Raw genomic sequence first — 103,755 nt, 5'->3', positions numbered from 1 at the left:
CGCGCCGCGGCAGGACAGCCGGTGGCCGGCCGGGCCGGCGAGCGCGGCGCAAGGCCCGGGGGCCCGGGCCGCCCGCATCTCGCCGCCGCCTCCACGGATCCGGCCGGCGGCAACCGGCGCGCCGCTCCTCCGCCCGACCCCGCGGGCGCCGTGCCCTTCGTGCGGGCCGCAACGCATCCACTCCGCCCGGGAAGCGCTGCGCCCGGAGGCCGGCTGCGCCTGGCCATCCCGGGGGGCGCCACCGCCGCGGTCGAGGACGACTGGGAGGAGTTCTGATGCGGATCGCGGCGGGCAGCAGTCGGGACAGCCGGACCCGGCGGGCGACAGGTCTGACCCCGCCACCTCTGCCCCGCGCCTTCCCGCCGCGCGTCTCCTGTGTCCGATCGGGTGCTCCGGCAGGACAAAGGCACGGACGGCGGCACCGCTGCCGGTCCCGCCGCGGGATGCCGGGACCAGCCCCGCTCCCGGTCGCCCCCCCGCGGTCTCCGACGCTCCCGGTCGTGCCGTCCCTCGCCCGCCGTCCCGCGGCGGCCGCCCGCTCCGGTCCGCGGGCCGATCCGGCCCTTGGCCGCTGCCACTCGCGGCAGTCTCACCCGCCGTCACCGGTCAGCAGCGCCCTCCGGCCCCGCTCCGGTCCGGTCGCCCGCCGCCGCAACCGCCGCCCGCAGGGCGCGGGCGACCAGCGCGGGCGCCTCCTCCGCCTGCCCGAGCGGTGGCAGCAGCGTGCCCGGGAACCCGGCCGAGGCCAGCGCGGCGGGAAGGTCCTCCTCGACATGGCCGCCCGCCAGCGCGAAGAACGGCAGACACAGCGCCGGCGCCGGGCACTCGCGCGCGATCGCCGCCACCTGCGGTGCCTGATCGATGAAGCCGGTCGCGAGGCTTGCCGGGCGCAGCCGGTCGACCAGCACCCGCGCGACCCGCCGGGCCACCGCCGCGGGCGCCGGGCTGCGGAACGAGCCATGCGCCGCCAGCAGCAGATGCGTCTCGGCCAGCCGCCAGCCGCGCTCGGCCACGGCAGCGCGCAGCACCGCCTCGGCCAGGTCGATGGCCGCCGGATCGGTGCCGAAGGGCGCGAGCAGGTGCATCCGCGCCGGCGGCAGCCCCGCCTCGGCCAGCCGCCGGGGCAGTTCGCTGCGGGTGAACCAGCCGTCCGCCATGAACATCGGGAAGATCAGGACCGGCGGCAGGTCCTGCGGATCGTCCCCGCCTGTCGCGGAGAACGCGCTTCCGGCCGTCGCGGGCGACTGGCCTTCTGCCGTCGGAGGGGTGTCGGACCCTTGGGACGTATCCGGCGCATCGGCGCCCTTGGGAACCGCCACCTTGCTCCCGGCCGCGGCCGCCGCAAGGCGACCGGAGGGGGCAGGGTCCGGGCGCTGTCCCTCTCGTTCACGACCGGGCGGCGTCCGGTCTGCCGAGAGCTGCGCCGCCGCGCCCCCTCCGGCTATATCCTCGCCGGCCAGATCCCCATCGGCCGCGCCCCCGCCGGCAACACCCCCGCCGGCCACCCTCACGTTGCCCGCCGTCCCGCAACCTGCGTCGGTGTCGTCTGCCTCGAGGCCGAACCGGCCCCCGTCCGGGCTATCCTCGCCGAACCGGCCCTCCGTCGCGTCGGGGTCGCGTATGTCCACACGAGAAACCGGGCCGGGCGGCTCGTCTCCGGTTCGGTCCGCCGGACCGGCCAGCGCCGACCGGCCGCTCCCGGCCGCCGCACAGCCACCCGCTTTTTCAGGATGGCGGTCTTCAAGACCCGCGTCTTCGGGACCGGCGTCCTCAGAACTGCCGCCTTCAGGACCGGCCTCCCCGACCCACCCCGGATCGGTGCCGGATCCTGCGAGACCGGCGTGGTCGCGACCGCCCGCCTCCAGATCCGCCAGCGCCGAGGCCAGCGCGCCCGGCGCCGCCAGCGTGGCGGAGCCGACGCGCCACCCTTCCAGATGCCCGGCCACGCGCCCGGCGAATGCCGCCAAGACCGCCTCGGCCGGGCCGGGGTCGGAGGGCTGGCCATGCGCGACGATCAGCGCGCGGGGCGGCGGAGGGACGGGTGTGTCGCCATCATGCAGCCTTGCCATCGCCGCTCCCCTCTCGTGTCACGCCCCGTCAATCCGCCCTCGTCCGCACCGCCAGCAAGGATGCCGCGGCAGACGCCCTGCGGCGCACCTGGTCGCACCGGCGCATGATCGATGTCCGGCACCGACGCCCCTGTGGTCGAACGGGCCCCGGCCCAAGGCATGCTCCGTCTCATTCCGGCAGGCCCCCCGCGGGCGGTACAGCCACCGGCAGCGGCCACCGGTATCGGTCCGCGTCCCGCAAGCCGAGCCATCCCGTCGACCGGGCAGCGCCAAGCCCGGCATCGCCGCCCGCCCGGCCGCCCGCCGGGCGGCCGGACCTCCGCGATTCTCCGCCGCCGGACCCGTTTCCCGCCGGCCTGTCCGCAGCCATCCTGCCCGCAGCGGCCCCGTTCCCGGCATCGACCCTCCGCCATCGCCCCAGCGCAACTGTGGTTGCCGACCAACCCCGCCGCCGCCACAGCCCCGCGCGCCACAGCCCGGCCGCGGGGATCAGTCCTCGGCCGTCGCCTCGGCGCGGCTCTTGCCGGCCACGTCCATCGCCAGCGTCGCCGCCATGAACCCGTCGAGATCGCCGTCGAGCACGCCCTGCGTGTCGGATGTCTCGTGCCCAGTGCGCAGGTCCTTCACCATCTGGTAGGGCTGCAGCACATAGCTGCGGATCTGGTTGCCCCAGCCCGCCTCGCCCTTCGCCTCGTGCTGGGCGTTGATCTCGGCATTCCTGCGGTCGAGTTCCAGCTGATAGAGCCGCGCGCGCAGCGCGTTCATCGCCTGTTCGCGGTTCTGGTGCTGCGACTTCATCGACGAGGTGACGACGATATTGGTGGGCAGGTGGGTGATCCGCACCGCGGAATCGGTGGTGTTGACGTGCTGGCCGCCGGCGCCGGACGAACGGTAGGTGTCGATGCGGATGTCGCGGTCGGGGATGTCGATCTCGATATTGTCGTCGACCACCGGATAGACCCAGACCGAACAGAAAGAGGTGTGCCGCCGCGCCGCCGAGTCATAGGGCGAGATCCGCACCAGCCGGTGCACGCCCGATTCCGATTTCAGCCAGCCATAGGCATTGGGGCCGGAGATCTTGTAGGCGGCGGACTTGATCCCCGCCTCCTCGCCCGGGCTTTCGGACTGCAGCTCGACCTTGTAGCCCTTCTTCTCGGCCCAGCGGACATACATCCGCGCCAGCATCGCGGCCCAGTCACAGCTTTCGGTGCCGCCCGCGCCCGAGTTGATCTCGAGGAAGGTGTCGTTGCCATCCGCCTCGCCGTCGAGCAGCGCCTCCAGCTCCTTCGCGGCGGCAAGCTCGGCCAGCGCCTTCAGGCTCGCCTCGGCATCGGCGATGATCTCGGCATCGCCCTCGGCCTCGCCCAGTTCGATCAGCTCGACATTGTCGGACAGGCCGCTGTCGATGCGGCGGTAGGTCTCGACCTTGTCCATCAGCACCTGCCGGTCGCGCATCAGCTTCTGCGCGCGGGCGGGATCGTTCCAGATGTCGCCATCCTCGATCATGGCGTTCATCTCTTCCAGACGATGCGGCGCCGTGTCCCAGTCCATCCGCTGGGCGAGCAGTTTCAGCGACTTGCGGATCGCTTCGCAGGTGTTCTGGATTTCGGCGCGCATGGTCGGGGTCCGGTCTGACGTTCAGGGGCCTGACATAGCGGCTGCGCCCGCCCGAGGCAAGCGCGGCCCCTGCCCCCAACCTTCCCCGCGCGCCTGTCCTTCTTGTCGGCGCAAATATCCCGGGGGGTGCGGGGGGCTGGCCCCCCGCCTCTTCGCCCGGCACGGTGGGCTGGCCCGCGCTTTCGGGTCCGCCGTCAGGCCGCGCCGCCGCCGGGGCCGTACAGCACCTTCGCCCGCGCCTCGAAGGCGCGCACGATCCGGCCCATCGCCTCGCCGAAGACGACGCCCACCACCCGCTGCAGGATGGCGTTCTTCATCTCGAAATCGACGAAGAAGGACACGTCCGACCCGCCATCGGCCCGGTCGGCAAAGCGCCAGTCGGATTTCATGTATTTGAACGGCCCGTCCAGATATTCGGTCTCGATCCGCTTCTCGGCGGGCCACAGCACGACGCGGCTGCCGAACTTCTCGCGGAAGACCTTGAACGAGATCACCAGATCCGCCTCCATCACCTCGGCCCCGTCGGCGCGCGGGGTGACCGAGCGGATGCGCGCGGCAGAGTTCCAGGGGAGGAATTCGGGATAGCGGGCGACATCGGCCACGAGGTCGTACATCTGCTGCGCCGTATAGGGCAGCGCCCGGGTCTCCGAATGGGTCGGCATCCTGCGCGGCTCCTTCCTGCCGGTGCGACTGTCCCTGCCGGTGCGACCGTCGCGATCGTCTGTCGTCATCGCCGGGCATCGGGAGGCCGGGCATCGGGGGCATCGGGCCGCGGTCGGCTCTTGCGTGACTGTTCCGGTCCCATGTCGTAGAAACGCCCCGGGCATTCAAGGGGAAACCATGACCGACGCCGCCCCGGACAACCATCCGGCACCCGAACCCGCAGCCGCTCCGGCACCCGCAGCGGGACCGGGCTATGTCATCGACGAGATGATCTCGGCCAAGACCATCGCCGCCCGGGTCGAGGCGCTGGCAAAAGAGATCACCCGCGCCTTCGCCGGCACCGACCGGCTGGTGGTGGTGGGGCTGCTGCGCGGATCCTTCGTGTTCATCGCCGATCTGGTGCGCGAGATCGACCTGCCGGTGGAGGTCGATTTCCTCGAGGCCTCCTCCTATGGCAATGCGATGCAGTCGAGCCGCGAGGTCCGCATCCTCAAGGACCTGCGCTCGGGCATCGAGGGGCAGGATGTGCTGCTGGTCGAGGATATCGTCGATACCGGCTTCACGCTCAGCCATGTGCTGACCCTGCTGCGCGCGCGCAATCCGAAGCGGATCGAGGTCTGCGCGCTGCTGGACAAGCCGGCGCGGCGCGAGGTGCCGATCCGCGCCACATGGACGGGGTTCGAGATCCCCGACGAATTCGTGGTGGGCTACGGCATCGACTATGCGCAAAGGAACCGCAACCTGCCCTATATCGGCAAGGTGCGCTTTCCGGGCGGGGATGCGGCATGAACACGATCTGGCTGCTGCGGGCGGCGAAATGGGCGCGGCATCCGCCCTCGGCCCGGCGGGTGGCGCTGGTCTTTGCGGTGGTGGCGGTCTGCCTGGGCCTTGCGGCGGTGGAATGGCTGGGGCTGTGGCCCGCGGCGCTGACCATGGACGCGGGCGCGCATCGCGGCGGGCTGGCGCGGCCCTGAACGGGCGGGAGGGCGCGCCGCTCAAGCTTTCGTGATCGCCGGGCAGGACGGTTGCCGCGCCGCGGCACCTGCGGCACCGTCCGGGCAGCAAGCCTCGCCCCGCAGCCCGGGCGCCCCGCCACGCAAGGATGTCCCGATGCTCCGCCGCCTGCTGACCCTCCTGGTCCTGATCGCCGCCATCGTCGCCCTCGGGCTGTGGATCACCCGGCCCCAGACCGTCGAGCGGGCCGATCTGGCGGGGATCACCGGCGATGCGGCGCGCGGCGAGGCGGTGTTCCATGCGGGGGGCTGCGCCTCGTGCCATGTCGCGCCCGAGGCGGTGGGCGGATCGGGCGAGTCGGCGCCGGTCCTGTCGGGCGGGCAGCGTTTCGTCACCGAATTCGGCACCTTCGTCGCGCCCAACATCAGCCCCCATCCGCAGGCCGGCATCGGCGGCTGGAGCTTTGGCGACCTGGCCAATGCCATGACCCTCGGCACCTCGCCCGGGGGGCAGCACTATTACCCCGCCTTCCCCTATGCCAGCTATGCCAAGGCCACGCTGCAGGACGTGGCGGACCTGCATGCCTATCTGATGACCCTGCCGCCGGCCGACACGCCCTCGGCCCCGCATGAGTTGTCCTTCCCCTTCGACCGGCGGCAGGTGCTGGGCGGGTGGAAGATGCTGTATCTGGACCGGGACTGGGTGGTGGCGGGCGACCTGACGCCCGAGGAAGAGCGCGGCCGCTATCTGGTCGAGGCGCTCGGCCATTGCGGCGAATGCCACACCCCGCGCGACAGCCTCGGCGGGATGGACCGCGACCGCTGGCTGGCCGGCGCGCCGCTGGAGGGCGGCGGCCGGGTGCCGAACATCACCCCTGCCGGGCTGGACTGGTCGGTGGAGGAGATCGCCGAATATCTGAATTCCGGCTTCACCCCCGATTTCGACAGCGCCGGTGGTCATATGGCGCTGGTCGTCGCGAATTTCGCGCAGTTGCCGCCCGAGGACCGGCTGGCGGTGGCGGCCTATCTGAAGCGGGTGCCGGGCGTCGAGTGACCGCGCCGGGTCGCTGACGGCCCCCGGCGCGACGAACCGCAACCCAAGGCGAGTCCCACGAAAAGTTGATGTTTGCGTGATGCATCCCCGCCAGATGTGGGGTATGATCGCGGGCAATGCCGGCCGGCAAAGGCCGGTGGCCGGACCCCGGCACATCAAGAAACGTTTCGAGGACGAGCAATGAGACAGGCTTTCCCCCGCCGCGCGGGCATCGCTGCCGTGCTGACCGGCGTCATCGGTTCCGCCGCCATCGCGCAGACCGTGGTCGGCTACGATCCCGCCCGCGGCTATCAGACCGTGCCCGGCCCTGCGGGCTTTGCCCCCGCCGATGCGAGCTTCGGCTATGACCCGGCGCCCGTATCGGGCGGCGGCGGCCAGACCGGCGGCGGCGTAACCTGGGGCCGGCATGGCGCGGGCAGCAGCGGCTTCAGCCATGAGGGCGTGATCGAATACGAATTGCTGAAGACCACCGACGAGGATGACACGATCCTCTTCGGCGACTTCATGCTGGGCTATATGGCGCCCGGTGCCGGCATCGGCTTCGAGATCGGGATGACCGGCTATGACACCGGCGAGGCGGGGGCCGATACCGCCGCCTATGGCGCGCTGCGGCTGAAGGTCGGCAATGGCGAGATCCGGGCCGGCGTGCCGCGCGCCGCGCTGGACGATTTCATGGACATCCCCGCGCTCGGCGGGTCGCGCTATCTGGACCTCGGCTACGGGCAGCTGACCTCCAGCCTCGTCAGCAGCCATTACCTCTTCGGCGGCAAGACGCCCTGGGGCCTGCGCTATGACACCACCCTCGGCAATGTCGATCTGGCGGGGTCCGCGCATCAGTTCGCCGACGAACAGACCAAGGTCCTCGACGTCGCCGCCGCCTGGCATCTGGGGGCGGTGACGCTGTCGGCCGGGGCCGAACAGGTCGAAAGCGACGACCATGCCTCGGGCACCAGCGTGATCCTGGGCGCCAAGGCGGGCAACGGCCCGATCGAGGGCGGGCTCTACTGGTCGAACCTGGAAAATCCGGGCGATATCGAGGCCTTCACCGCCTATGGCACCTGGCGGCCCTCCACCCCCGTTTCCGTCACCGGCAGCTTCGTCACCGCGCGCGAGGACGGGCGGGAAAGCACGCTCTACGGCGTTTCGGCGGATTACACCTTCTGGCAGGGTGCCTATGTGCAGGGCGGCGTCACCGATGGCGACAGCGAAGACGCGACCTACGACCTGAGCGTCGGCTTCAAGTTCTGACGCGCGGCGGGGGCCGGACCGGCCCCCTGCCCCCTCAGCGCAGCTTGCGCGAGACGCGGGCGGCGGCGCGGGCCTTCTTCACCAGATCGCGCTGCCCCTTCTGCGCGGGCGCGGGCTTGCCCGGCGCGGCGGTGGGCGCGCCCTTGCCCTTCTTCCCCGACATGTAGTCGAAGCCCGCATCGACGCCGCGGTTCACCATCCGCTTCATCACGCTGCCCACGACCATGTCGATCAGCCTGTTCAGGTTCATGGAATCGTCCTTTCGCATCCAGCGGCGAAGATGGGGGGCGGCGGGCGGTTGCGCAATCCGGCGCGGCGCCGGCGGGCGCGTTTTCCCCCGGGCCCTCGTCGCCCGGGCCTCAATCCTCGAACAGCTCCGTCTGCCCCGGCGCCTCGTCGCCATCGGGATCGTCGGCATCCGGCCCCCGCCCCATCGCGCCGGGCAGCGGTCGGTTGTCCAGCAACCCGGCCGAGCGCAATTCCTTCAGCCCCGGCAGGTCGCGGGCGCTTTCCAGCCCGAAATGGTCGAGGAAGGCCTCGGTCACCACGAAGGTGACGGGCCGGCCCGGCGTCATCCGGCGGCGGCCGAAGCGGATCCACTCCATCTCGATCAGTTGGTCGATGGTGCCGCGGCTGACGGCGACGCCGCGGATCTCCTCGATCTCGGCCCGCGTGGCGGGCTGGTGATAGGCGATGATCGCCAGCGTCTCGATCGCCGCGCGGCTCAGCTTGCGCGTCTCCACCACCTCGCGCGCCATCAGGTGGCCGAGGTCCGGCGCGGTGCGGAAGGCATGGCCGTCGCCCACCCGCACCACCCGCACGCCCCGGCCCTCATAGCGGCGGCGCAGATAGGCCAGCGCCTCGGCCGGATCGCAGCCATGCGGCATCCGCCGTTCCAGTTCCGCCACCGTCACCGGCTCGGGCGAGGCGAAGAGGATCGCCTCCACCATCCGTTCCTGTTCGGCGATGGGGGGCGCCTCGAAAAGCGAGCGTTCCTGTTCGGTCACGGGTCTTTCCGGCGGATCGAGATGGGCGCGAAGGTCTCGGACTGTCTTAGCTCGACCAGCCCCCGCTTGGCGAGTTCCAGCGTCGCGGCGAAGGTGGCGGCGGTGGCGGACCGGCGGCGGGCGGGATCGGCGGTCCAGCCCTCGGGCAGATAGCTGGCCAGATCCGTCCAGTCGCCGGCAAAGCCGATCAGCCCGCGCATCCGGTCCAGCGCCTCGTCCATCGTGTAGACATGGTGCCGGTCCATCACGAAGGGGCGGAACTCGTCCTTGGTGCGGATGCGGGCATAGGCCTGCATCAGGTCCAGCAGCGAGGCGGTCCAGCGCACATGCCGCACCACGCCGCGGTCATCGGGCGCGCCGCGCGCGAAGAAGTCGCGCCCCTTCTGGTCGCGCGCCATCAGCCGGGCCGCCGCCTCGCGCATCGCGGCCAGCCGTTCCAGCTGGAAGGCCAGATGCGCGGCGAGGTCTTCGGCCGAGGGTCCGGCCTCGGCCGGGTCGGGCGGCAGCAGCAGCCTGGATTTCAGGAAGGCGAGCCAGGCCGCCATCACCAGATAGTCGGCGGCCAGTTCGATCCTGAGCGCCTTGGCCCGGTCCACGAAGGACAGATACTGTTCGGCCAGCTGCAGCACCGAGATGCGGCGCAGGTCCACCTTCTGGGTCCGCGACAGGGTCAGAAGCAGGTCGAGCGGCCCCTCGAACCCGTCCACATCGACGATCAGCGCCTCGGCCGCGCGGCGTTCGGCCACGCGCTCGGGCGTCATCCCGTCCCAGTCGTCGGCCCCGGTGGCGGCCATCGCGTGTGCCCTCATGCGCCGGAAACAAGCGCCGAGAATTCCCGCTCCAGCGCCGCGATGTCAACCGGCTCGGGCGGGTGGCGGCGGGCCAGCGCCGCGGCGGCGCGGGCGGCGGCCCCGGGGGCCAGCCGGCCCGCCGCCTCGGCGACCGCCTCCATCTCGTCCATGGTGCCGGAACAGTGCAGGATCACGTCGCAGCCCGCGGCCAGCGCGGCCCCGGCGCGGTCGGCGAAACCGCCCGCCAGCGCCTGCATCCCCAGATCGTCGGTCATCAGGAGGCCGCCGAACCCGATCTCGCCCCGGATCAGCGCCACGGCTTCGGGCGAGGTGGTGGCCGGCCGCTCGGGGTCGATCCCGTCGAAGACCACATGCGCAGTCATCGCCATCGGCAGGTCCGCCAGCGCGGCGAAGGGGGCGATGTCCGCCATCAGCTCGTCCCGCGCCGCCGCGACGCGCGGCAGCGACAGGTGGCTGTCCGCGGTCGCCCTGCCGTGGCCGGGGATATGCTTGACCACCGGCAGCACGCCCCCCGCCAGCAGCCCCTCGGCCGCGGCGCGCGCGGCGCGGGCGACCGTCACCGGATCGATGCCGAAACAGCGGTTGCGCAGGAAGGGATGGGTGGCCTCGCCCGCCACGTCGCAGCAGGGCGCACAATTCGCGTCGATCCCCGCGGCCCGCAATTCCGCGGCGATCAGCCGGTGCCGCAGCCACATGGCGCGCGCACCGGCCTCCGGGTCCGCCGTGCGGGCCATCTGGTCCAGGGGCGGCAGCCAGTCGCGCCAGTGCGGCGGGCGCAGCCGCTGCACCCGCCCGCCCTCCTGATCGACGAAGACCGGCGCCTCGCGCCCCACCGCCGCCCTGAGGCTGGAGGTCAGCCGCTGCACCTGCGCCGGCGTCGCGATATTGCGCGCGAAGAGGATGAAGCCCCAGGGGTCCGCCTCGCGGAAGAAGGCGGTTTCATCGGCCGACAGGTCCGGCCCGGCCAGACCGAAGATGGTGGCGCCGGCGGTCCGGGGCATCAGCGCGCCTGCACCGGAATGCAATGCGCGTCCTGATCGACCAGCGCCGCGCAGAAGCGCCGCGCATCGGCCAGATCCGCGAAACCGCTGGCCCGCAGCCGGAAGAAGGCCCGCCCCGCACTTTCGGCGGGCTGGATCACCCGTCCCTTGCCTTGCAAGAGCGAGCCGAATTCCAGCGCCAGCCGGTCCCATTCACCGCGCGCCTCGGCCTCGGTGTCGAAGGCGCCAAGCTGGACCAGCCGCGCGCCGGCCTCCAGCGTCGCGGGGTCCACATCGGTGTAGCTGGCCATCACCGGTTCCGCCGCCGCCATCGCCAGTGCATCCGGCAGGTCGCCCTGGGGGCGCGGCTGCGGGCGCAGCGACCGCGCGACGCCCGGCACATCGGCCGGGATCGTGGCCATCGCCACCGCCAGCGCGCCCTCGATCCCCTCGACCACCGGCGCCTCGGCCAGCGCGGCATCGAGGATCGGCTCGGCCGGGTCGTCGGGCAGCGGTTCGGGCGGCACCTTCTGGGCGGCAAGCTGCGTCGGCCCCTCCACCGGCGCAAGCTGGCCGGTCGCGGGCGGCAGCGCGCTGCCCAGTTCCGCCATCGGCAGATCCTCGTCGGTCAGCGCCACCGGCTGGGGCGCCAGCGTCAGCCGGTCGGCGGTTTCCGCCGCCTCGCCCACCGCCGCCACCGTATTGACCGCAAGGCCCCGGTGCTGGGCCAGTTCGCCGCCGGGATTTTCCGGCGCCACCCGCGCCGGCCCCTCGATCGCGGCGATCACCGGGATGCCGGTCACGTCGCGCATCGCCAGCTTGTAGCCCCAGACCCCGAGTCCGATCACCAGCGCCAGCGAGGTCAGCGCGCCCGCGCCGTTCACCGCCTGCTGCGCGCGCCGCCGGATCCGGTCGGCCAGATGGCCCGCCATGCCCTGCGCCGCGGCGGGATCCTCGCCCGCCTGCCAGTCCGCCTCATCGTCGTGATACTGGCTCGCCGCCTGACCCGGGCCATGTTCGGCCCAGCGGGCATAGTCCTGGGCATAGGCCGCGGGATCGTCGCCCCCGGCCTCGTCCCAGCGGGGATCGTGCCGACCGTGATCGTGCTGGCCGTAGCCGTCCGGCCCGTGATCGCCGTGGCCCTGATCGTCGTGCCCGTGATCGTCCTGCCAGCGACCGTCCCGCCCGTGATCCGTGACCGGACCGCGCCGGATCAGCCCGCGATAGTCGCGCGAGCCCCGCGCACCGGATGCGCCGGCCGCGTCACCGCCTGCCGCGCCCGCTTGCTGGTCCGTGCCGAAAAACCGCCCGTCCGCCGCCATGCCTCGCCCTTCGGGCGGCCTTGTCGCCGCGGATCGCCGCGGGCTGCCGCCTTGCTGCCTGCTCGCTCCGCCCGGCGGCGCCGCGGCGCCCCTCGGGTGACAGGGCGCGCCTGTTGGTCAGCGCATTTCCTCTGCCGGAGTGACGCCAAGGATACCAAGACCTGCGGAAATGACAACGGCCACGGCCCGCGCAAGGGCGATTTTCGCCTGCGAGACCGCCACATCCTCCTGCAGGAAGCGCAGCGAGGTGTCCTCATTGCCCCGGTTCCACAGCGAATGCAGGTCGGAGGCGAGCTCGTACAGGTAGAAGGCCACCCGATGCGGCTCGTTCGAACGGGCGGCGATTTCCACCAGACGCGGCCATTCCGCGATCTTCTTCGCCAGCGCGATCTCGGACTCGTGCCCGTTCCGCGACAGGTCGGCCGCGGCCAGGGTCGCGTCATCGGCGGCGATCCCCTGTTCGGCCGCGCGGCGCAGCACCGAACAGACCCGGGCATGGGCATATTGCACATAGAAGACCGGGTTGTCCTTCGACTGTTCCAGCACCCGGTCGAAGTCGAAATCCAGCGCGGCATCGTTCTTGCGCGTCAGCATGACGAAGCGGGTGACGTCGGCCCCCGCCTGTTCCACCACGTCACGCAGGGTGACGAAGGTGCCCGCCCGCTTCGACATCTTGAAGGGCTCGCCGTTCTTCCACAGCTTCACCAGCTGGATCAGCTTGATGTCGAGCGGCACCCGCCCGCCCGACAGCGCCGCCACCGCCGCCTTCATCCGCTTCACATAGCCGCCATGGTCGGCGCCGAAAACGTCGATCAGCATGTCGAAGCCGCGTTCGACCTTGTCGTAGTGATAGGCGATGTCGGGGGCAAAATAGGTCCAGCTGCCGTCCGACTTCTTCACCGGGCGGTCCACGTCATCGCCATGCGCGGTGGACCGGAACAGCGTCTGTTCGCGCGGCTCCCAATCCTCGGGGGTCTTGCCCTTGGGCGGTTCCAGCACGCCCTCGTAGATCAGCCCCATCTCGCGCAGCCGGTCCAGCGCCGCCTCGATCCGGCCGGTGCCATAGAGCGCCTTCTCGCTGGAATAGACATCCATGGTGACGTTCAGCAGCGCCAGATCCTCGCGGATCATCTGCATCATCCGGTGGGTGGCGAAGTTGCGCACCGTGACCAGCCATTCCGATTCCGGCTTGTCCAGCAGCGCGGTGCCGTAGGTCTGCTTCAGCGCCTCGCCCACCGGGATCAGGTAATCGCCGGGATAAAGCCCCTCGCGGATCTCGGGCTCCAGCCCGTTCGCCTCGCGGTAACGTTCATAGGCCGACCGCGCCAGCACATCGACCTGCGCGCCGCCGTCGTTGATGTAGTATTCCCGCGTCACCGCGAAGCCCGCGAAATCCAGAAGGTTCGCCAGCGCGTCGCCGAAGACCGCGCCGCGGGTATGGCCCACATGCATCGGCCCCGTCGGGTTGGCCGAGACGAATTCGACGTTCACCTTCTGGCCCGCGCCGATGTGGGAACGGCCGAACTCCGGTCCCGCCGCCAGCGCCGCCCGCACCACCCGCTGCCATTCCGCGGGATCGAGGCGCAGGTTCAGGAAGCCCGGCCCCGCCACCTCGGCCGCGGTCAGGCGCGGATCGGCGGCCAGTCGTGCGGCCAGCGCCTCGGCGATGGCGCGGGGCGGCTGGCCTGCGGGCTTGGCCAGCACCATCGCGGCATTGGTCGCCATGTCGCCATGGGCGGGATCGCGCGGCGGCTCTACTGCGACGGCGGACAGGTCGAGCCCGGCGGGCAGCGCGCCCTCGGCGGCCATCTGGCCGAGCGTGTCGACGACCAGCGCGCGGATATCGGAAAACAGGTTCATGACTTCTTCCTCTGACCCCGGCGGGATGCCAGAGGCGGCGCGCGGCGTCAACGGCGGAGGGCCGGGCCGGACGGGGCTGCGCCGCAGCGCTTGCCCTTTCCCCGACGCCGCCTATCTGCACCTCGGAACATGAGGGAGTCGGCCGGATGACAATGGTGGAAACGCCCGCCCACAGGGGCGGACGCGGCGATCATGGCCGGCCGGATTCCACCCCTTCCCCGGACAACGACCCGATCGGCGCCCTGATCCTGCGCGTGGCACGGAACGACCGCGCCGCCTTTCGCGAGCTTCACGCAAACAGTTCGGCGAAACTATTCGGCATCGCGCTGCGTATGCTCAGCCATCGCGGCGAGGCCGAGGATGCGCTGCAGGAGGTGTTCGTCCGGGTCTGGTCGCGGGCCCATCGCTTCGACCCCGCCCGGGCGCGCGGCATGACCTGGCTGATCGCGGTGATGCGCAACCATTGCATCGACCGGCTGCGCGCCCGTCCCGACCTTGTCGAGGATGACGCCGCGCTGGCGCAGATGCCCGGCCCCGGCGCCACGCCCGAGGCGGCGGCGATCGCGGCGGGCGAGGCGCGGCGGATCGCGGATTGCATGGCGCGGCTCGATGCGGACCGCGCGGCGGCGGTGCGCGGCGCCTATCTGGACGGGCAGTCCTACGAGGCGCTGTCGCGGCGCTTCGGCGTGCCGATGAACACGATGCGGTCCTGGCTGCGGCGGGGCCTGATGAAACTGAAGGAGTGCCTCGCGGAATGACGGGCGCGATGTCGGGCACGGACGAGATGGATCACGACGAGGCGCTGGCCGCCGAATACGTGCTGGGGACGCTGCCCCGCACCGAACGGCTGGTCGCGGCCGCGCGGACCCGCACCGATGCGGGCTTTGCCGCGCAGGTCGCGCTGTGGGAAGAGCGTCTGGCGCCCCTGGCCGATGCCTATGAGCCGGCCGCGCCACCGCCGGACATGCTGGCCCGGATCGAGACGCGACTGTGGGGGGTGCAGGCACCCGAACCCGTGGCGCGCGGCTGGCGGCGACGGCTGCGGCCGATGCTGATCGGGCTGGGGCTGGGCACGGCCTTTGCGGCGGGGGTGCTGATCGCGCTGCTGCCGACGCCGGGCCCGGTGATGCTCGACCTCGCCGCGGCAGAGGGGGACGGCCCGCATTTCATCGCCGAGCTGGAGGGCGCCGAGGGCAGGCTGACGCTGGCGCTGGCCGAGGGGCCGGAGCCGTCGCCCGGCCAGGACTATCAGCTGTGGGTGGTCCGCCCCGGCGGCACGCCCGAACCGCAGGGACTGATCCGGGACCGCCGTCTTGCCGTAACGACAGGAGAGTTGCCGGCGGGGACCCTGCTGGCGGTCAGCCTCGAACCCGCGGGCGGTGCGCCGCCCGGCCAGCCGCACGGTCCGGTCATCGCCTCGGTCGAGGTCACGGCAGAGGCCGCGGCCGGGATCGCGGAGGGGGCGCGTTCCGCCCCCTGACGGCGGCGCCGGGCATCGCCCGGCCCGGCGCGAGGCACGGAACCGGACATGACACCGCGCGGCCCAACCGGGGCCGCGGCGGTGCGATCCCCTTGTGAGACTCTGGTTGAAGATCGTCCGGCAAAGATTTGCCCTGTAACAAATATTTCATGGCTCCTGTGCAACCGATCCGCCCGACCCTCCGTATCTCTGGTTGCTCGCGGGGACGGTCCCCGCGTCCAACCGGAGGAACCCAGATGCATCTGACCGCCTATGCCGCCGCCCTGTTCGCCCTTGCCGCGGCCCCGGCCTTCGCCGAAAACCCGATGGTGGGTGGTGCCGCGATGTACGAGGACAAGAACATCGTCGAGAACGCGGTGAACTCGGCCGATCACACCACGCTCGTCGCCGCCGTGCAGGCCGCGGGCCTGGTCGAGACGCTGCAGGGCGAAGGCCCCTTCACCGTCTTCGCCCCCACCAACGAAGCCTTCGCCAAGCTGCCGGCCGGCACCGTCGAGACGCTGCTGATGCCCGAGAACAAGGATCAGCTGGTCAAGATCCTGACCTGCCACGTGGTCGCCGCCAATGCGATGGCCGCCGATGTGTCGAAGATGATCGCCGATGACGGCGGCGCGCACCCGGTTTCGACCGTGGGCGGCTGCACCTTCACCGCGAAAGAGATGGACGGCAAGATCATGATCGAGGACGAGATGGGCAACACCGCCACCGTCACGATCGCCGACGTCAAGCAGTCGAACGGCGTGATCCACGTCATCGACACCGTGCTGCTGCCGAAGATGTAAGACCACAGCCGGCCCGGGCGCATCGTCGCCCGGGCCGGCAGCTCCCGCGAAGGCTCAGGCCGTTTCGGCCGGGCGGCGGATATGCGGGGCCGCCTCGCGGACCAGGGGCTCGAACCCGGCCGCCTCGGCGTCGATCAGCTCGAACAGCTGCCGGCGCATCCGGGGTTCCCAGAAGTCGTTGATATGCGCCGCCAGCCCTTCGGCTGCCTCCGCCCCGCCGCCCGAGCGCGAGGCCATGAAGGTCGCGATCTGGTTGGCCATGCGGATGATCTTGTCGCCGCCCGATGTCGTCATGTCCCCGTTCCCCCTGGCGCAGTCCATCGCGCCTCGCCGTGCCGCAGCGCCGCCCCGGACCGGCCGGGGCGGGTCGCTTCCCTCGCCGCCCTATTCCGCGGCGGGCAGGATGCGGCGGGCGAGGTCGGCCTGTTCCTGATAGCTCTTCTGCCAGTCGCTCGGCCCGTTCGACGGGGCCACCTGCACCGCCGTCACCTTGTATTCCGGGCAGTTCGTCGCCCAGTCGGAATAGTCGGTGGTGATGACATTGGCCTGCGTCTCGGGGTGGTGGAAGGTGGTATAGACCACGCCGGGGCTGACCTTGTCGGTGATCTCGGCGCGCAGCGTCGTCTCGCCCGACCGGCTGGCCAGCCGCACCCAGTCCCCGTCGCGGATGCCGCGGGTTTCGGCATCGTGCGGATGGATTTCCAGCACGTCCTCGGCATGCCAGGCCACGTTCGCGGTGCGCCTTGTCTGCGCGCCGACATTGTATTGCGACAGGATCCGCCCGGTGGTCAGCAGCAGCGGATAGCGCGGCCCGCTGCGTTCGTCGGTGGCGACATATTCGGTGCGGATGAACCGGCCGCGGCCGCGGACGAAGCCTTCGACATGCATCATCGGCGTGCCTTCGGGCGCGGCATCGTTGCAAGGCCACTGGATGGAGCCCAGCCGGTCCAGCCGGTCGAAGCTGACCCCCGCGAAGCTGGGGGTGGTCGCCGCGATCTCGTCCATGATCTCGGACGGGTGGGCATAGTGCCATTCCGGCGCCCCCGCGGCCTTCAGCATCGTGTTGGCGAACATCTGGGTCACTTCCCAGTCGGCCAGCCCCTGCTTCGGCGCCATCACCCGGCGGACCGGGTTGATGCGGCGTTCGGCATTGGTGAAGGTGCCGTCCTTTTCGAGGAAGGACGAGCCGGGGAAGAACACATGCGCGTAATTCGCCGTCTCGTTCAGGAACAGGTCATGGACGATGACGCAGTCCATCGCCGCCAGCGCCGCCGCCACATGCTGCGTGTCGGGATCGGATTGCAGGATGTCCTCGCCCTGGCAGTAGAGGCCCTTGAAGCTGCCCTCCACCGCCGCGTCCAGCATGTTCGGGATACGCAGGCCCGGCTCGGGGTCGATCTCGACGCCCCAGACGCGTTCGTAGATCGCCCGCACCTCGGGGTTCTTGACGTGACGGTATCCCGGCAGCTCATGCGGGAAGCTGCCCATGTCGCAGGAGCCCTGCACGTTGTTCTGGCCGCGCAGCGGGTTCACCCCCACGCCGGGCCGGCCGATATTGCCGGTCAGCATGGCGAGGTTGGCGATGCCGATGACGGTGGTCGACCCCTGCGAATGCTCGGTCACGCCCAGCCCGTAGTAGATCGCGCCATTGCCCGCCCCGGCATAAAGCCGCGCCGCCGCCCGCATTTCCCCGGCCGGAACGCCGGTCAGCGGTTCCACCGCCTCGGGGCTGTGGCGCGGATCGGCGATGAACTCGGCATAGTCCTGGAATTCGTCCCAGTCGCAGCGGCTGCGGATGAAGGCCTCGTCATAGAGCTTCTCGGTCACGATCACATGCGCCAGCGCGCTGACCACGGCGACATTGGTGCCGGGCTTCAGCGCGAGGTGATGGGCCGCGCGGAAATGCGGGCCGTCATGCATCTCGGTCCGGCGCGGGTCGATCAGGATCAGCTTCGCGCCCTGACGCAGCCGCTTCTTCAGGCGGCTGGCGAAGACCGGGTGGCCGGAATGCGGGTTGGCCCCGATCACCACCGCCACGTCGCACTGTTCGACGCTGTCGAAATCCTGCGTGCCGGCGCTGGTGCCATAGGTCTGGCCGAGGCCATAGCCGGTGGGCGAATGGCAGACGCGGGCGCAGGTGTCGGTGTTGTTGTTGCGGAAGACGGCGCGAGCCAGCTTCTGCACCAGATAGGTTTCCTCGTTGGTGCAGCGGCTGGAGGTGATGACACCGATCGACTGGCGCCCGTGCCGGTCCTGGATGGCGCGCATCCGGTCGGCCGCGAAGGTCATCGCCTCCTCCCAGCTGACCTCGCGCCAGGGCTCGTCGATGCGGTCGCGGATCATCGGGCTGAGGATGCGGTCGCGATGGGTGGCATAGCCCCAGGCGAAGCGTCCCTTGACGCAGCTGTGGCCGCGATTGGCCTTGCCATGCTTCCACGGCACCATCCGCACCAGCTCATCCCCGCGCAGCTCGGCCTTGAACTGGCAGCCGACGCCGCAATAGGCGCAGGTGGTGATCACGCTGCGTTCGGGCGTGCCGATCTCGATCACCGATTTCTCGGTCAGGGTGGCGGTGGGGCAGGCCTGCACGCAGGCGCCGCAGCTGACGCAATCCGAGGTCAGGAAGCTGTCATCGGCCAGACCGGCATGCACGCGGCTGTCGAAGCCCCGGCCGGAAATGGTCAGCGCGAAGGTCCCCTGTATCTCTTCGCAGGCGCGGACGCAGCGGCTGCAGACGATGCATTTCGACGGGTCATAGGTGAAATAGGGGTTCGACTCGTCCTTGGGCAGCCATTGCGGATTGGCCCCGCCCGCGGCGTCGCGGGGCTGGAAATGGGTATCCACCGCCTCATAGCGCACGTCGCGCAGGCCGACCGCGCCGGCCATGTCCTGCAATTCGCAATCGCCGTTGGCGGCGCAGGTCAGGCAGTCCAGCGGGTGGTCCGAGATGTACAGCTCCATCACCCCGCGGCGCAGCTGTTTCAGCTTGCCGGTCTGGGTGTGGACCTTCAGTCCCGGCGCGACGGGCGTGGTGCAGCTGGCCGGGGTGCCGTTGCGGCCCTCGATCTCCACCAGGCACAGCCGGCAGGAGCCGAAGGCATCGACGCTGTCGGTGGCGCAGAGCTTCGGCACGGAAATGCCCGCCTCCGCCGCCGCGCGCATGATGCTGGTGCCTTCGGGAACGGTGACGGGGAAGCCGTCGATTTCCAGCGTCACCATCGTCTTCGACCGGCTGGCCGGGGTGCCCATGTCGCGGTCGTCGGGAAGGATGAAGTCTTTCATTCTGCGGCCTCCTTGTGGGTCGCGGTGAAATCCTCGGGGAAGTGGCGCAGCGCCGACAGCACCGGATAGGGGGTGAAGCCGCCGAGCGCGCAGAGCGACCCGGCCTTCATCGTCTCGCACAGGTCGGTCAGCAGCGGCACCGCCGCGCCGTCGCCGCGCCCGATCCGGTCCAGCGTCTCGACCCCGCGCACGGCGCCGATGCGGCAAGGGGTGCATTTGCCGCAGCTTTCGATGGCGCAGAACTCCATCGCGAAACGCGCCATGCGCAGCATGTCGGTCCGGTCGTCGGCCAGCGTCAGCCCGGCATGGCCGATCAGCCCGCCCGCCGCGGCGAAGTCCTCATAGGTGAAGGGCGTGTCGAACAGGGCGCGCGGGAACCAGGCGCCCAGCGGCCCGCCCACCTGCACCGCCTTGACCGGGCGGCCGCTGGCAGTGCCGCCGCCGATGCCGTCGACGATCTCGCCCAGCGTCAGGCCGAAGGCCGTCTCGAACAGCCCGCCGAAGCGCACGTTGCCCGCCAGTTGCAGCGCCATCGTGCCCCGCGACCGGCCGAGCCCGTAGTCGCGGTAGAAGGCCGCGCCGCGATCCATGATCACCGGCACCGACGCCAGCGAGATCACGTTGTTCACCACCGTCGGCCGGCCCATGAAGCCCTGCAGCGCCGGCAGCGGCGGCTTGGCCCGCACCGTGCCGCGCTTGCCTTCCAGCGAGTTGAGCAGGCTCGTCTCCTCGCCGCAGACATAGGCCCCGGCGCCGACGCGCACCTCCATGTCGAAGGCATGGCCGGAACCGAGCACCTGCGGGCCGAGCAGGCCCGCGGCCCGGGCCACGGCGATCGCCTTGCGCATCTGCGCAATAGCATCGGGATATTCGGAACGGATGTAGACATAGCCCATGTCCGCGCCCACGGCGATGCCGGCGATGGCCATGCCCTCGATCAGGGTGAAGGGGTCGCCTTCCATCAGCATCCGGTCGGCGAAGGTGGCGCTGTCGCCCTCGTCGGCATTGCAGACGATGTATTTCCGCGGGCCGGGGGCATCGTGGACGGTCTTCCACTTCACGCCGGTCGGGAACCCTGCCCCGCCCCGGCCGCGCAGGCCGGACTCGGTGACTTCCTGCACGACCTCGGCCGGCGTCATCTGCAAGGCCCGGCGCAGACCGCGCAGCCCGTGATGCAGTTCGTATTCGGCCAGCGACAGCGGGTCGATCACGCCGACGCGGGCGAAGGTCAGCCGCGTCTGCCGCACCATCCAGGGCAGTTCCTCGGTCAGGCCCAAGGCCTTGGGATGGCTGTCCGGCGCGTCGAAGAGCGCGGGCACATCCTCGGGCGTCAGCGGGCCGAAGGCCATGCGCCCCAGATCGGTGACGATCTCGACCAGCGGTTCCAGCCAGATCATCCCGCGCGAGCCGTTGCGGACCACGGTGACATCGCGGCCCCGGGCCGCAGCCTCGCGGCGGACGGCCTCGGCCACCGCATCGGCGCCGAGCGCGCGCGCCGCCGCATCGAGCGGCACATAGATCCGCATCAGCCCATCCCCCCGACCAGCCGGTCCAGCGCCGCGGCATCCAGCCGGGCCACCGGACGGTCATCGACCATCGCCGCCGGTCCGCAGGCGCAGAGCCCCAGGCAGAAGACCGGCTCCAGCGTCACCCGCCCGTCGGGGGTTGTCTCGTGCCAGTCGATCCCCAGCCTTTCGCGCGCGTGATCCGCCAGCGCCTCGCCGCCCATCGCCTGACAGGCCTCGGCCCGGCAGAGGCGCAGGACGTGGCGGCCGGCGGGGGCTTGCCGGAAGTCGTGGTAGAAGGTCACGACGCCATGGATCTCGGCATCCGAGATCAGCAGCGCCCGCGCGATCTGCGGCAGCACGTCGGGCGGGATGAAGCCCACCGCCTCCTGCACGTCATGGAGGATCGGCAGCAGCGCGCCCTCCTGGCCTTGGTGCCGTTCGAGGATGTCCGCCACGGTCTGCGCGTGCACGGACACCGGCCCTGGGTGTATGGTCATGTCTGTCTCCTGCGGCCAGTATAGCGCCGCTGTCGCTGCGAGTTCCAATCGCAAATCCCGTGAAACGATTGAAAACGTCTATCGTCGCGCGGGACCGGCCCCGGATCGTCCGCCCCCGCCGGCCGGGCGGGGGCGGCGCGTCACATCCGGGGTCAGAACAGGGCCGCGGTCTTCACCAGCGTGTACCAGGCCCCCCACAGCACCGGGATCCCGACCCCGGCCCAGGCCAGCGCCGTCATCAGGTCGAAGCGGCCCTTGTCGATCCCGAAGGAGCCGTGCTCGACCCGCGCATCGGCCGAGGCCGAACGCGCCTGCAGCGCCGCCACCTCGCTGGCCGGCATGAACCACTTCTCGTCCAGCGGCCGCACCAGCGCGTTGGCGATCAGGCCGATGACCAGCATCCCGCACAGCACGTAGATCGTGGCGGAATAGGCATCCGCCCCGGTCAGGCCGCGGTCGATCTGGAACTGCCGGATGTAGTTCACCACCACCGGCCCGAGGATCCCCGCCGTGGCCCAGGCGGTCAGCAGCCGCCCGTGGATCGCGCCGACGAACTGGGTGCCGAAGATGTCGGCCAGATAGGCGGGGATGGTGGCGAAGCCGCCGCCATACATTGACAGGATGATGCAGAAGGCCGCGACGAACAGCAGCTGGTTGCCCATCTGCGCGAAAGTCGGCGCCGAGGCATAAAGGATGATGCCGATGATGAAGAAGGCGAAATAGGTGTTCTTGCGGCCCAGCTTGTCCGACATCGAGGCCCAGAAGAACCGCCCGACGATGTTGAACAGCGACAGAAGGCTGGTGAAGCCCGCGGCAATGCCCGCGATGGCGATCTTCTGGTCCGCGTTCAGCTCGGCAAAGCTCAGCTCCGGCAGGCCGATCAGCCGCCCCGCGAAGATTTCCTGCAGCAAGGGCGAGGCCGCCCCGAGGATGCCGATCCCGGCCGAGACGTTCATGCAGAGCACGATCCAGATCAGCCAGAACTGCCGCGTCTTGTGCGCGTCGCGCAGATGCACGTGATGCTGGGTGATCATCGTGTTGCGCGAGGCCGCCGGCGGGGTCCAGCCCTCGGGCCGCCAGCCCGCCGGCGGAATGCGATAGCCGAACGATCCGGCCATCATGAACAGCAGGTAGATCGAGGCCATCACCAGGAAGGTCTGCCAGACGCCCGGCCCCTGATCCGACCGGAAATGCTCCATCAGCCGCTGTGCGAGCGGCGAGCCCACCATCGCGCCGCCGCCGAAACCCATGATCGCCATGCCGGTCGCCATGCCGCGCCGGTCAGGGAACCACTTGATCAGCGTCGAGACCGGCGAGATGTAGCCCAGCCCCAGACCGATGCCGCCGATCACGCCGAGGCCCAGCCACATCAGCCACAGCTGATGCGTCATCGCCCCCACCGCGCCGATGGCGATGCCGCCGCACCAGCAGCAGGCCGAGACGAAGCCCGCCTTGCGCGGCCCCACCCGTTCCAGCCAGCCACCCCAGATCGCCGCCGAACAGCCGAGCAGCACGAAGAACAGCGTGTAGATCCAGCCCAGATCGGCGATGCGCCAGTTGCATTGCGTGGTGAAGAGCGCGGTGAACAGGCCCATCCCGCCGCAGCTGTCGGGCACGGGGCCGGAAATGGCGTTGGTCAGCGGCAGCCAGAATACCGAAAAGCCATAGGCCATGCCGATGCACAGGTGGATGGCCAGCGCCGCCGGCGGCACCAGCCAGCGGTTGAAGCCGGGCTTGGCGATGATCCGCTCGCGGTCCAGGAAGCCGGGCGCGCCGCCGGAATAGCCTTCGATCACTGATGTCATATGTCCCTCCCATCCCCTCGCCGGGGCGATTGTGACGGACCTTCCGCTGGCCATGCCCCGCCCGACGGACGGCGACACTCCTCCGGCACCGGAAGGCTCGCTCCCCTTTCTTATGCGCAGATCGTGCCAGACCGCCGCAGGGCGCTTTTCCGGGCAAAGGCGGGGCTTTCCAGGGACCGGATCGGACAATTTGTCGCAGGCGCGGGGACAGCCTGTCCGGCAAGCGGAGCCCGGCGTCAGCGCGCCTCGGGCAGCCAGAGGGCAAAGCGGCTGCCCTGCCCCGGGCGGCTGGCGGCCGAAATCATGCCGCCCTGCCGTTCCACCAGCGTGCGGCAGACCGACAGTCCCAGCCCCGTGCCCCCCGCCTGCCCGCGGGTGGTGTAGAAGGGCTCGAAGATCCGGTCCAGCACCTCGGGCGCCATGCCGGTGCCCTGATCCTCGACCGCGATCTCGACCCCCGGCGCGCCCTCCCGGTCCGCGTTGCGGCTGACGACGAGGACCTCGCCGCCCGCGGGCATGGCGTTGATGGCATTGACGATCAGGTTGACCAGCACCTGCTGCAGTTCCACCCGGTTCATCAGCACCTGCCGGCTGGATCGCCCGTCGGCGCGCAGCACCGCCCCCGCCCGCGTCAGCATGTGCCGCACCAGCGGCAGGCAATCCGACAGCGCGTCGCGCGGATCGGTGCGGGCGGTCCAGCCGGCATATTCCTCGGGCCGGGCGAATTGCAGCAGCCGGTCCACGATGCGGCTGATCCGCTGCACCTGTTCGTCCATCAGCCGCAGTTCCGTCTCCGCCGTCACGCCCGCATCGGCAAGGATGTCGCGCAGCAGGTCCAGATTGCCCTGGATCACCGCGACGGGGTTGTTGATCTCATGCGCGGCCGAGGCGGTGATCTCGCCGATGGTGGCGAGCTTTTCCGACAGCAGCAGCTTGCGCGTCGTGTCCTCGACCCGGGCGTTCAGTTCGTCGTTCCAGCGGCGCAGTTCGCGGTCGCGCTGTTGCAGCAGGTCCAGCAGGTGGTCGAGATGGCTCGCCACCCGCCCCACCTCGTCGCCGCGGTCGGTGACGCCGGTGCGCGCCTCCATCCGCCCCGCCTCGACCTGCGCGATGGTGTCGGTCACCTTCTCCAGCGGGCGGAACACGCCCTGCGCCCATCGCAGGAAAACCGGGATCGACACCGCGGTGACACCCGCGAAGCCCAGCAGGACCAGCCAGATCGTCGCCCGTTTCGCCGCGGCGAAGGGCGCCTCGAGAAATCCCACATAGAGCATCCCGATCGGGCTGCCGGCGCGGTCGCGGATCGGCTCATAGGCCGAGATATACCAGTCGTTGACCACGAAGGCGCGGTCGAGCCAGGTCTCGCCGCCCTCCAGCACCTTCCGCCGCACCTCGGCCGAGACCCGGGTGCCGAGCGCGCGGCGATCCTCGAACAGGCGCACATCGGTCGAGATGCGGACATCGTCGAGGAACAGCGTCGCCGTGCCCTCGCTGCCCTCGGGCAGGCTGCCGGCGCGGTAGACGAGGTCGTTGATCGTGTCGATGAAGCCGAGATTGCGGTTCAGCAGCACCCCGCCCGCCAGAACGGCAGTCCCCCCGTCCATACCCGCATCCATACCCGCCCCGGACCGCGCCGCGACCAGCACGGCCGACACGATCAGCATGCCGCGATCCTCGGCGCTGCGGCGGGTGGGCTGGGCATTGGGCGTGGGCACCAGCGCCAGCCGCGCCCGCTCGGCTAGGTCCGGCGACAGCCGCGCCAGATCCGCCCCCGCCATGATGCCGATGCCGGTCGCGGCCTGCCCCGCCGCCACCTGCCCCGCCGCCGCCAGCCGCACCTCGGCGGTGTCGGCCAGCGGCCCACCGCCCGGGCCGGGCGGCACCAGCAGCAGGAAGTCCAGCCCCATCTCGCGCCGCCGCCGGTCCAGCAGCGCGGGCAGGTCGGGCGCGGTGGCGAAGGCGACCGACTGGCCGAGCGCCGCAATCTGGTCGCCATTCGTCTCGAGGATGCGGGTCAGGTATTGCCGCGCCACCGTCAGGTCGCTGTTGACCTTGGTGATCAGCAGGTCGTCGAATTTCGCCGACCAGCGCACCATCGTCACGCCGAGCAGCGCGGGCAGGATCACCAGCGTCGGCAGCAGCGCGATCGCCAGCAGCCGGTGGCGGATCGACCCGCGCCAGGGACCGCGCCAGCCGGGCCGCCCCGACGCCGCGGGCTCCGCCCCCGCCATGCCGGCCTCAGCCATGCCAGTCCTGCAGCCGGCGGTCGATGGTCTTGCGCGAGATGCCGAGCCGCGCCGCCGCCGCCTCTCGGTCGCCCTCGCAAGCCGCCAGTGCGGCGAGGATCGCCCGGCGCTCGATCTCGGCCAGCGAGCCCTGCAGCGCCTCGTCGGCGCCGGCCCGGGGTTGCGACAGGGCGGCGAACCGGCCCTGGATCAGCGCGCGCTCGATGGTGTTGCGCAATTCGCGGACATTGCCCGGCCAGTGATAGGCGGCGAAATCGGCCCGCACCTCGGGGGTGATCGCCACCGCGGGCATCCCCAGCTGGCGCGACAGCTTGGCCATGAACAGGTCGGCCAGATCCTGCACATCCTCGCCCCGCTCGGCCAAAGGCGGCATGTGGATCGTCAGCACGTTCAGCCGGTACAGCAGGTCCGGCCGGAACCGCCCTTCGCCCACCGCCCGGTCCAGGTCGGCATTGGTGGCGAAGATCAGCCGCACGTCCACCGCCACCTCGCGTTCGGCCCCCAGCGGGCGGATGCGCCGATCCTCCAGCACCCGCAACAGCTTGGCCTGCATCGGCAGCGGCAGCTCGCCGATCTCGTCCAGCAGCAGCGTGCCGCCCCTGGCATGGGTGAACAGGCCCTCGCGGTTCTGATGTGCGCCGGTGAAGGCGCCCTTGATGTGGCCGAAAAGTTCGGTTTCCACCATGTCGGCGGGGATTGCCGCGCAGTTGACCGGCACGAAGGGCCGGTCGGCGCGGGGCGACAGTTCGTGGATCATCCGCGCCGCCACCTCCTTGCCGGTGCCGGATTGCCCGGTCAGCATCACCGAGGAGGGCAGCGGCGCCACCCGCATGATCATGTCGCGGATGTCCCGGATCGCGGCGCTTTCCCCTATCAGCCGGTCGCGCAGCAGGATGTGGTCGTCGGTGGCGCGCAGCTGATGGCGCAACACGTGGTTCTCGCGCTCCAGCCGGGCGCGTTCCAGACAGCGGGCGACGGCGTTCAGGATCTGGTTCGACCGGAAGGGTTTCAGCACGAAATCCGAGGCCCCCGCCTGCAGGGCGAGGATCGCGGTTTCCAGATCGGCATAGGCGGTGATCAGGATCGCCGGCGGCACCAGCCCCGAGGCGCGCTGCGCGGCCAGCCAGTCCACCCCGCGGCGGTCGGCCATGATGTTGTCGAGGATCACCACGTCGTAATGGCCCGCGGCCAGCAGGGCCTGCGCCTGATCGGTATCGGCGGCCAGATCGACGCGGCGGCAGCGCCGGCCCAGCGACCGGCCCAGGAAGTGCCGCATCCCCTCTTCGTCGTCGATCACGAGGATCGCGGCGCGGGACAGGATCTCGTTGAAATAGGGCGCAGGGCCGCTGTCCACGGCCGTCGCTTCCATCGCCATCGCTTGCCCTCCGGCGGCCGCACCGGGCCGTCCTCCCTGCGGGAGGCTTGCATTTCACGCCCGTCCCGGCAAGCCTCGGCTGAGGGAGGCCGCCTTGCTATCGACGTCACAGCGCCCGTCACTGCACCCGTCACTGCGCCCGTCACAGCGCCCCTCGGCCCGGATGACGGCAGGGCTGGCCCGCACCGTCGCGCTGCTCGCCCTGCCCGCCCGCGATCTTGTGCTGCGGCTGCGGGTCGAGGCGGCGGCGAACCCGGCGCTGCTGCTGGAGGCGCCGCCGGCCGCGCCCGGGACGGGAGCAGGCCCCGGGGCGGACCGGAGTGCGAACTGGCTGCCCCCCGCCTTCGACCCCGGCGGCGTCACCGCGCCGCCGGACAGCCTGATCGCCCATGTCCTGCGGCAGATCGCGCGGGCGGACCTGCCGCCCCCCGACCATGCCATCGCCATCGCGCTGGCCGAGGCGCTGGAACCCACCGGCTGGCTGGGGGAACCGGTGGCGCAGGTCGCCCGCCGCTGCGGTGCCGATCCGGCCCGGGTGGAACAGGTTCTGGCGCGGCTGCAGCGCGGGCTCGATCCGCCGGGCCTGTTCGCGCGGTCGCTGGCGGAATGCCTGCATCTGCAGCTGCAGGCCGAGGGCACGATGACCCCGGCGGCAGAGGCGCTGCTGTCGCATCTGCCGCTGCTGGCCGAGGGGGGTCCGGGCGCGGTGGCGCGGGCGACGGGGCTGGCGGAACCCGATCTGGCGCGGGCGCTCGGGCAGATCCGGGCCTGCGACCCGAAGCCGGGGCTGGCCTTCGCCGCGCCGCCCCCGCCCGTGCCGCCCGCCGACCTGCTGCTGCGCCGCGGGGCCGAAGGCTGGTCGGCGGTGGTCAACCCGCACCGGCTGTCGCTGCGGGTCGTGCCGGGCCTGCCGGGCACGGCCGCGGCCGCGGCGCTGGTCCAGGCGGTCGAGGGGCGCGACCGGATCGCGCTGGCGGTCGGCCAGCGTCTGGCGCGGCACCAGTCGGGATGGCTGGAGGGCGCGGCGCTCGCCGGTATCACCGCGCGCGATCTGGCCGGGGCCACGGGCTTTGCGCTATCCACCGTCAACCGCTGCCTGACCGCCGTCACCGCCCGCACCCCGCGCGGCACGATACCGCTGAGGTCGCTGGTCTCGGCCCCGGTGGGCGACGCCGGCGGATCGCGGGCGGCGATGCTGACCCGGCTGGCCGAGCTGCTGCGCGGGGCCGGCGCGACCCGCCCCAGCGACCGCGAACTGGCCGAGACGCTGGCCCGCGAAGGCCTGCCCGTCGCGCGCCGCACCGTCGCCAAATACCGCGCCCGGCTGGCCGGCGCCGGTTCCTGAGGCCCGGTCCGGCGCCGAGAACAGCCCCTTGAACCGCCGCCGGCAGTGATGATAGATACCACGGCACTGCGGGTGTAGCTCAATGGTAGAGCAGAAGCTTCCCAAGCTTACGACGAGGGTTCGATTCCCTTCACCCGCTCCACTAGGCTTCCCCTGACATCTAATTGGAACTGCGGCATTTCGCGCCCAGCATCGATCAGGTTGGAATTTGCAACTTCATCTCCTTAGGTAAGAAGACCTCGAAGAATTTCTTCCTTTGACCACGCCCGGTTGTCGGCCTAGAAACAGCGGTTTACCCGCTTGACACCAACCGCGGAACAACCTTTTGTCCAGCAATCGCGTATTTTCTATTCGGCAGACTGTTTGAGATACATCAAGCGATGTCCCCAGCAAACATGACACGCCGCCCGCCCGCGTCAGTTCGTCGCGCCCTGAGAGCAGAAGCAGGGTTTGGCTGTGCCGCATGCGGAAACCCCATCTTGGAATACCACCACATCATTCCGTGGTCAGAAAGACATCACTTCGAAATAGAACACATGGTCGCGCTTTGCCCCAACCATCACCGCGAGTACGGTAAGATGTCCAGGAATCAGGCATATCAGGTTAAGCGGAACCCAATAAACGTCCGCAACAAGCGGCTAAAGGGACTATTGGTAACCAACCGCACGAACCAATCCCTCGTTGTTGGCGCGGTGCGGTTCCAAGGGATAAAAACGGCCATCTCTGTCTTCGATCACCCTGTGATCGGTCACAGTGTCGTCGATGGAGAGATCAAGATCAATTGCTTCATCCCAAACAGCAACTACTTGGCCGAGATTGAAGTAAAATCGAACGACTTCAGCGCCGAGATAGACTCGTTTTGGGACATAGAGTTCAGATCAAACTATGTGTGTTTCAGAAAGAGGCATGGTGAAAACTTCCTCTCGATAGACTTCCGCGGCGATGACGTTGTAATCTGGGGCCAGTTCGAACTTGCGGGACGCCTGCTTAGAATGAACCGTGAGGAATTTAGGTACGGCAACTACGGCGCCATGAGTGGCTTTAGCTTCTCTGGTTCTTCAGAGCATATCGCTTTCGGCCTCGGAGCGCCCGAATTAGTTCTCGAAAGAGCAAATCACGCCAAGCTTGTGCCATCTCCGCGACTAAGACATCGGCAAAATGGCGAGTTGATGCCGCTACCTGTTTTTAGGCTACCGTGATTTTGAGACTGGATTCGAGCAACGGGTTGCCGGCGGTACGAGGGATACCTCATACCTTCTAATTCGGCCTTACCCTGATATTGAACAGGCCACTCGCTTAGTCCGACACGCACGCGTCTACCTTCTCGAATCGTCCGCCTTCACCGTCTCCATCCCCGCACCCGACCGCCCCTCAGGGCGACTCGTCCTGCGCGGCGGGCTCCGTCGGTTCGCCGGGGGCGCCGGGCTGGGTGTCGGGCGGGGCGATGGCTTCGGCCTCGGGGTCGGGCAGCGGCGTACCCTCGCCGCGCCAGAGGCAGCCATAGAGCACGATGCCCGCCAGGATCAGCGCCGCGATCGTGGCGAGGGGCAAGCCGAAGCGGGCCTCCTTCTTCGGTTCGGGCATGGTCTCCTCCTTCGGCAGTTCCGGTCGGCCGGTCCACAGCGGGAACAGCGGCCGGGAGGGGAAGTTCCCGGCCCCCCGCCGCATCCCCGCAGCGCCCGTGCCAAGTCGCGCGCGCACCGCCCTCGGGTCGCCCCGGCCCCAGATCGCCTCTGGCGGGGTGGGCGGGGCTTCGCTAGAACCGTCGCGAAGCAAGCGAGGGACCCCGCATGACCACCATCACCCGCCTCGAATCCGGCCCGCGGATGAGCCAGGCCGTCACCTGCAACGGCCTTGTCTGGCTGGCGGGACAGGTCGGCGCCCCCGGCGCCAGCGTCACCGAACAGACCCGCGCCGTGCTGGCCGAGGTCGACCGGCTGCTGGCGCTGGCCGGGTCGGACAAGACGCGGATCCTGTCGGCGCAGATCTGGCTGGCCGACATGGCCGATTTCGCCGAGATGAACGCGGTCTGGGATGCCTGGGTGCCGCAGGGCCATACCCCCGCCCGCGCCACCGGCGAGGCGAAGCTCGCCACCCCCGACTACCGGGTGGAGATCATCGTCACCGCGGCCCAGGGCTGAGCGTCGCGCCCCGGGGGATCGCCATGGAACGGATGATCGAACGCACGCTCTTCGCCAGCCGCTGGCTGATGGCGCCCATGTATCTGGGGCTGGCGGCGGCGCTGGTGATCCTCGTCTACAGCTTCCTGATGGAGCTGCTGCGCTTCGCCGGGATGCTGCCCGGGCTGACGGTGGACGATGCGGTGCTGGGGGTGCTGGCGCTGATCGACCTCAGCCTCGCCGCCAACCTGCTGGTGATCGTGATCTTCTCGGGCTACGAGAATTTCGTCAGCCGCATGGACCTGACCGCGCATGAGGACCGGCCCGACTGGCATGGCGAGGTGGATTTCTCCTCGCTGAAGCTGAAGCTGGTGGCCTCGATCGTCGCCATCTCGGGCATCCACCTGCTGAAGGTGTTCATGGACGTGGACAAGTACACCCCCGACAAGATCCGCTGGATGGTGATCATCCATCTGGTCTTCGTGATCTCGGGCGTGCTGCTGGCGCTGATGGACTGGATCGCGATGCAGTCGAAGGGGCTGAAGAAGCCGAAATCTCCGGTCATGGTCCAGCCGTGACCGGGCCTGCCGCCGGAACGGTGCCGCGCCCGGTGCCGGCGGTGCTGGCGGTGGTGCTGCGCGGGCCCGAGGTGCTGCTGGTGCGCCGGGCCAATCCGCCGGATGCGGGCCTCTGGGGCTTTCCCGGCGGCCGGATCGAGCCGGGCGAGACGCTCGCCGGTGCCGCCTGCCGCGAACTGGCCGAGGAGACGGGCCTGACCGCCCGCCCCGGCCCGGTGATCGACGCGCTGGATGCCATCGGCGACGGGTATCACTACATCCTGATCGCGCTGGTCTGCGACGCCCCCGACGGCGCGCCGGTCGCCGCCGACGATGCGCTGGAGGCCGGCTGGCACCGGATCGCCGCGCTGTCGGACGACGATCCCCGGTTCAGCCGCGACGTGGCCCGGCTGGCGCGGAAGGCGGCGGGCCGCTAAGGGGCAGGCTGGGGGGCGGGCCGCAGGAAGCGCTGCTCCATCACCTCGCGGCCCCAGCGGTCGCCCGGGCGTTTCTCGACACAGGCGAAGCCTTCGGCCTCGTACAGGTGCCGCGCCGCGTCCAGCCCGGCGAAGGTCCACAGCTCGATGCCGGAAAACCCCGCCGCGTCGCAGAAATCCACCGCCGCCCGCAGCAGCCGCCGCCCCGCCCCCTGCCCGCGCAGCGCCGGATCGACGATGAACCAGCGCAGATGCGCGGGGCCGGGCCAGCGGTGGCCGTCGATGGCCACCGACCCGAGGATCGCGCCCCCGGACCGCGCCGTCCAGATCGCGCTGCGCGGTGGCGGATCGGCGCAGAACCCCGCCAGTTCGCGCGCCACCAGCGCCTCGAACCCGTGGTCGAAGCCGGCGGCGGCGGCATAGTGGCGCCCGTGCATCTCGGTCACGCGGCCGATGACGCCGGGGCCGATGCCCTCGACGATCGCGACCGGCGTTTGGTGGCTTTCCTGCGACATGGGCCGAGCGTGGCACGGGCGCGGGCGCGCCGCAACGACCCCCTCAGGCCGTCAGCGCCTTTCCGAAGCGCGGCAGCTTGGCGCGCTTCATCAGCGCCCGCATCGGCTGCGGCTGGCCCGACAGCCGTTCCGCCTCGGCCCGCACCGCCTCGGCCACGGCATCGACCGTCTGGCGGTCGTCGGCGCGCAGCAGCAGCAGGAACTCGTCGGGATGGATCGCGTCGATGGCGGCGGGGGCCATGGCCCGGCGGGGAAAGTCGCGCAGGTTCAGCGTCACCAGGCAATCCGCCCGCCCGGCGATGGCCGCGGCCAGCACATGCCGGTCGTTGCGGTCGGGCAGGTCCAGCGGCTCCTCCGCGCCCGGGGGCAGCGGGACGCGCGCCTGCGGAAAGGCCAGATCGGCGGCGACGATCTCGCCCCGCGCCAGCACCTCCTGCCCGGGGCCGAGCCGGGCGGCGGCGCGGGCCCATTCCTCGGCGATGCGGTCGGACCAGAGCGGTGTCACCAGCCCCGCCCGTGCCACGCCGAACAGCAGTTCGCGCAGCACCGTGGGGTACAGGACGCAGGCGTCCAGCAGCGCCCGCATCGCGCTAGCCGTCCAGCCGGAAGGCCAGCGCCTTCAGATAGGCGCTTTCGGCCAGTTGCGGCAGCATCGGATGATCCGGCCCGGCAAAGCCGGTGTGGATCAGCTGCCCGCGCCGGCCGGCCCGGCCGATGCCGCGGGCGCTGGCATTGCGGAAACTGGCCAGATCGGCGGCATGGGAACAGGAACAGAGGATCAGATAGCCCCCCGGGGCCACCAGCCCCGCCGCCTTCAGCGCCACCCGCTCATAGGCACGCAGCCCCGCCTCCAGCGCCGGCTTGGCGGGGGCGAAGGCGGGCGGGTCGCAGATCGCCAGGTCGAAGCGCGCGCCTTCCGCCGCCAGCGCGTCCAGCGTGTCGAAGGCGTCGCCCTGCCGTGTCTCGAACCGCTCGGCCATTCCGCCCGCCGCCGCGCCCTGCCGGGCAAGGTCCAGCGCCGGGGCCGAGGCATCGACGGCCAGCGCATGGGCCGCGCCCCCCGCCAGCGCCGCCAGCGCAAAGCCGCCCACATGCGAGAAGACGTCGAGCACCCGCGCCCCTCGTGCCAGCCGCGCGGCGAAGGCATGGTTCGGGCGCTGGTCGTAGAAAAGCCCGGTCTTCTGCCCGCCGAGCAGATCCGCCATGTAAGTGGCCCCGTTCATCGGCACCGGGATCGGTCCGTCGATCTGCCCTGCCAGCAGCGCCGTCTCCTCGGCCAGACCCTCCAGCCCGCGCGACCGGCCGGTGCCGTTCTTGACGATGGCAGTGACGCCCGTCGCCTCGGCCAGCGCCGCCGCGATCTCGGGCAGCAGGGTTTCGGCCCATGCGGCATTGGGCTGAATCACCGCCGCCGCGCCGAAGCGATCGATGACCACGCCGGGCAGGCCGTCGGCCTCCGCATGGACCAGCCGATAGAAGGGCTGGTCGTAAAGCCGTGCGCGCAGTTCCAGCGCCCGCCCGATCCGCGCCGCGATCCAGCCCCGGTCGATGATGGCGGCCGGGTCGCGGTCCAGCACCCGTGCCACGATCTTCGAGGCCGGATTGACGGTGACGGTGGCCAGCGGCCGACGCTCGGCATCTTCCAGCGTGGCGAGGGTGCCGGGTGTCAGCGCCTGCGTGCGCCGGTCCAGCACCAGTTCGTCGGCATAGACCCAGGGAAAGCCGTGGCGGATGGCGCGCGCCTCGGCCTTGGGGCGCAGGCGCACGACCGGGCGGCCGCCGGAAGAACCAGCGGCGGAGATGGGTTCGGCGGGTTCGGAACGATCGGATGGGTCGGTCATGCCCCCATCTAATCGGTCCCGGACCTGCCGGAAAGGGCTCAGTTGAACCCGACCGGCAGCGCCGCACGCGCGACCAGCCGGCGATCCGGCCCAACCGGGGGTTGCGACAGTTCCGCCTGCACCGCCGCGCCGATCCGGTCGACGATGCGCTGCCGGTCCACCTGCTGCGCGGCCTGCGCCCCCCAGGTCTCCAGATCGGCAGAAACGAGCCGGGGCCCGTCGATGGCGGCCCCGGTCCCGGCATCGCGCACGGTCAGCACGAAATGCACCGTATGCACCCCGCCGGTGGTGTAGCGGGCCTTCTCGGTCAGCGAATGGAAGCGGCGCAGCTCCGCCTCCACCGTCACCGGCACGCCGGCGTCCATCCCGGCGGTGGCTCGGTCCAGCCCCTCGGCCAGGATCGCGCGCACCTGCGCATGGCGGTCGCCCTGCGGCTCGCCCCGCCAGACGATATCGGCCAGCGGATAGAGCCGGTTCGCCTCCGACACCTTCAGCGTCGGCGGCACGGTCACGGAAATCTGCCGCACGTCATAGCGCGGCGCCGCGGCGGCCAGCGCCGGGGGGGCCTGCATGGCCGTCGTCTGCATGGCCGGCGTCTGCATGGCCGGCGTTTGCGCGGCGCGCGACGAGATGTCGGATCCGCCGCAGGCCGATATCGCGAGCGCCACGACCAGCGCGGCGAACGGGGAAAGTCTCATCCTGATCGTCCTCGTCATGGGTGCTTCTTGGGCGGGCCGGCCGCCATGCGGAACTATGGCGGCGGTCTGCGGCCGAATTGGGGAAGACCTGCAGCGGCGCGGCGGAATGTTTCGGGCGATGATGGCAATCCCGCAGCGGCGCGAGCGGGCCCCGCCCCGGCACAAAGAGGGATTGGCTTGCCGTTCCGGCTGCGCGATACTCGGCCCGACCGCCCGAACAGGATCCCGAACCGCCCCCGCCTGCGCCGCCGCTGCTTGCGCTGTTAGCGCTATCGGTGTAGAGCCGGACGCGACAGTCCGGCGCTGCCCCCGGGCCCTGTGCCGGCCGCGACGGCCCCGCGACGCGGGGTCCGACCCCAGCCTCGCACGGCGCCGCCCGCCTGACGCGCCGTCCTGACCGCAAGGATGCCAGATGCCGATTCACCCCGCCATCGCCGCCGTCACCGACCGGATCCGCGTTCGTTCCGCCGCCAGCCGCGCCGCCTATCTCGACCGCATGGGCCGCGCCGCCGAGGCCGGCCCCGCCCGGGGCCACCTCGCCTGCGGCAACCAGGCCCATGCCTATGCCGCGATGGGTGAGGACAAGGCGGCACTGGCCGAGGGCCGGCTGCCCAATATCGGCATCGTCACCGCCTATAACGACATGCTGTCGGCGCATCAGCCCTATGAACGCTTCCCCGACCTGATCCGCGCCGCCGCCCGGGCCGCGGGCGCGACCGCGCAGGTGGCGGGGGGGGTGCCCGCGATGTGCGACGGCGTCACCCAGGGACAGACGGGGATGGAACTGTCGCTGTTCTCGCGCGACGTGATCGCGCTCGCGGCGGGCGTCTCTCTCAGCCACAACACCTATGACGCGGCGCTTTTCCTCGGCGTCTGCGACAAGATTGTACCCGGCCTGATCATCGCCGCCGCCACCTTCGGCCATATCCCTGCGGTGTTCCTGCCGGCGGGGCCGATGACCTCGGGCCTGCCCAATGACGAAAAGGCCAAGGTCCGGCAGAAGTTCGCGACGGGCGAGGTCGGCCGCGACGAACTGATGCGGTCGGAAATGGCCAGCTATCACGGCCCGGGCACCTGCACCTTCTACGGCACCGCCAACACCAACCAGATGCTGATGGAGTTCATGGGCCTGCACCTGCCGGGGGCAAGCTTCGTCAACCCCAACACGCCGCTGCGCGACGCGCTGACCGTGGCCGGGGTGGAACGGGCGGCGCAGATCACCGCGCTTGGCAACGACTACCGCCCCGCCGGCCGGGTGCTGGACGAACGCGCCTTCGTCAACGGGCTGGTCGGGCTGATGGCCACCGGCGGGTCCACCAACCTCGTGCTGCACATGCCGGCGATGGCGCGGGCGGCGGGCATCCTTCTGGACATCGAGGATTTCGACGCCGTCTCGCAGGTGGTGCCGCTGATGGCCAAGGTCTATCCCAACGGTCTGGCCGATGTGAACCACTTCCACGCCGCCGGGGGCCTGCAATACATGATCGGCGAGCTGCTGGAGGCGGGGCTGCTGCATGACGACGTGGTGACGATCGCAGGCGACGGGCTGTCGCGCTATACCGCCGAGCCGAAGCTGCGCGACGGCCATCTGGTCTGGGAAGACGGGCCCGCGGCCACGCAGAACGACAAGATCCTGCGCCCCGCCACGGACCCGTTCCAGAAGACCGGCGGCCTGCGGCAGCTGTCCGGCAATCTGGGCCGGGGGGTCATCAAGATCTCGGCCGTGGCGCCCGAACGCCATGTGATCGAGGCGAAGGCCCGCGTCTTCGCCGATCAGGAAGAGGTCAAGGCCGCCTTCAAGCGCGGCGAGTTCACCGAGGACACCATCGTCGTGGTCCGCTTCCAGGGGCCGCAGGCCAACGGCATGCCGGAACTGCATTCGCTGACACCGACGCTGGCGGTGCTGCAGGATCGGGGCCTGCGGGTGGCGCTGGTCACCGACGGCCGCATGTCGGGCGCCAGCGGCAAGGTTCCCGCCGCGATCCATGTCAGCCCCGAGGCGGCGGCGGGCGGCCCGCTCGCCCGGCTGCAGGACGGCGACCGGATGCGGCTCGACGCGGTGGCGGGACGTCTGGAGGTGCTGGAACCGGGGTTCGACACCCGTGTGCCGGTCACCGCCGACCTCTCCGCCAACCGCCACGGCATCGGCCGCGAATTGTTCGAGGCCTTCCGCCGCACCGTCGGCCCCGCCACCGAAGGCGCGGCGGTCGTCGTCTGATCGCCGCCATCCTGAAGGAGACTTGCCCATGACCCCCGCCGAACAAAGCGCCGAGGCCCGCCGCATCTGTGCCCTCGCCCCCGTCGTCCCGGTGCTGGTGATCGAGGATCTCGCCCATGCCGAACCGCTGGCGCGCGCCATGGTGGCGGGCGGGCTGCCCGCGCTGGAGGTGACGCTGCGCACGCCGGTCGCGCTCGACGCGATCCGGGCGATGGCGGCGGTCGAAGGCGGGCAGGTCGGGGCGGGCACGCTGCTGACGTCCGCGGATGTGAAGGCCGCGAAGGCCGCGGGCGCCACCTTCGGCGTCTCACCCGGCGCCACCCCCGCGCTGATCGCCGCCTGCGAGGATGAAGGCCTGCCGCTGCTGGCCGGCGTCGCCACCGCGACCGAGGTGATGACGCTGCTGGAGGCGGGCTATACCGCGATGAAGTTCTTCCCCGCCGAAAATGTCGGCGGCGCCGCGGCGCTGAAGGCGCTTTACGGCCCGCTGCCGCAGGCGGCCTTCTGCCCCACCGGCGGCGTCAGCCTGAAGAACGCCCGCGATTACCTGTCGCTGCCGAACGTGATCTGCGTGGGCGGCAGCTGGGTCGCGCCCAGGGCCGAGATGGCGGCGGGCAACTGGTCCGCGGTCGAGGCGCTGGCGCGCGAGGCGGCGGCCCTGCGCGGCTGAGCGCCGGGCGGCCCCTGCGGCTGACCCAAATATCCCGGGGGTGAATTGGCCGGCACGGCCAAGAGGGGGCAGCGCCCCCTCGCCCGCCCCTACCCTCGCGCGTAACCCGCCAGCATCAGGGTCGAGCCGTCCTTGCCCGCGCCGTCGCTGTCGCCCGACAGCACCGGTTCCAGCGTCAGCGCCAGTTCCTTGCCCAGTTCCACACCCCACTGGTCGAAGGAGTTGATGCCGAGGATCACGCCTTCCACGAAGACCCGGTGTTCGTACAGCGCCACGATCTGGCCCAGCACGAAGGGCGTCAGCTTCGGATAGGCGAGCGTGGTCGAGGGGCGGTTGCCGGGGAAAACCCGGTGGCGGGCCTGACGGTCCCGTTCCGCCCCGTCCAGCCCCTTCTTCGCCATGATCGCCGTCGCCTCTTCCAGCGACCGGCCGCGCAGCAGCGCCTCGGATTGGGCAAGACAGTTGGCGACCAGCAGGCGGTGCTGATGGGCAAGCCCGGGCTCGTGCCCCGCGCGGGCGAACAGGAACTCGCACGGCACCACCCGGGTGCCCTGATGGATCAGCTGGTAGAAGGCGTGCTGGCCGTTGGTGCCCGGCTCGCCCCAGACGACGGGGCCGGAATTCACCGGCAGCTCCGACCCGTCCATCGCCACCCGCTTGCCGTTCGATTCCATCTCCAGCTGCTGCAGATAGGCGGGCAGCCGCGACAGGCGCTGGTCATAGGGCAGCACGGCGCGGGTGGCATGGCCCAGCACCTGCGCATGCCAGATCCCGACCAGCGCCAGCAGCACCGGCAGGTTGTCTTCCAGCGGCGCGCTGCGGAAATGCGCATCCATGGCGGCGCCCCCGGCGAGGAAGGCGTCGAAATCCTCGGGCCCCACCGCGATCGCCAGCGACAGGCCGATCGGCCCCCACATCGAATAGCGCCCGCCGACCCAGTCCTCGAAGCCGAAGACCCGTTCCGGCGCGATGCCGAAGGCGGCGGTCCGCTCTGTCGCGGTCGAGACGGCGGCGAACTGGCTTGCCGGGTCTGCGACCCTGGCCGCCATCCAGCGTTTCGCGCTGTCGGCATTGGTCATCGTCTCGATGGTGGTGAAGGTCTTCGAGGCGACGATCACCAGCGTCGTTTCCGGGTCCAGCCCGGCCAGCACGTCATGCACATGCGCCCCATCGACGTTCGACACGAAATGGCAGCGCGGCCCGTCGGCATAGGGGGCGAGCGCAAGGCAGGCCATCGCCGGCCCGAGGTCGGACCCGCCGATGCCGATATTGACGACATCGGTGATGGCGCCGCCCTGCCCGGTGAAGCGGCCCTCCCGCACGTCGCGGGCGAAGGCGTACATCGCCGCATGCACGGCGCGCACCCCCGGCATCACGTCGCGGCCATCGACCGTCACCGATCCGCCGAGGTTGCGCAGCGCGCTGTGCAGCACCGCGCGGCCTTCGGTTTCGTTGATCTTCGCGCCGGTGAACATCGCCTCGCGCCGCGCCTCGACCCCCGCCGCGCGGGCGAGGTCCAGCAGCAGGCCCAGCCCGGTGTCGCAAAGGTTGGTCTTCGAGAAGTCGAACAGTATCTCGCCGCCCCCCTCCGAAGCCCCGTCCGAGCCCAGACGGCGCGAGAAGGCCGTGGCGCGGTCGGGGCGGGCCTCGAACAGCGACAGGATGGACCGGTCCGCCACGGCGTCGCGATGGCGGTAGAGGGCGTCCCAGGGGCTTGGCATCGTCGGGTCTCGCGGCTGAAGGGGGCGGAAGGGGTTCGGACGGGATCAGGCGGCCCAATGCACCGTGGCGTCGGACAGCAGCGCGCGGATCGGCGCCGTCTCGGGCGGCAGGCCGCGCGCCTCTTCCAGCGCGGCGCGCTTGTCCTCGCCGGTGATCAGCACATGGATGCGCAGCGCCGCCGACAGCACCCGTGCCGACAGCGTCACCCGCGCTTCCTCGGCCCCCGGCGCCCGCATCGGCACCAGCACCGGCGCATCGGGCGCCAGCGCCTCGGCCAGACGATCCGCGCCGGGGAACAGCGAGGCGGTATGCATGTCCGCGCCCATGCCCAGCAGAAGCACCGAGATCGGCAGTTGCGCCTCGACCGCCGCGGCGAGGTCGGGGATCGCGGCCTCGGGTTCGGGCGTATCGGCATAGAGCGGCAGCACCGTCGCCGCCGCCGCGCGTTCCACCAGCAGCCGGTTCCTCAGCAGCCGCCCGTTGGACCGTTCCGAGCTTTCCGGCACCCAGCGTTCGTCGTTCAGGAACACCGTCACCTTGTCCCAGTCGAGCCGCGAGGCCGACAGGAGGTCGAAAACCGGCCCCGGCGTGCTGCCGCCCGGCACGCAGAGGCTCGCGCGCCCCTCCAGCCGCAGCGTCTCGCCCAGTTCCGAGGACAGCCGGTCGGCCAGCCCCATGTAAAGCGCCTCGCGATCGGGGTATTCGACGAATTTCATTCCTGTATCTCCCGCCAGCGCCGCCCGTCCCGGTGGATCAGCATCAGCGCGTCCTCCGGCCCCGAGGAGCCGGGATCGTAACCCTGCGGCCGGTCGCCCCGCGCCTCCCATCCGGCGATCACCGGGTCGGTCCAGGCCCAGGCGGCCTCGACCTCGTCGCCGCGCATGAACAGGGTCTGGTTGCCGCGGATCACGTCCATGATCAGCCGTTCATAGGCATCGGGAATGTCGGCCCCGTCCTCGCCCAATGCCTCGGCGAAGGACATGTCGAGCGGCACCTGCACCAGACGCATGCCGCCCGGCCCCGGTTCCTTGATCATCACCCGCAGGTTCATGCCCTCGTTCGGCTGCAGCCGGATCACCAGCACGTTCTCGCGCCAGTCGCCGCCCGCCTCGTCGAAGATCGAATGCGGCGGTTCCTTGAAGGTGATGGCGATTTCCGATGTCCGCGCCCGCAGCCGCTTGCCGGTGCGCAGGTAGAAGGGCGTGCCCTTCCAGCGCCAGTTGGCGACATGCACCTTCAGCGCGATATAGCTTTCGGTGCGGCTGGCGGGGTTTTCGGCATCGTCCAGATAGCCGGGCTCGCCGCCCCGCGCCCGGTACTGCCCGCGCACGATGTCGTCGGGGCCCACGGGTTGCAGCGCGCGGATCACCTTCAGCTTCTCGTCCCGCACCGCGTCGGGATCGAAGTGATAGGGCGCCTCCATCGCGATCAGGCACAGAAGCTGCATCAGGTGGTTCTGCACCATGTCCCGCATGGCGCCCGACCTGTCATAATAGCTGCCGCGCCCGCCCACGCCCACCGTCTCGGCCACAGTGATCTGCACGTGATCGACGTATTGCGCGTTCCACAGCGGCTCGAACAGGATGTTGGCGAAGCGCACCGCCATCAGGTTCTGTACCGTCTCTTTCCCGAGGTAGTGGTCGATGCGGTAGATCTGGCGTTCGTCGAAATGCGCGGCGAGCGTTGCGTTCAGCGCCCTGGCCGAGTCGAGATCGCGGCCGAAGGGCTTTTCCACCACGATCCGGCTGTCGGCGCGGGCGATGCCGTGCAGCTTCAGCCGCTCGGCCAGGTCGCCGAACAGCGCGGGCGCCACCGACATGTAGAAGGCGCTGACCACATCCGGGCGCACCATCGTGGCAAGCTGCGCCCAGCCCTCCTCGCCCCGCGCATCGACCGCGACATAGCGGATGCGTTCGAGAAAGCCCTGGATGGCGGCGGCATCCCGCTTGGCGGGGCCGACGAATTCGTCGATGGCCTCGGCCACCGACTGGCGGAAGGACGCGTCGTCCAGATCCGACCGGGCGGCGCCGATGATCCGCGCCTCGGCCGGGATCTGCCCGGCGAGAAAGCGCCGGTAGAGCCCGGGAAAGATCTTGCGCCGCGCCAGATCGCCGGTCCCGCCGAAGATCACAAGGTCGAACCGGTCGACCGGAATCACGCGCGACACCATCTGAGCCCCCATCGCTGTCAAGGACCCCGTCCCTGCCGTCATCCCCGCATCCCGCATCGGCTGCTCCACCCGTCGGTTAGCGCTAACGGCGCGTTTGTAGCCGCCCCGCCCCGAGAAGTCCAGTTCGGGGGAGAGTGGCATTCCGCCGCCGCCGCCGCAACGCCGCATTGGCCGGCGGCGGCGACTAGCCGGCGACGCCGCGCAAGAGCCGCGCGCGCGAAGGCGGGATCGCGCGGATTTCCAGCCCGGTGAAGACATGCAGCGTGTTCAGGTCGCGGTCGACCACCGCATGGTCGCTGACCCAGCCCCCCATCAGCAGATAGGTCCGCAAGAGCGGCGGCATCCCCAGCATCGCCCGCTTGGCATCGGGCTTGCGCAGCTTCAGCCGCTGCGCGAAGCGGAAGACGTTCGGCGCCTTCACGCGGGGCAGCCAGCGTTTGGGCGCAAGATGGCGGTCCTTCAGCATCGCGAAGGCATCCAGATAGGCCTCTGTATCCGTGCCCATGAAGCTGGAACAGCCGAACAGCATCTCCACCCCCTCGTCGTCGACGAAGCGGGTCATCGCGCCCCAGGCGACGCGCAGGATGTCTGGGTCGTGCCAGTCGGGATGGATGCAGAAGCGCCCCATCTCGACCATCGGCCCGTCGAAGGATTCGAGCGCCGACAGTTCGTAATACTGCGCCGAATAGCTGCGCCCGATCTCGCCCCCGCGCGCCAGCGGCAACAGGCGAAAGCAGCAGACCAGCGTGCCCGTCCGAGTCTCTTCCACCAGCACATGCCGGCAGGCCGGGTCGAAACTGTCGAGGTCGAGCCCCGCCTGACCCTCCGCCGCGGCATCGAGCCCGCGATTGGCGCGGAAGGCCAGCCAGCGCAGCCCCTGTGCTGCGGCGAGGTCGGCCGCGGTTTCGGCAAAGCGGGCCTGATAGCGGCCCCGGCGCAGCGACAGCATGACCTTTCCTTCCGCCTGCAAGGCCGCGCCATCCCCGGCGGGCACCTGTGGATATGTGGTCGCGCTCCTATATACACCAGATGTGACCGGATCACGACGGATGCCGGCCCCCTCAGCACGGAAAGGAGCAGCCGACATGGCGCCGAAGATCGAAAAGACCGACGCGGAATGGCGCGAGGAACTGGGCGACGAGCTCACCTTCCGGGTGACGCGGCAGGCCGCGACCGAACGCCCGTTCAGCCATCCGGGCTTCGCCCCCGGGGCCGGGGTGTTCCACTGCGTCTGCTGCGGCCAGAAGCTGTTCACCAAGGACACGAAATACGACTCGGGCTGCGGCTGGCCCTCGTTCACCGCGCCCGCCGATGCCAAGGCGGTGGACGAGCACGAGGATCTGAGCCACGGCATGCGCCGGGTCGAGGTCACCTGTTCCAACTGCGGCGCGCATCTGGGGCATGTCTTCCCCGACGGGCCGCGCGACGCGGGCGGCCTGCGCTATTGCATCAACGGCGTGGCGCTGGAGTTCGAGCCCGAGGCGGAGGGCAAGGCGGCGGCCGAATAGCCAAAGGCCCCCCGCCGCCGATCCGACCATCCCGGGGGGCGGCTGCACCGGCGGCCGGGGGGCAGCGCCCCCTTCCCCGCCGGGCTTCCTTACTGGATGAAGTCGTCGGCCCGGACGTTGCCCACGCTGCTCAGCAGCTGGCCGAGGAAGGTGACACCGCGGATATTGCTGTCGGTCACGCGGCGCGACAGCGGCACCACCTGCCCGCGCTCCAGCCCGAAGCGCTCGATATTCGCGACGGTGCCGTCCTCGGCGAAGGTGATCGCCACCACCTCGCGGGAAATCTCCTCGGGCTTGCGCCAGCCCGATTCCCGCCAGCGGCTGCCGACATAGTACCAGCCGCCTTCCGCCAGCACGCCGGACGAGGCGGGGCGGCCGACGAAATCGCCCACCGTGTCGCGCGTGTCGCGGCCGACTTCCAGCAGCGCCAGCTGATCGTCCGAAGGCACATAGCCATGATTGCGATAGACCGAGGCGCAGGCCGACAGCGTCAGCGACATGCCAGCGACCGCCAGGACGAGCCCGAGTCTGCCCCCGAGGTTGCCCACGATCCGTCCGATGCCGATCATTCCTGCTCCTGCCCCCGCCGCAGGGCACGGGGGTTCCCGCGCCGCGGCTCTTGCCTTGCCGGCTCTTGCCTCCTAAGCGGCTTACAACAAGCATGGCCCCGCCTTCAAGCCGTTGCGCGCCCCCGCCCCGGTCTGGCACCCGGTCACGCCCCCGTGCCGAGGGGCCGCCTTGCCCCCGGCGGCAGGGGCGCCACAGCCACCACGCAACCCAAAGGAGAACCCGATGTCCGACCGCAGCCAGCGCCCCACCCCGCCCGCCGGCCGGACGCCGTGGTCCCTGCCCTTCCGGGTCAGCGACCTTGCGGCGAGAAAGCCCACCCGCTTCACCCATGAGCCCGGAGCCGAGGCGCGCGCGGCGCTGGCTGCCGAACTGGGGATCAGCGACATCCCGCGCCTGAGCTTCCGCGGCGAGCTGTCGCCCAAGGGCCGCAGCGATTGGCACCTGACCGCGACGCTGCAGGCCACGGTGGTGCAGCCCTGCGTCGTCACCCTCACCCCGGTGACCACCCGTCTGTCGGAACCGGTCGAGCGGCGCTTCCTCGCCGACATGCCGGAACCCGAGGCGGAAGAGATGGAAGTGCCGGAAGATGACAGCGCCGAGCCGCTGCCGGCGGTGATCGACGCGGGCACGGTGATGGCCGAGGCGCTGGCGCTGGCTCTGCCGCCCTATCCCCGCGCCGGCAACGCGGAACTGGGGGCGGTGCAGGCCACCCCGCCCGGCGCCGAACCGATCGTCGAGGAGAAGTTGCGCCCCTTCGCCCGGCTGGCCGACCTGATGCGCCGCGACGGCACGGACGGTGACGGCGCGGGCGAGGACGACGCGGGCGAGGACCCCTCGGCACCCGGCGAAGGGGAGCCGGGGGACAAGCCCCGCCAATGACTTGCGGGCAAACGAGCCCCCGGCGGGAGCCTGCTGGACAGGCCCCGCCACCCCCGCTAGAAGGGCGCCAGAAAAGACTTGCGCCGCCGGGGAATCCGAGTATGTTCCCGGCCTCATTCACGCATCGGGTTCGCCCTCCGCGCCAGTGGGCCGGAACCTGCGAAACCTTGCACAAACAGGGGCTTGCCCCAGAAATCCACGGGGGCCTGCCCCCCTCAGACCCGAGGTCGAGACATGGCTGTCCCTCAGAACCGAGTCACGCGGTCCCGCCGCAACATGCGCCGCGCCCATGATGCGCTGGTCGCGTCGAACCCCGCCGAATGTTCGAACTGCGGCGAGCTGAAGCGCCCGCACCACGTCTGCGCCTCCTGCGGTCACTATGACAGCCGCGAAGTCGTCGCGCAGGCCGACGAAGTCGATCTCGACGAAGACGCGGCGTAATCCGCCGCCACCCACTGGCCGCGGAACATGTCGCACCCGACCGGACCTGACGCCGCTGATCGCCCTGCCGGCGGCCTCACCCGGGCCGGCGAGGGGGCGACGGCAGAGCGGATCGTGATCTCGGTCGACGCGATGGGCGGCGACCGGGGCGCCGCGGCGGTCGCCGCCGGCATCCAGCGGTCGGCGGCGAAGAACCCCGACATCGCCTTCATCGTCCACGGGCCGAAGCCCGAACTGGAACGTCTGCTCGGCCGCCGCAAGGAATTGCAGGGCCGGCTGGAAATCCGCCATGCCGAGGGCGTGGTGAAGATGACCGACAAGCCCAGCCAGGTGATGCGCCACGGCGAGGGCACCTCGATGTGGTCGGCCATCGAATGCGTCAAGCGCGGCGAGGCGCGGGTCGCGGTCAGCTGCGGCAATACCGGCGCGCTGATGGCGCTGTCGATGATCCGCCTGCGCAAGCTGCCCGGCGTCAACCGCCCCGCCATCGCGTGCCTCTGGCCCTCGCGCAACCCGCAGGGCTTCAACGTCATGCTGGACGTGGGCGCCGATATCCGCGCCGATGCCGAGGATCTGCTGCAATACGCGCTGATGGGCGCCTCCTATGCCCGCAACGGGCTGGGCCTGCAGCGGCCGCGCGTCGGCCTGCTGAACGTCGGCACCGAGGAACACAAGGGCCGGGCCGAGCTGAAGCTCGCCAATGACATGATCGCCTCGGCGACGGGGCTGGGCCAGTTCGACTATGTGGGCTTCGTCGAGGGCGGCGACCTGCCCTCGGCCCGGGTGGACGTGATCGTCACCGACGGCTTCACCGGCAATATCGCGCTGAAGACCGGCGAAGGCACCGCCAAGCTGATCTCGGATTTCCTGAAAGAGGCGTTCAACGCCACCTTCCTGTCGAAGATCGCGGCGCTCCTCGCGCTGACCTCGCTGGGCCGGCTGCAGAAGCGCATCGACCCGCGGCGCGTGAATGGCGGGGTGTTCCTCGGGCTGAACGGCACGGTGGTGAAGTCGCATGGCGGCGCGGACGCGCTCGGCGTCTCGGCCGCGATCAAGCTCGCCTTCCAGCTCGCCCGGTCGAATTTCCAGGATCGGCTCGCGGCGCGGGTTGCCTCTGCCGCGCAGGCGCGGCACGGTGCCCCGGCGGAGCACGGGCCCGACGCGGCGGCCCCCGCCGATCCGGCCGACGACACCCGGCGGCCGGACGATCGGCAGGCGGGGGACGGCGGCGGCGCGGTGTCCGACGATGGCAAAGGCGGCAGCCCGCGGGTCGGGCGCCTGTTGAACGGAACGACGGAATGACAGCAATCCGCGCCGTGGTGCGCGGCGTGGGGCATTACCTGCCCGAGCGCATCGTGCCCAATGCCTGGTTCGAGGACCGGCTCGAAACGACGGATGAGTGGATCCGGACCCGCACCGGGATCGAACGGCGGCATTTCGCCGCCGAGGGCGAGACGACCTCGTCCATGGCGATCCGCGCGGCCGAGGCGGCGCTGAAGGATGCGGGCGTCGCCGCGGATCAGGTGGACGCGATCATCGTCGCCACCTCCACCCCCGACTTCACCTTCCCCTCGGTCGCCACCATGGTGCAGGCGGGGCTGGGGCTGACCACCGGCTTTGCCTTCGACGTGCAGGCGGTCTGCGCGGGCTTCGTTTTCGCCCTGTCGAACGCCAATGCGCTGATCCTGTCGGGTCAGGCGCGGCGGGTGCTGGTGATAGGGGCCGAGACCTTCAGCCGGATCATGGACTGGGACGACCGCGGCACCTGCGTGCTGTTCGGCGACGGCGCCGGCGCGCTGCTGCTGGACGCGGCAGAGGGCACGGGCGGCACCGAAGACCGCGGCATCCTCGCCACCGACCTGCACAGCGACGGCCGGCACCGCGACCTTCTGTATGTCGATGGCGGCGTCGCCACCACCGGCACGGCGGGCCATCTGCGGATGCAGGGCAATGCCGTCTTCAAGCATGCCGTGCAGAAACTGGCCGAAACCGCCCATGCCGCGCTGGACAAGGCCGGCCTCGCCGGGGCGCAGGTCGACTGGATCGTGCCGCATCAGGCCAATCTGCGCATCATCTCGGCCACGGCCGACCGCATGGGCGTGCCGATGGAGCGGGTGGTGGTGACGGTGCAGGACCATGGCAACACCTCCGCCGCGTCGATCCCGCTGGCCCTGTCGGTGGGCAAGGCGCGCGGGCAGATTCGCGAAGGCCAGCTCGTGGTGACCGAGGCGATCGGCGGCGGCCTCGCCTGGGGCGCGGTGGTCCTGCGCTGGTAGGCGCAACCCCGCCGCCGGGCACGGTTCGGGGGCGCTTCGGCAAGGCCCTGCGCCGCCCGCCGCAAGCCATTGATATTGACTCGGAATAGCCCCTGCCCCCATCCTTCGCCAAAACAAGGGGGACCGGCATGGGAGACAAGACACTGACGCGCATGGATCTGAGCGAGGCCGTCTTCCGCGAGGTGGGACTGTCGCGCAACGAATCCGCGCAACTGGTGGAATCCGTTCTGCAACACATGTCCGACGCGCTGGTGCGGGGCGAGCAGGTGAAGATCTCGTCCTTCGGCACCTTCTCGGTGCGGCAGAAGGCGGCGCGCGTGGGCCGCAATCCCAAGACCGGCGACGAGGTGCCGATCTCGCCCCGCCGGGTGCTGACCTTCCGGCCCTCGCATCTGATGAAGGACCGGGTCGCCGCCGGCAATCGCGGCGCCACCCGCTGAGCCAATCCGGCACCGGTGCGGCGCGGCACCGCCGGTCACGCCCGGCCCCACCGAACGGCCCGTTCCGCGGGCCGGACCGCCCACAGGAGCAGCCCATGCCTCCCGACAGCGACACCCGCCCCGCCCCGACCGCCGCCCCTGACATCCAGCAGGGGCCGGCGCCGGACGACGCGATGCCCGGCGGGGCCGAGGCTGGGGCAGCGGCGGCAGGGGCGGCGGCGGGGACGGCGGCCGAGGGAAAATCCTCCGACGCCTTCCGCACGATCAGCGAGGTGTCGGTGCTGCTGGCCACCCCAGCCCATGTGCTGCGGTTCTGGGAAAGCCGGTTCAGCCAGATCCGCCCGGTGAAGCGCGCGGGCGGGCGGCGCTATTACCGGCCGAACGACGTGGCGCTGCTGGCCGGCATCCGCAAGCTGCTGCATGACGACGGGATGACGATTCGCGGCGTGCAGAAGCTGTTGCGCGAACAGGGCACGCGCGCGGTGGCGGCGGGTCAGGGCCTGCGGATCGCGCCGGTGACGGAACCGGCTGCGGAAAAACCGGCCGACGGCCCGCCCCCCGACACCGCCGCCCCGCGCGGCCGCCGCACCCGCCGCCGCGAGGCCGCCGGAACCGCGACGGCGCCCGCGAAGGCCGAGACCAAGGGGGCCGCAGAGAAGGTCGTCGAGGATCGCGCGCCCGACCTGCTGTCGCTGATGGCCGGCGACGCCCCCGCCCCGCCCGCGACTGCGACGCCGCCGGCCGCCGGCACCGAGGCCACCCCCGCCGACACCGGCACGGGCGAGCATGTCCCCGACGACCGTCCCACCGCCGCCGCGCGGCTGCGCCACCTGACCCGGGCCGAGGCCGCGCGCCTTGCCCCCGCGCTCGCCCGGCTGGAACCGCGTCTGGCGCAGCTTTCCGCCCGGCTGAACGGCCCGCCGCGCCGGCCGCTCTGACCGCAGCACCCGGGCTGTCGCGCCACCGTCATTTGCCGCTTGCACCCGGTCGCGCCATCGCACTATATGGCCCGCGTCGGGCCGTGGCGCAGCCTGGTTAGCGCGTCCGTCTGGGGGGCGGAAGGCCGCGAGTTCGAATCTCGCCGGCCCGACCATCACCGAACGCCCGCCCCTTCTGGGCGGGCGTTCGTGCATCGAAACCCCGGTCCTTGCAGCGAAAAATGCGCTATGATGCCCCGAAAGGCAGGGGCAGAGCCGTACTGCAGGGAGGGGTGCCGATGACCGTGACCGGGGTTCTGCCCGACAGCATGATCCGCGAGATGATCGCGCTTCACCAGATCTCGGCCGACAAGCCGGTGATCCCCGCGCAGATCCAGCCCGCCAGCCTCGACCTGCGGCTCGGCACCGTCGCGCATCGCGTCCGCGCCTCGTTCCTCGCCGGCAAGGGCCGCGCCGTCGCCGACCGGATCGCCGAATTCGGCATGCATGCGATGGACCTGACCCCCGGTGCGGTGCTGGAGAAGGGCTGCGTCTACCTCGTGCCGCTGAAGGAACGGCTGGACCTGCCCGGCCATGTCTCGGCCGTCGCCAACGCCAAGAGCTCGACGGGCCGGCTGGACCTGCTGACGCGCGTCATCACCGACGAGGGCGTGGAATTCGACCGCATCCCCGCCGGCTACAAGGGTCCGCTCTATGCCGAGATCTGCCCCCGCTCCTTCTCGGTGCTGGTGCGGCCGGGGATGCGGCTGAACCAGATCCGGTTCCGCATCGGGCAGGCGGTGCTGTCGGATGCCGATCTCGCCACGCTTCATGCCGCCGAGACGCTGGTGGACGGTCCGGCGCTGATCGCGCAGGGCCTGGGCTTCTCGGTCGACCTGCGCCCGGCGGGCGGCGGGCGGGTGGGCTGGCGGGCCAAGCCCCATGCCGGGGTGATCGACCTCGACCGGATCGCCGCCTATGCCCCGGGCGATTTCTGGGAAGAGATGCTGGCCGAGGACGGGCAAGTGATCCTCGATCCCGGCGCCTTCTACATCCTCGTCAGCCGCGAGGCGGTGACGATCCCCCCCGCCTATGCCGCCGAGATGGCGCCCTACCTGGCCATGGTGGGCGAATTCCGGGTGCATTACGCGGGCTTCTTCGACCCCGGATTCGGCCATGACGCCGCGGCGGGGCGCGGCAGCCGCGGCGTGCTGGAGGTGCGCTGCCACGAGGCGCCCTTCGTGCTGGAACACGGGCAGGTGGTGGGCCGGCTGGTCTATGAACGCATGGCCGCGCCGCCCGACCGGCTGTATGGCGCGGGGATCGCCTCGAACTATCAGGGCCAGGGGCTGAAGCTGTCCAAGCACTTCCGCGCCTGAACCCGCCCCCTCCAGCCGGCCGAAACAATCGGGGTAAACGGACGCGCCCGCGGCCGGAGGGGCAGCGCCCCTCCCGCCCCCTCAGCCGCAAAGCCGCCGGTGTTCCTGGATGGCAAAGCGGTCGGTCATCCCCGCCACATAGTCCAGCACCACCCGCGCCAGTTCGGTGCGGTCGGCGGCGCGGGCCACATCCTGCTGCCAGTCGGGGGGCAGCAGGTCCGGCCGGTCGAGGAACAGCGGGAACAGGTCGTCGATCATCGCCGTCACCCGCCGCCGCTCGATCACCACCGTGGGCGCGCGATACATCCGGGCGAAGAGGAAGGACTTGATCGCCTTCAGGTTCTGGTAGAGCGGCTTGGAAAACCGGATGATCGGCCCTTCCATCCCCCGGATCTCGTCAGGGTGGCGCGGCTGCAGCGCCGCCAGCCGGTTCTGCGCGACCGAGATCACATCCTCGACCATCACGCCGAAGACCCGGCGCAGCGCCTCGTGCCGCCGCCGCGCGGGGTCGAGCCCCGGATAGGCGGCATCCACCTCGGCGAAACAGGGGCCGGTCACCGGCAGGTCCATCAGGTCGGCCTCGGTGAAAAGTCCCGCGCGCAGCCCGTCATGCAGGTCGTGGTGGTTGTAGGCCACGTCATCGGCCACCGCCGCCACCTGCGCCTCGGCGCTGGCATTGGTGTCCAGTTCCAGATCCCAGGCCGCGTTCACCTCGGCCAGCGCATAGGGCAGCGGACCGTCGCCCACCGCATGGCTGCCGCTGGCGCGCGGGCCGGTGACGGGACCGTTGTGCTTGGCGATGCCTTCCAGCGTTTCCCAGGTCAGGTTCAGCCCGTCGAAATCCGCGTAATGCCGTTCCAGCCGGGTGACGATGCGCAGCGCCTGCGCATTGTGGTCGAACCCGCCGAAGGGCTGCATCAGCGCGGCGAGCGCATCCTCGCCGGTATGGCCGAAGGGCGGATGGCCCAGATCATGCGCCAGCGCCACCGCCTCGGCCAGGTCGGTGTTCAGCCCCAGATGCCCGGCGATGGTGCGTGCGACCTGCGCCACCTCGATCGTGTGGGTCAGCCGGGTGCGGTAATAGTCGCCCTCGTGTTCCACGAAGACCTGCGTCTTGTGCTTCAGCCGGCGGAAGGCCGAGGAATGGATGATCCGGTCGCGGTCGCGCTGGAAGGGTGAACGGAAGGTCGACATCCGCTCGTCGTGAAGTCGGCCGCGGCTTGCGTCGGGCTGGCAGGCATAGGGGGCGAACATGGGGCCTTCTCTGGTCGTCCGGTCCGGCTGCGGCGGGGCACCGGCGCGCGTCTCGCCTTGCGGCATCATCTGGGGCACCCTATATGTCGGACATCACCGAAATGATACGGGTTTTCCCGATGGATCTGGCCCTTCCGCCGAAAGTCACCCCCCGCGCCTTCACCCGTCTGGCCGAGATCAACGCCGCCAGCGGCGAGGGCAAGGCCCTGCGCGTCGCGGTCGAGGGCGGCGGCTGTTCCGGGTTCCTGTACGACATCCGGCTGGACGATCCCGCGCCCGACGATCTGGTGCTGGAAGCCGACGGGCAGAAGGTGCTGGTCGATCCGGTGTCGCTGCCCTTCCTGCAGAACGCGGTGATCGACTTTTCCGAGGAACTGATCGGCGCGCGCTTCGTCATCGACAATCCGAATGCCACCTCCTCCTGCGGCTGCGGCACCAGCTTTTCGCTGTGACCGCCGGGACCGCGCGGCTGACGGTGCCGGCCCACGTCCGATCGTGACGGGACCATGATCCTCGAAATCGCCATCGTGCTCATGCTGACGCTCTGCAACGGGGCGCTGGCGCTGTCGGAACTTGCCATCGTCTCGGCCCGCGCCGCCCGGCTGAAGGTTCTGGCCGAGGATGGGCGCCGCGGCGCGGCGGTGGCGCTGGACCTGCAGCAGGATCCGGGACGGTTCCTGTCCACCGTGCAGATCGGCATCACCCTGGTCGGCGTGCTGTCGGGCGCCGTGTCGGGGGCCACACTGGGCCAGCGGCTGTCGCTGGCGCTGGCCGAGGCGGGCGTACCGGACCAAGTCGCGGGGCCGGCGGGCGTGGGGCTGGTGGTGGCGGCCATCACCTATCTGTCGCTGATCGTGGGCGAGCTGGTGCCGAAGCAGATCGCGCTGCGCGACCCCGAGGCGATGGCCGCGCGCATGGCCCCCGCCATGGCGCTGATCGCGCGGCTGACGACGCCGGTCGTGTGGTTCCTCGACCTGTCCGGCCAGACGGTGCTGCGCCTGATCGGCCAGTCGGGCGAGGCCGAGAACCGGATGACCGATGACGAGGTCCGCATGACCATCGCCGAGGCCGAACGTGCCGGCATCCTCGCCCCCGGCGAGCGCGAGATGATCGCGGGCGTGATGCGGGTGGCCGACCGCAGCGCCCGCGCGCTGATGACCCCGCGGCGCGAGGTGGAGATGATCGACCTGGCCGACCCGGTCGAGACGATCCGCGCGCAGGCGCTGGCCGCCCGCCGGTCGCGGCTGCCGGTCCGCGACGGCGGCCCGGACGATATCCTGGGCGTGGTGGCGGCGCGCGATCTGCTGGCCTGGAACCCCGAGGACCGCCCGCTGCGCGACCTCGTGCGCCCCGCGCCGGTGGTGCTCGACGTGGCCGGCGCCGATGTGGTGATCGGCCATATGCGCAACTCGCGCGCGCATCTGGTGCTGGTCCATGACGAATACGGCCATTTCCAGGGCGTCGTCTCGCCCATGGACCTGCTGGAGGCGATCACCGGCACCTTCGTCGCCCCGGAGGACGAGGAGGAACCGGCGATGATCGCGCGCGAGGACGGGTCGTGGCTGGTGGCCGGCTGGATGCCCATCGACGAATTCGCCGACCGTCTGGGCCTGCGCCGGCCCGAGGGCGATTTCGACACCGTGGCGGGCTTCGTGCTGGACCGGATGCGCCGCCTGCCGACCCTGGGCGAGACGCTCGCCCATGCCGGATGGCGGTTCGAGGTGGTGGACCTCGACGGGCTCAGGATCGACAAGCTGCTGGTGTCGCGCGCCCGGTGAGGCGGCCGATATGACCCTTGGTCCCGGAAAGTGACGTCGGGGAAGCATTCGTGCTTCGCGTTTTCGCATTTGCAGCATAGTCTGTACGCGACCGCAGCGAACCGCAGACTTCCGATGACCACGATCCTGCTTCTTGGCTCCGGCCCCGGGGTGACGGCCTGCCGCGACTGGCCGCGCGCGCCCTTCGACCGGATTGCCGCGATCAACAACGCCTGGGCGGTGCGACCGGACTGGGATCTGCTGATCCATCCCTGGGACTTCGCCCCGGAACGGATGCCCGCCGATCCGCCGCCGGGCGCCCGCATCGTGACCGAGGCCGATTTCGTTCCGGCGCAGAATGCCTTCGGCGGCTTCGTGTATGCAGGCGCAACCATGGCCTTCACCGCGGCCTACTGGCTGCTGGCGGAATACCGGCCGCGCCGCATCGCCTTCCTCGGCTGCGACATGCACTACCCGGCCGATGGCCCCACCCATTTCTACGGGCGCGGCAGCGCGGACCCGCTGCGCCCCGACATCACCCTGCAATCGCTGGAGGCGAAGGCGACCCGGCTGGCGATCCTCGCGGCGCGGCAGGGCTGCACGCTGGTCAACCTGTCCGCCGGCCCCTCGCGCCTGACCTTCCCCCGCGCGACGCCCGCGACGCTCGATGCCGTGGCCCCGCCCGTCGCGGATGCCGCCGCCGTCGCCGCCGCATTGGCGCGCGAGGCGGAGCTTGCCTATTTCGTGCCCTCGGGCCGCTATTGGGAAGACCTCGGCCGGTTCGACCCGGCGGCGCTGGCCGCGCTCGACGCGCTGTGGCTGGCCGCCTTGCCGGGGGTTCGGAATATCGCGAACGATGCGATTCCCGCCGCGCTCGCCGGCGAGGCCCTGCCGCCCGGCCCGGTGGCCCAGCCCGGCGCGCTGGCCGGATAGCGCCGGGCACACCGCCGCCCGCGCGCCGCCGCATTGCCCCGGCGCGCCCGGGCCTGCTAAGGCTGGGTCCGGACCGACCGCAGCCCATCGAAGGACGACGCGCAGGCATGAAGATCGCCACCTTCAACATCAACGGCATCAAGGCCCGGGCCGAGGCCCTGCCCGCCTGGCTGTCCGAGGCGCAGCCCGAGGTGGTGCTGCTGCAGGAAATCAAGTCGGTGGACGAGGCCTTCCCCCGCGCCGTGTTCGAGGACATGGGCTACCGGGTCGAGACGCATGGCCAGAAGGGCTTCAACGGCGTGGCGATCCTGTCGCGGCTGCCGATGGAGGATATCCGCCGCGGCCTGCCCGGCGACGAGAGCGACGAACAGGCCCGCTGGATCGAGGCGGTGGTGACGGGCGACCGGGCGCTCAGGATCTGCGGGCTCTACCTGCCCAACGGCAATCCGGCGCCGGGGCCGAAATACGACTACAAGCTGGCCTGGATGGCGCGGATGGAGGCCCGGGTGCGCGCCGTGCTGGCGGGCGAGGAGGCGGCGGTCTTCGCCGGCGACTACAACGTGATCCCGCAGCGCGAGGATGCGGCGAAGCCCGATGCCTGGCTGACCGACGCGCTGTTCCTGCCCGACACCCGCGCCGCCTTTCGCCGGATGCTGAACCTCGGGCTGACCGACGCCTTCCGCGCCCGCGAGCCGCGCCCCGGCCATTATTCTTTCTGGGACTATCAGGCCGGCGCGTGGGAGCGGAACAACGGCATCCGCATCGACCACCTGCTGCTGACCCCGCAGGCGGCCGACCTGCTGCTGGCCGCCGGCATCGACAAGGAGGTCCGCGGCCGCGACAAGCCCTCGGACCATGTGCCGGTCTGGATCGAGTTGGACGCATGAGGGACCATATGGCGGGCGGCGCGACGCATCGGGGAACGCCCGGCGGCGAGGGCCGCATCGAGCGGCTGGACGGCCGCACCGTCTATGAAAACCCCTGGCTGAAGGTGCGCGAGGATCGCGTCCGCTTCGCCGACGGGCATGAGGGCATCTATGGCGTGGTGGACAGGACAGGCTCGGTCGCCGTCCTGCCGCTGCATGACGACGGCACGGTGACGCTGGTCGAGCAGTTCCGCTACACCGTCGGCGGCCGGTACTGGGAATTGCCGCAGGGATCGCGCAGCCCGGCGCATGGCGACGATCCGGCCGCCTCGGCCCGGGCGGAACTGGCCGAGGAAGCGGGCCTTGCCGCCGCGCGGCTGGAGCCCGTCGGCGCCCTGTGGGAGGCCTATGGCTTTGCCTGCCAAGAGGTGCATTGCTTCCTCGCCACCGGCCTGACCGAGGCCAGCGCCGCGCGCGACGCGACCGAGGCCGACATGGTGACCGGCCGCTTCACGCTCGATGAGGTGCGGGCGCTGGTGGCGGCGGGCCGCATCCGCGACAACCTGACGCTCGCGGTGATCGGGCTGCTGGCGCTGCAGGGGCGGATCGGCGGTCAGGCCGTCACGTCGAACCCGTAAAGCCAGTCGAACCGGTCCATCACCCGGCCCGGCGCCAGCCGCCCGGCCAGCCGCATCGCCACATGCCCCACCGCGCGCGGCAGGCCCGACAGGTGATAGTTGCGCGCATTGGCATTGGCCGCCTCGACCACCCGCGTCGCGCGCGGCCGCCGCAGCACCTCGTAACGGGCCAGCGCCGCGGCGAGATCCGGCTCCTCGGCCAGCGCGCCGCACAGCACCCAGGCATCCTCCAGCGCCATCACCGCGCCCTGCGCGAGGAAGGGCAGCGTCGGATGCGCCGCATCGCCCAGGATCGCCGCGCCCCAGCCCGTGGGCCCGCCTTCGGAGCCCGAGGCCTGCCAGTGCTGCGCCACAGGATGACGGAACAGCCCCCACAGCGCCGGCGCCTCGACCCGGTCGAGCCAGCCCCGCACCTCGGGCGCGAACCGGGCAAAGGCCATCCGCAGCGCGATCGGATCATCGGTCAGCGACCAGCTTTCCTCGACCCAGCGGTGCCGTTCCTCGACCGCGACAATGTTGCGCAAGGTTCCGCCGCGCAGCGGATAGGTCACCAGATGCCGCCCCGGCCCCATATAGACCCGCGCCACCGGCGGAAGGCCCGGCTCGGCCGGGATCGTCGCGCGCCAGGCGGCGTGATGGGTGAAGAAGGGTGCGACCGTGCCGTTCAGCGCCTCGCGCAGCTTCGAATGCAGCCCGTCGGCGCCGATCAGCAGGTCGGCCTCGATCTCGGCCCCCTGCGCGGTCAGCACGCGGGGCCGGTGCGGGCCCAGCGTCACCCGCTCGACCTTCTGCAACAGGCGCAGGCGCACCCCGGCCTCGCGCGCGCCCGCCGCCAGCAGGTCGATCAGGTCCGCCCGGTGGACGAAGCGCCAGTCCTGCCCCGGCCGCAGCCGCGCCAGATCCATCCGCAGCACCCGTTCCGCCCCCGGCCCGTCCCACAGCTCGATCGCCTCGGCCCGCTGGCCCGCCGCCGCCAGCGCCTCGCCCAGCCCGAGCGCGCGCAGCACGCAGGCCCCGTTCGGGCTGATCTGCAGGCCGGCGCCGACCTCGGCGATCTCGGGCGCCTGTTCCAGCACCGTCACCTCGGCCCCGCGCAGCGCCAGCGCGCGCGCCACCGCCAGCCCGGCCACGCCCGCGCCCAGCACCGTCACCTGCCGTCCGATCAGCATCGGCCGCCCCTCCGCCCAAATGCGGACAGCGGAGCCTTCCGGCCCCGCTGTCCCGTCATTCCATCCTGTCGCGGCATCTGCGCCCGCCCTGATCCGCCGCCTGCGATCAGTCGTCGCGATGCACCCGCTCGCGCCGCTCGTGCCGCTCCTGCGCTTCCAGCGTCATGGTGGCGATGGGCCGCGCGTCGAGGCGCTTCAGGCTGATCGGCTCGCCCGTCACTTCGCAATAGCCGTATTCGCCGTTCTCGATCCGCCGCAGCGCGGCGTCGATCTTCGACACCAGCTTGCGCTGGCGATCGCGGGTGCGCAGTTCCAGCGCCCGGTCGGTCTCTTCGCTGGCGCGGTCGGCGATGTCGGGGACGCTGCGGGCCGAATCCTGCAGGCCTTCCAGCGTCTCGGCGGACTGGTCGAGCAGTTCCTGCTTCCAGGTCAGCAGCTTGCGCCGGAAATATTCCAGCTGGCGGTCGTTCATGAACGGCTCGTCTTCGGCCGGGCGGTAGTCTTCGGGAAGAAAGACCTCTGCCTTCATCCTGGCGTCCTCCAGTTCGGCCGGAACCTGCACGGGCGTCGTCTTCGGTCATCCGGCATGCCTTGCGGGCACCCCATAGCCCAAGCCCGCCATCTTGTCACTAGGCCGCGGCTGCGCTTGCGGCAAAATGCGGGGCCGTCTACGCTCCGCCCGAAGTTTCGGCGCGAGCGGGCGGAAAACACTGATGAAATTCACCGGAACCGAACGATACGTCGCGCCCGCCGATCTGGCGGTGGCGGTGGACGCCGCGGTGACGCTGGAACGGCCGCTGCTGGTGAAGGGCGAACCCGGCACCGGCAAGACCGAACTGGCCCGGCAGGTCGCGGCCAGCCTGAACCTGCCCATCGTCGAATGGCACATCAAGTCCACCACCCGGGCGCAGCAGGGGCTCTACGACTATGACGCCGTCAGCCGGCTGCGCGACAGCCAGCTGGGGGACGAACGCGTGCGGGACGTGCGCAACTACATCCGCCGCGGCAAGCTGTGGCAGGCCTTCGCGGCCGAGTCCCGCGTGCTGCTGCTGATCGACGAGATCGACAAGGCCGATATCGAGTTTCCGAACGACCTGCTGCAGGAACTCGACCGGATGGAGTTCCATGTCTACGAGACGGGCGAGACGGTGACGGCCCGCCACCGTCCCGTGGTCATCATCACCTCGAACAACGAGAAGGAGCTGCCAGACGCCTTCCTGCGGCGCTGCTTCTTCCACTACATCCGCTTCCCGGACCCCGAGACGATGGCTGCCATCGTCCGGGTGCATTTCCCCGACATCAAGGACCGGCTGCTGGCCGAGGCGCTGACCCGCTTCTATGCGCTGCGCGACCAGCCGGGGCTGAAGAAGAAGCCCTCGACCTCGGAAGTGCTGGACTGGCTGAAGCTGATCCTGGCCGAGGATCTGGCGCCCGAGGACCTGAAGGGCGACGGGCGCAGCCTGCTGCCGCGGCTGCACGGGGCGCTGCTGAAGACCGAACAGGACGTGGCGCTGTTCGAACGCCTCGCCTTCCTCGACCGGCAGGCGCGGCGCTGAGGGCCGCCGGCACCGCAGGGCCGCCATCTTCTGTTCCGAAATATCCCGGGGGAAGGCTCGGGACGAGCCGGGGGGCAGCGCCCCCCTTCGCCCCTAGTCCGCGGCGCGCAGGCGGCGGATCAGCGACGAGGTGTCCCAGCGACCGCCGCCCATGCGCTGGATGTCCTTGTAGAACTGGTCCACCAGCGCGGTGACGGGCAGGCTCGCCCCGGTCTCGTCGGCGGTGGCCAGGCAGATGCCCAGATCCTTGCGCATCCAGTCCACCGCGAAGCCATAGTCGAAGCGGTTCTCGGCCATGCCCTGATGACGGTTGGCCATCTGCCAGCTGCCCGCGGCGCCCTGGCTGATCACCTCGACCACCCCGGCGATGTCGAGCCCGGCCTTCTCGGCGAAATGCAGCCCCTCGGACAGGCCCTGCACCAGGCCCGCGATGCAGATCTGGTTCACCATCTTGGTCATCTGCCCGGCGCCGCTGTCGCCCATCCGGCGGCAGATGCGGGCATAGGCGGCGATCACCGGCTCGGCCGCGGCATAGTCCGGCTCCGACCCGCCGCACATCACCGACAGCACGCCGTTTTCCGCCCCCGCCTGCCCGCCCGAGACCGGCGCGTCGACGAAGCCCAGCCCAAGGCCGCGGGCGATGTCCGACAGGTCGCGCGTCACCCGGGCCGATACCGTGGTGTGATCGACGAAGATCGCCCCCGGCGCCATGCCGTCGAAGGCGCCGGCCTCGCCGGTGCAGATCGCGCGCAGGTCGTCGTCGTTGCCGACGCAGGCCATCACGAACTCTGCGCCCTCGGCCGCGGCGGCGGGGCTGGCCGCCCGGCGCCCGCCATGCCGCGCCACCCAGTCCGCGGCCTTGGCTTCGGTGCGGTTGTAGACCGTGACCTCATGCCCCTTCGCGGCCAGATGCCCCGCCATCGGAAACCCCATCACCCCGAGGCCAAGAAACGCCACCTTCGCCATCGCCCACTCCTGTGCCATTGCGGTGCCCGCCGTTTCGTCCTAGTTACGCGCCCTGTCCCTGCCGTCAACCTTGGGTCCCCGCGATGCCGATCCTCTTCCGCTGGCTCCTGCGCATCGTGACGGGGCTTCTGCTGGCGGTGGTGGCGGCGGTGACGCTGGTCTACACCTTCGCCGCCGGGTCCCTGCCCGATTACAGCGGCACCCACCGCGTCGCCGGAATCGCCGCCCCGGTCGAGATCGTGCGCGACACCGGCAATGTGCCCCATATCTTCGGCACCCGCGACGAGGACGTGTATTTCGGCCTCGGCTATGCCCATGCGCAGGACCGGCTGTGGCAGATGACCTTGCTGCGCCGCACCGCGCAGGGGCGGCTGTCGGAACTGTTCGGCCAGCGCACCGTGCGGGTGGACGAGCTGCTGCGCCGGCTGGACCTCTATGGCCTCGCCAGCCGCGCGGTGGCGGCGCAGGACACCCCCACGCAGGCGGCGCTGGCGGCCTATGCGCGCGGCGTCAACGAATGGATCCGCATCGTCAATGCCGAAAGCCGCGGCCGGGGCGCGCCGGAATTCTTCCTGTTCGAACCCGAGATCGCCTACTGGCAGCCGGCGGATTCGCTCGCGATCCTGAAGCTGATGGGGCTGCAACTGTCGGGCCAGCTGGAGAACGAGGTGCTGCGCGCGCGCCTGTCGCTCCTGTCCTCCGACTGGGCGCGCGACCTGATGCCCGAGGCGCCGGGAACCGGGGTGATCGACCTGCCGGACTATGCGGCGCTGGTGCCCGCCGTGCCCGCCACGGCCGCGGCCCTGCGCCGCGCCGATCTCGAGACGGCCGGGCCGCTGTCGCCCTTCCCGCCGCCGGGGCTGGGGGGGGCGTCCAATGCCTGGGCGGCGGCGCCGGACCGGGCGGCGGCGGGCGGCTCGCTGCTGGCCAACGACCCGCACCTGTCCTTCTCGGCCCCCTCCACCTGGTATCTGGCGCGGCTGGAGCTCGCCTCGGGCGGGGTGATCGGCGGGACGCTTCCGGGGGTGCCCGCGGTGCTGGTCGGGCGCAACGCGCGGCTCGGCTGGGGGCTGACCACCGCCTATGCCGACGATCAGGACCTGCTGATCGAGGAGCTGAACCCCGCAGACCCCACCGAATACCGCACCGCGCAGGGCTGGCGCGCCTTCACCAGCCGCCGCGCCATCGTCGAGGTCAAGGATGCGGCGCCGGTGACGCTGACCCTGCGCTGGACGGCCGAGGGGCCGGTCCTGCCCGGCAGCCATTTCGACATCGGCAGCGTCACGCCGCCCGGCCATGTCGCGGCGCTGCAATGGACGCTCCTGGCCGAGGGCGACACCTCGATGACCGCGGCGATCCGGCTGATGCAGGCGGGCAGCGTCGAGGCGGGAATCGCGGCGGGCGAGCTGTTCGTGGCCCCGGCGCAGAACCTGACGCTGGCCGACGAGGATGGCGTGGCGCTGGTCACCGTGGGCCGCCTGCCCGCCCGCGACCCCGGGCACGAGACGCAGGGCCGGATGCCGGCGCTCGGCTGGAAGACGCAGAACCTGTGGACCGGCACCCTGCCCTATGCCGCCAATCCGCGGGTCGTCGATCCGCCGGGCGGCATCCTTGGCAACACCAATAACAAGACGGTGGACCGACCCTTCCCCGACCATGTCAGCTTCGACTGGGGCGACAGCCAGCGGATCCAGCGCTGGACCCGGCTGATGCAGGAACGCGAGGTGCACAGCCGCGAAAGTTTCATCGCGGCGCAGCTCGACACCACCAGCCCCGCCGCGCGCAGCCTGTTGCCGCTGGTCGCGGCCGACCTGTGGTTCACCGGCGAGGCGGCGCCGGACGGCACGCCCGAACGGCGGCGGCAAAGGGCGCTGGCGCTGCTGGCGGAATGGAACGGCGAGATGAACGAACATCTGCCCGAACCGCTGATCTATGCCGCCTGGATGCGGGCACTGCAGGAACGGCTGATCCGCGACGAGCTGGGGCCGCTGGCCGACAGCTTCCCGCATCTGAACCCGCTGTTCATCGAGCGGGTGTTCCGCAATGTCGAGGGCGCGGGCCGCTGGTGCGACATCCTGCAATCCTCGCCGGTCGAGGATTGCACCACCATCGCGCGGCTGGCGCTGGACGATGCGCTGGTCTTCCTGTCGGAAAGCTACGGGTCCAATGTCGAAAGCTGGCGGTGGGGCGACGCGCATCAGGCGACGCATGACCATACGGTGCTGGGCGAGGTGCCGGTGCTGAAATGGTTCGTCAACATCCGGCAATCGACCTCGGGCGGGGACTTCACCCTGATGCGCGGCGTGACGAAGGGCACCGGGCCGCAGCCCTTCCTGAACGTCCACGGCGCCGGCTATCGCGGCGTCTACAACTTCGCCGACCCCGATTCCTCGGTCTTCATCATCGCCACCGGCCAGTCGGGCCACCCGCTGTCGCGCTGGTACGACGACCTGTCGGAGCTGTGGCGGCGGGGCGAATACCTGCCGATGTCGCTCGACCCCGCGCTGGCGCGGGCGGCGGCGACCGGCATCACCCGGCTGGAACCGGAGGGCGGGACGGAGTGAGGACAGCGAGGGGCGCTGCCCCTCTGGCCCGTGCCGGGCCATTCACCCCGGGATATTTGCGAACAGAAGATGGGGCATCAGCCCGCCGCGGCCACGGCGGCAAGGCGGCGGATGCGTTCGACCATGGCGCGCAACCCGTTCGACCGCTGCGAGGACAGGTGCCGGTCCAGCCCCAGCCGCGACAGTTCGGTGGCCGCGTCGACGCGGCCCACCTCGGCCACGCTGAGCCCGGAATAGAGCGCGTGCAGGATCGCGATCAGCCCGCGCACGATCATCGCGTCGCTTTCGCCCTCGAAATCGAAACGTGCCTCCGGCCCCGCGCCCTCGATCCGGGGCAGCAGCCAGACCTGGCTCGCGCAGCCCCCCACCTTGGTCGCGGGGACGCGCAGCGCCTCGTCGAGCGGCGGCATCGCGCGGCCGAGTTCGATCACGTGGCGATAGCGGTCCTCCCAGTCGTCGAGGAAGGCGAAGGTGTCGGCGATGTCTTCGAAGGCGGCGGTGGCCATGGGCAGTCTCCCGGTCCCGGACGGGACGCGGGCCATAGCTAGTGTCCCCGGGCGCGCCCGTCCACCCCCGCGGCGCCCGGGCGCCACCGACGCCGCCACAGTCCCTTTCCAAGCCGGATGCGATCGGCTAACCCATTGGGCAAGGAACAGGGGGACCCCGGATGAGACTTGCGCGCGCGCTGACGCTTGCCCTGACGACGAGCCTGACGCTGGCCGCCTGCGGTCGGGTCGCGGACAGCCGGGTGAACCCGTTCAACTGGTTCGGGCGGGCGGAAAGCCGGACGGTGGTGGTTGCGGCCGATCCGGCCGCCCTGCCCCCCGGCACGCGGCTGGTCGATCAGGTCACCGCGCTGGACGTCAACCGCACCCGCGACGGCGCGATCGTCACCGCGACCGGCATCCCGCCGACGCAGGGCTGGTGGGACGCGACGCTGCTGCCGCGCACGGCCGGGGCTGCCGGGACCGCCGTGCCGGTGGACGGGGTGGTGACGCTGCGCTTCGTGGTGACGCCGCCGCCCGGGCCCACGCGCCAGTCCACGCCGCAGTCGCGGCAGCTGACGGCGGGGCTGTTCCTGTCGAACGGCGATCTGGAGGGCGTGTCGCGGATCGTGGTCGAGGGCGCGCAGAACGCGATGACGTCGAGCCGCTGACGGGGCCGGGTGAGCGGGCCGCGTGATCGGGCCGGTCAGGCCGGGATCACCCGCACCGCGCCGCCCCGCGCCGACAGCGCCACCTCGCCCTTGCACAGCCGCAGCGCATCCTCGCCGAACACCTCGCGCCGCCAGCCCTGCAGCGCATCGACGTCGCGCCCGCCCGCTGCGATCACGTCCAGATCGGCGCTGGAGGCGATCAGCTTCGCCGCGACACCCGCCTCTTCGGACTTGGCCTTCAGCAGCACGCGCAGCAGGTCCGCCAGCGCGGAATTCACCTGCAGCTGGTCCCGCTCGTCGCTGATCCGGGGCAGATCCTCGGGCCGCGCCTCGAGCCCCGCCTTCACCGCGGCAAGGATGCCGTCGGCGATCTCGCCCTTGCGGGCCTCGGGCAGCAGCAGCCGCGACCGGCCCAGATCCTCCAGATTGGCCGGCCGGGTCGAGGCCAGCTCCAGCAGCGCGTCATCCTTGAACACCCGGCTGCGGGGGATGTTGCGGCCCTGCGCGAATTCCTCGCGGAACCGCGCCAGTTCGCGCACGATCGCCAGGAACCGGCCCGAGGTGGTGCGGGTCTTCACCCGCTCCCAAGCCTCTTCGGGCCGGGTGATATAGGTCTCGGGCGTCAGCAGGATCCCCAGTTCCTCTTCGACCCAGGCGGTGCGGCCGGTGCGGGCCAGTTCCCTGGCGAGGAATTCGTAGATCACCCGCAGATGGGTGACATCGGCCAGCGCATATTGCTTCTGCGCCTCGGACAGCGGCCGGCGCGACCAGTCGGTGAAGCGCGAGGTCTTGTCGAGGGATTCGCGGGCGATCTTGCGCACCAGCGTCTCGTACCCCACCTGCTCGCCAAAGCCGCAGACCATTGCCGCCACCTGGGTGTCGAACAGCGGCACCGGGAAGACATTGCCCTCGACGAAGAAGATTTCCAGATCCTGCCGTGCGGCGTGGAACACCTTCACCGTGCCCTCGTGCCGGAAGAGATCGTAGAGCGGGTCCAGCGACAGCCCCTCGCCCCCCGCGATCGGATCGACCAGCACCGCCTCGCCCTGTTTGCCGGGCAGCGCCATCTGGATCAGGCAGAGCTTGGACCAGTAGGTGCGTTCGCGCAGGAATTCGGTGTCGACGGTGACATAGGCTTGGGTTTTCGCCAGGTCGCAGAAGCGTGCGAGTTCGGCAGTCGTGGTGATGGTCTGCATTGCGGCCTTGGCTGACGGGGGCGGGGTCATCCCGCGCTATCCCCTCCTTTTATGGACAAGCCGCGGCAAAGGAAAGCGGCAGGCGGCGGCCCGACGCGAACGGGCCGCGTCAGGCCGAACCGGGCCGGCGAATCGTGCGCGACAACGCGAAAGGGGCGACCGCACGTGGCGATCGCCCCTGATCCGGGACCGGACCGGTGCCGACGGTCAGTTGGTGGTGCCCGTCGTCGTGGTGGACGTGGTGGTCGTGGTGGTGGTCGAGTCGTCGCCACCGTTGCTGCCGAAGGCCGCGATGCTGACCGCACCGGTCAGCAGGCCGGCGGCGATCAGGAGGTTGGTGGCCGGCAGGACAGTGCCGCCCGCGGCGACGGTGCCGCCCGCGGTCTGGGTGCCCTGGGTGCTGGCGGTCAGCGAGCCCGGAAGCGAGGTGACGGGTTCCGCGAAGGCCGGCAGGGCGAGACCTGCGGACAGCACGAGGATCGAGGCAGAGATCTTGATCGACATGGGAGGTCTCCTGAATGATGGTCCGGGCATAACATGTTTCCGCAGCGCGGCACAGCCCCTATTGCCCCTTCCAAGCCCCGAAAGCGGTGCGGGTTCCGAAACCGGCAGCTTCCCGCGCGCCGGACCCCGCCCCGCCTGCCTATTCAGCGGGCAGATGCGGCGCGCGTGCCGGCGCCGCGCGCAGTTCGCCCATCAGCCGCGCCTCCTCGGCCGCCTTTGGCTTCGACAGCCCGGCCAGCAGCAGATAGGCCACCGGCGTGACATAGAGCGTGGCGATGGTGGCGATCCCCAGCCCGCCCACGATGATCCAGCCCAGGACCTCGCGCGCCTCGGCCCCCGCGCCATGGGCGAAGATCAGCGGCAGCCCGCCCAGCACCGTGGCGATCATCGTCATCATCACCGGGCGCAGGCGGACGATGCAGGCCTCCTCGATCGCGGCGCGGACCGGCCGGCCCTCGTCGCGCAGCTGGTTGGCGAACTCGACGATCAGGATGCCGTTCTTGGCCATGATCCCCACCAGCAGCACCAGCCCGATCTGGCTGTAGACATTCATGCTGCCGCCCGTCACCAGCAGGGCGAAGATCGCGCAGGCGAGACCCAGAGGCACCGTCGCCATCACGATCGCCGCCGAGACGAAACTTTCGAACTGCGCCGCCAGCACCAGAAGGACGATCAGCACCGCCATGCCGAAGGTGATCGCCAGACCCGTGGCCTGTTCGCCCAGGGTGGCGGCCTCGCCCATCGGGATCAGCCGCACATCGGCGGGCAGCACCTCGTTCGCCGCGCGCTGCGCCGCGGCCCAGGCATCGCCGATGCCAAGGCCCGGCTCCAGTTCCACCTCCACCGGAACCGCGCGCAGCTGCTGTTCGCGGGACAGTTCCGGCGCCACGGCCTTTTCCTCCAGCCGCACGAAGGTCGAGATCGGCACCATCTGCCCGTCCTGCGCGCGCACGAAGATGCGTTCCAGATCGCCCGGATCGTTCACCGGATCGCCGGTCGAGACCATCTTCACGTCGAAGCTGTCATCCTCGAGGAAGACCGTCGCCACCGTCCGCCCGTCCAGCACCGCCTGCAGCGCCTCGCCCAGACCGTCGATATTGACGCCGATATCGGCGGCGCGGCGGCGGTCCACCTGCAGGAACAGCTGGGGCTGCGTCGTCTCGTAATCCAGCTCGACCCGGGCGACGCCGGGAATAGCCTCCAGCGCGGGGGTTATCTCTGCCGCCAGCGCCGCCAGCCTGTCATAATTGCTGCCGGCCAGCGCGAAGGACAGTTCGCCATCCGCCCCCCGGATGCCCAGCGAGTTGGGCGCGATGGCGAAGATGCGCGCGCCCACGATCGGGGCGATCCGCGCCTGGACATCGGCGGTGATCTCGGCCTGGCTGCGGCTGCGCTCGCCCCAGTCGGCCAGCGCCAGCACCACGAAGCCGCGGTTGTCGTTCCCGCCCTGCCCCACATTGACGAAGCTCGACACGATCTCGCCCGACTGCACCAGCGGGTCCAGCCGCGCCTCGATTTCGCGCATCTTGACGTCGGTATAGTCCAGCGCCACGCCCTGCGGAGTGCGCACCGACAGGATCACCAGCGCGCGGTCTTCCTCGGGGGTCAGTTCCTGCCGGATCGAGGGATAGACGAACAGCGCCGTGGCCGCGAACAGCGCCGAGACCGCGACCGCGACCAGCGGCGCCGACAGGCACCAGCCCAGCGTGCGGGCATAGAGCCCGGCGAAGGCGCCGCCGATCCGGCCGAGAAGGCCGCCGTCCTGCGCCTCGGCCGGCGCGGACAGAAGCCGGCTCGCCAGCACCGGGCACAGCGTCAGCGCGGTGACCGAGGACAGCAGCACCGAGATCGCCAGCGTGAAGCCGAATTCGCGGAACAGCCCGCCGGTCTGCCCCGGCAGGAAGGACAGCGGCACGAAGACCGCGGCCAGCGTGGTGGTGGTGGCGATCACCGCGAAGAACACCTGCTGTGTGCCCATGACCGCCGCCGCGCGCGGCCCCAGCCCCGCCGCCCGCCGCCGGACGATGTTTTCCAGCACCACGATGGCGTCGTCCACCACCATCCCCGTCGCCAGCACCAGCGCCAGCAGCGTCAGGATGTTGATCGAGAAGCCGACGATCCAGATCGCGGCCACCGTGCCGATCAGCGACACCGGGATCGCGATCACCGGGATCAGCGTCGCCCGCAGGTCGCGCAGGAACAGCCAGATCACCGCGGTGACGATCAGCACCGACAGGCCGAGCGCCAGTTCCACCTCGTGGATGGCGCCGTTGATGAAATTCGCGCTGTCCGAGGACACGAATATCCGCACGTCCGGCGGCAGGTTCGTCTGGATGTCCGCCACCGCCGCCCGCACCGCGCGCGAGATGTCGAGCGTGTTCGACTGCGCCTGCCGCAGCACGCCGAGGCCGATCCCCGTCTCGCCATTCGCGCGCAGGATCGTGTCGCCCGGATCGGGGCCGAGCGTGACCCGCGCCACCTCGCCCAGCCGGACATCGGGGGCGATCTCCAGCGCCTCGAAATCGGCGCCGGTGGTCAGGGGAGCGGTCGCCCGCACCTGCAGGCTGTTGCGCGCCGCCGACAGCGAGCCTGCCGGGGAATCGAAGGCGGCGACGGCCAGCGTTTCCCGCAGATCGGCCAGCGTCAGGCCCCGGCTGGCCAGCTGGGCCATGTCGACATCGACGCGGAACACCTCGGTCCGGTCGCCATAGACCTGCAGGTCCGCCACGCCCGGCGCGGACAGGATCCGGTCCTCGACCTCGTCGGTGACGATGCGGGTCAGGTCCTGCGGCGAGCGGGTGGCCGAGGTCACGGCCAGCCGCATCACCGGGCTCGAATCCGCGTCCGCCTTGACCACGCGGGGATCGTCGGCATCGTCGGGCAGGCTGCCCGTCACCCGCGCCACCGCGTCGCGCAGGTCGGTCGCGGCGACGTCCAGATCGACATCGTCGCGGAATTCCACCGTCACCCGGCTGGACCCGTAGCGCGAGGTCGAGGAGATGGCCTTGACCCCCGACACCCGGCCCGCCGCGCCCTCGATCACCGCGGTCACCTCGCGGTCGATCGTCTCGGGCGAGGCCCCGTCGAAATCGGTGGAGACGGTCACCACGGGCCGGTCGACATCCGGCAGTTCGCGGACCTCGGCCCCCATGAAGGCGCCCAGCCCGGCCAGCACGATCAGCGCGTTCAGCACGAAGGCCAGGATCGGCCGCCGCACCAGAAGCGCGGTGTTCGACCGGGCGACGGCCGCGGCCTCCAGCGCCGCGGCGGCGGCCGCCTCGGCGCCGGTCTCGCGCGCGGCGGTGTCCTGCGTTTCCTGCGGGCCCATCTCCTGCGGGCCGCTCATGTCGCGTGCTCGGGGGCGAGGGTGACGCTGGCGCCGGGGCGCAGGTTGTCGCCGCCCTCGATCACCACCAGATCGCCGGCCTCGAAGGCCGCGTCCAGCAGCACCGCCTCGGCGTTGCGCTGCAGGATCTGCACCGGCACCTGCACCGCCTTGCCCGCGCGCACCGCCCAGACATAGGCACCCTCGGCCGACCATTGCACCGCCAGCGGATCGACCGAGGGCAGCGGATCGCCGGCGAAGGCCAGTTCGATGCCGATGGCCATGCCGGCGCGCAGCCGGTCATCGGCATTGGGGATCGCCGCCTGCACCCGCAGCGACCGGCTCGCCTCGTCCACCCGGTTGTCGAGCGCGATGATCTCGCCCTCGATCACCCGGTCGGGGTCGGCCAGCGCCGCCGCCGCCACCGGGGTTCCGGGGGCGAGCCGGCTGACCACGCGTTCCGGCACCCGGAATTCCACCAGCAGGCTCGACCGGTCCTCGATCCGGGCGATCTCGGTCCCCTGCGACACCAGATCGCCGGTCTCGACCGCCAGCAGGCCCACCCAGCCGTCGACGGGGGCGGTGATGCTGTGGCGCGACAGCTCGAACTCCGCCTCGCGCAGGGCGAGCGCCGCGGTACGTTCGGCCAGTTCCGCCTCTTGCCGCGCCAGTTCGGTGCCCGTGCCGCTGTCCTGCAGGCGTTGCAGCCGCTGCAGGTCGGCCTCGGCATCGGCCAGCATCAGCCGCGCCCGGTCCACCGCGATGCGCGCCGCGTCGGCGTCAAGCTCCACCAGCACCGTGCCGGCGGCGACCTCCTGACCGGAGGCCACGTGCAGCGCCGCCACCCGGCCGGTGATTTCCGAGGCGAGCGTGACCGAGCGGATGCCGCGCGCGGTGCCGATGGCGGTGACGATGTCCTGCATCTCGCGCCGTTCGGGCGCCATGGCCACCACCGTCGTGGCCCGTCCGCCCGACCAGCCCCCGCCGCCTTCCGCCTGCCCCGCCGGCTGTTCGGCGACAATGCCGATGCGCTGCATCGGGCCCAGCAGGCCGGCGCGGTCCAGCAGCGGCCGCGCCGCCGGAACATAGAGCGCCCAGAGGACGCAGCCCGCGGCGAGAACGCCGAGGGTCAGGATCAGCTGTCGCCACAGCGGCATTCGTCTCTCCGTCAGGCTGGCGGCCGTATCGGCGTCAGGGATTGGCGTCCTCCGGCCCGCTTGCAATACGCGCGGCGGGCGGAATTCCGTCGCGCCCGGTTTGCCAGGATTTAGGGGGCAGAACCCCCGCCCCGGCAAGTCGCATTCCCGCGAGGCGGCCTTGCGGCGCGCCGCCTGATGCCGCCCTGCCGCAATCCTGTCGCGCATGCAGCAAGTGACGGCGGCGTGACACCGCAGGCTCTGGACCGCGCGGCGGAACGCACTAAAACGGCTTTCTGACAATCACTGGCCGACCGCCGCGCCGGATCGCCGCCCGCGCCCGCACCATGCGGGAATCGAAGGACAGGACCCTTGCGCCGACCCGCCGACACCGCCCCCCTTCCCGACCGGGCCAAGATGGCCGCCGTCGCGGGCGCGCCGCTGGAACGGCTGCGCGCCTGCCCGCATTGCGACGCGCTGCATGTGCTGCCCGATCTCGGCCCGCGCGAACGGGCCAGCTGCAGCCGCTGTCACGCGCTGCTGGTGGCGCCGCGCAGCCGGGCGCTGAGCCGGATCATCGCGCTGGCGCTGACCGCGCTGATCCTGATGGCGGCGGCGGTGATGATGCCCTTCCTCGACCTGACCGAGGCGGGGATGCACAGCCGCGCCTCGGTCATGGATGCGGTGATGGCCTTTTCGCGCGGGGCGATGGCGCCCCTGTCGATCGCGGTCGGCGCGCTGATCGTGGTGATCCCGGCGCTGCGGCTGGCGCTGGTGCTGTATGTACTGGCGCCGATGCTGGGCGGCGGCGCGCCCTGGCCCCGGGCGGGCCAGGCCTTCCGGCTGGCCAATGCGCTGAAGCCCTGGTCGATGGCCGAAATCTTCATGATCGGGGTCGCCGTCGCGCTGGTGAAGGTCGCGGGGCTCGCCTCGGTCACGCCGGGGCCCGCCTTCTGGGCCTTCTGCGGGCTGGTGCTGGTGACGGTGCTGCATGACAACGTGATGGACAACGAGTCGATCTGGCAGGCCATCGAGACGCGCGAGAAGGCGGCGCGCGGCGAGGGTGACGGCAAGACCGATCCGCTGGCCGCGCCGCCGCGCGGGGTGCGCGCGTGACCGTGACCGCCCGGCAGGCCGGGCTCGTCGCCTGCACCCGCTGCGGCCGGGTCTGGCCCGCCGACGTCCATACCTGCGCGCGCTGCGGCGCGCCGCTGTCCAGCCGCGATCCCGGCGCCCTGCAACGGGTCTGGGCCTGGTGGATCGCGGGGCTGGTGGTCTACATCCCCGCCAATGTCTATCCGATGCTGATCACCCGGACGCTGAACTACAGCAGCGAGGCGACCATCCTCGGCGGGGTGATCGAGCTTCTGTCGCATGGCGACGTGCTGGTGGCGCTGGTGGTCTTCGTGGCCTCGATCCTGATCCCGGTGGGCAAGTTCATCGCCATCGGCTTTCTCGCGCTGTCGGTCGAGAAGCGGCGCTGGATGTCGGAACACGGCCAGCACCGGCTGCATGCGGTGGTCGAGTTCATCGGCCGCTGGTCGATGATCGACGTGTTCGTGGTGGCGATCCTCGCCTCGCTGGTGCGCTTCGACGCGGTGGCCACGATCAATCCCGGCATCGCCGCCGTCAGCTTCGCGCTGTCGGTTGCCTTCACGATGCTCGCCGCCCAGAGTTTCGACCCCAGGACCATCTGGGACGACTGAACCGGAGTGCCCCCTTGACCGACCGAGACGACCCCCCTTCGCCGGACGATCCGGCCCGTCGCGATGCCGCCGCCGATACCGCCCCGGCCGCGATGGATGTCCGCCCGGCGCGCGACCGCTGGTGGCAGAACCTGTCGCCGGTCTGGCTGGTGCCGCTGGTGGCGCTGGCGGTGGCGGTCGGGCTGGCCTGGAACAGCTATGCCAGCCGTGGGACGCTGATCACCATCAGCTTCCAGAACGCGTCCGGGATCGAGGCCGGGCAGACGCCGATCAAGTTCCGCGACGTGACCATCGGCGTGGTCGACCGCGTGAACTTCAGCGGCGGCCTGACTGAGGTTCTGGTCGAGGCGCGGGTCGATGCCGATGTCGCGGCCTTCATGGACGAAGATGCGGAATTCTGGGTGGTCCGCCCCGAGGTCAGCGTGCGCGGGGTCACGGGGCTGGACACCGTGCTGTCGGGCGCCTTCATCGCCGGGCGCTGGAACAGCGAGGCAGGCGACCAGCGCACCCGCTTCACCGGCCTGGAAACCGCCCCCATCGTCTCGACCCCGGGAACCGAGGGCATGCCGATCACCCTGCGGCTGAAGGACGGCAACCAGATCACCTCGGGCGCGCCGATCCTGTTCAAGGGGATCGAGGTCGGCAGCCTCGGCGCGCCGCGCCTGTCCGAGGACGGGACGCTGGTGCTGATCGACGGTGTGGTGCAGCAGCCCTATGCGCAGCAGCTGACCAGTTCGACCCGGTTCTGGGATGCCTCGGGCTTCGACGTGTCCATCGGCACCTCGGGCGTGCAGCTGGACGTGAAAAGCCTCGCCTCGCTGATCGAGGGCGGCATCAGCTTCGACACCGTGGTGTCGGGCGGGCAGCCGGTCGAGCCGGGGATGGTCTTCGACGTGTTCCCCGACGAATCCAGCGCCCGGGACAGCATCTTCAATGCGCCGAACGATGCCGGCATCCCCTTCAGCGCGGTCTTCGCCGAAGGCTCGGTCTCGGGGCTGGAGGCGGGGGCGGAGGTGCGCTTTCGCGGGCTGAAGGTGGGCGAGGTCACGGGGATCAGCGCCTTCGTCACCGGCGAGGATGCGGCGACCGAGGTCTGGCTGCGCGCCAATTTCGACCTGCTGCCGACCCGGCTGGGCCTGCCCGAGGGCGCGGACGAGGACGCGACGCTCGACTTCCTCGCCGAGATGATCGAGGAGAACGGGCTGCGCGCAAGGCTCGCCTCGGCCAGCATCCTGACCGGCGCGCTGATCGTGGAACTGGTCGAACTGCCCGAGGCGGCGGCGGCGGAACTGAACCGCGAGGGCGAGCCCTACCCGCTGATCCCGACGGTCCCGGCCGAGATCTCGGATTTCGCCGCGACCTCGCAGGGGGTGTTCGAGCGGATCAACGCCCTGCCGGTCGAGGAGCTGATGCAATCGGCCATCGACACGATGGACAGCATCCGGGCGCTGGCCGCCGATCCCGATACCCGCCGCGTGCCCGGCGCCGCCGCCGACCTGCTGGAAGACACCCGCGCGCTGGTCACCTCGGAGGACGTGGCGGCGATCCCGGGCGAGCTGCGCAGCCTGTCGGAAAGCCTGAACGGGGTCATGGCGCAGATCGAGCAGGCGCAGACCATCGAACGGCTGATCGCGGCGGTGGACCGGGCCGATGCCGCGCTGGCGCAGATCGAGACGGCGGCCGAGGACTTCCCCGCCATCACCGATCAGGTGCGCGGCATCGCCGAGACGGTGAACGGCCTGCCGATGGAGCAGTTCCTGGCCTCGCTCGACGCGCTGGTGGACAGCGCCGACGCGCTGATCGGCACCGAAGAGGCGCGCAGCCTGCCGCCGGCGCTGGCCGATGCGCTGCACGAGGTGACGGCGGCGCTGGCGGAACTGCGCAACGGCGGCGCCATCGCCAATGTCAACAGCACGCTGTCGGCGGCGGAAGAGGCCGCGCGCGCGATCAACGAGGCGGCGCAATCGCTGCCCGACCTGTCGGAACGGCTGTCGGGTCTGGTCGTCAGCGCCGGGGGCGTGGTGGCCACCTATGGCGACCAGTCGCGATTCAACACGGAACTGTTGACGACCCTGCGCGATGTGCAGGCGGCGTCGGAGTCGATCGAGGCCCTCGCCCGCGCCATCGAGCGCAACCCGCAATCCCTGCTTCTCGGACGATAGGAAGACCTATGCCCCACCGCCTGACCGCCCTGCCTGTCGTCCTCTGCCTCGGGCTTGCCGCCTGCGGCGCGCCGCCGCGCTATCTGCTGGACCCGCCGCCCTCGACGCTGCGCCTGTCCTCGGCGGCGGACACGATCCTGCTGCGCGAGGTGTCGCTGCCCGACTATGCCGCCAATCCCGAGATCACGCTGCAGGAGGGCGGCGGCGCGGTGACCGAGGCGCGGCGGGCGCAATGGGCCGACCTGCCGCCGCGCGCGGTGACGCTGGCGCTGGCCGAGCGGATGGACGCGATCCTGTCGGGCACCGTCGCGCCCGACCCCTGGCCGCTGTCGGGCTATGCCGAGGCCGAGGTCGACGTGCGGGTGACGCGGATGCTCGCCGGGGCGGACGGCGTGTTCCGGCTGGACGGGCAATATTACGTGCGCAGCGAGGGACCCCGCCGCGGGCCGCCCTCTGCCCCCTTCGCCATCTCGGTGCCGATGGCGGGGCGCGAGCCCGCGCAGATCGCCGCGGCGCAGTCGGCGGCGGTCGGGCAACTGGCCGAGATCATCGCCCGGAGCATGGGGCGGTAGAAACAGGAAGAGGGGGCGCTGCCCCCTCTGCCCCCTTCGGGGGCATTCGCCCCCGGGATATTTGGATCAGCCGCAGGGGCGCGGGCCGGCTGCGCGATTCAAGCGCGCGCCCTGCCCCGCGTCATTCCACCCAGACACCCGCCGATTGCCAGCCGAGCGTGACCTTGCCGCTTTCGGCGCGGTCGCAGGCCACCGGCAGGACCGCGGTGTCGATCCGCCGCCTCCACTTGCCCCTGGGCAGGGTCAGCGTCAGGTCGTCGCCCGCGTTCAGCACGATCAGCCGGCGCGGCCCCTCGACCGGGTGGAACAGCAGCCCGATCGACCGGGCCAGCCCGTCCTGCCAGTCCTCGGGCTTCATCGCTCGCCCCGACGGGTGCCACCAGGTCACCTCGACCGCCCCGGGCAGGTCGGGCGCATCATCGAGCGCGAAGCGCGACCGCGACAGGCCCGCGCCCTCGTTGCGGAAGGCCATCAGGTCGGCCACGCATTGCACCAGGTCGTCGTCGACCTTCGCCCAGTCGGTCCAGGTGACCTCGTTGTCCTGGCAATAGGCGTTGTTGTTGCCGCCCTGCGTGCGCGCGCCCTCGTCGCCCGCCAGGATCATCGGCACGCCCTGGCTGAGGAAGACGGTGGCCAGCATCCCCCGCACCCGGCGGCGACGCGCCTCGAGGATGCCGGGATCGTTGGTCGGACCCTCATGGCCGAGGTTGTGGCTGACATTGTGGTTATGCCCGTCGGCCCCGCCCTCGCCATTCGCCTCGTTGTGCTTGGCGTCGTAGGAGACGGTGTCCCACAGGGTGAAGCCGTCATGGGCGGCGACGAAATTGACCGAGGAGGTGGCCGGGCGGCGGGTGTGGTTGAACTGCACCGGCGAGCCGAGCAGGCGCTGCGGCAGCCGCTGCAGCAGACCGTCGCGCCGCCAGAAGCCGCGCACGTCGTCGCGGAACTTGTCGTTCCATTCGCGGAAGGGCCAGGGGAAGCCGCCCACCTGATAGCCGCCCTGGCCCACGTCCCAGGGTTCGGCGATCAGCTTCACCCCCGACAGCACCGGGTCCTGCCGGATCGCCGAGAAGAAACTGCCCTCGCGTTCGAAGCCCGTGGCCTCGCGCCCCAGGGTCGAGGCGAGGTCGAAGCGGAACCCGTCCACATGCATCACCTCGACCCAGTAGCGCAGGGAATCGAGCAGCATCCGCAGCACCATCGGATGCGCCACGTTCACCGTGTTGCCGGTGCCGGTGACGTCGAAGCAGTGGCGCTTGTCCTCGGCCAGCAGGTAATAGCTGGCATTGTCGATGCCACGGAAGCTGAGCGTCGGGCCCAGTTCCGAGCCTTCGGCGGTGTGGTTGTAGACCACGTCGAGGATCACCTCGATCCCCGCCTCGTGGAAGCGTTTCACCGCCGCCTTGACCTCGCGCATCTGGCCGGTGGCCAGGTAGGGCCGGTGCGGCGCGAAGAAGGTCAGGGTGTTGTAGCCCCAGTAATTGGCCAGCCCCTTTTCCCGCAGGTGCCGGTCGTGCAGGAAGCCCTGCACCGGCAAGAGTTCCAGCGTGGTGACGCCGATCCGGTGCAGATGCTCGATCACCGCGGGGCTGGCGAGGCCGCGGAAGGTGCCGCGATCCGCCTCGGGCACGTCGGGGTGCAGCATGGTCTGCCCCTTCACATGCGCCTCGTAGACGAAGCTGCGTTCCCAAGGCGTGCGCAGCGCCGCGTCCGATTCCCAGTCGAAGGCGGGGTCGGTCACCACCGCCTTCGGCATGAAGGGGGCGCTGTCGCGGGGATCGAGGTCGAGATCGCTGCCGCCCACCGGATAGCCGAACAGCGCGTCGTCCCAGACGAAGTCCCCCTGCAATTCGCGGGCATAGGGGTCGATCAGCAGCTTGTTGGGGTTGAAGCGGTGGCCTTCCGAGGGCGCGTGCGGCCCGTGCACCCGGTAGCCGTAGCACTGGCCGGGCCGCACCCCCGGCAGATAGCCGAACCAGATGCCGCCCTCCATCGCCGGCAGGTCGAGCCGGGCGAGCTCGGTCTGCGCATCGTCGGCATAGAGGCACAGCTCCACCCGGGTGGCATTGTCCGAGAACAGCGCGAAATTCGTGCCCTCGCCGTCGAATTCGGCCCCCAGCCGGTGCGGCCGGCTGAGACCGTGATCGAAGGCGAAGCGGGCGGGCGCGGCGGCGGTGCCGATGTCGCGCATCAGCGGGACCCGACCTTGGCCACGCCACGCACCGGCCGCGACCATGCGGCAAGCGACGGCGGCGCGAGGCTTTCGCGGCGGGCCAGCATGGCCTGCGTGATCAGCACGGTGCCGCCGGGGGTGCGCCGGAACCAGCGCGCATCCTCGGCCGGGTCTTCGCCCACCACCAGCCAGGCCGGCACCTGCGCGCCGGGGGCGACGATGGCGCGCGACAGCCGCGCCCCGGGCGAGATGGTGGCGCCCGGCATCACCACGGTTTCGGTCAGCAGCGCCCGGGACGGATCGCGCCGGTCGGCGCGCCGCAAGGCGATTGGCACGAAGCCCGCCACCCCCTGCGTCAGCGGCGGCAGGTCCGGCAGCGCGCAGGGCGGCTGCGCCCCGGCGAAGTCGAGTTGTGCCACCCGATAGGCGTCGAGCGTGCCCACATCGCGCCAGTAGGGCCGCGACCCGCCCGGCCCGGCGAAGCGCCAGACATTGACATCGCCGTGCAGCACGGCGGCGGGCAGGATGTCGCTGCCGAAGTCATGCCCCGATCCGGCATCGGCGGCATCCTCGATCAGCCTCTCGCGCAGCCAGGGCCAGTCGAAGACGTAGATGCCCATCGAGGCCAGCGCATAGGCCGGGTCGCCCGGCATCCCCGGCGGATCGGCGGGCTTCTCGACGAACGAGAGCGCCCGTCCCGAGGGCGAGACGCCGATCACGCCGAACCCGCTCGCCTGGCTGCGGGGCACGACATGCGCGGCCACCGTCACCGGCGCCGCGGCGCAGGCATGGGCGGCCAGCATCGCGCCGAAATCGGCGTGGTAGACATGGTCCGCTGCCAGTACCAGCACCCGGTCGGGCGCGGCGGCGTCGATGGCGGCAATGTTCTGGGTCACCGCGTCGGCGGTGCCGATGTAGCCCTCGTCGCGGCCCGTGACCTCGGTCCCGCAGGCCACGGTCAGCGCACCGCCGCGCGCGGCGAAGGCCGGCGCCCAGACCTGCTCCAGATGCCGGTGCAGCGAAGCGGGGCGATACTGGCTGGCCACCAGCATCTGGCCGCAGCCCGAGCGGAGCGCATTGGCCAGCGCGAAATCGGCGATCCGGCGGCGCCCGGCGAAGAACACTGCGGGCTTGCAGTCCTCTTGCGTCAGTTCGTGCAGCCGGGTGCCCTTGCCGCCGGCCAGCAGGATGACAAGGGTGCGCCCGCCTCCGGCGGGCTGGGGGGCGGAAGACGCAGCAGGGCCAGGGAAGTCGCGCATGGTCGAGGCCTTCAGTCAGATTGTGAGGAGAGATCCGGGCTGGACAGCGCACAAACCGTCGTCTGGCCGAATGGTTCCCGGCTTTCGGATGGATGTGCGGCACAGACCGGCAGGAGATGCGGAGGGGGATGCGGCGTGGATGCCGGGGGATGCTGGGCGCTTTCCATCGGCCCCGGGCGGCGCTAGAACGGGCGCATGGACATTCTCGACAAGATCAGGGCCTACAAGCTGCAGGAAATCGCTGCCGCCAAGGCCGCCCGCCCGCTGTCGGAGGTGGAGGCCGCGGCCCGCGCCGCAGATGCCCCGCGCGGCTTCGCCTCTGCCCTCGCCGCCGCCTCGGCCACCGGTTACGGCCTGATCGCCGAAATCAAGAAGGCAAGTCCCTCCAAGGGGCTGATCCGCGGCGATTTCGACCCGCCCGCGCTGGCCCGCGCCTATGCGGCAGGCGGGGCGACCTGCCTGTCGGTACTGACGGATGCCCCCTCGTTCCAGGGCGCGCCGGACTACCTGACCGCCGCCCGCGCTGCCTGCGACCTGCCGGCGCTGCGGAAGGATTTCCTCTACGACCCCTACCAGGTGGCCGAGGCGCGGGCCTGGGGCGCCGACTGCATCCTGATCATCATGGCCTCGGTTGACGATGCGCTGGCGGCCGAACTGGAAGCCGCCGCGCGAGACTGGGGGATGGACGCGCTGATCGAGGTGCATGACGAGGCGGAACTCGACCGTGCGCTGCGGCTCGCCTCGCCGCTGATCGGGGTCAACAACCGCAACCTGAAGACCTTCGAGGTCTCGCTCGACACGACGCGCCGGCTGGCGCCGCGCCTGCCCGCCGACCGGCGGCTGGTCTGCGAAAGCGGGCTCTTTACCCCCACCGACCTTGCCGCGATGGCCGAGGTAGGCGCGCGCGCCTTCCTGATCGGCGAAAGCCTGATGCGGCAGGCCGATGTCGCGGCCGCCACCCGGGCGCTGCTGGCCGATCCGGTGGCGACGCCCGCCCAGCCGGAAGATGCCGCCTGATGGCCGAGCCGCCCTCGCCACTGACCCATTTCGACGCCGCCGGACAGGCGCATATGGTCGATGTCTCGGGCAAGGCGGAAACCGCCCGCACCGCCGTGGCCGAAGGCGCGGTGGTGATGGGGGCGCAAACGCTGGCGCTGGTGGCCGCTGGCGGCGCGGCCAAGGGCGACGTGCTCGGCGTGGCGCGCCTGGCGGGCATCATGGGCGCCAAGCGCACCGCCGATCTGATCCCGCTCTGCCATCCGCTGCCCTTGTCGAAGGTGGCGCTGGACCTGACCGCGGACCCCGCCCTGCCCGGCGTGCGGATCGTGGCGACCGTCCGCACCACCGGCCGCACCGGGGTGGAGATGGAGTCGCTGACCGCCGTGACCGTCGCCGCGCTGACCATCTACGACATGCTGAAGGCCGCCGAGAAAGGCATGCGGATCGAGGCGGTGCGGCTCGTGTCGAAAGAGGGCGGCAAGTCGGGCACCTGGACCGCCGCCGGAACCGCTCCCCCGGGGGACGGGACATGATCCCCGTCGAGGAGGCGCTGGCCCGGGTGCTGGCGTTGGCCGGCCCCCTGCCCTCCGAAACTGTGCCGCTGCGGCAGGCGGCGGGCCGGGTCCTGGCCGAACCGGCGCTGGCCCGCCGCGACCAGCCGCCCTTCGCCGCCTCGGCCATGGACGGCTATGCGATCCGCGAGGCCGATCACCGCCCTGGCACGGTCCTGCGCATCGCGGGCGAGGCGGGCGCGGGCCATGCCCATGCCGGCAAGGTGGAATCCGGCTGCGCGGTGCGCATCTTCACCGGCGCCCCGGTGCCGGAGGGCGCCGACCGCGTGGTGCTGCAAGAGGATGTGACGCGCGACGGCGACCGCATCACCCTGGGCGACCGGCTGGAAGCGGCGACCCATATCCGCGCCCCCGGGCAGGATTTTCGCGCGGGCGAGGCGATACGGCCACCCCGCCGGCTGCGCCCCGTCGATCTGGCGCTGGCCGCGGCGATGAACCTGCCGGACCTGCGTGTCCACCGCCGCCCCGAGGTCGCGCTGATCGCCACGGGCGACGAGTTGGTGATGCCCGGCGAGGACCCCCGCCCCGACCAGATCGTCGCCTCGAACAGCTTCGCGCTGGCCGCCATGGCCGAGGCGGCGGGCGCCGCGGTGCGGATGCTGCCCATCGCGCGGGACAGCGAGGACAGCCTGCGCCACAGCTTCGCACTCGCCGAGGGCGCCGACGTGATCGTCACCATCGGCGGCGCCTCGGTCGGGGATCATGACCTCGTGGGGAAGGTGGCGGGGGACCTGGGGCTCGACCTCGCCTTCTGGAAGATCGCGATGCGCCCGGGCAAGCCGCTGATGGCCGGCCGCATCGGCGGGGCGGCGATGCTGGGCCTGCCCGGCAACCCGGTCAGCGCCATCGTCTGCGGCCACCTGTTCCTGCTGCCGCTCCTGGCCGCGCTGCAGGGCCTGCCGGGCCGGGTAGAGACGCAGCGAGGCATCGCCGCCACCGATCTCGACGCGAACGGGCCGCGCGCGCATTACATGCGGGCCGAGCGGCTGGACGATCCGGCGGCGCCGCTGCCGCGCCTGCGCCCCTTCGCCAGCCAGGACAGCGCCCGGCTGACCCTGATGGCCGAGGCCGGGGCGCTGCTGATCCGCCCGCCCCACGATCCGGCCCGGCCGGCGGGAAGCGCGGTGGAGTTCATCGCACTATAGCCAGCGCACCCGCGTCTGCCCGAACCCATTGACACAAACGGGGAACGGTGTCAGAACATTCCGGAAACGCCGCAGGCGGGGGCACAAGGACCGGATGACATGCTGACGCGCAAGCAGATGGAACTGCTCGACTTCATCCGCGACCGGATGGACCGCGACGGGGTGCCCCCCTCCTTCGACGAGATGAAAGAGGCGCTGGACCTGAAATCCAAGTCGGGCATCCACCGCCTGATCACCGCGCTGGAGGAACGGGGCTTCATCCGCCGCCTTGCCCATCGGGCCCGCGCGATCGAGATCGTGAAGCTGCCCGAGGCGATGGAACGCCGCCGGACCGAAGCGCCCTCCGCCGCCCCCCTTCGGGTGATCGAGGGCACGCGACCCGCGCCGAAGCAGCCCGCCGCCCCGCCCGCCGGTGCGATGCCGGTTTCGGCGGTCCATGCCCTGGAACTGCCGGTGATGGGCCGCATCGCCGCTGGCGTCCCGATCGAGGCGATCTCCGAAATCTCGCATCATGTCGCGGTGCCGGGCTCGATGCTGTCGGGCCGCGGCCAGCATTACGCGCTGGAAGTGCGGGGGGATTCGATGATCGGCGCCGGGATCAACGACGGCGACATCGTGGTGATCCGCGAACAGGACACCGCCGAGAACGGCGACATCGTCGTGGCGCTGGTCGAGGGGCAGGAGGCGACGCTGAAGTATTTCCGCCGCAAGGGCGGAATGATCGCGCTGGAAGCCGCCAATCCCGACTATCCCACCCGCACCCTGCCCGATCACGCCGTGGCGGTGCAGGGGCGGCTGGTGGGGCTGATCCGCAGCTATTGACCGCAGGTACTGACGGCGGCTTTCGGGATCGCTGCGGGCGCAGGAATGCGCTGCGGCGGCAGAGTGCCTTCCGCCCCGGCCATCTTCTGCTCGCAAATATCCTCGGGGGTGAATTGCGGCGCCAGCCGCAAGAGGGGGCGGAAAGCCCCCTCCTTCGGCCCCGGTACCAGCGTCAGCCGATCAGCGGCGCGCCGCCCGTCTCCTCGTAGTGCCGCTTCAGCCGGATCAGCGCGATCCGCAGCACGATCTTGCCCGACCGTGCCGACCAGCCGAGCCGTCGTTCCGCCGCCTCCAGCCCTTCCAGCAGGCAGCAGCAGCGCAGCACCATGTCGCCGAGCCCCGGCCCCAGTTCGCGCAGCGCCGCCGCCACCCGGTCGCGGGCGCGCTGCGGCCCCATCGCCGGGCCCTCGCCCGGCCCCGCCGGACCGCGGTCGCCGGCGGTCAGGAACCGGTCCCAGTTCTGCGCCACCCGCGGCCCCATCTGCGCCAGTTCGAAATCCTCGCGCAGCCGCTCGCCCGCCGCCACCAGGTCGGGCGTCAGGAACAGCGTGCCGTCCTTCTCGCGCCGCCGCGCCAGCACGGTCAGCGGCGTCTCGGCCAGGTTGCAGCGCAGGCTGCGGCGGGTGCCATCCTCCCCGGTCACCTCGCGCTCGCCCCAGACGCGGTGTCTGTCGGCATGGGGTTGACCGGAAGGGGGCTGATCGGGCCGGGATGACGCGGCCGGATGCGGATCGAAGGCCTGCGGCGCCTCGGCCAGCCCCGTGCCCCGCTCCGGCGCCTCGGCCAGAAGCCGCTTCAGCGCCGCGCGGCCGGACTGGGTGATCTCGTACAGCGTGACGCGGCCCTGCTGCCGTCGCGGCGCGATCCAGTCCTTCAGCGCGAAGGCCTGCGCGGCGGCGCGATCGGTGACGGCGGTGCGCACCGTGCCGCGCAGGACCGCGGCCTTGTCCATCTCGGGCGCGACGGCCAGCTGGGCCCCCGGCTCGCACAGCCGGCGCAGGATCCGCCGCGCCTCGCCCGCCAGCCCGGCGGAGGCGGCATCGGCAGTGTCGAAGCGGTCGGCCGGGGCCGAGGGATGCGGGCGCAGGGGGGCGGTCACGGTGAAGGTCTCCTCGGTCGTCGGTTCGGTCGGGGGCAGTGCGGAGGGCGCGGCGGAGGCCCGGGCGGCGGGCGCCGCGGCAAGGGCGGGCGGTGCGGCGCCCGCACGGGCCAGCCGGTTCAGCGCCTCGTCCACCAGGGGATCGTCGCGCCGGTTCTCCATCCGGCGCACCCGGCGCAGGATCGTCGAGGCATGGCAGCCCTCGGCCCGGGCGATGGCGCGGATCGACTGGCCGCCCTCGACATGGCGCAGATACAGCTGCGCATTCTCCGGCAGCCAGTCGGGGAAGGGCACGGCGACCGGCCGCGCCGGCGCGCCCGCGATCCCTCCGGCGATCCCGCCCGCGATCTCCCCCAGGCTGGTGGTCATCGTCATGCCGTCCCCCGTCCCGCGCCCCCCGCCCGTGCCCCCTCCCGTGCCCGTGCCCGGGACCAACGAGTCCGGTGCCAGTCCCGGTGCCGGTCCCGCAGGAACCGAAACAACCGTCAGTTGCATATGCTTACCTGTCCGTTAACTCCTTCGCAGTGCGGCGATATTTCTTGCCAATCCCTGAATCCGCCGGGAAGCCGCCGCGCGCCGAAGGCGGCGCGCCTGCAACGCGGCGCCTGCCCGCGGCAGTCTGCGGCCCTTGTCATCCAGGAGCCGACATGACCGATGCGCCCGTATCCCTCGCCCGCCTGCGCCGCCCGGCGCTCTTGATCCGCGCGGCCCGTGCCGGGCTGGCCGAATACGACCGGGCGCGCGACCTGCGCCGGTTGCTGCCGCGGGCCGGCCAGCCCGCCCCCGGCCGCGCCCTCGCCGCGCTGGTCGAGGCCGAGGCACTGGCCGATGCCGACCGCCGCGAGGGCCGGGCGGGCTATTCCGTCATCCGGCATGTGGGGCTGTTGGTGGCGCTGCTGGCCGAGGCGCGGATGGGCGCCGAACCCGCGCCGTCCGGCCCTGTGGCATCGTCGTCGACGGGCACCGAAGGCCGGCCGCGGCTGATGGCCGTCTGACCGGGACGTCCGGTCCGGAATGCGAAACGGCGCCCCTGGGGGCGCCGTCCGTCATCGTCCCGCTATGGACCGCAGTGGCGGCTCAGGCGGCGTCCGAGATGAATTTGACCGCATCGCCGAAGGTCTGGATCGTCTCGGCGGCGTCATCGGGGATCTCGATCCCGAACTCTTCCTCGAAGGCCATGACCAGTTCCACCGTGTCGAGGCTGTCCGCGCCCAGGTCGTCGATGAACGAGGCATTCTCGGTCACCTTGTCCTCTTCGACGCCGAGATGTTCGACGACGATCTTCTTCACGCGATCAGCGATATCGCTCATGTCCAGTCCTCACTCTGCGGGCCGTAAGCCCTGTCTGTCCCTTGCCCGTCTCCGAGCGGTTGCTGCCACGCCAGCGGCGCGGCCGACTGCCGGTAGGCAACCTTCGGAGACACCCCGGGCTCGTCTGACGCCGCCTATAGCATAGTAAGCTATGAAGGCAACCGCTTTCGCAAGTGCGGAATCGGGGGTCCGCAAGGCGTCCTTGCGGCAGCGGCGACGGCCTGCTCAGGTCATCCACATGCCGCCGTTCACATGCAGCGTGGCGCCCGTCACATAGGCGGCCTCGGGGCTGGCGAGATAGAGCACCGAGGCCCCGACCTCGGCCGGCAGACCCATGCGGCCCGCCGGCACCTCGGACAGGATCCGGCCCTTCTGTTCCTCGTTCAGCTTGTCGGTCATCGCGGTGGCGATGAAGCCCGGCGCCACGCAGTTCACCGTCACGCCGCGGCTGGCCACCTCCTTGGCGAGGCTCTTGCTCAGCGCGGTGACGCCGGCCTTGGCGGCGGCATAGTTGGCCTGGCCCGGATTGCCCTCGGCCCCCACGACCGAGGTGATACTGATGATCCGGCCCCAGCGGGATTTCATCATGCCGCGCAGCGCGGCGCGGGTCAGCCGGAAGGTCGCGGTCAGGTTGACGTCGATCACCGCCGCCCAGTCCTCGTCCGACATGCGCAGCATCAGCCCGTCGCGGGTGATGCCGGCATTGTTGACGAGGATGTCGACCGCGCCCATCGCTGCCGTGGCCCGGCCGATCAGCGCCTCGACCTCCTCCGGCACCGCGAGGTTGCAGGGCAGCACATGCGCCCGCTCGCCCAGTTCCGCCGCCAGATCGGCCAGCGGCCCCTCGCGCGTGCCGGACAGGCCGACCGTGGCCCCCGCCCCGTGCAAGGCGCGCGCGATCTCGGCACCGATCCCCCCCGAGGCGCCGGTGACCAGCGCCGCCTTTCCCGTCAGATCGAACATGGGTCCCTCCGCAGTTCCCGATTTTCGGGCGCACATAGCAGCCGTGACGGCCCCGCGCTACCCGGACTCGTCGGCATCAGGCACAGGATCGCCGCGTTTTTGACCAGATCGCGGGAAATCATGCGCGAAGCCCTGACGCTGCCCCGACTCGGACCTGCCATGTTCCAGACAAACCCCTATTTCTCCGCCTCCTCCGGCCTCGCCTCGGGCCTCGCCTCGGGCCTCGCCTCCGCCGATTGGCTTCCGCTTGCCCTGCTGGCGGTGCTGGGGCTTGTGCTGCCCCTGCTGATCCGCGGGGCGACGCGGCGCGGATCGCGAAGGTCCGGGTTCCGGCGGCACAAGGCGACCGTCAGCCCCTGGCCCGCCGCCGCACCGCCGCGCAATGTCGCGAACCCACTCGACCAGATCGACGCCGTATCGAAGGTGTCGTTCGAAACGGTGCCGTTGCTGAACGCCTCGGAATACCGCTACCTGCCGGTGCTGGAGGCCGCGACCCGCGACTTCGGCGACGGGCACCGCCTCATGGCGCAGACCAGCCTGGGCGAGCTGATCCGCCCCAGCCCCGGATCGGCGGATGCGGCGGCCCGCGATGCGGCCTATCGCTCGATCAACTCGAAGCGACTGGATTTCGCGCTGATCGACCGCCGGGGCCGGCTGGTCGCGGCGATCGAGTATCAGGGCAGCGGCCACCATCAGGGGAAGGCCTTCATGCGCGACGCCGTCAAGCGCGAGGCGCTGCGCCGCGCAGGCGTGGCCTTCATCGAGATCGAGGCCGACATGCCGCCGCCGCGCCTGCGCGAGGCGATGCAACGCCTGCTGCGGCCCGAGGCCGCCACCGGGCCGCGCCGGAGCACCGGCTAGCGTTCGCCCCTCAGCCCCGGACCGCCGCCACCTCGTCCGGCAGGCCGAAGGTGCGGGTGGCCGCGTCGCGGGCGATGCGCTTGACCATGCCGGACAGCGCCTTGCCCGGGCCGATCTCCCAGAATTCGGTCACGCCCTCGGCGGCCATGAAGGCCACGCTCTCGCGCCAGCGGACCGAGCCGGTCACCTGCCGCACCAGCAGGTCGCGGATGGTTTCGGGATCGGTGACGGCGCGGGCCAGCACGTTCGGCACCAGGGGCACCGAGGGCACGGCGATGGCCACATTGGCCAGCGCGGCGGCCATCGCCTCGGCGGCGGGCTGCATCAGCGGGCAGTGGAACGGGGCCGAGACCGGCAGCAGGATCGCGCGTTTCGCCCCATGCGCCTTGGCGATGTCCAGCGCGCGCTCCACCGCCGTGGTATGGCCCGAGATCACCACCTGCATCGGGTCGTTGTCATTGGCGGCGCGGCACAGTTCGCCCCCCGGCCCCTGCGCCACCGATTCCAGCGCGATTTCGTCGGCCGTGGCGAAATCGACGCCCACCAGCGCCGCCATCGTGCCGGCGCCCACCGGCACCGCCTCCTGCATCGCGCGGCCGCGCAGGCGCAGCAGCCGCGCGGTGTCGGACAGGCTGATCGCGCCGGTGGCGCAGAGCGCGGAATATTCCCCCAGCGAATGGCCGGCGACGAAGGCCGCCTCGGTCACCGCGACCCCCTCGGCCTCCAGCGCGCGCATGGCGGCGATCGAGGTCGCCATCACCGCGGGCTGGGTGTTCTCGGTCAGGGTCAGCGTCTCGATCTCGCCATCCCAGATCAGCCCCGACAGGTTCTGGCCGAGCGCCGCGTCGACCTCGTCGAAAACCGCGCGCGCCGCGGGATAGCTCTCCGCCAGCGCCCGGCCCATGCCGATCGTCTGCACCCCCTGTCCGGGGAAAAGGAAGGCCCTGGTCATGCTCGCTCTCCTCCGTGGCCCCGGGTCCGGACTGCCGGGCTGTCACCGCCCGTATCGCCCGCAAGGCCGCTTTGCGTGATGTGGGCTGTCCTAGCGAAAGCAGGCGTGTTTCACAACTGCCCGCGATCCCGGATCGGGCGGGGCGCGATCCGGCGCAGGGGCCCTGCCGTCGCTGCACTGCCGCACAGAGGCTGTGACCGCTGCCGCATGGGCAGGCGATGGCGTGGCGGATAAAGTGCGGCCCGTGTCGTTCATCCGGGGATCGCCCATGGCCCTTGCCAATACCGCCACCCGCTACGGGCTCGTCGCCCGCAGCTTCCACTGGCTCGTCGCGCTGTTCATCGCCACGGCCTTCGCGCTCGGCCAATATGCCGAAGGGCTGCCCACCGGCAGCGATGCCGAGGTCGCGCGGCTGATGCAGGTCTATTCGCTGCACAAGACCATCGGCGTCAGCGTCTTCCTGCTGGCGCTGGCGCGGATCCTCTGGGCGCTGGCCCAGCCCCGCCCCGCGCCGGTCCATCCCGACCGGCGGCTGGAGGTGCTGGCGGCCGGCGCGGTGCACTGGGCGCTCTATGGCGCGATGCTGGTGATGCCGCTGTCGGGCTGGGTGCAGCATTCGGCCCTGACCGGCTATGCGCCGATCCTGTGGCCCTTCGGCCAGGCCCTGCCCTTCGTGCCGCAGTCCGAGCGCGTGGCCGAGGTGGCCGAGGCCATCCACCGCGCCGCGGTTCCGGTGCTGGTGGGGGCGGTGGCCCTGCATGTGGCGGGTGCGCTGAAACACGCGGTCATCGACCGCGACGGCACGCTGTCGCGGATGGTCAGCGGCCGGGCCGCGGGAACCGGCGGCGGCGGGCATGGCGGGATCGCAGCCTTTGGGCTGGCGCTGCTGGTCTGGGCGGCGGCGGTCGGACCCGCCGCGCTGGACCGCGCCGCAGAGGCGGAGGCGGGCGTTCCGGCGCAGCAGGCCGCCGCCGACCCCGCCCCCGCGACCGAAAGCACCGCCCCCGTCTGGACGGTGACGGAAGGCAGCCTCGGCATCTCGCTCAGCCGGATGGGCAAGGCGCTGACCGGCAGTTTCACCGACTGGACCGCCGACATCCGCTATGACGAGGCGACGGGCACCGGCAACGTGACGGTGACGATCCGGCTGGCGAGCCTGTCGATGGGATCGACCGCCGAACAGGCGCTCGGACCCGACTTCCTGAATGCCGGCGCCTTCCCGACCGCCGTCTTCCGCGGCGAGATCGCGCCCGCGGCCGAGGGCCACGTCGCCACCGGCACGCTGGAGATGCGCGGCCTCGAACGGCCGCTGACCCTGCCCTTCACGCTGGCGATCGAGGGCGACACGGCGCGGATGACCGGCAGCGCCGCCATCGACCGGCGGGACTATGGCATGGGATCGGGCTATGACGACGAACGGACGGTGGGCTTCGTCACCCAGGTCGATGTGGCGCTGACCGCCACCCGGAACTGACCGACCCGCGACTGCCAGACGCGACCGGACGACAGCCGCAAAAAAAGGGCCGCCCCGTCAAGGGCGGCCCTTTCCATGTTCCGGCGGCTGGCGCGGCTTATTCGGCCTTCATCGCCTCGACCGAGATCTGCACCGTCACCTCGTCCGACACATAGGGCGCGAACAGGCCGAGGTTATAATCCGACCGGATCAGCGTGGTGGTGGCATCGAAGCCGGCCCAGGGCTTGCCCTCCATCGGGTGATCGCCGATCTGGTTCAGCGTCGCCTCCAGCACGACCGGTTTGGTGACGCCGTTCAGCGTCAGGTCGCCGGTGATCAGCGCCGTCGTCTCGCCCGTGACCTCGATGGAGGTCGAGGTGAAGGTGACCATCTCGTCCTCCGACGCGTCGAAGAAGTCGGGCGACATGAAGTGGTCGAACCGCTCCTGCCAGCCGGTCAGCATGCTGCGCACCGGGAAGGACACGGTGACCGACGAGGCGGCCGGGTCTTCCTGGTCGAACTGGATCTGGCCCTCGAAGCCCGAGAACATGCCGGTCCCGGTCGAAAAGCCGAGATGGTTGTAGCTGAACACGATCTGGCTGTGGCTGGGATCGAGCGTATAGGCCTCGGGCGCGGCGAAGGCCGGGGTGACGAGGGCGGTGGAGGCGAGGACGAGGGCGGTCAGGCTGGGCTTCATCGGGAACTCCGTTGAACAGGGCGGTTTGCGCGGGCAAGGTGCCTGTCGCGGCGACCCTTCACAATTCGACAGGCGCCAACAAATCCTGTGCGGTCCTGCACGGTCGGCCCCGCTTTCGCCCGGCCCGGCCAAGCCGCGCTTGCGCCCCGGCGCGATCCGTGTATAAGGCCCCATCCTTCCGCATCTGCGAAACCGGCGAGCCCCTCGAGGCGGGGCGCGGAAGGTCTGGTCCCGCCGATGAAGCCGCCCGAGACAACAGGAGATTGCATGCCGCTTTACGAGCATGTCCTCATCGCGCGTCAGGACCTGTCCAACGCGCAGGCCGAAGGCCTTGTCGAACACTTCTCGACCGTTCTCGCCGACAATGGCGGCACGGTCGTCGGCTCCGAATACTGGGGCGTGAAGACGATGGCCTACAAGATCAACAAGAACCGCAAGGGCCACTACGCCTATCTGCGCACGGATGCGCCCGCCGCCGCCGTGCTGGAGATGGAGCGTCTTGCCCGCCTGCATGACGACGTGATGCGCGTGCTGACCGTGAAGGTCGAGGCGCATGACGAGGGTCCGTCGGTGCAGATGCAGCGCCGCGACGAGCGGGGCGATCGCGGGGACCGCGGCGACCGTGGGGACCGCGGCGGCGACCGCGGGGATCGCGGCGACCGGGGCGACCGGGGTGACCGCGGCGGCGACCGTGGGGGCGACCGCGGCGACCGCGGCGGCTTCCGTCGTTGATCAGAGCCTGAAGAAAGGACCATAGATCATGGCAGCCAAACCGTTTTTCCGCCGCCGCAAGGTCTGCCCGTTCTCGGGCGACAACGCGCCGAAGATCGACTACAAGGACGTCCGCCTGCTGCAGCGCTATATCAGCGAGCGCGGCAAGATCGTCCCCGCCCGGATCACCGCCGTCTCGGCCAAGAAGCAGCGTGAACTCGCGCGCGCCATCAAGCGCGCCCGCTTCCTCGCCCTGCTTCCCTATGCCGTGAAGTAAGGAGAGAGGACAATGCAAGTCATCCTTCTGGAGCGTGTGGCCAAGCTCGGCCAGATGGGCGAGGTCGTCAACGTGCGTGACGGCTATGCCCGCAACTTCCTCTTGCCGCAGGGCAAGGCGCTGCGTGCCAACGATGCCAACATCAAATCCTTCGAGGCCCGCAAGGCCCAGCTCGAGGCGAACAACCTCGAGACCAAGAAGGAAGCCGCGGCGATGGCCGACAAGCTGGACGGCCAGACCTTCGTGGTCATCCGCTCCGCCTCGGATTCGGGCGCGCTGTACGGCTCGGTGACGCCGCGCGACGCGGCCGATGCCGCAACCGCCGCGGGCTTTACCGTGGACCGCAAGCAGATCGCGCTGGCCAAGCCGATCAAGGATCTGGGCCTGCACGAGGCCTCGGTCATCCTGCACCCCGAGGTGTCGGCCACGATCCGGCTGAACGTCGCCCGGTCGAACGAAGAGGCCGAACTGCAGGCTTCGGGCAAGTCGATCCAGGAACTGGCGGCCGAGGCCGAGGCCGCGGCGGAATTCGAGATCGCGGAGCTGTTCGACGAGATCGGCGCCGCGGGCGAGGACGAGTGATCCGCAGCGCCGCCCGCGCGGCGCAGCGCAGATAAAGAAGGGCCGCGCCGGGGCAACCGGCGCGGCCCTTTCGCATGGCGCGGGCCGGGCTCAGCCCGCCGCGCGCACACCCCGGATCAGCGCCAGCCGGCGCAGGTCGCCCAGCACCTGGCGGAAGGCCGGGCGCGCGACATCCGCCGCCTCGGGCAGCCGGCCCACGACATCGGCCGCCACCTCGGCATGGCGCAGCAGATCCTCGCGGGTCCAGTCCGCGGGCGGGTCCTCGGCCAATGCCCGCAGGTTGGAAATCTTGTCGCAGATCTTCACCAGCGCCGCCGCCGGCGACAGCTGCCCCGCCACCTCGACCTGATGATGGTCGCGCTCGGCCTGGGTCAGCCCGGGCGGATCGGTCAGCTCCTCCACTACCGCGGCGAGGGGGGTGCCGAAACATTCGGCCAGCTCGGCCCCGGTCATGACATGGGCCTTTTCCAGCACGTCATGCAGCCAGGCCGCGGCGATGGCCTCGGGCGTGCCGCCGAACCCCTCGACCATGCCCGCCACCTCGGCCAGGTGATCGAGGAAGGGCCGGTGCGCGGCGCCCTTGCGGTCCTGCCCCAGATGCGCGGCGGTCGCGGTTTCGCGCGCGCGGGCGATCCGGCAATCGTCTGCCCGTTCGGCGGCAGGTGCCGGCAGCCGCAGCAGCCCGCCCCCGGCGGGCTCGGGCGCCGGGATGGTGGCGGTGTCGGCCGAATGGGGCTCGGCGGCATGGGGCTCGGCGCGCCGGATCAGGCGCAGGGATGCGTGTCGCATGGATGTCTCCTCGCTCGCTGTCACGACGTGTTGGCCCGAACCCCCCTGCCCCGGCGTTGTTCCGTGGCGGCGATGGGGGGCGGCGGGTCCTTGCCGGGCCGGCGGACCCGCGCCAAACGGAAAGGGCCGCCCGAAGGCGGCCCCCGTTCGTCCGTCCGTGGTCCGGCGATCAGAGCTCGTCGAGCGCCTCGACGGCCTTCTGCAGCTCGTCCTTGCCGATCTCCTTGTCGGTGACCTGGGCATTGGCGACGATGTAATCCACGACCTTGTCCTCGAAGATCGGCGCGCGCAGCTGCTGCTGCATCTGCGGGTTCTTCTGCACGAACTCGAAGAAGGCGCGCTCCTGCCCCGGATATTGCCGCGCCTGCGCCAGCACCGCCTGCGTCATCTCGGCATCGGTGACGGTGATCTCCTGCTTGCGGCCCAGTTCGGCCAGCAGCAGGCCAAGCCGCACCCGGCGTTCGGCCAGCTGGCGATGTTCGTCGCTGACCTCGATATTGCCGTGGTCGTGATGGTGCACGTCGGGATTTTCCTCGTGCCACAGCTGATGGGCGATCTGGTTCGCCTCGGCATCGACCAGCGCCTCGGGCAGGTCGAACTTCACCTGCGTGTCGAGCTGGTCCAGCAGGCCGCGCTTCAGCACCGCGCGGGCGGCGCCGGCGAATTCGGCCTCCAGACGCTGGGCGATCTGCGCCTTCAGCCCGTCCAGATCCTCGGCACCGAACTTCTTGGCCAGCTCGTCGTCGAGCTCCGCCGCCTTCGGCGCCTTCACCGCCTTCACCTTGCATTCGAAGACGGCATCCTTGCCGGCCAGATGCGCGGCACCGTATTCGGCCGGGAAGGTCACCTTCACCTCGACCTCGTCACCTTCCTTGGCGCCGGTCAGCTGATCCTCGAAGCCGGGGATGAACGAGCCCGAGCCCAGCACCAGCGGGTAATCCTCGGCCGCGCCGCCCTCGAAGGCCTCGCCATCGACCTTGCCGAGGAAGTCGATCACCACCTGATCGCCCTCCTTCGCCTTCGAGCCCTTCTTGCGATCCTCGAAGGACTGCGCCGACTTGGCGAGGTTTTCCAGCGCCTCGGTCACCGCGGCCTCGTCGGCCTTCACCACCAGACGTTCCAGCGTCAGGCCGCTGGCGTCGAAATCCGGGATGTCGGGCAGCGCGTCGTAGGACAGCGACACGACCACGTCATCGCCTTCCTTCCACGCGTCGCCGCCCTGCATCTCGACCTTGGGCTGCATGGCCGGGCGGTCGCCGGTCTTGTCGAAATGGTCCTTCATCGCGCCGTCGATGGCGTCCTGCATCGCCTCGCCCAGAAGACGCTGGCCGAACTGCTTGCGCAGGATCGGCATCGGCACCTTGCCCTTGCGAAAGCCCTTCATCTCGATCTCGGGCTGCGCCTCGACGAGTTTCTCGCTGACCTTCGCGTCCAGCTCGGCGGCGGTGAGCGTGATCGTGTAGCCGCGCTTCAGGCCGTCATTCAGGGTCTCGGTGACCTGCATTCGTTCATCCCGTCCTAATTCATCCTGGTGCGGGTGAAGGGACTCGAACCCCCACGCCTTGCGGCGCCAGAACCTAAATCTGGTGCGTCTACCAGTTCCGCCACACCCGCGACCGCAACAAGCGGCCCCTCGCGGAACCGCCCCTTTGATCCGCGCCCTTCTAGCAATATCGCCCCCGGGATGCGAGAGGAAAAAGGCGCCGCCGAAAAGGCTCGCACAGGCGCCAATCCTGCCATAATCTGCACGAAAAATAACGAGGCGGCAGCAGTAGGGACAACCCCATGACCGGCAAGGACGGCAGGGGGCGGCGGGGCACCGTGACAGGTGCCGTGCCCCCCAGGGAAGAGGCGCGTGACAGGACCGGCCCGCGGGCGGCCCCGGTGGAAACTCCGGCCTTCGGGGCAGCGGCCTTCGGGCAACAGGCCTTCGGGCGCGGCGGCATTGTCGCGGGCGCCCGGGTGCTGACGCTGGATGGCGCGCTGCCGGTGGAATACCTGGCCCCCGGCGACCGGGTCATCACCCGGCGCGGGGCGCGGGTGCTGCGTTCGGTCACCGCGCATCGCCTGACGGGCGAGGCCTGCCGGGTGATGGCCGGCGCGCTCGGTTTCGACCGGCCCGAGGGCGCGGTCTGGCTGGCGCCCGATACCGGCATCCTGATCCGCGACTGGCGCGCCCGCGCGCTGTGGGGCCGGGACAGCGTGGTGGTGCCGGTGGCGCGGCTGGCGGATGGCGAGCATGTGGCGCGTGTCGTCGTCACCGACCTGCCGGTCTTCACCCTCGGCTGCGACGGACCGGAAATCCTGCGCGTCGAGGGGATGGAGATCGCGGCGGCGCCGGAACTGGTCGCGGGATGAGGGCCGGGCCGAGGGGGCCTTCCGCCCCCTCTTGGCCTTGCGGCCAATTCACCCCCGAGGATACTTGTGCCGACAAGAAGCCGCCGGCGCGGGGCGCGGTGTCGCCCGGCGCGTCCCCCCGTCCCCGCCCCCATGACCGCAATCCGCCATGACCGAGACCCGGACCGACGCCCCTGACATCCTCTGCATCGGCGGCGCGCTGTGGGACATCCTCGGCGACAGCCCGGCGCCGCTCGCCCCCGGCGAGGACCGGCCGGGCCGTATCCTGCGCCGCCCCGGCGGGGTCGCGCTGAACCTCGCGCTGGCGCTGGCCGCGCAGGGGTCGCGGCCGGCGCTGTTGTCGGCCGTCGGGACGGACGCGGCGGGGGAGGAGCTGGTGGCGCTGTGCGGCCGCGCGGGCGTGGCGACCGGCTGGCTGTATCGCCCCGGGGACATGCCGACCGACCAGTACCTCGCCATCGAGGCCGGAGGCGCGCTGGTCGCGGCCATCGCCGATGCCCGCACGCTGGAGGCGGCGGGGGCGCGCATCCTGTCGCCTCTGGCCGACGGCCGGCTCGGCAGCGCCACCGCGCCCTGGCGCGGGCCGATCGTGCTGGACGGCAACCTGGCGGAACCGCTGCTGGCGCAGATCGCGGGATCGGCGCTGTTCGCGGCGGCGGATTTGCGGATCGTGCCGGCGAGCCTCGGCAAGGCGGGGCGGCTGGCGCCGCTGGTCAGGCATCCGCACGCGACGCTCTACCTCAACATCGCCGAGGCGGCGGCGCTGTCCGGCAGGCCCGCCGCCGGTGCGGCGGATGCGGCGGCGGCGCTGGTCGAACGCGGCGCGCGGCGGGTGCTGGTCACCGACGGCGCCCGCCCCTGCGCCGATGCGGCGGAAGACGGCCTGCTGATCCGGCTGCCGCCGCCCGTGCCCGTCGCCCGGGTCACCGGGGCGGGCGACCGCTTCGCCGCCGCCCATCTGGCCGCCGAACTGAAAGGCCTGCCCCGCGAGGCCGCGCTCGAGGCCGCCCTCGCCGCCGCCGCCGCCCATGTCGCCGGAGATGCCGCATGACCGACGCCCCCCTGACCCTGTCCGACGAAACCTCTGCCGCGCTGGCCGCCGGGCGTCCCGTGGTGGCGCTGGAAAGCACCATCATCACCCACGGGATGCCCTATCCGCAGAACCTGGCCACCGCACGGCAGGTCGAGGCCGACATCCGTGCCGCGGGCGCGGTGCCCGCCACCATCGCGGTGATGGGCGGCGCGATCCGGGTGGGGCTCGACGATGCGATGCTCGACCGGCTGGCACGGACGCCCGACGCGCTGAAGCTGAGCCGTGCCGATCTGGCCGCCTGCCTCGTCTCGGGCCGGACCGGGGCCACCACCGTCGCCGCGACGATGATCTGCGCGCATCTGGCCGGGATCGAGGTCTTTGCTACCGGCGGGATCGGCGGCGTGCATCGCGGCGCCGAGACCAGCTTCGACATCTCCGCCGACCTGCGGGAACTGGCCGAAACCCCCGTCACCGTCGTGGCCGCCGGGGCGAAGGCGATCCTCGACCTGCCGAAGACGCTGGAGGTGCTGGAAACGCTGGGGGTGCCGGTCATCGCGTTCGGGCAGGACGAATTGCCCGCCTTCTGGTCCCGCCGATCCGGCCTGCCCGCGCCGCTGCGCATGGACAGCCCCGCCGAGATCGCCGCCGCCCATGCGATGCGCGGGCGGCTGGGGCTGCCGGGGGGGCAGCTGGTCGCCAACCCCGTGCCCGCCGCCGATGAGATCCCGATGGAGGAGATCGCCCCCGTCATCGCCGCCGCGCTGGCCGAGGCCGAGGCGGCGGGCATCGCCGCCAAGGCGGTGACGCCCTTCCTGCTGGACCGGATGCACGGGCTGACGGCGGGCCGGTCGCTGGCCACCAACATCGCGCTGGTGCGCAACAACGCCCGGCTGGCCGCCGCGATCGCCGCGGACCTGGCGCGGCTGCGCGACGCCTGACCCCGCCGCGCCCGTCGCTTGTGAAGCGCGCCGCCTGCCCCTACTGTCGCCACTCGAACGCCGCGCCCGAGCCGAGATGAAACGCACCGATCCCGACAGCCGCCCGCTGATCCCGCCCCCCTCCTCGCACCGCCCCGGAATGCTGGCGGCGTTGCGCGCCTCGTTCCTGACCGGGATGGTGGTGATCCTGCCGATCGCGCTGACGATCTGGCTGATCTGGACGGTCACGGGCTGGATCGACAGTTTCGTGCTGCCGCTGGTGCCCTACCGGTTCCGGCCCGAACATTACATCGGCATCGACCTGCGCGGCGTCGGCGTGATCTTCCTGCTGGTCTTCACGGTGATCGTGGGCTGGCTCGCCAAGGGGCTGATCGGGCGGTCGCTGATCCGCTGGGCCGAAAGCCTGGTCGACCGGATGCCGGTGGTCCGGTCGGTCTACAACGCCGTCAAGCAGATCGCCGAGACGATCTTTTCCCAGTCCGGCCCCAAGTTCGATCGCGCCTGCCTGATCGAGTACCCCCGCCCCGGCCTGTGGGCGCTGGCCTTCGTGTCGTCCGAGGCGAAGGGCGAGGTGTCGCGGCGCATCGGCGACGGCGAGACGGTGCTGTCGGTCTTCCTGCCGACGACGCCGAACCCGACCTCGGGCTTCCTGCTCTATGTCCGCGAATCCGAGGTGGCCTTCCTCGACATGACGGTGGAGGACGCGGCGAAGCTGGTGATCTCGGCCGGGCTGGTCTATCCGGCGGAACGGGAGCCCGCAGCGCCGGGCGCCCCGCCCCCCGTCGCTCGCGGCGGGCGCTGACCGACCTCACCACCCGGCCGCTTCGCGCGAGCGGTCAGCCCAGCATCGTCGCCAGATCGACGCTGCCCGCCCGCCCCAGGCTGTCGCGCGTCTCGCCCAGGAAATTCTCGGCCGAGGCCCGCCCTGCCGCCTTCAGCTGCGCCAGAAGCGTCGGCGCCGGCACCAGCTTGGTCGTCACCGACAGCGAGCGCATCAGCTCGTCATCGGCGATCATGTGCACCCGCACATCCTTCATCGACCCGCGCGGCACCTGCCCCTTCTCGATCAGCCGCTTGACGAAGCCGATGGCCCGCAATTCCCGCAACAGCGACGAGTTGAAGCTGATCTCGTTGATCCGGTTGGTGATCTCCTGTGCGCTGCGGGGAAGGTCGTCGCGCATCAGCGGGTTGATGTTCACGATCACGATGTCGTCGGGCAGGTCCGGGTCGAACAGCGGAAACAGCGCCGGATTGCCGGCATAGCCGCCGTCCCAATAGGCCTCGGACTTGCCGGTGGCGGGGTCGTCGATCTCGATCGCGCGGAACAGCGTCGGCAGGCAGGCCGAGGCCAGCAGCGTTTCCGGCGTCACCTCGTGTTCGCCGAAGACGCGGATCTTGCCGGTGCGGACATTGGTGGCCGAGACGTAGAGCCGCGGCCCGTCGTGGCAGCGGATCGTGTCGAAGCTGAAGCGTTCGACGACCCGGATCAGCGGGTTTTCCGCGAAGGGGATGTCATAGGGGCTGAAGGCGCTGGTCACCGCGTCGATCACCGACATCGGCACCGCGGCCTCGATCATCTTCGCGGTGATCGCGGGGCCGGGCAGGAAGGCCATCATCCAGTGCAGGAAGGACAGGTCCGGGATCGCGCCCATCTGGCCCCACAGCCAGTCGAGCATGTGGCGCGCGCCCTCGCGCCCGCCCTCGACCCAGCCGGATTTCAGCGCGGCGCCGTTCATCGCCCCCGCCGAACAGCCGGAGATGGCGGCGATCTCGATCCCCTCCTCCTCCAGCAGCCGGTCGAGCACGCCCCAGGTATAGGCGCCGTGCGCGCCGCCGCCCTGCAGGGCGAGGTTGATGCGCAGGATGCCGTCGCCGCCGATGGCCGGCGCGGTGGGGTTGCCCGCCAGCGCCTCGGCCCCTTCGGGGGTGACGGGATGGGCGGAGGACGCCTTGCCCTCGCCGCCGGTCGCGGCCTCGGTCGCCAGATCGTCGCCCTCTGCCGGTTGCGGCCCGGCCGGCTTCTTCCCGTCGGTCATGCGCGACCCCCGTTCACAGGGCGGTCCATCCGCCATCGACGCTGATCGTGGTGCCCGTCACCTGCGCGCCATAGTCGCTGCACAGCCAGATCACCGCGCCGCCCATCTCCTCGACCGTGGCAAATTCTTTCGAGGGCTGGCGGTCCAGCATCACGTTCTTGATCACGTCCTCGCGGCTCATGTTGTGGGTCTTCATCTGGTCGGGGATCTGCGCCTCGACCAGCGGGGTCAGCACATAGCCCGGGCAGACGGCGTTGCAGGTGATCGCGGCCTCGGCGGTTTCCAGCGCCACCGTCTTGGTCAGCCCGACGAGGCCGTGCTTGGCCGAGACATAGGCCGACTTGAAGGGCGAGGCGGTCAGGCCGTGGGCCGAGGCGATGTTGACGATCCGGCCCCAGCCGGAGGCGCGCATCCCCGGCAGCGCTGCGGCGATGGTGTGGAAGGCCGAGGACAGGTTGATCGCGATGATCGCGTTCCACTTCTCGACCGGGAATTCCTCGATCGGGGCCACATGCTGGATGCCCGCATTGTTCACGAGGATGTCGCAGCCGCCCAGCCTGTCTACCGCCGTGGCGATCAGGGCGCGGCAATCCTCGGCCTTCGACATGTCGGCGCGGATATAGCAGGCCTCGACCCCGAACTCGGCCGCGAGGTCGGCGGCGAGCTTGTGGTCATCCTCGCTGTCGGTGAAGGAGTTCAGCGCCACCGCGGCACCCGCCCGCGCAAGCTCCCGCGCGATGCCCAGTCCGATGCCCGAGGTCGAGCCGGTGACGACCGCGCGGCGGCCGGAAAGCGAGATGGTGACGGGCATGGCTGGTCCTCCTGAGGCCCGGCAGCGCCGCCGGGCGGATGCGTCGCGGGAAACTTATACGCTGCAAATGCAACATCCAGCCCCCCGTCTGCCGAAAGCCTTCCCGAAGCCGTGACGGCGGCCGGGGCGCGCGATGTCGGCAGCCGTCTGCGGCCAAAAAAAACGCCCGCGCAAGGCGGGCGTTAAGTCGTTGAGGCAGGTTTCATACAGGCAAGAAACCTATCGAGCAGTGCCCCGTTTATACGACCTTCCGCCGATGGCTCCAAGCTAAAAGTTTGAAAAGCCACGCCCGAGGCGATAGCGTCGCGGCCTGAAATTACAGGCAGGAAGGCAGATCCGCCCATGACTTACCGCCCTTCGGGACCGCCGGCCGCCCGAGTCGCCCCGCTGATCGCAGCCTTGTGTCTTGCGATTCTTGCGGCGGTGATTCCCCAGGCGGCGCGGTCCCAGGATCCGCCTGCCGCGGGTGCATCGCCCGCGCATGGCATCGCCATGTTCGGCGATCCGAACCTGCCGGCGGGATTCGCGCATCTGCCCTATGCGAACCCCGACGCGCCCAAGGGCGGGCGGATCGTGATGGGCGAGCCGGGCAGCTTCGATTCGCTCAATCCCTTCATCCTGAAGGGCCGCGCTCCCTTCGCCCTGCCCCGCCACGTGACCGAGACGCTGATGATCCGGTCCATCGACGAACCCTTCACGCTGTACGGGCTGCTGGCGGAGTCGGTGACGACGGACGCGGCGCGCAGCTTCGTCGAGTTCACCCTGCGCCCCGAGGCGCGGTTTTCCGACGGCAGCCCCGTCACCGTCGAGGACGTGATCTGGAGCTTCCGCACGCTGGGGACCGAGGGGCATCCGCTCTATCGCGGGGCCTGGACGAAGGTGGCGGACATCACCTCGCCGGGCTCGAACCGGGTGCGGATCGACTTCAGGGAACCCGACCGCGAACTGGCGCTGCTGATGGGGCTGCGCCCGGTGCTGAAGAAGGCGCAATGGGAGGGGCGCAGCTTCGCCGACTCGACGCTGGAGGCCCCCATCGGCTCGGGCCCCTATGTCGTCGACAGCTTCGAGCCCGGCCGCTTCATCACCTTCCGCCGCAATCCGGACTGGTGGGGCAAGGATCTGCCGGTGAACCGGGGGCTGCAGAACCTCGACGAGATCCGCTACGAGTTCTTCACCGACCAGAACGTGATGTTCGAGGCGTTCAAGGCCGGGGCGCTGGATGTCTGGCGCGAACAGAGCGCGCAGCGCTGGCAGACGCGGTTCGACTTTCCGGCGCTGGCCCAGGGCCGCGTGGTGCAGGAGGAGATCCCGCATCGCCGCCCGGCGGGCATCACCGGGCTGGTCTTCAACACCCGGCAGCCGATCTTCGCCGACTGGCGGGTGCGCGAGGCGCTGACCCTGTCCTTCGACCACGAATTCATCGCGCAGACGCTGACCGGCAATGCCGATCCGCGCATCGGGTCGTGGTTCGCCAATTCCGACCTGGCCATGCAGCCCGGGCCGGCCAGCGGGCGGGTGGCCGAACTGCTGGCCCCCTTCGCCGCCGATCTGGCCCCCGGCACCATCGAGGGCTATGCGCTGCCCGTGGGCGACGGCCGCGGCAACCGCGCCAACCTGCGCCGGGCGATGGCGCTGCTGGAAGAGGCGGGCTGGACCATGCAGGGCGACCGGCTGCGCAATGCCGCGGGCCAGCCCTTCCGGTTCGAGATCCTGTTGCAGCAGGGCGGCGGCGAGGTCGTCACCCTGTCCGAGACCCACCAGATCACCGACATCTGGATCGAGGCGCTGCGCCGCATCGGCGCGGAGCCGGTGGTGACGATGGTGGACGCGCCGCAATTCGTCGCCCGCACCAACAGCTATGACTTCGACGTGACCTGGTACACGCGGGCGCTGTCGCTGTCGCCGGGGAACGAACAGATGCTCTATTGGGGTGCGCGCGGGGTGGACGAGCCCGGCACGCGCAACTGGATGGGCATGGGCTCGCCCGCCGCCGAGGCGATGATCCGCCACATGCTGGAGGCCACCGATCCCGAGGAATACCGCGCGGCGGTGCAGGCGCTGGACCGGGTGCTGTCGGCGGGTCGCTGGGTGATCCCGGTCTGGTATCAGCAGGTGTCGCGGATCGCATATGCGGCGGATCTTCACCATCCCGAAGCGATTCCGCTATACGGCGACTGGCCGGGCTTCCTGCCCGATGTCTGGTGGCGCGCAGCCGGGGGAACGGAATGACAAGATCGGCACGGAACATGGTGGTGGCGGGGCTGCTGGCGCTGGCACTGGCGGGCTGCAACACTGTCGAAGGATTGGGCGAGGATGTCAGCGGCGGCGCCCGCGCCGTGCAGAACATGATGTGACCGGCCCGGCCCGGACCTATCTTTGCACGCGGCTGGAACCGGGGCAGACTCGGGGCCGTTATCCGCCCGCGAAATGGAGGCAGGCGCATGAAATGGCATCACGTTCAGGAAAACTGGGCCGCGTTCTTCGACGCGATCACCGACCGCTGGCCCGAGGCCGATGAGGCCGAGCTGGAGGATATCGACGGCGACCAGCGCGCCTTCGTCACCTATATCGCAGAGCTGACCGGGCAGGAAACGGCCGAGGCGGCGCAGGAAATCCGCGACTGGCTGACGGGCGAGCTGCCGTCGGACGTGGTGATGGACCCGCGCCACGACGACCATTCCATCGCGCTGTCGGGCAAGTTCATGCCGGAAGGCGAGGACGAATACGACGACGACGCCCGCTATGGCGACGATGCCGAGGACGGGGACCGGGGCTGAGCCGGCGGACCGGGGGCGCGGCTTGACAGGCGCCGCACGGCGGCCTTAGCTGCCCCTGCCCGACCTGACGTCCGGGATCTGGGTCCCGGAATGCAGACGCCCTCCCCCGCCCCCTTGCCCGCCGCCTTTCACCGCTTCGTCGCGGCCAGCGGGCTGTCGAACCTGGGCGACGGGATCGCGACGCTGGTTTGGACCTGGGCCGCGACGCTGCTGACCCGCGACCCGCTGCTGATCGCCGCCGTCCCCGTGGCGCTGCGGATGCCCTGGTTCCTCGCGGCGATTCCGGCCGGCATCGTCACCGACCGTACCGACCGCCGCCACCTGATCCTCGGCATGGATGCGGCGCGGGCCGTGCTGTTCGCGCTGGCGGGGCTGGCGCTGTGGGCGGCCCTGCCGCTGGCGCCGCCGCCGGATCGCGGCACCTCGGCCCCCGGGCTGTTCGCGCTGCTGATGGCGGCGGCGGGGCTGGTGGGCCTGGCGGAGGTGTTCCGCGACACGGCGGCCCAGACCATGCTGCCCGCGCTCGTCGGCCGCCACCGGCTGGAGGCGGCGAACGGACGGCTGTGGAGCGCGGAGTTTCTGGGCAATGCGATGATCGGCCCGGCCCTCGGGGCGATGCTGGTGGCGCTGTGGCTGCCGCTGCCCTTCCTCGGCAATGCGGCGGCCTACCTTGCGGCGCTGGCGCTGCTGATACCGCTGGCGGGTCCGTTCCGCGCCAGCGGGCCGGCGGACGGGGTGGCGCGCAGGCGCGACTGGCGGGCGGAACTGCGCGAGGGGCTGGCCTTCCTGCGCGGCGCGCCGCTGCTGCGCAGTCTCGCCTGGATCACCGGCGGCTGGAACCTGCTGTGGCAGATGGCGACGGTCGCGCTGCTGCTGCGGGCGCAAGAGGTGCTGCACCTGTCGGCCCCGGTCTACGGGCTGGTGCTGGCCGGGGGCGCCGCGGGCGGCATCGCGGGCGGCTTTGCCGGCGAGGCCGTCGCCCGGCGCTTCGGCGCCTCGCGCAGCGCGCGCTGGTCGCTGGCGGCCTGCACATTGGTGTTTCCCGGCATGGCGCTGGCGCCGGGGCCGGTATCGCTGGCACTGGTGCTGGCGGCTTTCGAGTTCACCGGCATCGTCTGGAACACCGTCTCTGTCGCCTATCGCCAGCGCCATATTCCCGATGCGCTGCTGGGGCGGGTGAACAGCCTCTACCGGCTGGTCGCCTGGGGGATGATGCCGCTGGGGCCGGCGCTGTCGGGGGTGATCCTGCGCTTGGGCGATGCGGTCCTGCCGCGCGAAACGGCGCTGGCCCTGCCGCTGATACTGGCGACGGCCGGGTCCGCGGCGCTGACCTGGGCGGCCTGGCGGCCGCTGGGGGGCGATTTCGGCCGCTGACCGGCCCACAGCGTGCGCCAGCGCACAGGTTACCGCGCCTTGCCCTCGGCCGCGCGCGGGCGTAAGGCGGGCAGGTCATGTCAACAGCAGCAGCGGGCCACCCGTACGCGGTGCCCCAACCGGCGTCGGGTACCGCAGCGCGCGGCCGGGGCGCCGCGCCACCACCGCCAGCCATGAAGGGCCCGCCGCATGATCCGTCTCGACATCATCGCCGATTTTGCCTGCCCCTGGTGCTATCTGGGCAAGGCCCTGCTCGACCGCGCGCTGGAGTCGCGGCCCGATCATCCGTTCCGGGTGGAATGGCATCCTTATGAGCTGAACCCCGAAATGCCGAAAGAGGGGATGGACCGCCATCTCTACCTGTCGGCGAAGTTCGGCGACCTGGACGGCATCCTGCGGGCCCATCGCCCGCTGGTCGAGATCGCGGAAAAGGCCGGGGTCGCGCTGAACCTGCCGGGCATCGCCCGCACCCCGAACAGCTTCGACGCGCACCGGCTGGCGCATTGGGCGGCGCTGGAGGGCCGGCAATCGCCGGTGGTGGCCGCGATCTACCGCGCGATGTGGCGCGACGGGCGCGACATCGGCCATCCCGGGACGCTGGCCGACATCGCCGCCGAGGCCGGGATGGACCGGACGCTGACCGAACGGCTGCTGGCCTCGGATGCCGATGCCGAGGCGATCCGCGCCCGCATCGACCATGCCCGCGCGCGTGGCGTCAATTCCGTGCCGACCTATATCGTCGCCGACCGGCATGTGCTGATGGGCGCGCAGCAGCCCGACCTCTGGACCCAAGTGATCGACGAAATCCGTGGCGGCCCTGCCGCGGCGGCAGGAGAACCCGATGCCGACTGACACGACTTCGCCCGCACTGACCGGGCGCCGGCTGCCCCTGCCGGAATTCACCGCGATGATCGCGCTGCTGTTCGCGACCGTGGCCTTCTCCATCGACTCGATGCTGCCCGCGCTGCCCGAGATCGCGGCCGAACTGGTGCCCGGCGACGTCAACCGCGCCCAGCTGATCCTGACCGCCTTCGTCTTCGGCATGGGGGTCGGCACGCTGTTCGCCGGTCCGATCTCGGATGCCATCGGGCGCAAGCCCACGCTGATCGGGGGGCTGACGCTCTACATCCTCGGCTCGATCCTCGCGATGTTCGCCGACACCATCGAATTGCTGCTGGTGGCCCGGGTGCTGCAGGGGCTGGGCGCCGCCTGCCCGCGCATCGCGGCGCTGGCAGTCATCCGCGACCTCTATGCCGGGCGCGAGATGGCGCGCGTCACCTCCTTCGTGATGATGATCTTCATCCTGATCCCGGCCGTGGCGCCGCTGATCGGTCAGGGGATCATCGCGGTGACCGGCTGGCATGGCGTCTTCGGCGCCTTCGTGGTGCTGGCCCTGGTCGGCGGCAGCTGGTTCAGCATCCGCCAGGTCGAGACGCTGCCCGCCGAACGCCGCCGCCCGATGACCGCCGGAAGCCTCGCCACCGCCGCGCGCGAGGTGCTGTCGAGCCGCGAGGTGCAGCTTTACACCCTCGTGCTGACGCTGGGCTTCGGGCAGATGTTCGCGATGATCTCCTCGGCGCAGCAGCTGTTCGACGTGACCTTCGACAGGGGCGACAGTTTCCCGCTTTGGTTCGCGGTGATGGCCGTTCTGGCGGGCAGCGCCTCGCTGATGAACGCCTCGATGGTGGTCCGCTACGGGATGCGCCGGATCGCCACCACCGCCTATGTGACCCAGTCCGCCGTCTCGGCGGTGATGCTGGTGCTGGTGATGGGCGACCTGCTGCCGCCGGGACTGCTGTTTCCGGCCTATTTCGTCTGGATGACCAGCGTCTTCTTCATGGCGGGCGTCACCTTCGGCAATCTCAACGCGCTCGCGCTGCAGAAGATGGGCCATATCGCCGGGATGGCGGCCTCGATCGTCTCGGCGGTCTCGACCGTCCTTGCCACGGTGATCGCGGCGCCGATCGGGCTGATGTTCGACGGCACCGGCCGGCCCCTGGTGCTGGGCGTCTTCCTCTGCTCGGCCATCGCGGCGCTGCTAATGCGCCGCTCGGCCCGCTTCGACTGAGCTAGCGCCGCGCCGGGGCCGGCTTCGGCGCGGGGCGCGAGGCCGGTTTCGCCGCCGCGGGCTTCGCGGCGTCGGGCGCGGGCTTGCCCGCCTTCTTCGCCTCGATCAGCTTTTCCGCCAGATCCTTGGCGATGGCGAAGCTGCCCTTGATCCGCTCGGCCTCGGTCGGCCAGTCGCGGGCCAGCACGATCTTGTTGTCCTTGATCCGCGCCGATGCGCCCTCGCCCTGCACGAATTCCACCAGCCCGGCGGGGTTGGCGAACTTGTCGTTGTGGAACTGCACCGTCGCGCCCTTCGGCCCGGCATCGAGCTTGGCGATCCCCGCCCGTTTGCACATCGCCTTGATGCGGATCACCAGCATCAGCGTGTTGACCTCGCGCGGCAGCGGGCCGAAGCGGTCGATCAGCTCCGCCGCGAAGCCTTCCAGCTCGACCTTGGTCGTCAGCTGCGACAGCCGGCGATAGAGCCCCAGCCGCACGTCCAGATCGGGGATGTAGTCCTCGGGGATCAGCACCGGCACCCCGAGGTTGATCTGCGGCGCCCATTGGCCGTCATCCTCGACCGTGCCTTGCAGCTCGCCCGATTTCAGCCGGGCGATCGTGTCCTCCAGCATCGCCTGATAGAGTTCATACCCCACCTCGCGGATATGGCCCGACTGTTCCTCGCCCAGCAGGTTGCCCGCCCCCCGCAGGTCCAGATCCTGCGAGGCGAGCGAGAAGCCCGCGCCGAGACTATCGAGCGAGCCGAGCAGCCGCAGACGTTTCGTCGCCGCCGGCGTCAGCGGCGCGCGGGGCTTCGTCGTCAGGTAGCAATAGGCCCGGGTCTTGGCCCGGCCCACCCGGCCGCGGATCTGATACAGCTGGCTCAGCCCGAACATGTCGGCCCGGTGCACGATCATCGTGTTGGCGGTGGGGATGTCGAGACCGCTTTCGACGATGGTCGTGGCCAGCAGCACATCGTACTTGCCGTCGT

Annotated in this window: 101 protein-coding genes, 3 tRNA genes and 2 pseudogenes (1 of these 106 running past the window's edge); 57 read left to right on the top strand and 49 right to left on the bottom strand. The window is 70.9% G+C overall.

Translation table 11 applies throughout. The features are described 5' to 3' along the window. On the top strand, positions 1–276 hold a 276-nt coding region (locus EEY80_RS20280; protein ID WP_205749100.1), incomplete at its 5' end, for a hypothetical protein. 323 nt (positions 277–599) lie between these two features. Here the strand turns inward: EEY80_RS20280 and EEY80_RS20105 are convergent. The 4 genes and pseudogenes from EEY80_RS20105 to EEY80_RS12010 all read right to left on the bottom strand — a co-directional run bounded on the left by EEY80_RS20105 (position 600) and on the right by EEY80_RS12010 (position 4,348). Then, positions 600–1,319: a CbiX/SirB N-terminal domain-containing protein gene (locus EEY80_RS20105; RefSeq protein WP_164738232.1), complete on the bottom strand. Its 720-nt coding sequence runs from the start codon at positions 1,317–1,319 to the stop codon at positions 600–602. A gap of 528 nt (positions 1,320–1,847) precedes the next feature. Then, a pseudogene (locus EEY80_RS20465) lies at positions 1,848–2,069 on the bottom strand (hypothetical protein); the annotation flags it as partial. 489 nt (positions 2,070–2,558) lie between these two features. Beyond that, positions 2,559–3,686, bottom strand: a complete 1,128-nt coding sequence (gene prfB / locus EEY80_RS12015) for a peptide chain release factor 2 (RefSeq protein ID WP_126976800.1) — start codon at positions 3,684–3,686, stop codon at positions 2,559–2,561. Between the two features lie 194 nt (positions 3,687–3,880). Continuing rightward, the gene (locus tag EEY80_RS12010; protein WP_126976799.1) at positions 3,881–4,348 is read right to left on the bottom strand and encodes a type II toxin-antitoxin system RatA family toxin; all 468 of its coding nucleotides are present in this window, start codon (positions 4,346–4,348) and stop codon (positions 3,881–3,883) included. Positions 4,349–4,616: 268 nt separating this feature from the next. Here EEY80_RS12010 and hpt point away from each other — a divergent pair, with 268 nt between their 5' ends. From hpt to EEY80_RS11990, 4 genes are all read left to right on the top strand, one after another. Then, the gene (gene hpt / locus EEY80_RS12005; protein ID WP_235829824.1) at positions 4,617–5,138 is read left to right on the top strand and encodes a hypoxanthine phosphoribosyltransferase; all 522 of its coding nucleotides are present in this window, start codon (positions 4,617–4,619) and stop codon (positions 5,136–5,138) included. Continuing rightward, positions 5,135–5,323 (top strand): hypothetical protein, encoded by a 189-nt coding sequence (locus EEY80_RS12000; RefSeq protein WP_126976797.1) that lies wholly within the window; start codon positions 5,135–5,137, stop codon positions 5,321–5,323. The genes hpt and EEY80_RS12000 overlap by 4 nt, the downstream gene beginning before the upstream one ends. A gap of 136 nt (positions 5,324–5,459) precedes the next feature. Further along, positions 5,460–6,356, top strand: coding sequence for a c-type cytochrome (locus tag EEY80_RS11995; protein ID WP_126976796.1), 897 nt, complete (start codon positions 5,460–5,462; stop codon positions 6,354–6,356). Positions 6,357–6,536: 180 nt separating this feature from the next. Further along, a complete protein-coding gene (locus tag EEY80_RS11990; protein WP_126976795.1) occupies positions 6,537–7,604 on the top strand; it encodes a hypothetical protein in 1,068 nt (355 codons plus the stop codon). A gap of 34 nt (positions 7,605–7,638) precedes the next feature. Here the strand turns inward: EEY80_RS11990 and EEY80_RS11985 are convergent, their stop codons facing one another. The 6 genes from EEY80_RS11985 to argS form a co-directional block, all read right to left on the bottom strand. After that, positions 7,639–7,854 (bottom strand): hypothetical protein, encoded by a 216-nt coding sequence (locus EEY80_RS11985; RefSeq protein ID WP_126976794.1) that lies wholly within the window; start codon positions 7,852–7,854, stop codon positions 7,639–7,641. 109 nt (positions 7,855–7,963) lie between these two features. Next, positions 7,964–8,554: an SMC-Scp complex subunit ScpB gene (scpB, locus tag EEY80_RS11980; RefSeq protein WP_126976820.1), complete on the bottom strand. Its 591-nt coding sequence runs from the start codon at positions 8,552–8,554 to the stop codon at positions 7,964–7,966. Positions 8,555–8,607: 53 nt separating this feature from the next. Beyond that, positions 8,608–9,405 (bottom strand): segregation and condensation protein A, encoded by a 798-nt coding sequence (locus tag EEY80_RS11975; RefSeq protein ID WP_235829819.1) that lies wholly within the window; start codon positions 9,403–9,405, stop codon positions 8,608–8,610. A gap of 11 nt (positions 9,406–9,416) precedes the next feature. Further along, entirely contained in the window at positions 9,417–10,424 is a 1,008-nt protein-coding gene (nagZ, locus tag EEY80_RS11970; RefSeq protein ID WP_126976793.1) for a beta-N-acetylhexosaminidase, read from the bottom strand. Further along, the gene (locus tag EEY80_RS11965; RefSeq protein WP_235829818.1) at positions 10,424–11,725 is read right to left on the bottom strand and encodes an SPOR domain-containing protein; all 1,302 of its coding nucleotides are present in this window, start codon (positions 11,723–11,725) and stop codon (positions 10,424–10,426) included. The genes nagZ and EEY80_RS11965 overlap by 1 nt, the downstream gene beginning before the upstream one ends. 117 nt (positions 11,726–11,842) lie before the next feature. Next, positions 11,843–13,585, bottom strand: coding sequence for an arginine--tRNA ligase (argS, locus tag EEY80_RS11960; RefSeq protein WP_126976792.1), 1,743 nt, complete (start codon positions 13,583–13,585; stop codon positions 11,843–11,845). A gap of 146 nt (positions 13,586–13,731) precedes the next feature. On the opposite strand from argS, the gene EEY80_RS11955 reads away from it, so the two are divergent. The 3 genes from EEY80_RS11955 (at position 13,732) to EEY80_RS11945 (ending at position 15,847) form a co-directional block, all read left to right on the top strand. Then, positions 13,732–14,343: a sigma-70 family RNA polymerase sigma factor gene (locus EEY80_RS11955; RefSeq protein WP_235829817.1), complete on the top strand. Its 612-nt coding sequence runs from the start codon at positions 13,732–13,734 to the stop codon at positions 14,341–14,343. Beyond that, a complete protein-coding gene (locus tag EEY80_RS11950; protein WP_126976791.1) occupies positions 14,340–15,065 on the top strand; it encodes an anti-sigma factor in 726 nt (241 codons plus the stop codon). The genes EEY80_RS11955 and EEY80_RS11950 overlap by 4 nt, the downstream gene beginning before the upstream one ends. 236 nt (positions 15,066–15,301) lie before the next feature. Further along, positions 15,302–15,847, top strand: coding sequence for a fasciclin domain-containing protein (locus tag EEY80_RS11945; RefSeq protein ID WP_126976790.1), 546 nt, complete (start codon positions 15,302–15,304; stop codon positions 15,845–15,847). A 54-nt stretch (positions 15,848–15,901) separates the two neighbouring features. Here the strand turns inward: EEY80_RS11945 and EEY80_RS11940 are convergent, their stop codons facing one another. The 7 genes from EEY80_RS11940 to EEY80_RS11910 form a co-directional block, all read right to left on the bottom strand. Next, positions 15,902–16,141, bottom strand: a complete 240-nt coding sequence (locus tag EEY80_RS11940) for a formate dehydrogenase subunit delta (RefSeq protein ID WP_205749099.1) — start codon at positions 16,139–16,141, stop codon at positions 15,902–15,904. 90 nt (positions 16,142–16,231) lie between these two features. Continuing rightward, positions 16,232–19,129 carry a formate dehydrogenase subunit alpha gene (gene fdhF, locus EEY80_RS11935; RefSeq protein ID WP_126976789.1) on the bottom strand — a complete coding sequence of 966 codons (2,898 nt, stop codon included), beginning with the start codon at positions 19,127–19,129 and terminating at the stop codon, positions 16,232–16,234. Further along, a complete protein-coding gene (locus EEY80_RS11930; RefSeq protein WP_126976788.1) occupies positions 19,126–20,655 on the bottom strand; it encodes an NADH-ubiquinone oxidoreductase-F iron-sulfur binding region domain-containing protein in 1,530 nt (509 codons plus the stop codon). Before EEY80_RS11930 ends, fdhF begins: the two co-directional genes overlap by 4 nt. Beyond that, complete coding sequence (locus EEY80_RS11925) at positions 20,655–21,134, bottom strand: formate dehydrogenase subunit gamma (RefSeq protein ID WP_126976787.1); 480 nt, start codon at positions 21,132–21,134, stop codon at positions 20,655–20,657. Before EEY80_RS11925 ends, EEY80_RS11930 begins: the two co-directional genes overlap by 1 nt. A gap of 152 nt (positions 21,135–21,286) precedes the next feature. After that, positions 21,287–22,939: an OFA family MFS transporter gene (locus EEY80_RS11920; RefSeq protein ID WP_126976786.1), complete on the bottom strand. Its 1,653-nt coding sequence runs from the start codon at positions 22,937–22,939 to the stop codon at positions 21,287–21,289. Positions 22,940–23,175: 236 nt separating this feature from the next. Continuing rightward, entirely contained in the window at positions 23,176–25,185 is a 2,010-nt protein-coding gene (locus EEY80_RS11915; RefSeq protein WP_235829816.1) for a sensor histidine kinase, read from the bottom strand. Beyond that, complete coding sequence (locus tag EEY80_RS11910; RefSeq protein WP_235829815.1) at positions 25,178–26,560, bottom strand: sigma-54-dependent transcriptional regulator; 1,383 nt, start codon at positions 26,558–26,560, stop codon at positions 25,178–25,180. The genes EEY80_RS11915 and EEY80_RS11910 overlap by 8 nt, the downstream gene beginning before the upstream one ends. Positions 26,561–26,654: 94 nt before the next feature. Here EEY80_RS11910 and EEY80_RS11905 point away from each other — a divergent pair, with 94 nt between their 5' ends. From EEY80_RS11905 to EEY80_RS11895, 3 genes are all read left to right on the top strand, one after another. Further along, entirely contained in the window at positions 26,655–27,905 is a 1,251-nt protein-coding gene (locus tag EEY80_RS11905; RefSeq protein ID WP_126976785.1) for an RNA polymerase factor sigma-54, read from the top strand. 68 nt (positions 27,906–27,973) lie between these two features. Continuing rightward, positions 27,974–28,047: transfer RNA gene (locus EEY80_RS11900), tRNA-Gly, on the top strand. Between the two features lie 337 nt (positions 28,048–28,384). Beyond that, the gene (locus tag EEY80_RS11895) at positions 28,385–29,104 is read left to right on the top strand and encodes an HNH endonuclease signature motif containing protein (RefSeq protein WP_126976784.1); all 720 of its coding nucleotides are present in this window, start codon (positions 28,385–28,387) and stop codon (positions 29,102–29,104) included. Positions 29,105–29,276: 172 nt separating this feature from the next. Here the strand turns inward: EEY80_RS11895 and EEY80_RS11890 are convergent, their stop codons facing one another. Continuing rightward, positions 29,277–29,489 carry a hypothetical protein gene (locus EEY80_RS11890; protein WP_126976783.1) on the bottom strand — a complete coding sequence of 71 codons (213 nt, stop codon included), beginning with the start codon at positions 29,487–29,489 and terminating at the stop codon, positions 29,277–29,279. A gap of 206 nt (positions 29,490–29,695) precedes the next feature. Here EEY80_RS11890 and EEY80_RS11885 point away from each other — a divergent pair, with 206 nt between their 5' ends. Genes EEY80_RS11885 through EEY80_RS11875 form a run of 3 tightly spaced genes read left to right on the top strand, consistent with a single transcriptional unit; the run spans position 29,696 to position 31,019 of the window. Further along, positions 29,696–30,046 (top strand): RidA family protein, encoded by a 351-nt coding sequence (locus tag EEY80_RS11885; RefSeq protein WP_126976782.1) that lies wholly within the window; start codon positions 29,696–29,698, stop codon positions 30,044–30,046. 23 nt (positions 30,047–30,069) lie between these two features. Beyond that, complete coding sequence (locus EEY80_RS11880) at positions 30,070–30,603, top strand: TIGR00645 family protein (RefSeq protein ID WP_126976781.1); 534 nt, start codon at positions 30,070–30,072, stop codon at positions 30,601–30,603. Next, complete coding sequence (locus EEY80_RS11875) at positions 30,600–31,019, top strand: NUDIX hydrolase (protein WP_126976780.1); 420 nt, start codon at positions 30,600–30,602, stop codon at positions 31,017–31,019. The genes EEY80_RS11880 and EEY80_RS11875 overlap by 4 nt, the downstream gene beginning before the upstream one ends. Here the strand turns inward: EEY80_RS11875 and EEY80_RS11870 are convergent. Genes EEY80_RS11870 through EEY80_RS11855 form a run of 4 tightly spaced genes read right to left on the bottom strand, consistent with a single transcriptional unit; the run spans position 31,016 to position 34,073 of the window. Continuing rightward, complete coding sequence (locus tag EEY80_RS11870) at positions 31,016–31,534, bottom strand: GNAT family N-acetyltransferase (protein WP_126976779.1); 519 nt, start codon at positions 31,532–31,534, stop codon at positions 31,016–31,018. The genes EEY80_RS11875 and EEY80_RS11870 overlap by 4 nt on opposite strands. A gap of 43 nt (positions 31,535–31,577) precedes the next feature. Beyond that, entirely contained in the window at positions 31,578–32,120 is a 543-nt protein-coding gene (locus EEY80_RS11865; RefSeq protein ID WP_126976778.1) for an RSP_2648 family PIN domain-containing protein, read from the bottom strand. 4 nt (positions 32,121–32,124) lie between these two features. After that, positions 32,125–33,375, bottom strand: coding sequence for an RSP_2647 family RNA methyltransferase (locus EEY80_RS11860; protein ID WP_126976777.1), 1,251 nt, complete (start codon positions 33,373–33,375; stop codon positions 32,125–32,127). 38 nt (positions 33,376–33,413) lie between these two features. Beyond that, entirely contained in the window at positions 33,414–34,073 is a 660-nt protein-coding gene (locus tag EEY80_RS11855) for a DUF6778 family protein (protein WP_126976776.1), read from the bottom strand. Positions 34,074–34,485: 412 nt separating this feature from the next. Between EEY80_RS11855 and edd the strand changes: the two genes are divergently transcribed. Both edd and eda read left to right on the top strand, forming a co-directional pair. Further along, on the top strand, positions 34,486–36,291 hold the full coding sequence (gene edd, locus EEY80_RS11850) for a phosphogluconate dehydratase (protein ID WP_126976775.1): 1,806 nt from the start codon (positions 34,486–34,488) through the stop codon (positions 36,289–36,291). Positions 36,292–36,319: 28 nt separating this feature from the next. Further along, positions 36,320–36,961 carry a bifunctional 4-hydroxy-2-oxoglutarate aldolase/2-dehydro-3-deoxy-phosphogluconate aldolase gene (gene eda / locus EEY80_RS11845; protein WP_126976774.1) on the top strand — a complete coding sequence of 214 codons (642 nt, stop codon included), beginning with the start codon at positions 36,320–36,322 and terminating at the stop codon, positions 36,959–36,961. A gap of 89 nt (positions 36,962–37,050) precedes the next feature. On the opposite strand, the gene pgi is transcribed toward eda, so the two are convergent. The 4 genes from pgi to EEY80_RS11825 form a co-directional block, all read right to left on the bottom strand. Further along, complete coding sequence (pgi, locus tag EEY80_RS11840; protein ID WP_126976773.1) at positions 37,051–38,682, bottom strand: glucose-6-phosphate isomerase; 1,632 nt, start codon at positions 38,680–38,682, stop codon at positions 37,051–37,053. Positions 38,683–38,727: 45 nt separating this feature from the next. Further along, on the bottom strand, positions 38,728–39,399 hold the full coding sequence (gene pgl, locus EEY80_RS11835; RefSeq protein ID WP_126976772.1) for a 6-phosphogluconolactonase: 672 nt from the start codon (positions 39,397–39,399) through the stop codon (positions 38,728–38,730). Then, positions 39,396–40,853 carry a glucose-6-phosphate dehydrogenase gene (gene zwf, locus EEY80_RS11830; RefSeq protein WP_126976771.1) on the bottom strand — a complete coding sequence of 486 codons (1,458 nt, stop codon included), beginning with the start codon at positions 40,851–40,853 and terminating at the stop codon, positions 39,396–39,398. The genes pgl and zwf overlap by 4 nt, the downstream gene beginning before the upstream one ends. A 184-nt stretch (positions 40,854–41,037) precedes the next feature. Further along, positions 41,038–41,802 carry a GNAT family N-acetyltransferase gene (locus tag EEY80_RS11825; RefSeq protein WP_126976770.1) on the bottom strand — a complete coding sequence of 255 codons (765 nt, stop codon included), beginning with the start codon at positions 41,800–41,802 and terminating at the stop codon, positions 41,038–41,040. A 136-nt stretch (positions 41,803–41,938) separates the two neighbouring features. Between EEY80_RS11825 and msrB the strand changes: the two genes are divergently transcribed. Continuing rightward, complete coding sequence (msrB, locus tag EEY80_RS11820; protein WP_126976769.1) at positions 41,939–42,361, top strand: peptide-methionine (R)-S-oxide reductase MsrB; 423 nt, start codon at positions 41,939–41,941, stop codon at positions 42,359–42,361. A gap of 89 nt (positions 42,362–42,450) precedes the next feature. Here msrB and EEY80_RS11815 read toward each other — a convergent pair whose 3' ends face one another. Continuing rightward, the gene (locus EEY80_RS11815) at positions 42,451–42,930 is read right to left on the bottom strand and encodes an outer membrane protein assembly factor BamE (protein WP_235829814.1); all 480 of its coding nucleotides are present in this window, start codon (positions 42,928–42,930) and stop codon (positions 42,451–42,453) included. 223 nt (positions 42,931–43,153) lie between these two features. Here EEY80_RS11815 and EEY80_RS11810 point away from each other — a divergent pair, with 223 nt between their 5' ends. From EEY80_RS11810 to EEY80_RS11775, 8 genes and pseudogenes are all read left to right on the top strand, one after another. Next, a complete protein-coding gene (locus tag EEY80_RS11810) occupies positions 43,154–43,810 on the top strand; it encodes a YceD family protein (protein WP_126976768.1) in 657 nt (218 codons plus the stop codon). Positions 43,811–44,044: 234 nt separating this feature from the next. Continuing rightward, the gene (gene rpmF, locus EEY80_RS11805; protein WP_126976767.1) at positions 44,045–44,251 is read left to right on the top strand and encodes a 50S ribosomal protein L32; all 207 of its coding nucleotides are present in this window, start codon (positions 44,045–44,047) and stop codon (positions 44,249–44,251) included. 27 nt (positions 44,252–44,278) lie between these two features. Further along, positions 44,279–45,379, top strand: a pseudogene (gene plsX, locus EEY80_RS11800) (phosphate acyltransferase PlsX); the annotation flags it as partial. A 170-nt stretch (positions 45,380–45,549) separates the two neighbouring features. Beyond that, positions 45,550–46,527, top strand: coding sequence for a beta-ketoacyl-ACP synthase III (locus tag EEY80_RS11795; protein WP_126976765.1), 978 nt, complete (start codon positions 45,550–45,552; stop codon positions 46,525–46,527). 128 nt (positions 46,528–46,655) lie between these two features. Beyond that, complete coding sequence (ihfA, locus tag EEY80_RS11790; RefSeq protein ID WP_126976764.1) at positions 46,656–46,967, top strand: integration host factor subunit alpha; 312 nt, start codon at positions 46,656–46,658, stop codon at positions 46,965–46,967. A gap of 95 nt (positions 46,968–47,062) precedes the next feature. Beyond that, the gene (locus EEY80_RS11785; RefSeq protein WP_235829813.1) at positions 47,063–47,905 is read left to right on the top strand and encodes a MerR family transcriptional regulator; all 843 of its coding nucleotides are present in this window, start codon (positions 47,063–47,065) and stop codon (positions 47,903–47,905) included. Positions 47,906–47,982: 77 nt separating this feature from the next. Continuing rightward, a tRNA-Pro gene (locus EEY80_RS11780) sits at positions 47,983–48,060 on the top strand. 123 nt (positions 48,061–48,183) lie between these two features. Beyond that, positions 48,184–49,263: a 2'-deoxycytidine 5'-triphosphate deaminase gene (locus EEY80_RS11775; RefSeq protein WP_126976763.1), complete on the top strand. Its 1,080-nt coding sequence runs from the start codon at positions 48,184–48,186 to the stop codon at positions 49,261–49,263. An 81-nt stretch (positions 49,264–49,344) separates the two neighbouring features. Here EEY80_RS11775 and EEY80_RS11770 read toward each other — a convergent pair whose 3' ends face one another. Then, a complete protein-coding gene (locus tag EEY80_RS11770; protein ID WP_126976762.1) occupies positions 49,345–50,517 on the bottom strand; it encodes a deoxyguanosinetriphosphate triphosphohydrolase in 1,173 nt (390 codons plus the stop codon). Positions 50,518–50,642: 125 nt separating this feature from the next. Here EEY80_RS11770 and EEY80_RS11765 point away from each other — a divergent pair, with 125 nt between their 5' ends. From EEY80_RS11765 to EEY80_RS11745, 5 genes are all read left to right on the top strand, one after another. Next, positions 50,643–50,969 carry a HesB/IscA family protein gene (locus EEY80_RS11765; protein WP_126976812.1) on the top strand — a complete coding sequence of 109 codons (327 nt, stop codon included), beginning with the start codon at positions 50,643–50,645 and terminating at the stop codon, positions 50,967–50,969. Positions 50,970–51,023: 54 nt separating this feature from the next. Then, a complete protein-coding gene (locus EEY80_RS11760) occupies positions 51,024–52,295 on the top strand; it encodes a hemolysin family protein (protein ID WP_126976761.1) in 1,272 nt (423 codons plus the stop codon). A 114-nt stretch (positions 52,296–52,409) separates the two neighbouring features. Beyond that, a complete protein-coding gene (locus tag EEY80_RS11755; protein ID WP_235829812.1) occupies positions 52,410–53,207 on the top strand; it encodes a hypothetical protein in 798 nt (265 codons plus the stop codon). 107 nt (positions 53,208–53,314) lie between these two features. Then, on the top strand, positions 53,315–54,094 hold the full coding sequence (xth, locus tag EEY80_RS11750; RefSeq protein ID WP_126976760.1) for an exodeoxyribonuclease III: 780 nt from the start codon (positions 53,315–53,317) through the stop codon (positions 54,092–54,094). Next, positions 54,091–54,711 (top strand): NUDIX domain-containing protein, encoded by a 621-nt coding sequence (locus tag EEY80_RS11745; protein WP_235829811.1) that lies wholly within the window; start codon positions 54,091–54,093, stop codon positions 54,709–54,711. Before xth ends, EEY80_RS11745 begins: the two co-directional genes overlap by 4 nt. On the opposite strand, the gene EEY80_RS11740 is transcribed toward EEY80_RS11745, so the two are convergent. Next, positions 54,687–55,880, bottom strand: a complete 1,194-nt coding sequence (locus EEY80_RS11740; RefSeq protein WP_126976759.1) for an FAD-dependent oxidoreductase — start codon at positions 55,878–55,880, stop codon at positions 54,687–54,689. The two genes, EEY80_RS11745 and EEY80_RS11740, sit on opposite strands and share 25 nt — an antisense overlap. A 106-nt stretch (positions 55,881–55,986) precedes the next feature. Then, the gene (gene dksA, locus EEY80_RS11735) at positions 55,987–56,409 is read right to left on the bottom strand and encodes an RNA polymerase-binding protein DksA (protein WP_126976758.1); all 423 of its coding nucleotides are present in this window, start codon (positions 56,407–56,409) and stop codon (positions 55,987–55,989) included. A gap of 184 nt (positions 56,410–56,593) precedes the next feature. Here dksA and EEY80_RS11730 point away from each other — a divergent pair, with 184 nt between their 5' ends. Continuing rightward, positions 56,594–57,436, top strand: a complete 843-nt coding sequence (locus tag EEY80_RS11730; RefSeq protein ID WP_126976757.1) for an AAA family ATPase — start codon at positions 56,594–56,596, stop codon at positions 57,434–57,436. A gap of 93 nt (positions 57,437–57,529) precedes the next feature. Here the strand turns inward: EEY80_RS11730 and EEY80_RS11725 are convergent, their stop codons facing one another. Further along, positions 57,530–58,420 (bottom strand): NAD(P)-dependent oxidoreductase, encoded by an 891-nt coding sequence (locus EEY80_RS11725; protein WP_268885652.1) that lies wholly within the window; start codon positions 58,418–58,420, stop codon positions 57,530–57,532. 65 nt (positions 58,421–58,485) lie between these two features. Between EEY80_RS11725 and EEY80_RS11720 the strand changes: the two genes are divergently transcribed. Beyond that, on the top strand, positions 58,486–60,966 hold the full coding sequence (locus EEY80_RS11720; RefSeq protein WP_126976755.1) for a penicillin acylase family protein: 2,481 nt from the start codon (positions 58,486–58,488) through the stop codon (positions 60,964–60,966). A gap of 77 nt (positions 60,967–61,043) precedes the next feature. On the opposite strand, the gene EEY80_RS11715 is transcribed toward EEY80_RS11720, so the two are convergent. Then, on the bottom strand, positions 61,044–61,472 hold the full coding sequence (locus tag EEY80_RS11715) for a SufE family protein (protein WP_126976754.1): 429 nt from the start codon (positions 61,470–61,472) through the stop codon (positions 61,044–61,046). A 161-nt stretch (positions 61,473–61,633) separates the two neighbouring features. Between EEY80_RS11715 and EEY80_RS11710 the strand changes: the two genes are divergently transcribed. Continuing rightward, the gene (locus EEY80_RS11710) at positions 61,634–62,122 is read left to right on the top strand and encodes a hypothetical protein (protein WP_126976753.1); all 489 of its coding nucleotides are present in this window, start codon (positions 61,634–61,636) and stop codon (positions 62,120–62,122) included. 35 nt (positions 62,123–62,157) lie between these two features. Here EEY80_RS11710 and rnd read toward each other — a convergent pair whose 3' ends face one another. The 4 genes from rnd to EEY80_RS11690 all read right to left on the bottom strand — a co-directional run bounded on the left by rnd (position 62,158) and on the right by EEY80_RS11690 (position 68,304). After that, positions 62,158–63,318: a ribonuclease D gene (gene rnd / locus EEY80_RS11705; RefSeq protein WP_126976810.1), complete on the bottom strand. Its 1,161-nt coding sequence runs from the start codon at positions 63,316–63,318 to the stop codon at positions 62,158–62,160. A gap of 207 nt (positions 63,319–63,525) precedes the next feature. Continuing rightward, a complete protein-coding gene (locus EEY80_RS11700; protein ID WP_126976752.1) occupies positions 63,526–63,822 on the bottom strand; it encodes a hypothetical protein in 297 nt (98 codons plus the stop codon). Between the two features lie 139 nt (positions 63,823–63,961). After that, positions 63,962–67,168 carry an efflux RND transporter permease subunit gene (locus EEY80_RS11695; RefSeq protein ID WP_235829810.1) on the bottom strand — a complete coding sequence of 1,069 codons (3,207 nt, stop codon included), beginning with the start codon at positions 67,166–67,168 and terminating at the stop codon, positions 63,962–63,964. Beyond that, complete coding sequence (locus EEY80_RS11690; protein ID WP_126976751.1) at positions 67,165–68,304, bottom strand: efflux RND transporter periplasmic adaptor subunit; 1,140 nt, start codon at positions 68,302–68,304, stop codon at positions 67,165–67,167. Before EEY80_RS11690 ends, EEY80_RS11695 begins: the two co-directional genes overlap by 4 nt. A 351-nt stretch (positions 68,305–68,655) precedes the next feature. On the opposite strand from EEY80_RS11690, the gene EEY80_RS11685 reads away from it, so the two are divergent. From EEY80_RS11685 to EEY80_RS11670, 4 genes are read left to right on the top strand one after another with little or no spacing between them, the layout of a single operon-like run. Continuing rightward, positions 68,656–69,399, top strand: a complete 744-nt coding sequence (locus tag EEY80_RS11685; protein WP_235829809.1) for a paraquat-inducible protein A — start codon at positions 68,656–68,658, stop codon at positions 69,397–69,399. A gap of 2 nt (positions 69,400–69,401) precedes the next feature. Next, positions 69,402–69,989, top strand: coding sequence for a paraquat-inducible protein A (locus EEY80_RS11680; protein ID WP_126976807.1), 588 nt, complete (start codon positions 69,402–69,404; stop codon positions 69,987–69,989). Between the two features lie 14 nt (positions 69,990–70,003). Further along, complete coding sequence (locus EEY80_RS11675; protein ID WP_235829808.1) at positions 70,004–72,151, top strand: MlaD family protein; 2,148 nt, start codon at positions 70,004–70,006, stop codon at positions 72,149–72,151. Positions 72,152–72,159: 8 nt separating this feature from the next. Further along, positions 72,160–72,723: a PqiC family protein gene (locus tag EEY80_RS11670; protein ID WP_126976750.1), complete on the top strand. Its 564-nt coding sequence runs from the start codon at positions 72,160–72,162 to the stop codon at positions 72,721–72,723. Positions 72,724–72,844: 121 nt separating this feature from the next. Here EEY80_RS11670 and glgX read toward each other — a convergent pair whose 3' ends face one another. Beyond that, positions 72,845–74,914 (bottom strand): glycogen debranching protein GlgX, encoded by a 2,070-nt coding sequence (glgX, locus tag EEY80_RS11665; protein WP_126976749.1) that lies wholly within the window; start codon positions 74,912–74,914, stop codon positions 72,845–72,847. Continuing rightward, on the bottom strand, positions 74,914–76,155 hold the full coding sequence (locus tag EEY80_RS11660) for a sugar phosphate nucleotidyltransferase (RefSeq protein ID WP_126976748.1): 1,242 nt from the start codon (positions 76,153–76,155) through the stop codon (positions 74,914–74,916). Before EEY80_RS11660 ends, glgX begins: the two co-directional genes overlap by 1 nt. A gap of 195 nt (positions 76,156–76,350) precedes the next feature. Between EEY80_RS11660 and trpC the strand changes: the two genes are divergently transcribed. The 4 genes from trpC to lexA all read left to right on the top strand — a co-directional run bounded on the left by trpC (position 76,351) and on the right by lexA (position 79,693). After that, on the top strand, positions 76,351–77,172 hold the full coding sequence (gene trpC, locus EEY80_RS11655) for an indole-3-glycerol phosphate synthase TrpC (protein ID WP_126976747.1): 822 nt from the start codon (positions 76,351–76,353) through the stop codon (positions 77,170–77,172). Continuing rightward, the gene (moaC, locus tag EEY80_RS11650; RefSeq protein WP_126976746.1) at positions 77,172–77,687 is read left to right on the top strand and encodes a cyclic pyranopterin monophosphate synthase MoaC; all 516 of its coding nucleotides are present in this window, start codon (positions 77,172–77,174) and stop codon (positions 77,685–77,687) included. The genes trpC and moaC overlap by 1 nt, the downstream gene beginning before the upstream one ends. After that, a complete protein-coding gene (locus EEY80_RS11645) occupies positions 77,684–78,871 on the top strand; it encodes a molybdopterin molybdotransferase MoeA (protein WP_126976745.1) in 1,188 nt (395 codons plus the stop codon). Before moaC ends, EEY80_RS11645 begins: the two co-directional genes overlap by 4 nt. A gap of 99 nt (positions 78,872–78,970) precedes the next feature. Further along, positions 78,971–79,693, top strand: a complete 723-nt coding sequence (lexA, locus tag EEY80_RS11640; protein ID WP_126976744.1) for a transcriptional repressor LexA — start codon at positions 78,971–78,973, stop codon at positions 79,691–79,693. Between the two features lie 172 nt (positions 79,694–79,865). Here lexA and EEY80_RS11635 read toward each other — a convergent pair whose 3' ends face one another. After that, on the bottom strand, positions 79,866–81,167 hold the full coding sequence (locus EEY80_RS11635) for a DUF6456 domain-containing protein (protein ID WP_235829807.1): 1,302 nt from the start codon (positions 81,165–81,167) through the stop codon (positions 79,866–79,868). Between the two features lie 272 nt (positions 81,168–81,439). On the opposite strand from EEY80_RS11635, the gene EEY80_RS11630 reads away from it, so the two are divergent. Further along, the gene (locus tag EEY80_RS11630) at positions 81,440–81,787 is read left to right on the top strand and encodes a DUF6477 family protein (RefSeq protein ID WP_205749098.1); all 348 of its coding nucleotides are present in this window, start codon (positions 81,440–81,442) and stop codon (positions 81,785–81,787) included. 82 nt (positions 81,788–81,869) lie between these two features. On the opposite strand, the gene EEY80_RS11625 is transcribed toward EEY80_RS11630, so the two are convergent. Both EEY80_RS11625 and fabG read right to left on the bottom strand, forming a co-directional pair. Beyond that, a complete protein-coding gene (locus tag EEY80_RS11625) occupies positions 81,870–82,103 on the bottom strand; it encodes an acyl carrier protein (protein WP_126976743.1) in 234 nt (77 codons plus the stop codon). Positions 82,104–82,328: 225 nt separating this feature from the next. Continuing rightward, positions 82,329–83,066 carry a 3-oxoacyl-[acyl-carrier-protein] reductase gene (gene fabG / locus EEY80_RS11620; RefSeq protein WP_126976742.1) on the bottom strand — a complete coding sequence of 246 codons (738 nt, stop codon included), beginning with the start codon at positions 83,064–83,066 and terminating at the stop codon, positions 82,329–82,331. A gap of 159 nt (positions 83,067–83,225) precedes the next feature. Here fabG and EEY80_RS11615 point away from each other — a divergent pair, with 159 nt between their 5' ends. Continuing rightward, a complete protein-coding gene (locus tag EEY80_RS11615; RefSeq protein ID WP_164738231.1) occupies positions 83,226–83,927 on the top strand; it encodes a DUF2726 domain-containing protein in 702 nt (233 codons plus the stop codon). 10 nt (positions 83,928–83,937) lie between these two features. Here EEY80_RS11615 and fabD read toward each other — a convergent pair whose 3' ends face one another. Further along, on the bottom strand, positions 83,938–84,879 hold the full coding sequence (gene fabD, locus EEY80_RS11610) for an ACP S-malonyltransferase (protein ID WP_126976740.1): 942 nt from the start codon (positions 84,877–84,879) through the stop codon (positions 83,938–83,940). Between the two features lie 268 nt (positions 84,880–85,147). Here fabD and EEY80_RS11605 point away from each other — a divergent pair, with 268 nt between their 5' ends. Further along, positions 85,148–86,353 carry a cytochrome b/b6 domain-containing protein gene (locus EEY80_RS11605; protein ID WP_126976739.1) on the top strand — a complete coding sequence of 402 codons (1,206 nt, stop codon included), beginning with the start codon at positions 85,148–85,150 and terminating at the stop codon, positions 86,351–86,353. Between the two features lie 97 nt (positions 86,354–86,450). Here EEY80_RS11605 and EEY80_RS11600 read toward each other — a convergent pair whose 3' ends face one another. Beyond that, complete coding sequence (locus EEY80_RS11600) at positions 86,451–87,029, bottom strand: YceI family protein (protein ID WP_126976738.1); 579 nt, start codon at positions 87,027–87,029, stop codon at positions 86,451–86,453. A 267-nt stretch (positions 87,030–87,296) separates the two neighbouring features. Between EEY80_RS11600 and rpsF the strand changes: the two genes are divergently transcribed. From rpsF to rplI, 3 genes are read left to right on the top strand one after another with little or no spacing between them, the layout of a single operon-like run. Next, entirely contained in the window at positions 87,297–87,761 is a 465-nt protein-coding gene (gene rpsF / locus EEY80_RS11595; RefSeq protein WP_126976737.1) for a 30S ribosomal protein S6, read from the top strand. A gap of 28 nt (positions 87,762–87,789) precedes the next feature. Continuing rightward, the gene (gene rpsR, locus EEY80_RS11590; RefSeq protein ID WP_126976736.1) at positions 87,790–88,017 is read left to right on the top strand and encodes a 30S ribosomal protein S18; all 228 of its coding nucleotides are present in this window, start codon (positions 87,790–87,792) and stop codon (positions 88,015–88,017) included. A gap of 12 nt (positions 88,018–88,029) precedes the next feature. Then, positions 88,030–88,599, top strand: coding sequence for a 50S ribosomal protein L9 (gene rplI / locus EEY80_RS11585; protein ID WP_126976735.1), 570 nt, complete (start codon positions 88,030–88,032; stop codon positions 88,597–88,599). Between the two features lie 90 nt (positions 88,600–88,689). Here the strand turns inward: rplI and EEY80_RS11580 are convergent, their stop codons facing one another. The 3 genes from EEY80_RS11580 to EEY80_RS11570 all read right to left on the bottom strand — a co-directional run bounded on the left by EEY80_RS11580 (position 88,690) and on the right by EEY80_RS11570 (position 91,002). Further along, positions 88,690–89,388 (bottom strand): HD domain-containing protein, encoded by a 699-nt coding sequence (locus EEY80_RS11580; protein WP_164738230.1) that lies wholly within the window; start codon positions 89,386–89,388, stop codon positions 88,690–88,692. Between the two features lie 169 nt (positions 89,389–89,557). After that, a complete protein-coding gene (tig, locus tag EEY80_RS11575) occupies positions 89,558–90,892 on the bottom strand; it encodes a trigger factor (RefSeq protein WP_126976733.1) in 1,335 nt (444 codons plus the stop codon). 25 nt (positions 90,893–90,917) lie between these two features. Further along, positions 90,918–91,002: transfer RNA gene (locus EEY80_RS11570), tRNA-Leu, on the bottom strand. 171 nt (positions 91,003–91,173) lie between these two features. Between EEY80_RS11570 and EEY80_RS11565 the strand changes: the two genes are divergently transcribed. From EEY80_RS11565 to EEY80_RS11550, 4 genes are all read left to right on the top strand, one after another. Further along, a complete protein-coding gene (locus EEY80_RS11565) occupies positions 91,174–91,746 on the top strand; it encodes a Hint domain-containing protein (RefSeq protein WP_126976732.1) in 573 nt (190 codons plus the stop codon). A gap of 148 nt (positions 91,747–91,894) precedes the next feature. Beyond that, positions 91,895–92,797: a PfkB family carbohydrate kinase gene (locus tag EEY80_RS11560; protein ID WP_126976731.1), complete on the top strand. Its 903-nt coding sequence runs from the start codon at positions 91,895–91,897 to the stop codon at positions 92,795–92,797. Then, positions 92,794–93,717, top strand: coding sequence for a pseudouridine-5'-phosphate glycosidase (locus tag EEY80_RS11555; protein ID WP_126976730.1), 924 nt, complete (start codon positions 92,794–92,796; stop codon positions 93,715–93,717). The genes EEY80_RS11560 and EEY80_RS11555 overlap by 4 nt, the downstream gene beginning before the upstream one ends. A 76-nt stretch (positions 93,718–93,793) precedes the next feature. Continuing rightward, positions 93,794–94,519 carry a DUF502 domain-containing protein gene (locus EEY80_RS11550; RefSeq protein ID WP_126976729.1) on the top strand — a complete coding sequence of 242 codons (726 nt, stop codon included), beginning with the start codon at positions 93,794–93,796 and terminating at the stop codon, positions 94,517–94,519. Between the two features lie 34 nt (positions 94,520–94,553). Here EEY80_RS11550 and EEY80_RS11545 read toward each other — a convergent pair whose 3' ends face one another. Both EEY80_RS11545 and EEY80_RS11540 read right to left on the bottom strand, forming a co-directional pair. Beyond that, positions 94,554–95,753, bottom strand: a complete 1,200-nt coding sequence (locus EEY80_RS11545) for a patatin-like phospholipase family protein (protein ID WP_126976728.1) — start codon at positions 95,751–95,753, stop codon at positions 94,554–94,556. Between the two features lie 13 nt (positions 95,754–95,766). Then, a complete protein-coding gene (locus tag EEY80_RS11540) occupies positions 95,767–96,564 on the bottom strand; it encodes a 3-hydroxybutyrate dehydrogenase (protein WP_407920732.1) in 798 nt (265 codons plus the stop codon). A 342-nt stretch (positions 96,565–96,906) separates the two neighbouring features. Here EEY80_RS11540 and EEY80_RS11535 point away from each other — a divergent pair, with 342 nt between their 5' ends. The 6 genes from EEY80_RS11535 to EEY80_RS11510 all read left to right on the top strand — a co-directional run bounded on the left by EEY80_RS11535 (position 96,907) and on the right by EEY80_RS11510 (position 102,783). Beyond that, positions 96,907–98,793: an extracellular solute-binding protein gene (locus EEY80_RS11535; RefSeq protein WP_407920731.1), complete on the top strand. Its 1,887-nt coding sequence runs from the start codon at positions 96,907–96,909 to the stop codon at positions 98,791–98,793. Continuing rightward, entirely contained in the window at positions 98,790–98,918 is a 129-nt protein-coding gene (locus EEY80_RS11530; protein ID WP_126976726.1) for an entericidin A/B family lipoprotein, read from the top strand. The genes EEY80_RS11535 and EEY80_RS11530 overlap by 4 nt, the downstream gene beginning before the upstream one ends. Before the next feature lie 87 nt (positions 98,919–99,005). After that, the gene (locus EEY80_RS11525) at positions 99,006–99,341 is read left to right on the top strand and encodes a hypothetical protein (RefSeq protein ID WP_126976725.1); all 336 of its coding nucleotides are present in this window, start codon (positions 99,006–99,008) and stop codon (positions 99,339–99,341) included. Positions 99,342–99,431: 90 nt separating this feature from the next. Further along, the gene (locus EEY80_RS11520) at positions 99,432–100,715 is read left to right on the top strand and encodes an MFS transporter (protein WP_126976724.1); all 1,284 of its coding nucleotides are present in this window, start codon (positions 99,432–99,434) and stop codon (positions 100,713–100,715) included. A gap of 189 nt (positions 100,716–100,904) precedes the next feature. Further along, positions 100,905–101,567 carry a DsbA family oxidoreductase gene (locus tag EEY80_RS11515; protein ID WP_126976723.1) on the top strand — a complete coding sequence of 221 codons (663 nt, stop codon included), beginning with the start codon at positions 100,905–100,907 and terminating at the stop codon, positions 101,565–101,567. Continuing rightward, positions 101,557–102,783, top strand: a complete 1,227-nt coding sequence (locus tag EEY80_RS11510; protein ID WP_235829806.1) for a multidrug effflux MFS transporter — start codon at positions 101,557–101,559, stop codon at positions 102,781–102,783. Before EEY80_RS11515 ends, EEY80_RS11510 begins: the two co-directional genes overlap by 11 nt. Before the next feature lies 1 nt (position 102,784). Here EEY80_RS11510 and mfd read toward each other — a convergent pair whose 3' ends face one another. After that, positions 102,785–103,755: the 3' end of a transcription-repair coupling factor gene (mfd, locus tag EEY80_RS11505; RefSeq protein ID WP_126976722.1), read on the bottom strand. 2,575 nt of this gene lie beyond the right edge of the window; 971 of the gene's 3,546 nt are visible here — the last part of the coding sequence; its start codon lies beyond the right edge, outside the window; the stop codon is at positions 102,785–102,787.

It is taken from the genome of Frigidibacter oleivorans (genome assembly GCF_003993775.1).
GTDB lineage: Bacteria > Pseudomonadota > Alphaproteobacteria > Rhodobacterales > Rhodobacteraceae > Frigidibacter > Frigidibacter oleivorans.
The sequence above is the reverse complement of the archived record's forward strand: the minus strand, read 5'-3'. Positions and strand labels throughout refer to the sequence as shown.

Bases quoted from the DNA above. Each gene is read 5' to 3' on its own strand.
- prfB (WP_126976800.1), bottom strand. From the start codon at position 3,686: ATGCGCGCCGAAATCCAGAACACCTGCGAAGCGATCCGCAAGTCGCTG.
- EEY80_RS12010 (WP_126976799.1), bottom strand. From the start codon at position 4,348: ATGCCGACCCATTCGGAGACCCGGGCGCTGCCCTATACGGCGCAGCAG.
- hpt (WP_235829824.1), top strand. From the start codon at position 4,617: ATGATCTCGGCCAAGACCATCGCCGCCCGGGTCGAGGCGCTGGCAAAA.
- EEY80_RS12000 (WP_126976797.1), top strand. From the start codon at position 5,135: ATGAACACGATCTGGCTGCTGCGGGCGGCGAAATGGGCGCGGCATCCG.
- EEY80_RS11995 (WP_126976796.1), top strand. From the start codon at position 5,460: ATGCTCCGCCGCCTGCTGACCCTCCTGGTCCTGATCGCCGCCATCGTC.
- EEY80_RS11990 (WP_126976795.1), top strand. From the start codon at position 6,537: ATGAGACAGGCTTTCCCCCGCCGCGCGGGCATCGCTGCCGTGCTGACC.
- EEY80_RS11985 (WP_126976794.1), bottom strand. From the start codon at position 7,854: ATGAACCTGAACAGGCTGATCGACATGGTCGTGGGCAGCGTGATGAAG.
- scpB (WP_126976820.1), bottom strand. From the start codon at position 8,554: ATGGTGGAGGCGATCCTCTTCGCCTCGCCCGAGCCGGTGACGGTGGCG.
- EEY80_RS11975 (WP_235829819.1), bottom strand. From the start codon at position 9,405: ATGGCCGCCACCGGGGCCGACGACTGGGACGGGATGACGCCCGAGCGC.
- nagZ (WP_126976793.1), bottom strand. From the start codon at position 10,424: ATGCCCCGGACCGCCGGCGCCACCATCTTCGGTCTGGCCGGGCCGGAC.
- EEY80_RS11965 (WP_235829818.1), bottom strand. From the start codon at position 11,725: ATGGCGGCGGACGGGCGGTTTTTCGGCACGGACCAGCAAGCGGGCGCG.
- argS (WP_126976792.1), bottom strand. From the start codon at position 13,585: ATGAACCTGTTTTCCGATATCCGCGCGCTGGTCGTCGACACGCTCGGC.
- EEY80_RS11955 (WP_235829817.1), top strand. From the start codon at position 13,732: ATGACAATGGTGGAAACGCCCGCCCACAGGGGCGGACGCGGCGATCAT.
- EEY80_RS11950 (WP_126976791.1), top strand. From the start codon at position 14,340: ATGACGGGCGCGATGTCGGGCACGGACGAGATGGATCACGACGAGGCG.
- EEY80_RS11945 (WP_126976790.1), top strand. From the start codon at position 15,302: ATGCATCTGACCGCCTATGCCGCCGCCCTGTTCGCCCTTGCCGCGGCC.
- EEY80_RS11940 (WP_205749099.1), bottom strand. From the start codon at position 16,141: ATGACGACATCGGGCGGCGACAAGATCATCCGCATGGCCAACCAGATC.
- fdhF (WP_126976789.1), bottom strand. From the start codon at position 19,129: ATGAAAGACTTCATCCTTCCCGACGACCGCGACATGGGCACCCCGGCC.
- EEY80_RS11930 (WP_126976788.1), bottom strand. From the start codon at position 20,655: ATGCGGATCTATGTGCCGCTCGATGCGGCGGCGCGCGCGCTCGGCGCC.
- EEY80_RS11925 (WP_126976787.1), bottom strand. From the start codon at position 21,134: ATGACCATACACCCAGGGCCGGTGTCCGTGCACGCGCAGACCGTGGCG.
- EEY80_RS11920 (WP_126976786.1), bottom strand. From the start codon at position 22,939: ATGACATCAGTGATCGAAGGCTATTCCGGCGGCGCGCCCGGCTTCCTG.
- EEY80_RS11915 (WP_235829816.1), bottom strand. From the start codon at position 25,185: ATGGCTGAGGCCGGCATGGCGGGGGCGGAGCCCGCGGCGTCGGGGCGG.
- EEY80_RS11910 (WP_235829815.1), bottom strand. From the start codon at position 26,560: ATGGCGATGGAAGCGACGGCCGTGGACAGCGGCCCTGCGCCCTATTTC.
- EEY80_RS11890 (WP_126976783.1), bottom strand. From the start codon at position 29,489: ATGCCCGAACCGAAGAAGGAGGCCCGCTTCGGCTTGCCCCTCGCCACG.
- EEY80_RS11885 (WP_126976782.1), top strand. From the start codon at position 29,696: ATGACCACCATCACCCGCCTCGAATCCGGCCCGCGGATGAGCCAGGCC.
- EEY80_RS11880 (WP_126976781.1), top strand. From the start codon at position 30,070: ATGGAACGGATGATCGAACGCACGCTCTTCGCCAGCCGCTGGCTGATG.
- EEY80_RS11870 (WP_126976779.1), bottom strand. From the start codon at position 31,534: ATGTCGCAGGAAAGCCACCAAACGCCGGTCGCGATCGTCGAGGGCATC.
- EEY80_RS11865 (WP_126976778.1), bottom strand. From the start codon at position 32,120: ATGCGGGCGCTGCTGGACGCCTGCGTCCTGTACCCCACGGTGCTGCGC.
- EEY80_RS11860 (WP_126976777.1), bottom strand. From the start codon at position 33,375: ATGACCGACCCATCCGATCGTTCCGAACCCGCCGAACCCATCTCCGCC.
- EEY80_RS11855 (WP_126976776.1), bottom strand. From the start codon at position 34,073: ATGAGACTTTCCCCGTTCGCCGCGCTGGTCGTGGCGCTCGCGATATCG.
- edd (WP_126976775.1), top strand. From the start codon at position 34,486: ATGCCGATTCACCCCGCCATCGCCGCCGTCACCGACCGGATCCGCGTT.
- eda (WP_126976774.1), top strand. From the start codon at position 36,320: ATGACCCCCGCCGAACAAAGCGCCGAGGCCCGCCGCATCTGTGCCCTC.
- pgi (WP_126976773.1), bottom strand. From the start codon at position 38,682: ATGCCAAGCCCCTGGGACGCCCTCTACCGCCATCGCGACGCCGTGGCG.
- pgl (WP_126976772.1), bottom strand. From the start codon at position 39,399: ATGAAATTCGTCGAATACCCCGATCGCGAGGCGCTTTACATGGGGCTG.
- zwf (WP_126976771.1), bottom strand. From the start codon at position 40,853: ATGGTGTCGCGCGTGATTCCGGTCGACCGGTTCGACCTTGTGATCTTC.
- EEY80_RS11825 (WP_126976770.1), bottom strand. From the start codon at position 41,802: ATGCTGTCGCTGCGCCGGGGCCGCTATCAGGCCCGCTTTGCCGAAACC.
- msrB (WP_126976769.1), top strand. From the start codon at position 41,939: ATGGCGCCGAAGATCGAAAAGACCGACGCGGAATGGCGCGAGGAACTG.
- EEY80_RS11815 (WP_235829814.1), bottom strand. From the start codon at position 42,930: ATGATCGGCATCGGACGGATCGTGGGCAACCTCGGGGGCAGACTCGGG.
- EEY80_RS11810 (WP_126976768.1), top strand. From the start codon at position 43,154: ATGTCCGACCGCAGCCAGCGCCCCACCCCGCCCGCCGGCCGGACGCCG.
- rpmF (WP_126976767.1), top strand. From the start codon at position 44,045: ATGGCTGTCCCTCAGAACCGAGTCACGCGGTCCCGCCGCAACATGCGC.
- EEY80_RS11795 (WP_126976765.1), top strand. From the start codon at position 45,550: ATGACAGCAATCCGCGCCGTGGTGCGCGGCGTGGGGCATTACCTGCCC.
- ihfA (WP_126976764.1), top strand. From the start codon at position 46,656: ATGGGAGACAAGACACTGACGCGCATGGATCTGAGCGAGGCCGTCTTC.
- EEY80_RS11785 (WP_235829813.1), top strand. From the start codon at position 47,063: ATGCCTCCCGACAGCGACACCCGCCCCGCCCCGACCGCCGCCCCTGAC.
- EEY80_RS11775 (WP_126976763.1), top strand. From the start codon at position 48,184: ATGACCGTGACCGGGGTTCTGCCCGACAGCATGATCCGCGAGATGATC.
- EEY80_RS11770 (WP_126976762.1), bottom strand. From the start codon at position 50,517: ATGTTCGCCCCCTATGCCTGCCAGCCCGACGCAAGCCGCGGCCGACTT.
- EEY80_RS11760 (WP_126976761.1), top strand. From the start codon at position 51,024: ATGATCCTCGAAATCGCCATCGTGCTCATGCTGACGCTCTGCAACGGG.
- EEY80_RS11755 (WP_235829812.1), top strand. From the start codon at position 52,410: ATGACCACGATCCTGCTTCTTGGCTCCGGCCCCGGGGTGACGGCCTGC.
- xth (WP_126976760.1), top strand. From the start codon at position 53,315: ATGAAGATCGCCACCTTCAACATCAACGGCATCAAGGCCCGGGCCGAG.
- EEY80_RS11745 (WP_235829811.1), top strand. From the start codon at position 54,091: ATGAGGGACCATATGGCGGGCGGCGCGACGCATCGGGGAACGCCCGGC.
- EEY80_RS11740 (WP_126976759.1), bottom strand. From the start codon at position 55,880: ATGCTGATCGGACGGCAGGTGACGGTGCTGGGCGCGGGCGTGGCCGGG.
- dksA (WP_126976758.1), bottom strand. From the start codon at position 56,409: ATGAAGGCAGAGGTCTTTCTTCCCGAAGACTACCGCCCGGCCGAAGAC.
- EEY80_RS11730 (WP_126976757.1), top strand. From the start codon at position 56,594: ATGAAATTCACCGGAACCGAACGATACGTCGCGCCCGCCGATCTGGCG.
- EEY80_RS11725 (WP_268885652.1), bottom strand. From the start codon at position 58,420: ATGGCACAGGAGTGGGCGATGGCGAAGGTGGCGTTTCTTGGCCTCGGG.
- EEY80_RS11720 (WP_126976755.1), top strand. From the start codon at position 58,486: ATGCCGATCCTCTTCCGCTGGCTCCTGCGCATCGTGACGGGGCTTCTG.
- EEY80_RS11715 (WP_126976754.1), bottom strand. From the start codon at position 61,472: ATGGCCACCGCCGCCTTCGAAGACATCGCCGACACCTTCGCCTTCCTC.
- EEY80_RS11710 (WP_126976753.1), top strand. From the start codon at position 61,634: ATGAGACTTGCGCGCGCGCTGACGCTTGCCCTGACGACGAGCCTGACG.
- rnd (WP_126976810.1), bottom strand. From the start codon at position 63,318: ATGCAGACCATCACCACGACTGCCGAACTCGCACGCTTCTGCGACCTG.
- EEY80_RS11700 (WP_126976752.1), bottom strand. From the start codon at position 63,822: ATGTCGATCAAGATCTCTGCCTCGATCCTCGTGCTGTCCGCAGGTCTC.
- EEY80_RS11695 (WP_235829810.1), bottom strand. From the start codon at position 67,168: ATGAGCGGCCCGCAGGAGATGGGCCCGCAGGAAACGCAGGACACCGCC.
- EEY80_RS11690 (WP_126976751.1), bottom strand. From the start codon at position 68,304: ATGCCGCTGTGGCGACAGCTGATCCTGACCCTCGGCGTTCTCGCCGCG.
- EEY80_RS11670 (WP_126976750.1), top strand. From the start codon at position 72,160: ATGCCCCACCGCCTGACCGCCCTGCCTGTCGTCCTCTGCCTCGGGCTT.
- glgX (WP_126976749.1), bottom strand. From the start codon at position 74,914: ATGCGCGACATCGGCACCGCCGCCGCGCCCGCCCGCTTCGCCTTCGAT.
- EEY80_RS11660 (WP_126976748.1), bottom strand. From the start codon at position 76,155: ATGCGCGACTTCCCTGGCCCTGCTGCGTCTTCCGCCCCCCAGCCCGCC.
- trpC (WP_126976747.1), top strand. From the start codon at position 76,351: ATGGACATTCTCGACAAGATCAGGGCCTACAAGCTGCAGGAAATCGCT.
- moaC (WP_126976746.1), top strand. From the start codon at position 77,172: ATGGCCGAGCCGCCCTCGCCACTGACCCATTTCGACGCCGCCGGACAG.
- EEY80_RS11645 (WP_126976745.1), top strand. From the start codon at position 77,684: ATGATCCCCGTCGAGGAGGCGCTGGCCCGGGTGCTGGCGTTGGCCGGC.
- lexA (WP_126976744.1), top strand. From the start codon at position 78,971: ATGCTGACGCGCAAGCAGATGGAACTGCTCGACTTCATCCGCGACCGG.
- EEY80_RS11635 (WP_235829807.1), bottom strand. From the start codon at position 81,167: ATGACGATGACCACCAGCCTGGGGGAGATCGCGGGCGGGATCGCCGGA.
- EEY80_RS11630 (WP_205749098.1), top strand. From the start codon at position 81,440: ATGACCGATGCGCCCGTATCCCTCGCCCGCCTGCGCCGCCCGGCGCTC.
- EEY80_RS11625 (WP_126976743.1), bottom strand. From the start codon at position 82,103: ATGAGCGATATCGCTGATCGCGTGAAGAAGATCGTCGTCGAACATCTC.
- fabG (WP_126976742.1), bottom strand. From the start codon at position 83,066: ATGTTCGATCTGACGGGAAAGGCGGCGCTGGTCACCGGCGCCTCGGGG.
- EEY80_RS11615 (WP_164738231.1), top strand. From the start codon at position 83,226: ATGTTCCAGACAAACCCCTATTTCTCCGCCTCCTCCGGCCTCGCCTCG.
- fabD (WP_126976740.1), bottom strand. From the start codon at position 84,879: ATGACCAGGGCCTTCCTTTTCCCCGGACAGGGGGTGCAGACGATCGGC.
- EEY80_RS11605 (WP_126976739.1), top strand. From the start codon at position 85,148: ATGGCCCTTGCCAATACCGCCACCCGCTACGGGCTCGTCGCCCGCAGC.
- EEY80_RS11600 (WP_126976738.1), bottom strand. From the start codon at position 87,029: ATGAAGCCCAGCCTGACCGCCCTCGTCCTCGCCTCCACCGCCCTCGTC.
- rpsF (WP_126976737.1), top strand. From the start codon at position 87,297: ATGCCGCTTTACGAGCATGTCCTCATCGCGCGTCAGGACCTGTCCAAC.
- rpsR (WP_126976736.1), top strand. From the start codon at position 87,790: ATGGCAGCCAAACCGTTTTTCCGCCGCCGCAAGGTCTGCCCGTTCTCG.
- rplI (WP_126976735.1), top strand. From the start codon at position 88,030: ATGCAAGTCATCCTTCTGGAGCGTGTGGCCAAGCTCGGCCAGATGGGC.
- EEY80_RS11580 (WP_164738230.1), bottom strand. From the start codon at position 89,388: ATGCGACACGCATCCCTGCGCCTGATCCGGCGCGCCGAGCCCCATGCC.
- tig (WP_126976733.1), bottom strand. From the start codon at position 90,892: ATGCAGGTCACCGAGACCCTGAATGACGGCCTGAAGCGCGGCTACACG.
- EEY80_RS11565 (WP_126976732.1), top strand. From the start codon at position 91,174: ATGACCGGCAAGGACGGCAGGGGGCGGCGGGGCACCGTGACAGGTGCC.
- EEY80_RS11560 (WP_126976731.1), top strand. From the start codon at position 91,895: ATGACCGAGACCCGGACCGACGCCCCTGACATCCTCTGCATCGGCGGC.
- EEY80_RS11555 (WP_126976730.1), top strand. From the start codon at position 92,794: ATGACCGACGCCCCCCTGACCCTGTCCGACGAAACCTCTGCCGCGCTG.
- EEY80_RS11550 (WP_126976729.1), top strand. From the start codon at position 93,794: ATGAAACGCACCGATCCCGACAGCCGCCCGCTGATCCCGCCCCCCTCC.
- EEY80_RS11545 (WP_126976728.1), bottom strand. From the start codon at position 95,753: ATGACCGACGGGAAGAAGCCGGCCGGGCCGCAACCGGCAGAGGGCGAC.
- EEY80_RS11540 (WP_407920732.1), bottom strand. From the start codon at position 96,564: ATGCCCGTCACCATCTCGCTTTCCGGCCGCCGCGCGGTCGTCACCGGC.
- EEY80_RS11535 (WP_407920731.1), top strand. From the start codon at position 96,907: ATGACTTACCGCCCTTCGGGACCGCCGGCCGCCCGAGTCGCCCCGCTG.
- EEY80_RS11530 (WP_126976726.1), top strand. From the start codon at position 98,790: ATGACAAGATCGGCACGGAACATGGTGGTGGCGGGGCTGCTGGCGCTG.
- EEY80_RS11525 (WP_126976725.1), top strand. From the start codon at position 99,006: ATGAAATGGCATCACGTTCAGGAAAACTGGGCCGCGTTCTTCGACGCG.
- EEY80_RS11520 (WP_126976724.1), top strand. From the start codon at position 99,432: ATGCAGACGCCCTCCCCCGCCCCCTTGCCCGCCGCCTTTCACCGCTTC.
- EEY80_RS11515 (WP_126976723.1), top strand. From the start codon at position 100,905: ATGATCCGTCTCGACATCATCGCCGATTTTGCCTGCCCCTGGTGCTAT.
- EEY80_RS11510 (WP_235829806.1), top strand. From the start codon at position 101,557: ATGCCGACTGACACGACTTCGCCCGCACTGACCGGGCGCCGGCTGCCC.